The organism is Flavobacterium sp. N2038 (genome assembly GCF_025947185.1).
Taxonomy (GTDB): domain Bacteria; phylum Bacteroidota; class Bacteroidia; order Flavobacteriales; family Flavobacteriaceae; genus Flavobacterium.
Window position 1 is genome coordinate 2,883,568 of sequence record NZ_CP110001.1, and the last position, 115,343, is coordinate 2,998,910.

A 115,343-nucleotide genomic window follows, 5' to 3' on the forward strand; every position below is an offset into this window, starting at 1 on the left:
ATTTGGCTGTACAATCATTCCCATACTTTCAGAAACTAAACGACTCATTTCATTTAATTCTCTTGTATTGATATTAGTATCAAGATTTAAGTAAGGATGTTGTTTAAAAATCATTACTACTTCTTCAAGTGCAGTATTTCCGGCTCTTTCTCCAATACCATTAATAGTACATTCTATTTGTCTCGCTCCGTTTATAGCTCCTGCAATTGAATTTGCAGTTGCCATTCCTAAATCATTATGACAGTGACAGGAAAGGATTACGTTCTCGATTCCTTTTACGTTTTCTTTTAAATATTTAATTTTTGCTCCATATTCTTCAGGAAGACAATATCCTGTTGTATCAGGAATATTTAATACTGTAGCTCCGGATTTAATTACTTCTTCACAAACTTTTGCAAGAAAAGCATTGTCAGTTCTACCAGCATCTTCTGCATAGAATTCAACATCTTCTACGTATGTTTTTGCATGAGCTACTGCATACTTTGCTCTTGCAATAATATCTTCCGGAGTAGTTTGTAATTTATGGAGTATATGAGATTCAGAAGTTCCGATTCCGGTGTGGATTCTAGGTTTCTTAGCATGCTTTAAAGCTGCTGCAGCAACATCAATGTCGTTTTTTACGGCTCTTGTAAGCCCACAGACAGTTGCATTTTCTACAATTTTACAAATCTCAGAGACCGATAAAAAATCGCCGGGACTTGACACAGGAAAACCTGCTTCGATGATATCAACTCCCATTTTGTCTAGTCGTTCTGCGATAACTAATTTTTGTTTAGTATCTAACTTACATCCCGGGACCTGCTCACCATCGCGCAAAGTGGTGTCAAAAATTTGAACTTTCTCTCTATTCATATTCATTAATTTAATGTAATTTCACATTGTGATAACAAATATATATCGTACTTATGCAGTACAAAATTCATTTTATTGAAATTATACTGTTCATAAAACAAATTATACCACAATAGATAACTGACAATCAATAAGTTACATTATTATTTTTTACAATGGCTAACCATCAAAAAGATTTCCTATTTGTTCTGATTAAATCACTTTCTAAATCTGAAAAAAGACAATTTAAAATTTTTGCGAGTCGATTAGAAACAAGTTCAAACACAAAGTTTATCGAATTATTCAATATTTTAGACAAATCTGAAACCTACGATGAAAAGCTGATTCTCAAGAGTGGCATCATTAAAAAAATACAACTATCCAACTTAAAATCATATCTTTACAAACAAATTTTAGTAAGCATACGTTTAAATATTCCGAGCCAGAATATTCGTTATCAATTGCGTGAGCAAATAGATTTTGCGGGTATTCTCTACAATAAAGGATTGTATAAGCAGAGTTTAAAAATTCTGGATAAAACAAAACAGGTAGCTCTTGAGAATGATGAAAAATATATGGCTTATGAAATTGTAGAATTCGAAAAACTTATCGAATCACAATATATTACACGAAGTATTCAGGGCCGTGCCGATGAACTGGTTATTCAGGCAAAAGAGCTGAATTATCGTAATACCATCTCAAGTAAATTATCAAATCTATCCTTACAACTTTACGGAATCATGCTAAAAACAGGTTACGTAAAGAATGATGAAGAATACAAATATATCGATGATTACTTTAATAAACATATTGCAAAACTAGATGAAACCAAGTTTGGTTTTCGTGAAAAATATTGGTTCTACAATGCCAATTTATGGCGCAGTTTCTTGGTTCAGGACTTTCTGGCGAGTTATAAATATGCTTATAAATGGGTGCAGCTTTTTTATGATAACCCAAATATGATTTACCAGAATCCGGTATTTTTCCTAAAAGGAAACCACTACTTTCTGGAATCACTTTATATGCTGAAATATCAGTCGAATTTTAGAAAATACCTATCTCTTTTAGAAGAAACAATTGCAGATGATAAATTCCCTGTGAATGATAACATTGCATCACTATCATTTTTATATGTTTATAACAATAAGTTGAATTTACATATTCTGGAAGGTACTTTTGAAGAAAGCGAATATTTAATTCCTGAGATTTTAGATAAATTAAAGCTTCATAGCGAACATCTTGACGAACATCATGAGATGCTGTTTTTCTACAAAATCGCTTCTATTTACTTTGGAAGTGAAAAATATAATGAATGCATTAATTATCTGGACAAGATCATCAACAATAAAAACCTCTCGATGCGCGAAGATCTAATGTGCTTTGCAAGGCTTTTATCTTTGATTGCTCATTATGAATTAGGAAAAGACTATTACTTAGAAAATCATCTAAAAAACACTTATAAGTTTCTATTAAAAATGAACGACTTACATGAAGTTCAAAAGGAAATTATTAAGTTCCTTAGAAACCTGAATAATTTTTATCCAACTGATATCAAGAAGGAATTCAAAAAAATGCATGCCCGTTTTGTAGAACTGGAAAAGAATACTTACGAAAAAAGAGCTTTCTTATACTTAGATATTATTTCCTGGCTTGAAAGTAAAATTGAGAATCGTAAAATTGCGGATATCATTAAGGAAAAGGCAAAGTTGAATAGTAGATAAAATTCCAATTTTTAAATTCCAAATTCCAATAAAAAAGCTCTGAAAAAATATTTTTCAGAGCTTTTGTCATTTCTGACATACTTTATCTAAAATATATTCAATTCAAAATAATTTAATTCAAACCCGACAGGCTTTAAAAACCTGTCGGATTTACTAAACATAAAAAATCCCAAATTCGAGATTGGAATTTGGGATTTTTAAAATTGGAATTTAAAGAAACTCTATTCTACAATATTAGAAGTCTTAACATAGAAGTTTTTATCTACTTCAAGTTTTCTGTCCTCATTTGCTGTTTTAATAGACTGCCATTCTGTAGTTGGTTTAAGCCAGGTTTCTACTCCATTGATTTTAACCTTTATCGGCATATCAAATTTACTTACACAATTTGTCCAGTGATAACCAAACGTTCCATTTTTAAACATATATTCAAAAACCGGAATTTGTGTAGTAGTTAAATATTGAGCAAAAACTCTATTGAAGTTAATTCCGGATTGCTCGTTGATATAATCCTGAATCTGTTTTCCGGTTACGGTTTGATGATAAAAAGTTTTATTTAAACCTCTTAAAATAGATTTCCATTTGGCATCATCATTAATGATCTGACGCATCATATGAAGCATATTTGCCCCTTTTGGGTACATATCTCCTGATCCTTCATTATTTACATCATAATGTCCTATGATTGGCTTATCATTACTAATATTTTTTCTACAGCCAATTACATATTCTGCACCAGCATCTTTTCCGTAATAATACTCCACAAAAAGACTTTCAGAATAGTTTGTAAAACTTTCGTGAACCCACATATCTGCAATATCCTTGTAGGTAATATTGTTGGCAAACCATTCATGCCCTGATTCATGAATAATGATAAAATCAAATTTTAAACCCCAGCCTGTTCCACTCAAATCACGCCCCAGATAACCATTTTTATATTCGTTACCATAAGTTACAGAACTCTGATGTTCCATTCCTAAATAAGGCGCTTCAACCAATTTATAGCTGTCTTCATACCAAGGATAAGGACCAAACCAGTTTTCAAAAGCCTTAAGCATTCTTGGCGCATCTTTAAATTGCTCTTTAGCCAAAGCCAAGTTATCTCTTAAAACATAATAATCGCAATCTAATTCACCTTTTTCTCCTTGATATTTTTCAGAGAAATTAACATAATCCCCAATATTGATATTTACGCCATAATTATTAATTGGATTCGATACATACCAATTAAAGGTTTTAGTACCATCTTTCTCTTTTTTAACACTTTTCAATCTTCCGTTAGAAACATCTGTTAAGTGTCCCGGAACATTTACGCTGATTAGCATATTTTCTACTTCATCATACATGTGATCTTTACATGGCCACCAAACACTTGCACCTAAACCCTGACAAGATGATGCAATAAAATCGTTTCCGTTTTTATCTTTCTTCCAGCTAATTCCGCCATCCCAAGGAGCTTTAACAGCTTCTCTGGGTTTTCCTCCAAAGGAAATTACGACCTCTTTGGTTTCTCCAACTTTTTGTTTTGCAGTTAACTGAATAAAAAATGCATTTCCATCTCTCTCGAATTTCAGTTCTTTTCCATCCTGAGTTACTTTGTAAATCTGCATTGGTTCCTGCAAATCGATTTGCATCTTATTATTCTCTGCTAAAACAGTATAACGTACCGTATTTGAACCTTTTATTGTCTTGTCTGATGGATTAACTTTTACATCTAAATGATAATATTTTAAATCCCACCAGGCTCTTTCTTTTGTAATGGTTCCGCGTAAAGTATCCTGATGTGTAAAAACAGTTTCTGACTTATTTAAAAGTCCTTGGGCATTTGCTCCGAAACTAACTAGAAAGGCGAAAAAAGCGCCACCAAAGTATTTTCTCATTATTAGTAATTTTGTAGTAAATAAAGGGGTTAACCCCGTTTAATAGATAGCAAATGTAAACATTCAGATTAAGTTTTTTAAAATTTTATGATTTCTGTTTAAAAAAATAATGTCCAGATTCCTTATTGTTTGCTTATTTTGGTCTTTTCAAATTATTATTTCTTTCCATATGAGACACTTTACAATACTTTTATTTTTTGCACTGATGTGTACGACCACAGTAGATTCACAGAATATAATTATTTCAAAAACAAACGAAAAAATATTTATTGATGGTGATTTATCAGATTGGAAAACTTCTTTTCAAGGCCCGTTTGTCATTCATAATTCAGGAGAAAAAGCTACTCAAAATACATTTGTTTCACTTTCGTGGAATGATGAAAACCTTTATATTGCTTACCGTTCAGACGATTCTAAAATTGTGGGCGCAGATCAGCAGAAAGACTCTCAAATTTTCAATACCGATGATTTAGTAGAAATTTTTATCGATCCAGACGGAAACGGACAAAATTATATTGAAATTGGAGTAAATGCTTTTTCAACAAATTACGATATGTTATTAAAATGCATTTCACCAGATTGTGGCGGGTGGAACACTTCAATGGCTTTTAATATTGAAGGGCTTGAAACTGTAAGCAAAATAACAACAGAAGGTTTTTGTACCGAAATTAAAATCCCTTTTGCCGCTCTTGAAGAAATCGAAAATGGCAACTTTGCAAAACCAAAGACCGGAACAAAATGGAAAGGAAATCTTTTTAGGATCGATTATGGAAACACGACCGAATATCTGTCATTACAGCCCTATAAAAGTTCTAAGTTTGGGTTTCATCAACCACAGGAATTCGCAACTTTCGAATTTAAAGAATAGACCATCTTTATACGACAATAAAAAAGCCTCAAAATATTTATTTTGAGGCTTTTATTATTTAAACTTATTAAATTAATTATCTAATTAATTTTCTGTATTTCAAACGTTTTGGGGTTAAATCTCCACCAAGACGTTTCTTCTTATTTTCTTCATAATCAGTGAAACTTCCTTCAAAGAAATAAACTTCAGAATCACCTTCAAAAGCTAAAATATGCGTACAAATTCTATCTAAGAACCATCTGTCGTGAGAAATAATTACTGCACAACCTGCAAAATTTTCTAAACCTTCTTCAAGTGCACGAAGTGTATTTACGTCCAGGTCATTCGTAGGCTCATCCAGTAAAAGTACGTTTCCTTCCTCTTTTAGCGTCATTGCTAAGTGCAAACGGTTACGTTCTCCACCAGAAAGCATAGATACTTTTTTGTTTTGCTCACCTCCACCAAAATTAAAACGTGATAAATAAGCTCTTGAGTTAACTTGCTTTCCACCCATCATAATCAATTCCTGACCATCAGCAAAGTTTTCCCAAATTGATTTATTCGGATCAATATTAGAGTGCGACTGATCTACGTAAGCGATTTTTACAGTTTCTCCAACTGAAAATTCTCCGCTGTCTGTAGCCTGCTCCCCCATAATCATTTTGAAAATAGTAGATTTACCAGCACCGTTTGGCCCAATAATCCCCACAATTCCGGCTTGTGGCAAAGTAAAGTTTAAATTATCATATAATAATTTATCTCCAAAAGCTTTAGCTACATTCTTAGCTTCGATAACATTTGTACCTAAACGTGGACCATTTGGGATATAGATCTCCAGGTTTTCATCCAGTTGTTTTTGGTCTTCATTTAATAATTTATCGTAGTTCTGTAAACGTGCTTTTTGTTTGGTCTGACGACCTTTTGCTCCCTGACGAACCCATTCTAACTCACGCTCTAACGTTTTTCTGCGTTTAGAAGCTACTTTTTCTTCCTGAGCCATACGGTTTGATTTTTGATCTAACCAAGAAGAATAATTTCCTTTCCATGGAATACCTTCTCCTCTATCCAACTCTAAAATCCATCCTGCAACATTATCAAGGAAGTAACGGTCGTGCGTTACAGCAATTACAGTTCCTGAATATTGTGCTAAATGTTGCTCTAACCAAAGAACTGACTCGGCATCAAGGTGGTTGGTAGGCTCATCTAATAACAATACATCTGGCTGTTGTAATAACAAACGACATAAAGCTACACGACGACGCTCACCTCCTGAAAGGTTTTTAATTGGCGTATCACCTTCCGGAGTACGTAGAGCATCCATTGCGATCTCTAATTTTGTATCGATTTCCCAGGCGCCAAGAGCATCAATTTTATCTTGCAATGCTGCCTGACGGTCCATCAATTTATCCATTTTATCAGGATCTGAATAGTTTTCTTCAAGACCAAATAAATCATTTATTTGATTGTATTCTTCTAAAACTGCCATAGTTTCAGCAGCTCCTTCACGAACAATTTCAATAACAGTTTTTGAATCATCAAGAATTGGCTCTTGCTCTAAATAACCAACAGTATAACCCGGTTGAAAAACAACATCTCCCTGGTAGTTTTTATCTACACCTGCAATAATTTTTAAAAGAGAAGATTTTCCTGAACCGTTAAGTCCCAAAATACCAATTTTAGCTCCGTAAAAGAAACTTAAATAAATATTCTTAAGTACTGGCTTGTCTGCTCCCTGATAGGTTTTACTCAATTTTTGCATTGAGAAAATTACTTTCTTATCGTCTGACATTTTCTTTATTTTTTATTTATATTGTTTATTTTCTACTTCTTAATTTTAATCAAACAGATTACACCCTTCCTTTCAAAGCATTAAAAACCCATGCATTAGCCAAAAAACCAACTCCAACAGCGCCAAATCCCCAGCCCGATACTTCACTGTATCTAAAAACCCCTAGACCTATAAGTAACAAGCCCATAAGTATCATTACCAAAGTAGCCCATCCTAAAATGGTATTTTTATTCATTCCCATAATTGTGTAATTATTTTTTAATCTGATTAATTTTTAGAAAGGCAAATATCGTGAATTATTACGGCTTAATTAAATATTTTATAAAGCATTTCTTTAAGCAAATCTGATTGCGGTAAAGCATTGGCACCAACTCCTTTGCTTTTGACATCGATATCTCTTAAAGCGCCAACAATCTGACTCACTTTTCGCATTGGATAATTTTTTAGAGCCAAGTCATATTCCTTTAAAAAATACGGATTTACACCAATTGCAGCTGCTACGTTTTTCGGATTTTTATCTTTAAGTCCGTGGTATTTTAAAAGCTGTACAAAAAAACCAAAGACAAGTCCGGTGGTCATTACAAGAGGATATTCTTTTGGATTATGAGCAAAGTTTTCTGCAATTTTATAGGCTTTAAGCTGATTGCGCTCGCCGATTGCTTTTCTAAGCTCAAAAACATTATAATCTTTACTGAATCCGATATTCTCCTCAATATGCTGAGGCGTAATCATAGTTCCCTGTGGCAAAATAATCTGAAGTTTTTCCAGTTCATTGTTTATTTTACTCAAATCAGTTCCCAGAAACTCAACCAACATTGCATTAGCTTTTTGGTCGATCGTATATTTTTTACCCGCCAGAACACGTTTTATCCAGTCACCAACCTGATTTTCATACAGTTTTTTACTTTCATAAACGATTCCGTTTTGTGCTAATAGCTTAGTAACTTTTTTACGTTTATCAAGTGTCTTATATTTATAGCAAAAAACCAAAACCGTTGTCTCCATTGGATTATTTACATACGATTCAATTTTATCTATGGTTCGGGATAAATCCTGTGCTTCCTTTACAATAACAACTTGACGATCAGCCATCATAGGATAGCGCTTGGCCGTTGAAACAATATCCTCAACCGAAACATCTCTACCATATAAAACAGTCTGATTAAACCCCTTTTCTTCTTCAGCCAGTACATTTTGCTCAATATATTCAGACAACTTATCTATATAATAAGGTTCCTCACCCATTAAAAAATAGATAGGCTTAATATTTCCTGCCTTAATATCGTTGACAATTTTTACAACTTCATCCATTTAAAAATTCTTGTTTCAAATTTCAGGTTTCAGGTTGTGGTTTCAAAACTTGAAACTTTAAACCTGAAACCTGAAACTATTTTATATTTTTGCTATATGTTAAAGCTAAATTTCCCTACTTATACTTTTCGATTCAAAAATAGCGAAAATAAAGTGTCTATTTTTGATGAAATCAGAAAAAAATTTATCATACTTACCCCAGAAGAATGGGTTCGTCAACACGTTGTTCACTATTTAATGATTGAAAAAAAATACCCAAAATCACTCATTAACGTGGAGAAAGTTTTAACAGTCAACGGATTACGAAAAAGATATGATGTAGTCGTATTCAACCCTGATGGTTCTATACATATATTAGTAGAGTGTAAAGCGCCAGAAGTAAAAATATCGCAGGCAACTTTTGATCAAATTGCACGTTATAATATGACAATGCAGGCACGGTTTTTGAATGTGACAAACGGACTAAATCATTTTTATTGCCAGATGGATTTTGAAAACGAAAAATATGAGTTTTTAAGAAACCTGCCTGATTATAAACAAAACCATTAAAAACAAATAATTAAATACCTTTGGATAAAATAGCAATTGTCATTTTGAACTGGAACGGAGTAAAATTGCTTGAACAATTTTTGCCTTCAGTTCTGCAATTTTCAGAAAATGCACCTATATATATAGCAGACAATGCTTCAACAGACAATTCTATTAATTTTGTCAGGCAAAATTTCCCAACCGTTAAAATAGTACAAAATGATGGCAACTATGGTTTTGCAAAAGGCTATAATGTTGCCCTGCAAAGTATTGATGCCGAAATTTATGCATTAGTAAATTCAGATATTGAGGTTACTGAGAATTGGCTGGAACCAATCATAAAGACTTTTGATCTAGAGAAGCAGACAGCCATTATTCAGCCAAAAATTCTTGATTATAAGAACAAAGAGTATTTTGAATATGCCGGAGCTGCCGGGGGCTTTATTGATAAATATGGTTTTCCATTTTGTCGTGGACGCATTTTTGACACTTTAGAAAAAGACAATGGTCAATATGATGATAACTGCGAGTTATTCTGGGCTTCAGGAGCCTGTTTTTTTATTAGAAAAGAAGTTTATCATGAACTACACGGCTTTGACGAAACTTTTTTTGCACATCAGGAAGAAATAGATTTATGCTGGCGTGCTGCAAATGAAGGCCATATAATAAAATACAACTCACAATCTGTTGTTTACCATGTAGGGGGTGCAACTTTACAGCAGGGAAATCCAAAAAAGACATTTTTGAATTTTAGAAATTCATTATTAATGCTTGTCAAAAACCTACCAAAAAAAGGGTTATTTTTTGTGATTTTCTTCCGCATGATATTAGATGGTATTGCAGGTATCCGTTTTCTTACACAAGGTAAGTTCAGCCATACTTTTGCCATTTTAAAGGCGCATTTTTCATTTTATTGCATATCTTTAAAGTATCTAAAAAAGCGAAAAGATTTTCAAATACAACGATACTATACCGTAAAAAGTATCGTTTACTTGTATTACATAAAGAAAATAATGGTTTTTAAAGAAATCTTTAACAGTAAACAAAATATTAAGAACTAAATTTGTAATCAACGTTTAATTAAATATAATACCTATGAGAAAAATAGTTATCGCACTATCAGTATTAATGGCCTTGACTTCGTGTGTATCGAAAAAACAATACGCAGCATTAGAAGCTAAGAACAAAGAGACACAAGATCTATTAAACTCTTGCACTGTAAAATTGAATTCTTGTTTAGAAGAAAAAGCGGGATTGGCTGCTACAGCTGAAAGCTACAAACAACATAATCAAGACTTAATTAACAGTTCAAAAGATTTAACGGTTTTAACTACTAAAGGAGCTGAAAACCTTGAAAAATCTCTAGAAAGCTTAAAAGAAAAAGATTTAAAAATCTCTAGACTACAGGATGCACTTACTAAAAAAGACAGTGTAACTCTAGCTTTAGTTACAAGTTTAAAAGGTGCAGTTGGAATCAACGACCCGGATATCGAAATCAATGTTGAAAAAGGAGTTGTATTTATTTCTATCGCTGATAAATTGTTATTCAAAAGCGGAAGCTACGACGTAAGTGATAAAGCAAAATCTGTTTTAGCTAAAGTTGCAAAAGTTGTAAATGACAAACCAGATTTCGAATGTATGGTTGAAGGTCACACTGATGACGTTCCTTACAAAAGCAACGGAATTATCTTAGACAACTGGGATTTAAGTGTTAAACGTTCTACTTCTATCGTTCGTGTTTTAACAAATGATCTTGGAGTTAACCCAGCTAAATTAATTGCTGCAGGTAGAAGCTCTTATGTACCATTAGTTGCTAATGATTCAGCTGAAAACAAAGCTCGTAACAGAAGAACTCGTATCGTTGTTATGCCAAAAATCGATCAGTTCTACGATATGATTGAAAAAGAAATGAAAAAACAAGCAAAATAATTCTTGTTTCACATATTATAAAACAGAAAAAGCAGGTCTATTGACCTGCTTTTATGTATCCTTAATTTTTTTAATAACCAATTAAATATAAATCAAGAATAGCATTATTTTTAATTAACTAACTAAATTTAACAGTACTAAAATTAGTTATAATTTTTCAACTTTTATACGATTTAAGTTTTTTTTTACAAAATTCCTATATCACCCTTACCTTCTCTTACTATAACAGGCTCATGTTCAGATAAATCTATAATTGTTGAACCTACATTATCCCCATATCCTCCATCAATTACCAAATCTACGAGATTTTGCCATTTTTCAAAAATCAATTCAGGATCAGTAGTATACTCAATTACATCATCTTCATCCCGAATAGACGTTGAAACAACCGGATTTCCTAATTGTCGTACAATTTCTAAAATAATATTATTATCAGGAACACGGATACCGACGGTAGTTTTCTTTTTAAACTCTTTTGGCAGATTATTATTCCCTGGCAAAATAAAAGTATAAGGTCCTGGCAATGCTCTTTTTAATATCTTAAATGTCGAAGTATCTATCTGACGTACATAATCTGATAAATTACTCAAATCATGACAAATAAACGAAAAATTAGCTTTCTCTAATTTAACTCCTTTTATTTTAGCAATTTTTTCCAATGCTCTGGAATTGGTAATATCACAACCTAAACCGTAAACAGTATCTGTTGGATAAATTACCAACCCTCCATTCTGAAGCACTTTTACAACTTTTGCAATTGCTGCTTCACTAGGTTTATCCGGGTATATTTTTATAAATTCAGCCATATTTTTTGTTTCAAGTTTTATTTGTTACAAGTTTCAGGTCAGCATTTCAATAACTTGAAACTTCAAACATGAAACCTGAAACTTATTTTTTATCCTACCACATCTAATTTAGCAAATCTCAACAACAGTTTCTTAATTCCGCCAACCTCAAATTTTATTTCGGCTTTTTTATCTGCACCAACACCTTCTAAATTTACTACTTCTCCTTTACCAAAACGCTCATGCATTACCATATTTCCTATAGTTAATTTATTGTCAAATAAATTTGGAGCAGCTGCATTTGGATTTATTCCTCCAACTGGTTTTAATTTTCGAATATTAAGATCTGGTTTCGGATTATTGTCTGTCACATGTTTTGGCGGAGTTCCACCTACCGGTTTTGCCAGTCGCAATTTTGATTTATCTATATCTCCAAAAATATCACCATCAATAGGCGATTTATATCTGTAATTCGTTTCGGCCGGAGTCAGATATTCTAAAAACTGACCATCAATTTCTTCAATAAAACGTGATGGTTCACTATCTGTTAGTTTTCCCCAACGGTAACGGGATTGAGCATAAGTTAAATATGCCTGATGCTCTGCACGAGTTAAAGCTACGTAAAATAATCGACGTTCTTCTTCCAATTCACTTCTGGTACTCATACTCATAGCGCTTGGAAACAAATCTTCTTCCATACCAACCACAAATACATGAGGAAATTCCAGCCCTTTAGCTAAGTGAATTGTCATTAATGCTACACGGTCATCATCAGCTGTATCTTTATCTAAGTCTGTTGCAAGTGCTACATCTTCCATAAATTCAGATAATGCTCCTCTTGCTCCGTCAATTTCTTTTTGCCCTTCAGTAAAATCTTTTAAACCATTTAAAAGTTCTTCAATATTCTGAATTTTCGCCATTCCCTCCGGTGTGGCATCTTTTTTAAGTTCCTGAACTAAACCGGTTTTCTTTGCCACATAATCTGTAATATAGAAAGCATCGTGGTTTTGATCAATTACCTGAAAATTCTGAATCATGGTCACAAAATCATTCAGTTTATTCTTCGTACCAGCATTCAGTTTCAAGTCAATTTTATCAATATTAACCATTACTTCCCAAATCGAGCGTTTATAGTGATTTGCAGCAATAGTCAGCTTTTCAACCGTTGTATCTCCAATTCCACGCGCCGGATAATTAATTACACGAATTAATGCTTCTTCATCCTTTGGGTTTATTACTAAACGTAAATAACACAAAACATCTTTAATTTCCTTACGTTGGTAGAATGACAATCCACCATAAATTCTATACGGAATATCACGTTTTCTCAACGCATCCTCCATTGCACGTGACTGTGCATTTGTACGATATAAAATAGCAAAAGATCCATTATGAAGCTGATGCTGCATTTTCTGTTCAAAAATCGTGCTCGCTACAAAACGACCTTCCTCTGCATCTGTCAAACTTCTGTGCACCTTAATTCTAGGTCCAAAATCATTCGCCGTCCAAACTACTTTATCCAGTTTGGTTTTATTGTGCTCCATAACCGTATTAGCCGCTTCCACAATATTTCGGGTAGAACGATAATTCTGCTCTAAACGGAACATTATTACTCCTTCATAATCCTTCTGGAAATTCAGAATATTATTAATATTTGCTCCACGAAACGCATAAATACTCTGTGCATCATCACCAACCACACAAATATTCTGAAAACGGTCTGATAAAGCTCTTACAATCAAATACTGAGAGTGATTCGTATCCTGGTACTCATCAACCAGAATATAACGAAAACGATCCTGATATTTTGCTAAAACCTCTGGAAAACGAGTTAATAATTCGTTGGTTTTCAATAATAAATCATCAAAATCCATTGCTCCAGCCTTAAAACAACGCTCTACATACTGCTGATAAATCTCGCCTAGTCTAGGCCTTTTTGCCATCGCATCGGCTTCAACCAATTCCGGATTATTAAAATAGGCCTTTACCGTAATCAAACTGTTTTTATAATTAGATATACGACCTAAAATCTGTTTTGGTTTGTAAATATCACGATCCAACTGCATTTCTTTGATAATCGAAGAAATCAATCGGGCCGAATCCTGAGAATCATAAATAGTAAAATTGGAAGGATATCCTAAATGATCTGATTCTGCACGAAGAATACGCGCAAAAATAGAGTGAAAAGTTCCCATCCAAAGATTTTTTGCTTCAGATGCACCCACAATATCCGAAATCCTGTGCTTCATTTCTCGCGCTGCTTTATTGGTAAAAGTCAGCGACAAAATATTAAAGGCATCAATACCCTGAGCCATTAAATAGGCAATTCTAATCGTTAAAACACGAGTTTTTCCCGAACCCGCACCAGCAATAATAATCATTGGCCCGTCTTTCTTCAGAACGGGTTGTCGTTGCGCTTCATTGAGTTGATCAATGTACTTCTGCATGAAATTTTTCTCCATATGATGCAAAAATAAGAATTATAGATTTAATAAGCTACTAAGATTCTAAGGTTCTAAGAGGCTAAGTTTTTTCTTTTTTGAAGCAGAACAATAGGCATTTTACTAAATATGGTTTCCCGCTTTCGGCTTTATCTCTCCACTCCGCTGCGAGGATACCGCCTCAATCAGGGCTAGTAAACAAACAATTGGCTTTCTTTGAATATTTTGAGAAAATTCAAATTAGATATTATATTTATTTTTTAATTTTCCTTTAAAATCTTCAAAAGAAATAACCCTTCCGGCTTTAATATCATCCATACTTTTTTGAAGTTCTTTATTTAAATCTTCATCTGAAAAATCGTTTAAAAAAATTTCGTCATCTTCTATAATTTCATCCATTTTTTAATGTTTTCTAATTTTTAATATTTCATTAATCCGATTATTATGCTCAAAAAAATTGAACTGCCGTTGGTTTTAACCAACGGTTAAATTTATAACATTATCAAGGTTTTATCCAAACTTAACGATTTTGTATAAAGCCTAGTCGTTTTGATTTCAAGAACCGTTGGTTAAAACCAACGGCAAGTCAAAAAAAACTTAGCATCTTAGAATCTTAGCCCCTTAGAACCTTACTTAAAAAACACATCGTAAGCAAAACGAATCAAAGTCCCGACAACCACTACCAAAAAGAAAATCCTAATAAAACCATTTCCTTTATTAATGGCCAGTTTTGCACCCAACCAGCCACCAAGACCGTTACTGATTGCCATAGGAATTGCAATTGCCCAGATAATTTTTCCTTTTATCATAAACAAGCATATCGAACCAAAATTTGTTGCCAGATTTACCATTTTAGCATTTGCAGAAGCGTGCAAAAAATCAAAACCTAAAAGCGCAATAAAAGCAACAACAAAAAAACTTCCTGTTCCGGGACCAATAAATCCGTCATAAAAACCAACAATTATGCTAATTACAACTGCATAAATTATTTGTGTCGTTGCAGAATGATCTTTAGCAACATGCTGCCCGAAATTTTTCTTTGCATAGGTATAAATAAATAACAAAGACAAGACAACCAACAAAAGGGGTTTCATAAAATCATTACTAACCAACGTTAAAATAGTTGAGCCCAAAAATGCAGAAGGAACTGCCAGACACATCATAATCAATAACAATTTCCATTCTATAACCACTTTTTTCAAGTACTGAAAAGCAGCAAAAGATGTTCCTGAGAAAGCGGGAACTTTAAGTGTTCCAATAACTGTTGAAACAGGTAAATTGGGCAATAAAATCAACCCCATTGGTGTCTGAATTAATCCGCCACCACCAACAATTGCATCAATAAATCCTGCTGCAAAAGCAGCTAAACAAAGAAAAAAAATTATATATAAATCCATTAAAAAATAGGTTTCAGTAGGTTTTAAAAACTAGTTGCAAAAGTAAGGCTTCCGTTTTGTTTATTACCAAAAATTTAAAGTGGATTTCTCCTCAAAAAGTATATTTTTGCTAAAAAATTTAACCCAAATGGATTTTACAAGAATTATAGAATTAGCCAGTTATACTTTACCTGCAATTGTAACAGGATTTGTTGCTTACAGTTTTTTTGAACTGCACATCAAGAATAACGATAAAAAGCGTGCTTTTTTATTAAACAGAGAATATAATAAACAATCGCTACCAATACGTTTACAAGCTTATGAGCGTATGACTTTATTTTTGGAACGTATTAATTTAACTAAATTATTGATTAGAATTAGTCCAATTTCTCCCGATAAACACGATTATGAAAACTTTGTAATTGACCAAATCGAACAAGAATTTGAGCACAATTTAACGCAGCAAATCTATATGTCCGACGAATGCTGGACGATCATTACAACAGCAAAAAACTCAACAATACAAATGATTCGTAAGGCTGCCATGAGCGATCGCGTTGACAGTGCTGATAAACTTCGTGAGGTAATTTTAAATGATTTACTAGAAAAACAATCACCTAGCAATGCTGCTTTGGGATATATTAAAAATGAAGTTGCAGAACTTTGGTAAAATTTACTAGACGAGATTTATTAAGATCTATTAATAAATCTCGTCAAATAATTATAAATTTTATATTTTAAAGCCACCATTTAAATTTAGGCTTGACCCACCATCCGTTTTTTTGATATTTATTAGATACACTTAATTCTCCAACACCTATATCAAAATCACAATTTACATTAGGTACTCGATAATCTGCCCAATTACATACTTTTTCTTTTCCAGAATTATTTGATTTCCAAACACCAACAAAAACATTGTTAAAATATTTATCAGAATTAATTTCAATATCGTTATACTTCATCAAATCATTCTTGTCTAAATACCATAAAGACTGCATTGTTCCCTGAAATTTACCTGAGCCTTTTTGCTCTGTATTTTCAATTAATTCGTAAGTTGCAGTCAATATCCCCTGATTTTTTATACCTGCATTTTTGTATTCATCATCTACACCAAATCTTAGTTTTTTGACTTCTTGAATCTTTGTAATTGTAATTTTTCCGATAAAATCACAAATATTAGACTTAACCATTGATTTACCAGAAATTACATATTCATTACTTTTCTTTTCGCTTCTTTTTATTGAAATAAATTTAATCTGTATTCTTTCATAATTATCTCCAATAATACCGTAAATCAAATTATTATTGGTTTGATTCCATAACTCAGAAAAATCATGCTTAACATATTTATCTAGTTCATTCTTTTGAAATATTTCTTCCTCGGTCAAAATTTTTGTTCTGCACAAATTTTGCCCCCATAAATTGAAACAAAAAAAGAGACAACTAAATAAAACTACTTTATTCATATTATTTAAGCTATCTTATTATCACTCATAACCTCCGATTTATTCTGTGCATATTCATATCCTTGCTCCCACCAATCTTTCATCACTTCTTTATTGAAAATAAGCGCATTATCTGTAAGCTTTGTTGGCGTGTAATATAAATTAAGCTTTACATTTTTATTACTTGCCATAAGTTTTCCTATAGCAATGTCATGTTTTTCAACCTGATCTAAAGCAATTCGGAATAAATCAATCATTAGCGAAAACGGATTTTTACCAATCACTGTTTTATCCATATTTACTTCGGTTTCTAAGATAATCACATCAATTTCGGTTGCCCCACGGTTAATGGCTTCACGAATTGGAACCAAACTAGAGAATCCGCCATCACCATATTCGGAGTTATTTCTTTCGACCAAACTCATAAACGGAACATAATTGCTGGAAATCCAGGACCAATCGCAAAACTCCTCGTAAGTACAATCTTTAACCGATTTGTATTCTGATTCATTCTTAGTAAAATTGGTTACCGTAACCACAACGTCTGTCTTTAATTTTTTGAGCTTGTTAAAGTCGGAAAGCGAAAAATTATTCTGAATATATTTCTTCAACCCTTTGCTCTCGCCAAAAGTCCTTTTTCCTTTAAAAAACTGACGTAAAACATTGAAGTGATTAATCGTTACAATATCTACTCCTTCTTTATTTTTAACCACAAACGGACAAATATTAAAAATACTTGCCATAGTAACATTAGTATAAACCGAATGTATTTTTTTTATATGTCCTAAAGCTAAATGCGGAATTAATAAACTTCCTGTAGAAGTTCCTAAAAACAAATCATATTCATGATTTTTCTCTTCGATTAAATATTGCGCAACTCCTCCGGCGAAGGCGCCTTTACTTCCGCCGCCAGAAATAACTAATGCTCTCATATATGGTATTGTAGGTTTTATTTTTTTAGAGTAAAGAGTAAAGAGAATAGAAAAAAGAATAAAGAGTAAAGACTTTTCTATTCGTTTAAATCTTTACTCCTGCATCTATTCTCTTTATTCTATTTTCTTGCCTCTATTTTCTTTGCTCTATTCTCTATGTTCTCTCTTCTTGCCTCTATTCTCTTCGTTCTATCTTCACTCTTTCAGCAAACGATTCAGTTGAAATTGTTCATCAGGGGTCAAATTAGGCAAAATTCTTTCAAAAGAAGCACGCATTTCGGGATTTTTTAATAACAATCTGATGGTGTCTCTTCCAAACTTCGAAAATTGCCACATATGATGCGTTGTCGCCAAAACTAAATTACTCAAAACCTGATCGTTAATAATCTTAAACGCGATTAGTTTTTCTAAAGCATTTTGTCGCGTTGTGGCTTCATATTTAGTTGAAGAAAAAGCGATCAGTTCATTTACAAGTTCATCTGGATTGTCGGCATAATTTGTTGTTGACAATGCTAAAGAAAGCCATAATGTGCGAAGATTATAGTCATTGAAACCAATCCAGTTTTTAGATTTATTAAGATATTCTGCCCGATGATCCGGAAAATTTCGCCATAACCAATACAAAGCCACCTCCTGAGTTTGGTATGATTTATCATCCAGTAAAGTTTCATAATCTGTTCTAAAATCCTCAGGAATTTTGGTTAAAGTTTCAGCTACTGTCTGGCGAATCTGAATAATATTACTTTGCAGCGCTAAAAGCAATAATTCTTTTTTTGCTTCATATTTTTCATTTTCCAACTGATCTATAATAGCTTCTTTTACCGTATGATAAGCATCAGAATTTAGCGTTTTAATAAAGAATTCTCTTTTCTCTGCCAAAGGTGTTTTTTTCAATTTATCAACTTCTAACCGAATTTGAATCGATTTGTTTTTACTGAGCAAAGCATTCGCAGTTGGGGTATCAAAAGTAGTTGATTCTAACCATGTTTTTTGAAATTTTTCCAAATCAAAACTGGAAACTTTTTTTATTTCATCAAAGAAATTTTGCGTGTTTACATTTTGATAGGCATACTTTTTCAGATAACTTTTAATCGCTTTTTTAAACGCTTTATCACCAATTGACTCATGCAAAACAAAAAGCGTCCATGCTCCTTTTTCGTAAAAAGTAAGCGAACTTGCTTTTGGATTTAAAACAGGAATTGAATCTGTTCTCGAAGCAAATTTTATTTGCTGTGCTGTATCATAAAGTTTAGAGTAAAAATAATCATCTCCAAATATGTCACGTTCAGCCAGAGCAGCAAAATAAGTTGCAAATCCTTCCTGAAGCCAGTGATGCTTACTGCTTTCTGCCGTAATTAAATCTCCAAACCAATGATGCGCCAGTTCGTGTGCATCTACATTTGTATAATTTCTATCGGTAAAACCAGTTGAATCAACCACATATCGTGTTGCCAAAAGCGTAGAAGTAGTATTTTCCATTCCGGCATATAAAAAATCACGAACCGGAATCTGCCTGTATATTTTCCACGGATATTTAATACCAATTTCCTTTTCTAAAAAATCAAAAATGCGTTTGGAATAACGAAATGTAGGTTCAAAACGTACTAAATCCTTGTTTTCTAAATAATACTCAAGAGGAATACCGGATTTAGCTTTTAATTCTCTTTTATCATATTTACCTACAGCAAGCATTAATAAATAAGAACTCATTGGTTTTTCCATTTCGTACTGCCAATGCAATAAATCGCCTTTTACTACTTTTTCTTTTAATATGCCATTCGAAACAACCTGATATGCTGCATCGTAGGATATTCCTAAACTAAAAATTACTTTTTCATTTACATCATCAAAACTTGGAAACCAATTGCTGGTGTAGCGCCCTTGTCCCTGAGTCCAAATCTGAACTTCTTTATTCTCAATATCTATAAAATACAACGCCTGTTTTGGTTTTGCCTTATAGTCAAAAGTTAAATGATTTTCTCCTTTTTGAAAATTGCCTACAATTTGTAATTGCTTACCGGAATTTACAAAAACAACCTCTTTATTATCGATCAATACTTTTGAGAATTCCATGTTTTTGGCATCGATTTTTATAGTATCAATTGGCTGTAAAACCGTAAAACTATAATTTACAGATCCTGAAACAGTTTTCTCTTTTGAATTTAAAGACAATTGGCCGGTAACCGTTTTAAAATCAACATATTTAGTTTGCTGCGCAAAGATTAAAGATGTGAATAATAGAAAAATATATTTCATTGAATAAAAATTTGTGGCAAAATCCCAAAGTTACAAAGGTTTGACCAACAAATAGAATGAAATTTGTAAGTTTACCATATAAAACTAATAAAACGTGTCAGCACCCAAAAAAGCCTTATTTAACTGGAGTAGCGGAAAAGATTCTGCTCTTGCTTTGTATAAAATCCTTCAAAATCCTAATTATAAAATCGATTGTTTATTAACGAGCGTTAATCAGCAGTTTCAAAGAATTTCTATGCATGGTGTTCGTGTCGACTTACTGGAAGCTCAGGCAAAAAGCATCGGAATACCTTTAAAAATCTTAGAAATTCCGGAAATGCCAACAATGGAGGTTTACGAAAACGTAATGACCAAAACCTTATCAGAATTAAAAGAACAAGGCATTTCACATTCAGTTTTTGGCGATATCTTTCTGGAAGATTTGCGTAAATATCGTGAAGATCAGTTGGCAAAAATGGGTTTTGACGGTGTTTTCCCAATCTGGAAAATTCCAACTCACAACTTAATTCAGGAATTTATTTCATCAGGGTTTAAAACTATTGTTGTTTGTGTCAACGAACGTTATTTGGACAAAAGTTTTGTGGGCAGAATTATCGATCAGGATTTTATCAATGATTTGCCTGAAAATGTTGATGTTTGTGGAGAAAATGGAGAATTTCATACTTTTGCTTTTGACGGTCCAATATTTTCTGAACCCATAAATTTTGAAATCGGAGAAATCGTGTATCGTAAATATGAAGCTCCAAAAAACCAGGATTCATCAAACAAAGCATGTGATACCAATACTTCTGATGCATTTGATTATGGTTTTTGGTATTGTGATCTGATTAAAAAATAATTTAGAATGTGCCACAAAAAACTACACTCTATACTATTTATACTTCTTATTTCTTTCTCTTTGCAAAGCTGTCTTGTAAGCAGATGCAAAAGGCCTCAGATTGTAGGTTATGTTTATGATGCAGAATCCGGACAACCAATCGAAAACTGTAAAGTTGGAGAAGTTCTAAGCCAAAACAACGGTTATTTCTCATTGACTGAGAAACGGTATCATCAATTTACATTTTTTGGCTATGAAGCCCCTCCGTTGTCTGTTTTTGAAGTAATTGAAAAAGAAGGTTACGAATCACAACATATACAACTTATGAATCCGTTTGGTGGTGGCGCAAAAAAAGGGGCACTACATAATGCAGATACTTTATATTTAAAAAAAATACCCATTAAAATTGAGATTAAGTAGACATATCACTCCAGGTTTTAAGCTGCCAGATATTATTTTTTAGCTCAAAGATATAATCAATATAAATTCCGTTATCAATACCACGAAGCTGGATTACAGCTTTGTTTTTATGCAAAACCAGTTTTTGTGTATAATCAATTTCTTTGGCTTTTTTATTAAGATTCAAAACACTGTACTTTTCCTTTGAAACAGTAAAAGTTTCTAACTCGTAATCATCATTATTTTGTTTTACATTTAATGGAAAAATTACTCTGCTAAGCTGGAATTTTGGGTCCGAGTTAAATTTCTTAAAAAATACATTAAAATCCTCTTTTGAAGTAATCGAACTTTGAGCCAAAACAGTAGAGCCAAAAAACATTGCAAAAGTAAAAAAAGCAAAAACTAAATTCTTTCTCATTATTCAGAATACATATTTAAAAGGTTTGTAACCGTATTCCAATTTCTAATTGTAGCAACTACATTTAGTTTTTTCTCAATATATTTCTGGTCAAAACGCGTTTTTCCAGCACCAATATCATATTTAATAAAAATCCTGTTTTCATCAATACTTGCCTCGTCTGGTTTAAATTGACTAATTTTTAAATCATTGATACTCTCTTTTTTTAGCGCAATTGAAATAAAAGCAACGTAAAGTTTCTTAGTATCAACATCTTTTGCTTTCAAAAAGGGATTATTTGAAAAACAGGCTTCTAAATCTTTTTTCGTAATCACGACAGTTGGAACTTCATGACCGAAAACTTTAAATATTTCCTGTTTAATCATAAATCCTACTTTTGAAGCACTTTCCTCCTCTGTATCAACAAAAACATTTCCAGATTGCAAATAAGTTCGAACATTCTGAAAACCAATATTTTCCAACATAGATTTTAATGCTTCCATTTTCATCATATTGTGACCGGAAACATTGATACCGCGTAAAAGAGCTAAATGTGTAATCATACTTTTTAAATTTTAGTCAAAGATAAAAATTCATTTTATGATAATGCAATTATTCCTCCTCTTGACCAATTTCAATATCAAACTTTGTTAGAAAATCGTTTAAACGCTTCTTATACTTGTTTTTTGCTTGGTTTACAATCTCATCCGTTTCTTCGCTTGATTCTATGGCATCAAAATTAAATTCCTTTTTTACCCAATTCTGAAACTCTTCTCTATTTTCATTTTCTTCATAATACTCTTCATCTTTATAAAAGTAAGCATTATCGAAATCTACCGATATTTCAGTGTCAAAAGTTAATAAATAAATTAATTTACGTGTATTTTCTGCTACGACATGAATTCCGCCTTCATCACCAAAAACAACAATTGGGCAATTATTCAGATCATTATCGATAAGCCAGTAAGCATAAGAACTTCCTGAACCGTTTGCACCGGCAAATTCTATAAAACTATTGTAAAACTCTTCATTTTCAGACCAGGTTTTTATACCTCTCTTATCATCTGTTATGGTAAGACCAAAACATTCAGAATAGTTCTCTGCTCCATATTCTTGTTCAAACTCGTATAATTTTATTAAATCGTCTGGTAGAGCGTAATCTCCAAACTGAACAGAAAATTCATCTAAAGAAAAACTGTTATCGTATTCTTCATATTCAGTTTCGTCGTCTTCGTCTTCTACAGCTTCTTCTGCAGTAAGAACCTCAAAAGTTTTTATAGCTGCACATTTTACACAATAAAGTTCTATTCCTGGTGCAGTTTCATTGTTTATCCATTGGTATTTTGGATTTTTTTCTTCGTCAAGATACTCCAGAATCAACATAATTTCTTCATTATCATGACACCATAATGCACGTGTTCTGATATTAAATCCGTTAGCGATTTCTTCTGAAATTTGACTGTATTTCATTCCTTCATATTCAAAAGGAATAAACGAATATGTAGTTCCGGAAATATGTCTGCTAAATTGTCCTATTTCCTTAACATATTCATTTTCAAAAAGTACATTAACCATATTTATAAACTGATCACGAAAATTGGTATACATGTACTTTTCTGTCTTGCTGTAATCAAGAATAGAAAGCCCCTCTTTAAAGACATCTTCACGATAATTATTGCCTAACATTGCTGTACCATCATAATCTGAATATTCAATAAAGGAATCATCCACAATATCCGATAATTTATGTGTTGTTGGAAAATAGTTTTCTACCGTTAAAGTATTTCCATCAGTATCTGTTACTTTGCTGCAAATTAACACATCTGGTCTATTTACATTTACAACAGCCTGAATATCTGTAAAACGCTCAAAATGCATTAGCATATCTTCACTATAGATGAGCCATGCAGTAACATCACCTTTTACAAAAAGTTCACCATGATTGTATTCACCTATAAGTACATCACAATTTAGACCGCCACCTAGATAATGAACGCTTCCAAACAAAGTGATATTTACTGTTTTGGTTTCTCCCAGTACAATCAATGCAGGAGAATTATCAGTATCATAAGAACTGATAAATTTCGTCACATTAAGATTTCCTTTAAAAATAAATCCAAGAATAAAAATATCTGGATGTTCCTCTGTACTAAAATCCATTTCAAATGAATCCATTTGAACATCTTCTTCTGCCAGTAAAAACATTGGATATTCTTCATAATCCGGAAAACGCCAGGTATCCTCAAAAACATTATAGATTTTCTGATTATTAAAATCGGACAGATTTCCGATAATATTATGCGCTTCGTGTCGGTTTATAACCTTAAATGTAACACCAGAAAACACAATAGTTTCAAAAGGAACTTTTTCTTCTTTAATCATAATTTGGCTTATATCTAAAATGCGATAACAAATCTAATCATTATCTCCCTTGTATTTATTCTTCTTTTTTGAAAATATAACTACGGTCACAAGCACTTGCATTATCATTTAAATGATTTAATTTATCCAAAGTAAAACTTTCTTTTAAATCACTTGAACAGTTTGATATTATCATGTTATACTCCTTGTAAGACAATATAAACTGAGTCACATTATTATTTGTTACGATTCCGAAAGTTCCTGACAATGTAGTGATCTTGTTATCGTATGATCTGGTTTTGACAAAAGTTTTATCATTATTAAAAACATAAGAAAATTGTTTTGATGAGGGATCATTAGCAAATTTGCTATCAACAAATTGCACCCATTTTCCATAATAATCTGATGGAGCAAAAGGAACGATCTCCTTTGAATCATCCTTAGTATCATTAGAACAAGAAACAAACAAAAGAAAAGATAAAATTAAGAGTCCAATTTTTTTCATAATTTAGGTTTTAAAAGGTTAACTATTATTAAGATTTTATTTCTTAAAAAAGGTTGCGTTTTATTTGATTATCTTAACATTAACATAATATTAGAAAACCAAAATTCAATTCCTGTCCAACATTCTATTTTCAAATTCCCCAATTAAAATCTATCTTCGCTTTTCCAAAGACAAGAGAGTATAGAAAATAGAATTATAGACAAAAATCTATTCTCTTTTTTCTATACTCTATTTTCTAAAATCTAACTATCTAAAAATCTAAGAAGTCTAAAAAAAATGTCTAATAATCTTCTCGAAACCCCTATCGAATACTTAAAAGGTGTTGGCCCGAGTCGTGGTCAGTTACTGCGCAAGGAATTGGGGATTCATAAATATGGAGATTTGGTCAATTTTTTTCCTAACCGGTATATTGACAGAACACGATATTACAAGATAAACGAACTACAAAATACAGGTTCTGAAGTTCAGATCATTGGCAAAATAATCAACATTAAAACGGTTGAATTTGCTAAGAACAAGAAACGTCTTGTTGCCACTTTTGTAGACGATACAGGACAAATTGATTTAAACTGGTTTCAGGGACACAAATGGATTCGTGAGAGTTTAAAATTAAACGAACAACTTGTTATTTTTGGAAAATGCTCCTTGTACGGGAGCCAGTTTAGTATGGCACATCCTGAAATAGAGCTTTTAAGCGAACATGAAAAAAGTCTGCGATCTGCCATGCAACCTGTTTATCCTTCTACAGAAACTTTGGCCAACCGTGGTATTTCAAATCGAACCATTAATAAACTGATGGAGCAATTGTTTATTGAAACTCAGGCTTTATTTACCGAAACTTTTCCACCTTATTTAATCGAGGAAGTGAGGTTAATTTCGAAAAGAGCCGCTTTATTCAATATCCATTTCCCAAAAAGCACCGATGCTTTGTCGAAAGCTCAATTCCGATTAAAATTTGAAGAATTGTTTTTTATTCAATTACAGTTAATCACCAAAAATTTAATCAGAAAGCATAAAATTAAAGGCCATCCGTTTACAAAAGTGGGCGAATTATTTAATGATTTTTATCAAAACCATTTGCCATTTAATCTTACAGGTGCTCAGAAACGAGTAATAAAAGAAATTCGTTCAGATATGGGAAGCAATGCCCAAATGAACCGATTACTGCAGGGAGATGTTGGTTCCGGAAAAACAATTGTTGCTTTTATGAGTATGCTTTTGGCCATTGATAATGGTTTTCAGGCTTGTTTAATGGCTCCAACAGAAATTCTTGCTAATCAACATTTTATTGGACTATCTGAATTTGCCAATACTTTAAATATCAACATCAAAATATTAACCGGTTCAACCAAAACTTCTGAAAGAAAAGTTATTCACGAAGAACTTGAAAACGGAACGCTGCAAATTTTAATAGGAACTCATGCTTTATTAGAAGATAAAGTAAAATTTCTGAATTTAGGTTTAGCTGTTATTGATGAACAACATCGTTTTGGAGTGGAACAACGCTCTAAATTGTGGAAGAAAAATGATATTCCGCCACACGTTTTGGTAATGACAGCAACCCCAATTCCGAGAACTTTAGCCATGAGCCTATATGGTGATCTTGATATTTCTGTAATTGATGAATTACCACCGGGAAGAAAACCCATTCAAACCGTACATCGTTACGACTCCAATCGTTTGAAAGTCTGGAAATTTCTCCGTGATGAAATTGCACTCGGAAGACAAATCTATATTGTATATCCTTTAATTCAGGAATCTGAAAAAATGGATTACAAAGATTTAATGGATGGCTACGAAAGTATATCACGTGATTTTCCGCTACCTCAATATTCGATTTCAATTTTGCACGGAAAGATGAAACCGGCTGAAAAAGATTCGGAGATGAAGCGCTTTTCGGAAGGAAAAACCAATATTATGGTGGCTACAACAGTAATTGAAGTTGGTGTAAACGTACCCAATGCCAGTGTTATGATTATTGAAAGCGCAGAGCGTTTTGGCTTATCACAATTACATCAGTTACGCGGACGTGTTGGTCGTGGTGCTGAACAAAGTTATTGTATTTTAATGACGAGTCATAAATTGAGTTCTGACAGTAAAACCCGTATGGAAACTATGGTTGGTACTAATGATGGCTTTGAGATTGCCGAAGTAGATCTTAAACTTCGGGGTCCCGGTGATTTAATGGGAACACAGCAAAGTGGTGTTTTAAATCTTCAGATTGCTGATATTGTCCGTGACCGTGATATTTTGAGTCTCGCCAGAAACTATGCTATGAAAATTCTAAAAGAAGATGGTCCTTTGCAAAAACCGGAACATGCTATCTTAAAATCTGTTTTTCTTGAACTGACGAAAAAGAAAAATATCTGGAATTATATTAGTTGATCTTTTTCTTCAAGGCTCTAAGGTACTAAGACTCTGAGGTTCTATGATTTAACCTGAAAACTGAAACTTGAAACTTGAAACCTCAAACTAAAAAAAATAAAACTTCATTGTATCAAACTTTGAATCAAAATACTCAGGTACTTTTCTAAGGTGATTAGATTTGTCGGGGTGCAAATTTTAGTTTGAATATTTTAATTGATACAATGAAGCTTCTCTTTACAAATTATTTCTTTTTAGGAGCATCTTTCTTTTCGAAAAAACCATTAAACAAACCTTTGCTTACTTTGTTTTTATCATCTTTTCCTGTTGCAACAAGATGGTCAATATATTCCATGTAGGTCTTTTTACGCTCTTCTAAAAACCCAACCAGATATTCTTCTGATGCCAGCATACCGCTCGCCTCTTCGATATGCAACAGTTTTTTGTACAAAGGCTCAATAAACTTGACAATAATGTCTTCCGGAACAGATTTTCTTGTTCCAAAATAACCTACAATTTCACCATCAGTATCTGCTATGATTTTAAAGTCGGTAATTACCCAATAATATCGGCCCGTTTTGGACATATTCTTGATGATGGCATGAATATTTTTGCTTGATTTAATACTGTCCCATAAAAATTTAAAAATCACTTTGGGCATATCAGGATGGCGTATTATATTATGTGCCTGTCCAATAAGCTCAAACTCGTCATAACCAGAAACGTCAATAAAATCTTCATTGGCATATAAAATGGTTCCTTTAGTATCTGTTTTACTAAGCAGTACTTTATTCTTGTTCCAATCAACTTCTCTGTCTGATGGAGTTGGGCGGGTAGTTCTGGTATCCATAAATTTTGTATTTAAAATCAATATGTATTTGCGTCTTGCTTATAATATTAAAGTATTAATCCAGCAAGCTTATGATGTTCTGTTGTTAGTTGATTTAAAATGTATGTCATTCACCAAATCATCAATTTTTTTAGCACTCTCACGCATCATTTCCAAATAACTCAAAAGCTTATCATTATCCGTATGCCCTTTAGAAACATCAATAAGTTTTAATACTGAACTTACCGGCATTTTTAAATCTATAGTTGTTTTATGAATAAAATCATTATACTCTTTTGTAGCTGATAATGAGCTGTATTTTGCCGATGCCAGTTTGATATTTTCCAATTCATACTCATCAGAAATTTTAGAAATATGATTCTGACTGTGTTCCTTAAAATAATACGCCCAATAACCATTCATAAAAAATACAACAGCAGCAAGAACAACGTGAACCAGAAATGTTTCAACATCAAAATTTACCTGAGAAAAATAGATTTGCGGTCCACTGGCGTCGTTATAAACATAGTTTTGTAAATAAGCCAAACCTCCATGATGTAATATTACTAAGAGTGTCAAAGGAATCTGAAGTTTCCAGTTTTGATAAATAATTAAAATGGTACTGGCTATAAATACTGTAAAGTGCATCTCGAACATACCATGCATCTGGTAAATATACTGCGCCATAAAAATAGCAAGAACCACAGAGAGCACATATTGGTAAAATTTGGAATTTTTCAGAAAAAATTTAGCCGAATAATATGCCAGTAAGTTTAAAGTCCCAACTCCTACTCCAATTTCCCATGTATCATATTTAAAGGATAATGCAATTCCCAGGAGAAAATAAACTGCAAGAACGTAATTAATAATTGTGTCCGATTTTTGTGTCATTGTAGACATAAAACTGTGCAGGTAATCCTGCTCATTCAAACTAGCTTTTGCTTTCATAAATAGGTAATGTTAGGGGTTAGATTTATTTAGTGCATTTTGGTAACGAACATCCGTACGCTCTTAGAGCCAAAGCATCAAATGATGGGGCATTTGTATGACTTAATAAAGAATCTATTGCCTGTTGGGCATAATTACTATCGGCATTAGTACAATATCTTGTTTTATTGTAATTTCCTCTATAATATAATTTTTGAGAACTGTCTAGCAGCACCGCCTGAGGTGTTGAGAAAACACCGCAACTTTTCGCCATTTCAGAATCAAAATAAACAGGAATCTTTGCATCAAACTTGTCCTGAATTTCTTCAATCGTAAAACTCTTTTCTTTGTTTAAAACGACTATTTTAAAATTAATACGATCACCGTACTTTTTGATTAATCCCGCTACATGAGGAACGTTAAATCGGGAACAAGGACAATCTGGGTTATAAAAATGAACAAATACCGGTTTATTATCATTAACACAGCATTTTAAATCAATTCTGCTTCCCATTGCGATTTTGTGATAATTTTCAGGAACAGGTGTTGGCAAACTATATTTAAACTCATTCTGCCAAAACAAAACAACAATAGCACCTAACAATAAAGAGAACCAAAGGCCAAGAAGTAATTTTTTCTTCATAAATATTAATTTTTTGATTCAAAATATAAACACTTGTTAATTAAAAACCTCTATTAAATAAATATTTTAACCTGAAACAAACAAAAGACTTACATAAATTAACATTTAAAAACTACAAAAGTTAAATTTCGTACAAGATATTTTTTCTTTTGTTTAACCTTATCAATGTTACAAATAAAATCGATAAACTGCAAAAAAAATCAGACAAAATACAACAAAAACCCAAAAGAAAGATTTTACGCACTTTTAAAATACGTATTTTCACGCTTTTCATGCGTATTTTCTTATTTAAAATCAATTCTTACTTAAGATTATTAGTCTAATTTTCATGCATTTAGGAATAAAACAGATAAAAAAAGGCTTTTTTTACTACTTATGATTAAACCAATCTTAAGTATAAAAGTCTAAAAAGATACCATGATTAAAAATTGTACATACAAATGTTAAATAAACTGTCAGTCTCTTTCGATTTCAACACAAAAAGTTAAATTTGTTAGCTGCAAAAAAACGAAAACCAAAAAATTCACATTCACCAAAATTTATGAAACTAAAAAACCTAATCTATGCCTTGATAATTATTGTTTTAGGAGGATTTATTACCTACAGAATACTATCCAACAAAGGCAAAAATGAAGAATCAAAAAAATTCGGAGATAAAGACAGTCCAATTACCGTAACAGGCATTGTTGTAAAAACAGCCACTTTTGACAACAATCTATCTTTATCTGGTTCTATCGAAGCAAATGAACAAATAGAAATCAGAAGTGAAGTTTCCGGAATTGTTGAAGGCATTTATTTTAATGAAGGAAGTTATGTAAATAAAGGTCAGGTTTTGTTTAAGGTAAATGATATTGAATTAAAAGCACAATTAAGACAAGCTCAGACAAAAGAAGGTTTGGCAGGTGAAAACGAAAGAAGAGCAAAACTACTTTTACAAAAAGAAGCCATTAGTCAGGAAGAATTTGATGTAGCAAATGCCGACTATGCTTCTGCAAAAGCACAAACCCAGTTAATTAAAGCGCAAATTTCTAAAACTTCTGTAAAAGCACCTTTTTCAGGAAAATTGGTTTGCGTTCTATTTCTCCCGGAACCTATATCACTCCAACCATTCTGGTAGCAAAACTGGTAAATACAGGCAAGCTGAAAATAACATTCTCTATTCCTGAAAAATATGCTACACAGGTAAATAATGGTTCAAACATTGAGTTTACCGTTTCAGGTTCAAACAAAGTATACAATGCAAAAATATATGCTATTGAGCCAGAAGTAGCTGTTGCAACCCGTACTTTACAAATTCGGGCTATTGCAGAGAATGTTGACGGAAAACTCTTCCCCGGAACATTTGCTGATGTAAAATTGCCATTAAATATTATTAAAGATGCCATTGTTGTGCCATCTGAAGCAATAGTACCGATACAAGACGGAAAAAAAGTTTTCATCTCAAATATGGGTAAAGCAAAAGAAGTTATGGTTGAAGCAACAACCCGTACAGATGCTTCGATCTTAATTTTATCCGGATTAAAAGCTGGTGATACACTCGTAACAAGTGGTGTTATGTCATTAAAAAATGATGCTCCAATAAAAGTTAAAGTAAAGTAATTTTTGGTTTCAGATTAAAAAATCTAAAATCATTTAAAATAATATAGTCATAGATTTTTAGAGATAGAATTTAGGTTTTATTGATAAATCTAAAATCAACAATCTAAGATCTAAAATCATAAATTATATATGAGTTTATCAACCACAAGTATAAGGAGACCCGTTTTAACCATTGTACTGAATCTTTTGATTATTTTATTCGGTTTTATTGGTTATACCTTTTTGGGTGTACGTGAATTTCCTTCGATTGATCCGGCACAGGTTTCGATAAGAACCAATTATACCGGAGCCAATTCTGATATTATCGAATCACAAATTACAGAACCGCTTGAAAAAGCCGTAAATGCCATAGACGGAATCCGAAATATTACTTCATCCAGTAATCAGGGAAGCAGCAATATTACAATCGAGTTTAATCTGGACAAAGATTTAGAAGAAGCCGCAAATGATGTGCGTGACAAGGTTTCACAAGCAATCAGAAGTTTACCTCAGGATATCGATGCTCCACCAGTAGTGTCTAAAGCAGATGCTGATAGTGATGCTATTATTTCGATGACTGTACAAAGTGATACACGAAATTCCTTAGAATTAAGTGATTATGCCGAAAATGTAATTTCGCAACGATTAGAAACCATACCCGGCGTAAGTGGTGTTCAGATTTGGGGACAAAAACGTTATGCCATGCGTTTATGGATTGATCCTGCAAAATTAACTGCTTATAGCTGTACCGTTGCTGATGTTCGTACAGCGCTAAACGCACAAAATGTCGAATTACCTTCAGGAAAATTAACAGGAAACAATACCGAACTAACGGTTAAAACTGTGGGAAATCTTTCTAAACCGAAGAATTCAATAATATTATCATTCGTACAGACGGAGATAAAATTGTTCGTTTCAGCGATGTCGGAATTGCCTCTTTAGGTCCTGAAAATATAGAAACAAAACTAAGTCAGTCCGGTTTACCAATGATTGGTTTAGCCATTGTCCCAATGCCGGGAGCCAATTATTTAGATATTTCTTCTGAGTTTTATAAAAAATACGAAGCCTTAAAAAAGGATTTACCAAAAGATATCAAACTGAATATTGCACTTGACAATACTATTTTTGTAAAGAAATCAGTACTCGAAGTTGCCGAAACCTTAGGTATTTCGATTGTTTTGGTAATCATTATCATCTATTTATTCTTTAGAGACTGGGCGATTGCTTTCAGACCCTTAATTGATATTCCTGTATCGTTAATTGCAACATTTTTTATCATGTGGCTTTTTGGGTTCTCCATCAACGTATTGACTTTACTGGCAATTGTATTGGCTACCGGTTTAGTGGTAGATGATGGAATTGTAGTAACCGAAAATATCTTCAAAAAAGTAGAAGAAGGAATGTCACCAATTGAAGCTGCGATCAAAGGATCAAATGAGATTTTCTATGCCGTAATCTCGATCTCTGTTACTTTGGCAGCAGTATTCTTACCTGTTATTTTCTTAGAAGGTTTCGTAGGTCGACTCTTTAGGGAATTTGGTGTTGTAATTGGTGCCGCAGTTTTAATCTCTGCCTTTGTATCCCTGACTTTAACGCCAATGTTGAATGCTTATTTAATGAAAGGCGGCGAACAAAAAAAATCAAAATTCTATATTAAAACTGAACCATTTTTTGAAAAAATGAACAGTAGTTATGCTGAGGCTCTAACAAAATTCATGGATAGAAAATGGATTAGTTTCCCAATTCTTATAGTTTGTTTCGGATTGATTTATTTATTTTTTACCATACTCCCAAAAGAAACTGCTCCTTATGATGACAGAAGTTCTGTTACGATGCGTATGACAACACCTGAGGGTTCCTCTTACGAATATACAGATCGTTTTATGCAGGAGATTTCTAAATTGGTAGACGATTCGATTCCGGAGAAAAAAGTGAGTTTGGTTATTACGGCACCTGGTTTTGGAGCTTCGGCAACCAATACTGGTTTTATCAGGCTTTCATTAAAAGAACCCGATGAGAGAAAACTTTCTCAAAAGGATATTGCAGATAAATTAACCAAATGGACTAAAAAATATCCTGAGGCAAAAACTGCAGTAATTCAGCAGCCTACAATTGCTGTAAACAGACGTGGTGGTTTACCAATTCAGTATATTATTCAGGCTCCGAATTTTGAAAAACTGAGAGAAAAAATCCCGGTGTTTATGGAAGAAGTGGGCAAAAGCGATGTTTTTTCTACTACAGATGTAAACTTAAAATTTAACAAACCTGAAATCAATGTTAGTATCAATCGCGAAAAAGCAGAAAGTTTAGGTATTTCGATCTTAGATATAGCGCAAACTTTACAACTTTCTTTAAGCGGACAACGTTTTGGTTATTTCATTAAAAACGGAAAACAATATCAGGTTATTGGTCAGTTTGATCAAAAAGACCGTTCTAAGCCTTTGGATTTAACGTCAATGTTTGTAAAAAACAATAAAGGTCAATTAATACAAATGGACAACGTTGTCAATGTAGAAGAACAAAGTAATCCACCTCAGTTGTATCATAATAACCGATACATGTCGGCTACGGTTTCTGCAGGTTTAGCGCCCGGAAAAAGTATCAGCGACGGTATTCAGGAAATGGACAGAATTAAGGCTAAAGTTTTGGACGAAAGCTTTACAACCGATTTAAGTGGAGAATCGAGAGATTTTGTCGAAAGTAGTTCTAATACTTCTTTCGCTTTTGGATTGGCATTATTACTTATCTTTTTGATTCTGGCGGCTCAGTTTGAGAGTTTTATCGATCCGTTTATTATTATCTTAACCGTGCCTATGGCAGTTGCAGGAGCTTTATTCTCACTTTGGTTATTCAATCAGACCTGGAATATTTTTAGTCAGATTGGTACTGTAATGCTTATTGGTCTGGTTACTAAAAATGGTATCTTAATTGTTGAATTTGCCAATCAGCTTCGAGAACAGGGAAAACCAAAATTAGAAGCCATTTTAGAAGCCTCAGAAGCACGTTTACGTCCTATTTTAATGACGAGTTTAGCAATTGCCTTAGGAGCATTACCAATTGCAATGTCACTTGGAGCAGCCTCTACAAGTAGAATCGGAATGGGAGTTGTAATTGTTGGAGGAACAATTTTCTCTCTGGCGCTGACTCTTTTTGTAATTCCGGCTATTTATTTAATGTGGTCCAAAGCCAGAAAACATTATCCGGAATTTGACCATATTGACGAATACGAAAAAGAAAGTATAAAATAAAAGCTAAAAATCAGGAACTCTATTCTTTATACAGTTCCTGATTCTTTGGTAAAAGAAAATAAATATGACTATTAAAAATTTATACAGCACTTTACTCCTTCTCTTCTTATGCATTATACAAGCAAATGCACAGGAAGTTTTGACTATAGAGGATGCTACAAAAATTGCTCTTGAGAATAATTTCGAAATTAAAATTGCCAAGAATAATTCAAAAATCAGCGAGACGAATGTTACGATTGGAAATGCCGGAATGTTACCTTCTGCAATAGCTTCTATTACAGACAATAACAGCATTACCAATTCATCGCAAACACGTCAGGACGGAACAACTACTTCCTTAGACAATGCCAAAAACAACAGCTTAAATTATGGTGTAAGCCTTGGCTGGACTGTTTTTGACGGAATGAAAATGTTTGCCAGACTAGATCAGTTAAAAGAACTACAAAAATTAGGCGATTCAGAATTAAGAAGAACTGTTTTAATAAAAATAGTTCAGGTAAATTCCGCTTACTACGATCTTGTACAGCAACAACATCAATTGGCCGCTCTGGATACCACAATTGTAATTTCGAAGCAAAGATTAACATTAGCACAAAACCGTTTCAGCATAGGAAAAGCTTCAAAATTAGAAGTTTTAAATGCTCAGGTTGATTTAAATTCTGATCAGGTTGCCTTATTGAGACAAAAAGAAACGTATGCAAATGCCAAAATCTTACTAAACCAATATCTGGCACGCGATCCCAAAATCAACTATACAGTGACTGATTTAGTAACCGTAAATGATGCTTTAAATCTGACCGAACTATCAGAACTTGCTCATAAACAAAATCCGGCTGTAGAAGCCCAAATTATCAACAAACGAATTGCTGAATTGCAATTAAAACAAGTAAAAGCAGATCGTTACCCGGTTGTAAATTTAACCTCAGGATACAATTTTACAGAAAGTCAGTCCAGTTTAGGTTTTACGAGTCAGGCTTCATCAAGAGGTTTAAATTATGGCTTTAATGCTACTTTAAATATATTTGACGGTTTTAATCAGCATCGAAATGAAAAAGTAGCAAAACTTGAAATCGAAAACTCTCAGATTGCTATAGAACAGCAAAACATGATTTTGGATACTCAGTTAAGTACCGCTTTTCAAACGTATTTAACCAATTTAGAATTAATCGGATTAGAAGAAGATAACGTTACAATTGCCAAACAAAACTTAGACATTACCTTGGATAAATTTAGAATCGGAACCATTACAACTCTTGATTTCAGAACTGCTCAGTTAAATTATGTCAATGCAAAAGTACGCTACAGCAATGCACAATATCAGGCAAAATTATCTGAAATTGCCTTGAGAGAATTAGCTGGTAATATTAATTTTTAAATTAAATTTGTTTCAAAAAACAAGCATAAATGATCGCATATAATACCAAAGAGTGGTTTACTTTTATCTTCCATTTTCATAAATCTGACACCATCAGACAATTATTCCCTGTAATGATTGGTATTGGTATTTACTCCGGACTTGTAGGCTATTCTGAAATTATTTATTTTGATATTGACCAAAACCATTATCTCAAAAATATTCCGATAATGCACGGAATATTAGGTTTTGTAATTTCGCTTTTATTAGTTTTCAGAACCAATACTGCCTATGATCGCTGGTGGGAAGCTAGAAAATTATGGGGTGGTTTAGTCAATAATAGCCGTAATTTTGCCATAAAACTTTCGGCTATTTTAAAAGACGAAAATGACCGCAAATTTTTCAGAAAATTTATTCCGGCTTATGCCTCTATTTTATACAAGCATTTAAACAATTCAGACACAGCAAAACAGCTTTTTGAAGATGTTGATTTAGAACTTGATCACCATAAACACAAGCCCAATCAGGTAAAAAGAATGATGTATCATAAAATTAATGATTTGTATGATGCAAAAAAAATCAGTGGTGATCAGTTAATCATTCTAAATGCCGAACTGGTTGCCTTTACTGATATTTGCGGTGCCTGTGAACGAATAAAAAACACTCCTATTCCCTACTCTTACAGTGCCTTTATCAAGAAGTTTATCTTTTTCTACATTATGACTTTGCCTTTTGGATATTCATTAAGTTTAGGTTATTATGTAGTTCCGGTTGTTGTTTTTATCTTTTATGTTTTGGCCAGTTTAGAATTAATTGCCGAAGAAATCGAAGATCCTTTTGGTGATGATGAAAACGATCTTCCTATTAAAAAAATATCCGAAAACATCAAAAAGCATGTTGAAGAACTGATTTAATAAAACGTTAAATCTGATGGTATTACATATATTTTTATTAAATTTAAGACATCTTCAAAACTTTAATAAAAATGCAGAATCAACGTGTTTTAATCCATCCGCCTCAATTATCGAATGAAAAATCATTAAAAACACTTGTTGAAAACAGGAGTGTTTACACGCTGAACAACTGCGAATTAAATCTTTTTGAGACTTACGAATCTTCTAAACTGGTTCCGTTAAAATTTAATGATTTTGTGGTAACAAGTATGTTGCGTGGCAAAAAAATCATGCATTTATTTGATGATCCCGGTTTTGATTATTTGCCCGGAGAAACTGTCGTTATTCCTTCAAATATTGAGATGAAAATAGATTTTCCGGAAGCTTCAAAAGAAAATCCGACGCAATGTCTTGCTTTAGCCATTGATAATAGTAAAATTAACGACACTTTAAATTTTTTAAATGAACGCTATCCCAAAGAAGGCAGCAATACATATTGGCAATTAAACTATCAGAATTATTTTTTTTACAATAATATTGATCTTGCCACAACAATCAATAAACTAATTAAGGAGTGTACCAGTACTTCTATTACCAAAGATGCGCTGGCTGACTTAACTTTACAGGAATTATTAATCCGAATCATTCAGACTCAAACCGCAAAATCTATTGATGAAGGGCTTAAAATTTCTTCCAGCAACCCTATTTTTGAAGTTACTGAATTCATCAAACTAAATCTTAAAGAAAATATAAGTCTAAAAATATTAAGTGAGAAGGCTTGTATGAGCACAACTTCATTCTACCGCTTTTTTAAACGTGAGTTAGGCATGAGTCCAATTGAATATGTTTTGAATGAAAAAATTAAACATGCCAAAAAATTACTTAGGAATCCCGGAATCCAAATAAACGAAGTGTGTTATTTATCCGGTTTTGAAGATGCAAACTATTTTACCCGATTGTTTAAAAAACACGAAGGAATTACGCCAAAACAGTATCAGTTGCTTTATGTTAACTAAGTTTTTTTTTAGGTACAAAGGCTCAAAGTAACAAAGGCTCAGAGCTTTCTTAATCTTTAAGTCTCAGATTAGAATGCATTCTAAAAAATACTGTTTAAACATAACTAAGATTCAACGATACAAATGCAAAATCTTTGTCCCTTTGCAACTTTGTCTCTCTGAGCCTTAAAGAAAAATTTTTACACTCTCCAAATCCTTCTCCTCTTCTTCGGTAAAAATTCTGTATTCGATTTGAAAAGTCTTTTTGAGCGGAGTTTCTAATGAAAAACCACCAACACCAAAAGCATCAATTACTTTAAGGGTAAAATGCGAATGTTTCCAATATTCGTACAAGTCATTATCAATCCAAAATTCTGCATCTTCTATCGTTCCTATACAAACATCGCCAGTTCGCTGATAGTAACTGCCTTTTTCAAAACATTGCGGCTGAGTTCCCTCACAGCATCCTCCGGCCTGGTAAAACATTAAATCGCCATGTTTTTCCTTTAGAATTCTGATTAATTCAATTGCTTCTTTTGTTGCATCTAATCTCTTTATCATGACTCAATAATTTTAAAAAAAGCAGTAAACTTATCATTATAAATTTACCGCTTTTTTGCATTACCAATTAAATATTTGCAATATCAAGAACGACTCGTCCTTCAATTTGTCCTTTCTTCATTTTATCAAAAACGTTATTAATATTTTCGAGTTTTTCAGAAGTTACAGTGGCTTTTACTTTTCCTTCGGCAGCAAATTCTATTGCTTCTTTCATATCCTTACGGGTACCAACAATAGAACCCCGAATTGTAATCCTGTTTAAAACCGTATCAAAAATTGATAAATCAAAAGTACCTGGAGGAAGTCCGTTAAGTGCCATTGTACCTTTTCTTCTTAATGTTTCAAGACCTTGCTTAAAAGCTATAGGAGAAACTGCTGTTATCAATGCCCCGTGCATCCCACCGACTTCCTTTTTTAAATATTCTCCAGGATTTTGATTCATTGCATTTACGACCAAATCGGCACCTAGCCTTTTTGCTAAGTCAAGCTTATCATCGGCAACATCAATTGCCGCAACGTGCATTCCCATTGCCTTTGCATATTGTACAGCAACATGCCCCAGGCCACCAATTCCAGAAATAGCAACCCATTCTCCGGGTTTTACCTCTGTTTCTTTAAGCCCTTTATAAACCGTAACTCCGGCACAAAGTATGGGAGCCATTTCTATAAAATTTACATTTGAAGGAAGAATTCCAACATATCTGGCATCTGCAATTACAAATTCTGCAAAACCACCATCAACACTGTAACCTCCATTCTGTTGGCTATCACATAAAGTTTCCCATCCTGTAATACACTGATCACAGCCACCACATGCGCTATAAAGCCACGGAACACCAACAGCATCTCCTTCTTTTACATTTTTTACGTCCTGCCCCACAGCGGCGACATAACCAACTGCTTCATGCCCAGGGATTAGTGGCATTTTTGGTTTTACAGGCCAATCCCCTTCAACAGCATGCAAATCAGTATGACAAACTCCACTTGCGATAACTTTTACAAGGATCTCATTTCTTCCTGGTCGTTTTACTTCTACTTCTTCAATTTTTAAAAGAGAACCAAATTCTCTAATAACTGCTGCTTTCATCGTTTTTGGTAACATAACAAAGATTGATTTATGAGCATAATAAATTGTTTTTATCATGCTTGATTTATAAAAAATAAGAGTGTTGTTTTCTTAGAAGAAACCTAATTTCTTTTTATCGTAGGAAATAAGCATATTTTTGGTTTGACGGTATTGACTCAACATCATTTTGTGATTCTCACGACCAATTCCGGATTGTTTATAGCCGCCAAATGGTGCTCCGGCCGGATAAGAATGATATTGATTGATCCAGACACGTCCCGACTGAATTGCTCTTGGAACCTGATATATTTCGTGTGCATCACGTGTCCATACTCCCGCGCCAAGCCCGTACATGGTATCGTTTGCAATTTCGATTGCCTCTTCGGTAGTTTTAAAAGTTGTAACAGCTAGTACTGGTCCAAAAATTTCTTCCTGAAAAATTCTCATTTTGTTATGTCCTTTAAACAACGTTGGTTTGATGTAATAACCACCATCAAGTTCTCCTCCCAGTTTATTTTCATCTCCTCCGGTTAATAATTCTGCACCTTCTTCTTTACCCAATTTGATGTAAGACATGATTTTTTCTTTCTGCACTATCGAAGTCTGTGCTCCAATCATAGTCGATTTATCCAATGGATTTCCTGCTATTATAGCTTCAGTCCTTTCGATAACCTTAGCAATAAACTTATCGTAAATGTCTTCATGAATTAACAATCGCGAAGGACAAGTACAGATCTCGCCCTGATTTAAAGCAAACAAAACAGCACCTTCAATCGCTTTATCAAAGAAATCATCATCATGATCTGCTACAGACGGAAAGAAAATATTTGGTGATTTCCCTCCTAACTCCAGAGTAACCGGAATAATATTTTCGGTCGCATATTGCATTACCAAACGCCCGGTTGTTGTTGATCCTGTAAATGCAGCTTTAGCCACTTTTTTGTTTGTTACCAACGGACGTCCAAGTTCTGCACCAAAACCATTTACGATATTTAAAACACCCGCAGGAAGAATATCTCCAATTAATTCCATTAAAACCATAATGGAGATTGGAGTACTTTCGGCAGGTTTTAAAACAATAGTATTTCCTGCTGCCAAAGCCGGAGCTATTTTCCATACCGCCATTAAAATCGGGAAATTCCACGGAATAATTTGTGCTACAACACCAAGAGGTTCACTTAATGCAATTGAAACAGTTTGCGAATCAAGTTCTGCAATTGAACTTTCTTCAGCACGAATTACTCCGGCAAAATATCTAAAATGATCAATTGCAAGCGGAATATCTGCCGCAAGTGTTTCGCGAATTGGTTTTCCGTTATCTATGGTCTCTACAGTTGCGATGTATTCAAGATTGTCTTCTATTTTTTGCGCAATTTTATTGAGTAAAATACTTCGTTCTGTTACAGATGTTTTTTCCCATGTTTTAAATGCCTCATGCGCTGCATCTACTGCTTTCTCAAGATCTTCTTTTCCGGAATGTGCTGCTTTTGTAAATACTTTTCCATCAATAGGAGAAACAACATCAAAATACTCTCCTGACACAGGCGCAGTAAATTTTCCATTTATATAATTGTCATATTTTGCCTTAAAGTCAGGTCTTTTTGCCGTTGTGCTCATAATTACTTTTTTTTGATTCTTCTCAAAATTAGTTTCATCTACTGAAACAGAATAGCACTTTTCGTTCATCTAATAGCACAAAAATTACATATTTGATTTTATAACACTCTTTTACTACTATTTTATTATTTTTTTAAGAGATAAATTATTTAAAACACACTTTTGAAAACTTTTTACCTGATTACAAGCCTCTTAAAAAAACCAAATAAATTCTTTCTTACTACAATTCGCAATTCTTATATTTGTATCCTCAATACAAGAATAATAAACTAACATGAAAATATCTTACAACTGGTTAAAGCAATTTATTAAAACAGACTGGACTTCAGAACAGACTTCAGAATTACTGACGGATTTAGGTCTTGAAGTTGAAGTTGTTGAAAAATACCAATCCATAAAAGGTGGTTTAGAAGGAATTGTTGTAGGACACGTACTTACTTGCGAAAAACATCCTGATGCAGACAGACTTAGAGTTACAACTGTAAATATTGGTTTAGAAGCTCCGATACAAATTGTATGTGGCGCTGCCAATGTTGCGGCAGGTCAAAAAGTTCCGGTTGCAACGATTGGAACTGTTTTATATGATAGCGAAGGAGTTGAATTTACTATTAAAAAAGGAAAAATTCGCGGACAGGAAAGTCACGGAATGATTTGTGCTGAAGACGAATTAGGTCTGGGAACAAGTCACGACGGAATTATGGTTCTTGATGCTGATCTGGTTCCGGGAACTCCGGCAGCAGAAGTTTTTAAAATTGTAAATGACGAAGTATTCGAAATTGGATTAACTCCAAATCGTGCGGATGCAATGAGCCATTTTGGAACTGCGCGTGATTTAAGAGCCGGAATGTTGCAGCGTGGAGTAAATATTGAATTGATTACACCATCTGTAAGCAATTTCAGAGTTGACATGCGTACGCTTAAAATTGATGTAAATGTCGAGGAACCAACTTTAGCTCCAAGATATTGTGGCGTTACCATTTCGGGCATTACAGTTCAGGAATCTCCTGCCTGGTTACAAGATCGTCTAAAAGCTATTGGGTTAACTCCAAAAAATAACATTGTCGATGTTACTAATTATGTATTACATGAACTAGGACAGCCTCTACACGCTTTTGACGCTGCTAAAATAAACGGAAAAGTTATCGTAAAAACATTAGCTGCAGGAACTAAATTCACCACTTTAGATGACGTAGAAAGAACCTTGCATGCAGAAGACTTAATGATTTGTGATGAAAAAGGCCCGCTTTGTATTGCAGGTGTTTTTGGCGGAAAAAAATCAGGAGTTACAGAAGGAACAACTTCTATCTTTTTAGAAAGTGCTTATTTTGATGCTGTAAGCATTCGTAAAACAGCAAAAAGACATCAATTAAACACAGATGCTTCTTTTAGATTTGAAAGAGGAATTGATCCAACAATTACAGAATATGCTTTGAAACGTGCAGCTCTATTAATTCAGGAAGTTGCAGGCGGAAAAATAACTTCTGATGTTGTCGAAGTTTATCCTAAAAAAGTAGAAGACTTTTCTGTGTTATTGAATTTTAGTCATGTTTCTAAAATCATCGGACAGGAAATTCCAAAAGATACGATCAAAAAAATACTAGTTTCTTTAGATATTAAAGTAAACAGTGTTTCTGATTCCGGTTTAGGATTAACAATCCCTGCTTACCGTGTTGATGTTCAGCGTGAAATTGATGTAATCGAAGAAATCTTAAGAGTATACGGTTATAACAACATTAATTTCTCTAAAAAATTCAATGCTACGGTGGCTAATTCACCAAGAACGGAGGATTACAAGGTACAAAATGTAATTGCATCACAGTTGAATTCACAGGGTTACCATGAAATGATGGCCAACTCTCTAACGACTGCTGCTTACACTAAATTATCTGCTTCTTTAAAAGAAGAACATAATGTAACGATGCTAAATCCACTGAGCAGTGATTTATCTACAATGCGCCAATCTTTATTGTTCTCTGGTTTAGAAGCCATATCATACAACATCAATAGAAAAAATTCTGATTTAAAATTATTTGAATTCGGAAAAACATATCATAAATATCTAAACGGATACGAAGAGCACAAACATTTAACTTTGCTGCTTTCCGGAAACAGAAATAAAGAAACCTGGACAAACCCTCAAAAAGCAACAGATTTCTTTTTACTAAAAGGATATGTAAAAGGTATTTTATCTCGCTTGGGCATTGATAAAATTTCGAATGCTCCGGTTCAGTCAGACATTTTCTCTGAAGGAACAGCAATTTGTTACAACAATGATACTTTGGTAGAAATGGGTGTAGTTAAAAAGTCTATCCTGAAACATTTTGGTATTAAGCAAGATGTTTACTATGCCGATTTTAACTGGGATTTAGTTTTAAAAATTATCACCGGAAAAATCAAATACAGTGAAATTCCTAAATATCCTGAAGTTCGCAGAGATTTAGCTTTATTAATTGACCAGAGTACAACTTACGAAAGTATCTTTAATCTGGCTAAACAAACAGAAAAATCACTTCTAAAAGACATTAATTTATTTGATGTTTACGAAGGAAACAAACTTCCGGAAGGTAAAAAATCGTATGCATTGAGTTTTACGATTCAGGATAACACCAAAACGCTTACTGATGCTCAGATTGATAAAATCATGTCGAAATTGCAACAAACTTTCGAAACCGAACTTGGAGCAACTTTGAGATAAAAATGGCTCTTATAAAAATCAAATCCCAATTCTAAATTTAGAATTGGGATTTTTTTTATTCATTAATTCAGCCCTTAATACACCAAAGCAGAAAAAACCGGATACTCCTTAATTTTTTCTTTCCCGTTTAAGAAACTCAATTCCATTAAAAAATTGCATTGTACAATTTCGCCACCTAATTTTTCAACCAATTCACAAACTGCTTTTGCAGTGCCACCTGTTGCCAGAACATCATCGTGAATCAAAACACGATCTCCTTTCTTTATAGCGTCTGTATGCATCTCTAAACTATCTGTACCATATTCGAGTTCATATGACGCAGAAATGGTCTTAAAAGGCAGCTTTTTGGGCTTTCTGACAGGAACAAACCCAGCATTTAATTCCTGAGCCAGTAATACACCAAAGAAAAAGCCACGACTCTCTGCTCCTACTACTTTATCAATTTTTTGATCTTTTAATGATTCTGCTAAAATTTTAAGGCATTCTTTTCTTGCAATTGGGTCATTTAAGAGCGGAGTGATATCTTTAAATAAAATTCCCTCTTTTGGAAAGTCTTGAATATCACGTATATAATTTTCAATCTGCATTTTTTTTTATTTTTATGTTATTTTTCTCTTGTATATCTCACATTTATGTCTATCTTTGCACCCGCAATAAGCAATCAACAAAGCTACGAAAAATTAGCTAATTGATAACAAAAAGGCCTCGTGGCGCAACTGAATAGCGCATCTGATTACGGCTCAGAAGGTTACTGGTTTGAATCCAGTCGAGGTCACTTCTTAAGAAAACGTTAAAACTTAGGTTTTAGCGTTTTTTTATGTCCTTTCTACACTATTTAACCATCTTTTACATCTAAAAAAGAGAGATTTGTAAATCCTATCAAGTTAACTCCACTGGACACAAACCACCAGTAAAACATTGTAAACACTACATTTCTAACAAATCCATTATCTCTATATTAACAATAATTTAAGTTTGTGGAAATTGAAGAAGAGAAGTATTGAGGAAAATATCCGACTAATCATAAAAAAAAAGAGGCCAGCAACTATGAGCTGACCTCTGCACATTTTTTAAGTTTTACTAACTAAATAAAGCCTTTTTTAAGCCCAAGGCAGCTTGTTCAGATGAAAATTTAACCGCATCAATATGATCTAATGGGTTTAACAAACCATAATCATGGATAAATCCGTTAAAGGTTTGAATTGTTGTAGGAACACCAGCCTCATCTAACTTACGGGCATAAGCTAATCCTTCATCAAAAAGAATATCATTCTCGGCTAATTGTACTAATGCAGGTGGCAATCCTTTCAATTTTTCAATTGAAGCACTGAACGGGGTAGCATAGTATTCTTTTCTTTGCTCTAAATCTGTAGTATAGTTATCCCACATCCATTTCATTAAGCTTGCTGTTAAGAATCTGCCTTCAGCATATTTTTGCCAAGATTCACGTGTAAAATCAGCATCTGTTACTGGCCATAAAAGTAATTGGAATTTTATTTCAGGGCCACCTTTATCTTTTGCCATAAGACAAAGTACAGCAGTCATATTTCCGCCAACGCTGTTTCCAGCGGCCGCCATATTTTTACCATCTACTCCTATCTGGTCTCCATTTTCTGAAACCCATTTTGTAGCCGCATAAATTTGATTAATAGCGGTTGGATATTTAGCTTCAGGCGATGGTGTATAGTCTGTAAAAACTGCTGCTGCCCCACTATTTACGACTAAGTCCCTTACCAATCTCCTGTGGGTAGGATAATCCCCTAATATCCATCCACCACCATGTGTAAACATAAATACTGGTAGTTTTTCAGAAACTGCATCGGCAGGTTTTACAATATGAATATTTACTGTATAACCATCTTGTATAATTTCTCTTTCGGATTCAACAATATCTGAATAATCAAATTCTACTGACTTTTGAGCATCTATCAGTACTTGTCTTGCGTCTTGAGGCGTCATTGTTTCCAATGGTTTGCCACCACTGTTATTTAGAGCATTTAAAAAATCTCTAATTTGTAAGAGGATTTGAGGGTCTTTTTCTGCTGGAATTGGTTGTGCCATAAAAGTAAATTTTAATGATTATTATTTTTAAACAAAGTGCTCTAAGTAATTTTTATTCTTGACTTAGATTTTGATGAAACTTATCACTAACAAATTTCCTGATAAATTGGCAAGATTGTGTAACTGAATCAATTAAGTGTGTAACCAAATCTCTGGTTGAAATATATATTTGAAAATTAATTTCTTATATATACTTCTTCAAAAGGAACTCTGTATCTTTCTCCCCAGATGCCTTCATTTTCTTTTCTAATTCCACATGAAACTACCATATTAATTTCGGCACTTTGAGGCAATTTTAAAATTCCCTTTAAAACTTTACTGTCAAAACCTTCTAAAGGACAGGTATCATACCCTTCGTTAGCCATTGCAATCATAAAAGTTTGAGCTGCCAAAGCACATGATTTATGAACAACTACTCTCATATCATTCTCAGAGACTTCTCTTGTAATAGTTCTGAATAATCCAATAATCTTTGTTAAAATTATCCTGAAAATTCCAAGTAACCCAAAAAAACGCGAATAGAGTAAAGGCATTATTTTACCATAGTATAATTCACGATCCTTAATTCTTTTCTCTTGACGTTCTTGCGGGCTATTCCGGCGAATATTCCCTTTTTCAAAATCTAAAACAAATTTCGCTCTCTTTCGAAATAAATCTCTTCTGGTTACAAAAATTACAATTTGTGAAGCTGTTGAAGTTGCAGTTTGGTCTAGACAAGCCTTAGATACTTGTTTTAATAATTCTGGTTTTGTTATATGATGAAACTCCCATAATTGCATATTGGAACTATTTGGAGCCAAAGTTGCCAATTCTAAGCATTCTTTTACCTTTCCTTCATCAATAGGTTTTTCTTTATCATAAACCCGAACGGAACGTCTAAAATTTAATATTTCAGTTAAATTCATCGTTATTTTAAATAGCATTAATTAAATGATTGTCTGAACTCTAAAGGCGAAATAGAGGTTCTGTTTTTAAACAAGCGGTGAAAAGACTACGGGTGTTCAAAACCTAAATGATAAGCAATTTCAGAAACTGACAAAGAAGTGGTAGAGAGCAGTTCTTTTGATTTTTCGATAATTCTATTCTGAATATGCTGTTGAGTTGTTTGTCCTGTGTGAACTCTTAACATATCGCTTAAATAATTAGGACTTAAGTGTAATTCGTTAGCAACATATTGAACCGTAGGAATGCCATCTTTCTCCAATTTGTCATTTTTGAAATAACCATCAAGTACATTTTCCAATTTACTAAGTAAATCGTTATTGGCTTTTTTTCTTGTCAAAAACTGACGGTTGTAAAAACGATTGCAATACTTCAGAAGCAAATCGATATTAGACACTAATAAATCCTGAGTAAATGAATCCATGTTGGCATCAATCTCACTACTGATATTTTCAATTATGTCCATTATCGATTTTTCTTCCTTTTCAGATAGAAATAAAGCTTCACTGGTTGAATATGAAAAGTAGCCATAGTCTCTAACTATGGCAGCCAAGTTGTATCCCTGCAAAAAATCGGGATGTATTACCGCAACAAATCCTTTAACACCATTAAGAAGAACATCCTCAAACTGCAATACTTGATGTGGAGCTATAAAGTACATTATGCCCTCATCAAAATCATAATATTGCTGCCCATATTTACATTTGCCTCCTGCACACTCTTTTTTAAGAGCAACCACATAAAAATCAGTTGTTATGGTGCTTAAAATTGTTTCAGGCTCCAACTTTACATCATCAAAATTAAATACACTGATCAACGGATTAGAAGGGCTTTTTAATCCTAAAAATTGATGTAATGCACTTATTGATGAAACTTTTGAAGGAGTTTTCATTTGTTGAAATTCTGACTTATACATCACTAAGTTACAATTTTTTATTTTAATAATTGTTCATTCTTAATTTGTTCGATACCTTGTTTATATGTTGTCACCTGAAAATCAGGAAAACGCTTTTTAAACTTTGAATCGTCGAATAAATTATCATATTTATATCTTGGAAGTAATTCCTGCAATTCTTTCACTCTTTCATTAAATCTTGCGCCAATTTTAAAAACAAATTTTGGTACAACTGAATATTGCAATTTTTTTCCATAAATTTTTGATGCCAGATTGATAAACTGATTATAATTTAACATGTTATCATCAATCGGCAAATGCCAAGTTTGACCGAAAGCATCAGGTGTATTACCAATTAAAGCTGTTGCCCTACTTGCATCTGGTGTCCAAATTAAACTTCTCAATTTATCATCTCTCAAAGGCACCTTCAATTTTTTATTTTCCTTTATATTATTAAAAATCAAAGTGTTGGTTACACTTTGTGTTTTACCAGGTCCATAAAATTCCGGTGCACGACAAATAACCGCTTCGAGTTCACCTGATTCTATTTCTTTCAAAACCATTTCAGCCATTTCTCTTCTTACTTTTCCTTTTCTTCCAACTGGATCGAAAAGGGTTTCTTCAGTGAGCAAACGACCATCCTGTGGGTACATATAAGTATTGTCAAAAAAAACCAATTTTGTTCCGTTGATTTTACAGGCATCAATGACATTTCGTAGAATGAGAGGAAATTGTTTTTCCCATAAGTCAGAACTAATAGGAAGCCCTAAAGTAAAATAAGCAATCTCACTTCCTTTTACAGCTTCAATAGCACTTTTTTTATTAGATAAATCGGCAGAAAATACTATATCTGTATCATTAACTTTCTTTGCTTCTCTGCTTACGATTCTTATCTCTGAAGTATAACTTCTCTTCAATTCTCTTGCTAATTCTTCGCCAATTTGACCGTTGGCTCCTAATATTACTTGCATTTTTTTAGTTTTAAATTCTACTACAAAGTTCAGTATTATCATAGTGATAGACGTAACTCTGTTATGGGTTGTTGTAACATTATCTCTGTTACATTACCCTTTTTAGCCACTTCATTTTTTTATCTGAATAAGGCGGATATTTCCAATCGGGTTCGCCCCAAGTTGTTTTCTCTATTACTGATTTTTGATGTGAGAATGTCAAAAATCCGAATTCACCGTGATAATGACCAATCCCGGAATTTCCAACTCCGCCAAAAGGAAGATAATCACTTGTAATCTGCATCAACGTATCATTGATGCAACCACCACCAAAGGAAACTCTGTTTAGTAGTTTATCTTTCTCATCATCATTATTTGTAAAAAGATAGGCTGCCAAAGGTTTTTCTCCATTAATGATTTTTTCAAGAGCTTCATCATAATTTTTAAAGGAAACCACTGGCAAAACCGGACCAAAAATTTCTTCCTGCATGACAGCATCATCATACGTTACATTGGTCAGGACTGTGGGCTCAATGTAAAGCATTTCTTCATTATGTTTCCCTCCATAAAATATTTTACCAGGAGTAATCAGACTTAATATTCTGTCATAATTTCTTTTATTGATTATACTTGTATAGTGCTCTGCACCATCTATATATCCAGTTTCTTCAATTTTATCTTTTAACAATTGCAAAAATTTGTCTTTGACGGATTCTTCAACCAGCAAATAATCAGGTGCTATACAAGTTTGACCACCGTTTAAAAATTTACCCCAAACGATACGTTTTGCGGCCACTTCTAAATTAGCTGTCTTTGTTACAATAGCGGGCGATTTACCTCCTAATTCTAACGTTACGGGGACCAAGTTTTTCGCAGCTGCTTCATACACAATCTGCCCTACTTTTGGACTTCCTGTAAAGAAAATTTTGCTCCACCGCAATTTCAATAACTCGGTTGTTTCCGGTATGCCGCCTTCAGCAACATACAAATAATTGGAAGGGAAATTAGTATTGATTAATTCCGCCAAAAGGCGCATTGTATTTTCGGGTAATTCACTTGGTTTTACAACACAAGTATTTCCGGCTGCAATGGCTGTAATCAAAGGAACTAAAGTCAATTGATAAGGATAGTTCCACGCCCCAATTACCAAAGTTACGCCCAAAGGGTCTGCATAAATATGGCTGCTTCCGGGTTGTAAACTGAGAGCCGTTTTTACTTTTTTGGGTCTAGCAAGCTTATCTAAATTTTTCAAAAAAAAGTTGATTTCTTTATGAACTAAATTAAGTTCAGTTAAAAAAGTATCGAAAGTACCTTTGCGAAAATCTTTGTAAATCGCATCGTATAGTTGTTGTTCGTTTCCTTTCAAAATATCTTTCAACTTTAGTAAAGTTTCCTTTCTAAACGCCACATCTTTTGTTTGATGAGTGTTGAAGAACTCCTTCTGCGATTGAAATATTTTAGCGAATTCCATTTCCTTAATTTTTAAAAATGAGTTGAATTATTTATTGTTTTCAGTCACTAATTCAGGTGTGTATAAAGCTGCTTGAAATTCCGGTTGGTAATCATAGCGAACTAATTTTTTAAGTTCCAATGATTTGATAAAGGCTGATAACGGACCATCTGAAAGATTAAATTGAATATCTTCAGCCTTTTTGCTTGTTGCTTTTTTTATTGCTCTTACATCACTGTAACCGTGTGTTAACTGGCCTTTTGTATTAAGATTGATAAAATTCGAACGGTTAATTTCAGGTATTGAATTGGTAACCTCTAATTTTTTACCTGTCATTGAAAAATCTAAATTCCCTTTTTCATCGTAATAAGTGAAAGTTACATTGTTTCCATCAGTGTTATAATCAATGGGGATTAACCATTTCGGTAAATTATATCCAACTTTTCCACGAACTCTTGCTAATTCGGTATTAACAGGCAATTTCAACACATAACCCCATAGACTTTTGTCATTTACTTCACCCATTAAAGAAATCAGTCCCCAATTACTTTTATTTTGTTTAGTGGTTACAATAGAGATAGAGAGTTCATTGTATGAATCATTATCACAAAAATGGTAAGCATAGGAAGTAATAGCGATCAATCCTCTACCGGGTGTATAAGAAATCGGTTTGACCAATTCGTTTACTTCCGCAGGAAGTAGCTCTTTTATTTTGCTCATATCTGCTGTATAAATAGCAGTAATACTACTATTGCTGTAATAAAAGTTCGGTGAATATGTGATAAAGCCAACATCTTTTTCTTCTTTGTGAAGGGTTTTGAACCAGCTTAAATCTATATCAGGTCTTTCCTCTGCGACTACGGAAAGGGGTGAGTTGGAATGGAATCTATCAAACATACCGCCCTTTAAAACAGGTAGTTGATGACCTGCCAATTCAATAATGGTATCGTTTTTAGCTATTGAATCGTTGTTTATTGCTTTCAGATTTGAATTTGCAGATGCTGTATTAATGATGGCATTGCTTAGAAAGAAGCCTGGTATAAAAAGTAGAATTACACCAAGGACTACTACAAAAAATATGATTTTTATTTTTTTCACTGTGTTATAGTTTTATTTAGTATCTGAGTTTGTTTTAATTTTTTCAAGTTCTTTCATTACTACTCTTGCCATTTCTTTAGAGCTAAAAGGATTTTGACCAGTAATTAAATTACCGTCAACAACTACTTTTGAAGTCATAGGAATAAAAGCTTTTTTATAATCGGAGTTTCTTTCCTTTAATGCTGCTTCAAGATTAAATGGAACTTTCTTTTTTCGTCCGGCAAGACTTTCTTCAAACCAATTAAATCCAGTTATCTTTTTGTCTTTTATCAAATAGTCGCCATTGGAAAGTTTAACATTCAACAATCCGCCTACACCGTGACAAATCGCAGCCACTTTTTTATTGTTTTCGAAATGATCTTTAATGATTTTTTGTAGAATAGTATCATTTGGAAAATCATACATAGTCCCATGTCCACCTGCTAAATAAACACAATCAAATTCTTGTTTTGATACTTCTTTTAAACTTTTGGTGTGCTTTAATTCTTCTCTAAATTGAATATTATTCCAATATCCTTTAGATACTTTATCCAAAACTAAAGGTCTTAAACTTTCAGGATCAATCGGTGTATCTCCACCGTTTGGACTTGCTATGGTAATTTCAAACCCTTGCTCTTTAGCTTTATCATAGATATGGGTAAGTTCACTGAGCCATAGACCAGTTGGCAATTGGCCATCGTCATACATATTAATCCCGGTAACAATAATTAATAATTTCAATGTGTTCATAATATCTCTTTTTGATGATACAAAGTTCCGTCTTAAATGCAAAACAGAAGTAACCTAATCAACTGAAATTATAACATAATCTCTGTTGTTGAAATTTTAATTATAAAAAACGAGTCAGAAAGTAATTTGCTTGTAATATTAGGAACATTAATATTTGCGTATGCAAACGAAAATTGCAGATAATGATAAGGGCATATTTTTAAATCCGTAACTTTTTTAAATGCCTTTTTCGAATTCAAGAATTCCACAAAAAAATGTTACAACTTAATAACATTAAAAATGTATATGGATTAAAATGTCTTAATTTTTTTAACGTTTAACCCCTACATTACATACAAACCGTCTCCTATTTAGATATCAGATTAATTATCTTACAAAATAACCTCAGAATAAGCCAATTTCTTTAAATCATTCATAAAATGGTTTGTAAATTGTATCGTAGAGGTCACCACAGCCAAAAGGCGCCATTTGAATATAATTGGCGCCTTTTTTTATATTATCATTATTCAATAAATAAGTCAACTTCTTTCTATTAGCTAACAACGAAGACAAGGAAGAGGAAGTAAAAAAGGACAAAACAATTAAAGCAATCACACCGTTTTCTGTAATTTGTTTTTTCTAAAACTCTTTAGCAACTTAAAATCCTTACATTTACCCGCTGGCTAACCAAATTTCGCTGTATAATTAATCCATTTAGCGGCGTCAGGTCAATTAACTTTAAGCAGTCAAGATGGAAAAACATACTGTAACAGTAGCATCGTTACCTTTAGATGATCATACACTATCTAATATTCAGATCAAGAAAGCCAATTTGTTACCAGATCTAAAATCGCAGCTGGATTCTATGGAAATGAAAGAAAAACCGATAATGGATTCTGCCATTCCTTATAGGGACCTGACTGATACAGCGAGTAAAAAAGAAAGTATTGCCCGAATAATTGATAAACTGGACGTTGAAACCAGTCTTAGATATCAAAGAACTCCAGAAGATACCTATTGCAATGTATACGCTTATGATTATTGCTATTTTGCTAAAGTATATCTTCCAACCGTTTGGTGGACTCCCGAATCCCTTGAAAAAATTATACAAGGCCAAGATGTAAAAGCTGTTTTTGAACAAACCGTAGACCGTATCTATTCCAGTGCCATACACGACTGGTTTTTAGAATGGGGACCAAATTTTGGATGGGAAAAAATGTTTACAGCTGAAGAAATCCAACAGAAGGTAAATACCTATGGCGGAATTGGAATAATCTGCGCCAAGAGAAGGGAAAAAGGTCTCTCCGGACACATTGTTCCCGTGGTTCCTGAAACCGAATTGCATAAAGCGTACCGCGAAAATGGCATTGTCGTATATCCGCTACAGTCACAGGCAGGAAAACTGAATTACAATTACTTTTCGGAAGTGAGAAAAGACTGGTGGAATGATGATTTGTATTCCTCTTATGTGTTTTATTATCACGAATAAAAACGCAATTCGTCATATTGCTAAACATTAAAAAAAAATACTGATTATCAACGAGATAACTACTTGGAAATACGATAATAAAAAACTAGTTTTGCAACTTAGAAAAAACAAGAACAGCAAAAGTTGTGATTTAGCCGTTCCCTTGCTTAAATTATTGATACAAAAGCGATTAATAACACTGGTGATTTTATAATTCTATTATAAAATTTTACTCCTTATTTGATCTTTCCCTCGATAAAAAGTGCGAAATATCTAAAATACAAATTCCTATATTTTTAAAAGTAAACAAAGACTTTTATAATGGAGGCAATAATGTGCTTAATCCGTTATAGGTTTCCTGTCACTAATGCTAACCGCCGAATTTGTATCTTCAGATGAAATAATGCTTTAAAAATTATAATTAACCTTAAAAAAGAAAGTAAGTATAAATGACAGATAATCAGACAAAAAAATATTATTGGGGAATAGGATTGGAAAACGAAACCTACATGCAATTTGAAGAACCCCTAATAGTTTCTGGTGAATTTATACAAGAAAAAATTGGTTTTGAGAAATATAGTATTGATTATAGAAAATGCTATAAACCCGAAAGCCTGGCTCCTATGCTGAAAAAAGCTTTTAACCTGACTGAAAGCTATAAAGTAAGCCGAATGATGAACAGTCATTCGCTGGAAAAGCTCGATATCAATTATCAGCACAAGACATTATCGCCAATAAAAACATTAATCAATACGGAAGCCGGTGAAACGATCGCAGAACCGATTGAAAATCCGGAATATCTGGGCAAATCGATCATGGAACTTTTCCTTGAAGATCAGCCATACAACATTCAGAGTATGATTACCCAAAGAAACAAAACGATGGGATCTGTACATTTTGATGGTGATTCTATTGAATTTGTAACCAAATATTTTGAAAACAGAACAATTACTGATTCCTGCAAAGAATTGAAAGCAACCAAAAAACTGTTTTTGGATAAAATCAACGAATCGTCTGTGTTAAACGGAAAATTAAATTTTCCGGATTACAACAACGGCCTTAATATGTTTATGACCAATCAGGAAAATCTGGTTTTGTTTAATAACGGAACCTACCATTTTCATATCACCTTGCCGTCATTAACAGAAGACAGCAGAATTGTGGATTACAATGATTTTGAAAAAACACATGCTAACGCCATTTACCTATTACAGTGGTTTGAGCCTTTTTTTATATCCACGCTCGGAAGCCCTGATATTATGGGCGTGATCAGTGATAAATACAGTTTAGACAAAAAATTCACTTTAGGTTCAATGCGAAATGCTATGTCTCGTTACATAGGTGTTGGGACCTATAACAAATCAATGCCAAAAGGTAAAATTCTAACCTATAAGGTGGACAATTTTAGAAAACTACTGAAATTTACAAAAGAAGAAAACATCTGGTGGCGCGATCAGATTGAAGCCCACATGGAATATGAAATGCTTTCGGAAGTGGGGCTTGATTTTAATCAGGAAAAAATGTACCAGAGCGGTTTCGAATTCAGAAGCTTTGACGAATTCCCGGCGGAGTATTTAAATGATGTTCTTTTTTCTATTATTCTAATTTGCGAACATTCCCTAAACCTGCCTGATGTACAATGGGGACATGACAGCAGAATCTGGAATAACCTGGTCTTTAAAACCTTAAAAACAGGTTATGCCACTGAAATCAATGAAGATGAAAAGAAAGAGCTTTTAAATTTACTACAGCTATTAAATCCCTCAGATTCTAATTACAGCACACTAAAATCAGAATTGGAAGCCATAATCATGCTGGATGAATTTTTCTTTAAAATTTTAGCTGTTTTGCATGACAAATACAAGGACAACAACATTTGCCTGGATGCTATGTACGGCCAAAAAACAAGCACACCTCCAAAATGGGACAATTTTAATAAATACCAGACCGAGAGGCATTTAAAGCAAATTGGCTCTTTCTGCGATAATTAAAAAAAGTATATCTAAATACAAAATGGGTGCAAATTCTGGTAAAAGTGAGATAATTTTACATCAATCACCAACTGGACATCCAAACCAAATTGTTTAAGCCATTCAAAGACAGACCTTACAAATAGTAGGTTAATATCTTCAAATCCTCCATAAAATGGTGCGAAATCTGTCCGTTAGAGGTCACTAAATTAAAATCCCATTTCTAACGGAATGGGATTTTTTTTATGCCTTTTCTTTAGTATTCAACTAATCTTCGCAGGAATCAAATATTTAGAATATCAATTTACGAATAATTATATGTAAAATATTTTAAAAATATGGATTATCAAAACCACTGCTAACCATAATATGTCTTTTTTATGAGTAGAAATACATTTTGAATAAAATCTCTAATCTTTTGCAACAATAGAATAGGATCAAAAAGTTTAATCTTCTTTGTTAATTCATTTAAAACATAAATTATTTATATTAGCTCAAAGAATATAATAACAAGTATTGGCTTTCGCCAAAATCTTAAAATAAACTAATGAACCAAAGAGAAACTGATTTAATTAAAATAAAAAAAATTATAACCGAGAAAGACAGTGATGGAGCGTATAAAAAAGCTTTTTCTTTTATTCACACCTACGAAGAAGACGAAGAAATTCTTTTACTTCTTTGTCAAATCTTCGAATCAGACTGGCACAAGAATCATGAAAATATGGCTCAGACTTTTCAGTATCTTTCAAATCCTATTACGGCAGAAACTTTATTTAAAGTAGCATTTTCTGATTTTGAATATATTAGATGGAATGAATATTTTCCTTTACAAAGAAAATGCACTTGGGCACTTGCAGACATAGGTACTAATGAGGCTAAAAAATATCTAGAACAAATAGCACAACAAGCCAATGAAACAATAGCTAAATACGCAACCAAAAGGCTGGTAAAATGGGATTTTGAGTTCAGAAGAAAATTTCCTACAATAGGAGAATCACGCTATGAAGGCTTTGAAATAGCACTTGAAAATTATTCAGACAGGCTAAAAGAGTTAGCGCAAAAAGGACAAGATATAATAGGTTATGTCATGAAAAATGTTGCCATTATAGAAACTGCCCCACCATATGATGGTAAAGTAACGGAGTATATTGTATTATATCTGGTTAATAAAAAAAGTACAGCTGCCACTATTACAGAAAGCCAAGATCTTAAAAAACCTGACTATAGCAGCTTGAAAACAAACACATTGTACCTTAGTTTTCTATCAATAATGCACGATTACAGCTCGCGAGAAAAAGAAAATCAGGAAAGTGTATTGGCTCTTTGGATAAAAAAAGAAGTCTTTAAAGAAATTTTACAAAAAGTAACACCAAATTGGAATCCCGATTATGATTATTTTGGAAAAGAACTCGAAAGACAAACCATTCAACTTGATTTAAACGAAGAGGATTTTGAGAAATTGATAAAAGAAAAAATTGATTTTGTATTCGACGTTTCTGATTTTATTAAAGAACAAAAACAATATATCGACCAAAATCAGATTGAAAAACTAATGCTTCCTAAAGAAAGAATAGTTGATTTTGAAACGCCCGAACTCATTGATGAGCAATGGATGTGAGCAACTTTAACCCCTGAAAAATAAACCATAACTAAATCTGATAAACCATAAATTAAAAATAGTAACAATTTAACATTTAACCCTAACGATACATACAACTATTCATCTGCCACTTCAATAACGCCAAAAACATGGCAACTGTAATACTCTCTATACTCCTTAAAATTAAAAATCACTAAGAACTCTTTTTTACAATTATTTGAAAATGTTTTTAGGTAGCGATATTCATGTTTCCTGTCTTCTCTTTTTAAATTTTCAAGCTTATCAACTCCTAATTTTGCAAGTTCTTCATACGTCATTTCATCTTTATCTACAGCTTCATTAAGAGAAGCTGATTTTTTTAATGACAAAATTGTTTGGTGCTTTTCTCCTTTATCATTACAGTAAAAAGTAAGCGCTACTTCATCATCATAGTAGTTTACGGGAAAAGTTTCCTGGCTTAGTTGTATTTTCTTTATACAAATCATATTCTTCAGTTTCACTGTTGTTTTTACAATTATTGACTTAATAATTTTATTCCTTATGCTTACAGTTTATATATTTTTACTTTTACACCTCATAATCTGAAGGAAATGGATAATCTGCAATAGGTAACCAGCTCTCCTGTCTTTTTGCTAAATAATATTGAATCTGTCCTAATTTATACGAATACTCATGTATTAATTCTCCTTTAGTATCCTTAAAATCAATACAAACAAAAGGAGAACCATCAATCACTTCATCAGTAACTTCAATATCAGTTCTGTTTTCTCTATTAAATTTATATGTATATTGACGCGCTGCAATAGGTGCGTACATTACCTGTCTTACCTTCATTATTTTAATATTTTAAATTATCAATCAGTATTATATCTACATTAGGGAATAAAACTATTACCTCTTAATAAATTTAAATATGCATATGTTTTAACATATTTTAATTCAACTACTTAGTTGTTACGTTCCCAATGTATCAAGATTACCGAAATTTACACTCACATTGATACAAAAGTATGCAACAAATTAAAAAAACCTTTTGATGATTTATAAGCTTATTATTTTATATTTGATAATAAATAAACCCTGTCGTTTCTACTAGTTGGGCAGCATAATCTTAAAAATCAAAATCAGAATTTATTAAAAAACAGATGAACAAACTAACCATATTGCTTCTGCTCATATTTAGTAATAATCTATTTAGCCAGGAAATAACAGAAGAACAAAGAACCTTTTATACCAAAGTATTACACGGAGCAGACTCTCTAAAATTTAACAAAACTACTCGCAATGCATTTAAATTTGTGGAATATAAAGAAGGCGATTTTTTTAAACAAATAATTACTCCCGAAGAAATATCCTCTTGTACCAAATTAGCCAAAGAGACTGCTAAATTAAGTTTAAATGATGAAAATCAATTAATTTTATCCGGAGCCTTAACTACACGATTTAATGGAGAAGTAACAGGTATTTTATCGATTAAACTATTAGAGAATAATCTAATCAAGGAAAATGGTGAAAAATTTCAATTAAATACTTTGTACAACTCAAATAACGGGTATGGTAAAATTAATCTTAAAACAAACATAAAAAGTAACTATACTAAAGATGAAAAGATAACCGGATTTGTCAAATTTGAAATAAATTATTTAATTGGATATGATAAAGTTGAACTAACGCTAAACGATATTGGAAAAAACATAACTTTAAATGACTGTAATTACACTATTATTAACATTAAAGAAAATGAAATAGTTCTGAATAAACTATCTGAGAAAGAAAACGAACTTAATGTTATCAATTTTGATAAAACAGGAAAGGTAGCAAAATCTTATTCGTATAGTGAGTTACTGGAAATGACTACAAAAGATTCGACGATCTCTATGGAAAGTTTTGATAGAAAAAATAGAGAAACATATAAAATGGTACGAGACTTATTTGAAAAAAAACCAAAAATATCACTTGCAGAATTTAAAGATTTTTTTACTATCGATAAGTTAATAGAAATGAAAAAAGAAGGTAAATATGTAATTGTTGAAAGCATAGCTCCTTTTCAAAATAAGCTTGAACTTTATTCTCCTAAATTTCACTCTGAAGTAATAAAAGTGGATATAAAACAACTGTGATTAAAAAAGCTCTAAATTAATAATTTCCGAAAGAATCCCATTTCTAACGAAGTGGGATTCTTTTATGTCTTTTTACTATAACAACACCACTCTCTATCGCTTGAGTTTCATTCTGCGAAATGACAAGATTGTGTAAATCGATGTTGAAGTTTTTATACTCTCGTATTTTAAAGTTTGGGATATTTTATCCCATTACACGATCAATCCGATCCGTTTTCTTGATTTTCTCCACTCCCCTTTCTCTTATCTGTTCTGCTGCGTCGAGCATTCTGATCACGTGAATATAAGGCGTCGTCAAGTCTGGGGCGGGATCTGCGGCGTGGGGAGACAACGAAAGCTCCAGGGTTTGATACAGAAATAATTCAAATTCTTCGAGTGTTTTTTCTTCAAATGCTTTCTCAAATACCACAAAAGGATTCTCGTATTCTCCTTTGGTTAAGGAAGAAAGACGAAAAACCGTTTCAGATTGCAAGGAGCCTGCTATTTTCCATTTTTTACTTTTCTCTTTCAAGCAGTAACAAATTCTGAAGAAAGATTTGATAACGGTATACAGCACAAAAATATCCGAAGGATTGTCCTGTTTGCAGACTTCTGTTTTATAACTGTATAGTACTACTTCGCTTAAACTCTGTTTATAATAATCGAGATCTGCAAAAGTAAAAAAAGCATCAAGGACCTTAAATGGATTTCCTGCCGAATATCCTGCCCAAAAACTGGTTTCGAAGGGTGTTTTTCTCTTTTTCATAGTCAATAGATTTAAAAATATGTAGCGAAATTCTTTCTTTTTAGAAGAATAATCTATTCGCTAAATACCTATAATATTCTTACAAAGTAATTCTTCTTTGAAATATTTTTTTATCTTTGAAACTCATGATTTTTAGCCCAAATGGCTTTATCTTTGAAACTTCAGAAAATCAAAATTCATTATGGAACAGAAAATACATCAGGGAAGAAACGTAAAGCGTTTTAGAGAAATGCTTAACATAAAGCAGGAAGCATTGGCTTATGATCTGGGCGAAGACTGGAACCAAAAGAAAATTTCGATGCTGGAGCAAAAAGATGTAATTGAAGACAAGCTGCTGAAACAAATCTCAGCCGTATTAAAAATTCCTGTTGAAGCTTTTCAAAATTTCGATGAAGAACAAGCAATAAATATTATTTCTAATACTTTTGATAATGGTTCAGTATTGTATGGCTATCAAAGAAATGATAATTGCACTTTTCATCCAATTGACCAACTATTAAAACTTCACGAAGAAAAGATTGCATTGTACGAACGTATGTTGAAAGAGAAAGATGAAATGATGGTGAGGCTTGAGAAATTGATCAGCAAATAATTACAGGATAATTCTTATTCATACTTACCCCTCCATTAGTTGGATGATTTTTTTTAATATCTAAATCATAATCAATTATTAAATATAGTAAGATTATATTTTTTACACTTGTTAGATTAATGATGTTATAAATCAATATACAATATTGTTGTAAATTACGAAAGAGATAGAGTTTGTTGTATACAAACTCTATCTCTTTTTTTTTTGCAAGAAATACCTGCAAATTGTATTTTTATTTTGTAATAAATTATTTATATTTGTTTTTTAACGATTTATACTAAATGAATAATTTTAGAAAATATAAAGTTCAAAAAGGTGAAACAATCGAAATAATTGCAGCAAAGATTGGAATTCCTGCTTTTGATGTAAGAGCATATCACAATAAATATTGTGAATTGTCAGATTTAGTAGAATTAGGATTGCCTATAAGAAGAGCAGAATATATTTTATTACCTCCCTTAGAGGTGAATACTCAATTAGCTGAAATTAGTACTCCCAAAAAAATCGAATTAGGTAAAAACAATAGCTTACGTTTATTTGCTTCAAATGGTCAAAAGAAGAAATATGGAACGATAATACTTTATAAAGAAAATAATCAATTAATAAACAAAGTTCATTTTACTTCGCAAATTGAGTTTTTAAAAAAATACAATGATTTTTCTATTGTAGAATATCAGATTAATCAGGTGTATATAAACAATAAAGAGCCAGAAATGGTTATTGAACAATTAGCTGATAAAACCTCTAAGGCACTATATCCAATAGTGATGGCTTTAAATAATGATGGTGAAATACACGAAATACTTAATATTGAAGTGATACAAAAGAAATGGGAAGTACTGAAACCTTCTATTCTTGAATATTATAAAGGTGGTGATGTTATAACCAAATTACTCTCTTCGTTTGAAAAAAGTATTCAATCAGCATCACGATTAAAGAGAAATTTAACTGAACATCCTTTTTGCACTATTTATTTTGCACCTATATATCAAAATTATTCATCTGATTTGTCATTTACAAAAAATGATTCTGAATTAGAAATAGTTCAAAGTATTGATGAATTTCAGAGCGCAACATCTAAAATCCTTGTTAGACGTAAGGGAGTTGTAAGATCCAAAGTAAATTTTGACGAAAATTCAAAGTTACAAGATCAACTACATGATTATACTTCAAAAAATACAGAAATCAATTTAGAGAAAGTAGAATTTCAAGTTGGAAAGTTAGAAGAAGGAATTCATAACAATATGGATTTTCAATATAAACTACATCATAGTGATAACAGCATATTTTCTATTGTTGGATTTATAAATACAAGAAAAAACAGTAAAACAATATCTTCTGTCGAGTTTGAAACATACGAAAGAGTAAAGAAAAAAGAACAAAAGGAAGTACAAATTCCAATGTCAAAAGAAATAGATTGGAACGCCGAAATTATAAATGAAAAGAGCATAAAAAAGCGAGGATTTTGGGATGAATTTTGGGGTAATTAGCAGATGTAATAAAGTGAGCCTAAATTAACTTTTAAATTATTATTTAAGATGGTAGATTATATAGTGGTAGATAGTGCGACAATACAATGCAAATACGGAAGTATAGAATCGACTTTTCTAAATTCAGAAGAGCATGGATTCAAGATTGAGGATAAGAATCCTATACTTGAAAACAATTCAAATATTTGCGATTTTATTTTCTGCAGTCTTCATAAAAAGGGATGTGAATTTGAAGCGGCAGAAAAAAAATGGATAAATACAGCAAATAGTGGAACTACCGAAGGAAAATACATTACAACAAAATCAGTACTGCTTTGTAAACAAGGTGGACTTATATCAATTGTTAATTCCGGACAAGACTGTGTTATTGAAGAGGCAGGAAAGTTGAAAATTACAGATCTTGAGTAGCTTAATTTTTGCATAAAATAATTTAATTAATTATAATAATGAGCGAAGTACATTTAGTTTGTCAAGGTGCAATTTGTAAATGCCAATTTGGTACAGCACCCGATACTTTGAAAGTAAAAACACAAAAGAAACATTATATAAATGATTGGGAAGCAAAATCAAAGTTAACAGCAACCAATAAAGATATTGGACAAACTTTTGAAAAAAATACTTTTGGAAGTTGCTCAAAAGCAAACAACAGCCCTTGTTCTCCAACAATTACCAAATGGGACGGCTTTTATGATAAAATTACTCTGAGTAATAATGGTAAGCCTTTATTAGAAAATAGTAAAGCAACTTGTGCCGTAGCGGGAAGCGCGTGTATTGAAATTATAAATCCTGGACAAACCTGTGAAGTTACCAAGCAAAATATTAAAAATTCTGATCCCGAAGTCATTAAGGTAATTAATCCGGCAATGAATTTAAGTATTGACGAAGTTGGAGAATTGCAAATACCTAACCCGTAAACAAAATGAACGATAACAAATTAAATCTAATTCCAGTATTAGAAAAAGGGCAAACTTATGATGCCTCAACCGGAACTCTTATTTTAAATAATGAAGGTTCTGTTTTCGTGACTATCAAGCAGTATCAGGAGGATGAAAAAAAGATAAAAGAATTAGAAAAAAAGAAGAAAAGTTCAATTGAATTTGCCAGACAAAAATGGGAACAGCGTGCAAAAGAAGGCTGGAGTGAAAGAAAATTAAAAGAAAATTATGAAGCCAATATGCAGGATTGGGAAAAATTGAATAAAGAATCCCAAGCTCTTATAGAGAAATATGAAAATATAAATTGGTGCTGGCAGTTGGTTGGTAATAAATTAGATTACAACAAATTATCTCATAATGAATCCTTTAGTAAAGGTATTTCTCAAATAATAAGTAATGGCAAACAAAAGGTTCTATTTCCTGCACTTTTGGTAGGAGGCGGAATGGCTTGGCTTGAGGCATTTGATGAAAAAGAAGGTCCATCTGGGAAAATACCAAATGGAATATTAGTAAAAGCAAAAGGGATACCTAAAATATTGCGAACACAATGGACAGATTTCGAATATCAGCCAATTGTTGGAAGTATTGGTTTTATGTCGAAGGTAATATTACATATCTATACTTCTGGCATGTATGGACAAGAAGTAGAAATAAAATTAATAGACCGCGATTTGTTTACTGGTAACGATGAATTGACTTTCTCAGGTAAATCTACTTTTGAACGTGAAGTGAATGTGTTAAAAGCGAAGAAAAATGATTCTGGTAAAATACAGGTTTCTGAATTGATAAAAAGTGGACAAAGTACAACAGATAATATTATAGAAAAAGAACAATATGTTCAAAAAATAGAAGTAGAAATATTTGTTGATGCCAATTGGGGAAAAGAGGGTGGAAAAGAATTAAAAATTTTTCCTACTATAAAATCAATTGAGACTGATGTCTATTTTGAAGACTTTGATAGAACTTATTTAAGTGTTGTAAAAAATAGTCTAATTCTTGACGCACCTAAAGAAGTAAGTAATAATGTTTCAATAATTGGTGCTGTAGAAACGAATGAAAGTGCTTATCATCCTTGCAAGTACAATGCAATTGAATTGAAAATAATTCCTGAAACCGAAAAAGAGAAAAACAAAATTATTTTCAAAGAAAGGAATATGGTAAGCCCTCTTACATACAACATACCTATTATTTGTGCAGATACAGATCACTTTAAAGATTATGCAATAGAATTAAACGATCTGGAAACAAAAGAATGTCGATTTAATGGCAAATCTAATGATCACGGAAAAAGTACTATAAACATATTAAAAACTCCTGAAAACTATCAAATAACCAAAAATGATGGTAAAACATTAAATTTTAAAGCTGCATTTAATTATCATCCTAGCAATGATAATCTTATCGAGATGACCTCTCTTAAAATGTTTGAGTATATTTGGCCTGTTAGTCTGCGGGATGATAATAACCATGCTTTAGAATTGAGAGCTTTATCTTGTAGACATGACAAAAGAATAAATATAATTGCTTATCCTGATGTAAAATGGACATTGGATTTTAGATTTGGAATGAAAGGCCCTGAACAGTACACACATACAAATCTTCCAACCTACCCAAGAAACAGCGATGAAGAGAAAGCCGAAAAAAAGCCTCAATCCAGACATAGTGATTCTTTTGAGAAAGCTAAAAAAGCGGGACGAATTAATACCTATGGCATGGAGAAAAGAGCTAATGGAATGGAACTAGAGTTTCAATTAGTTCTTAAAGCAGAGTATAATAAAGGCGAAGAAATAGAATTAGCAGATAAATATGCTCAGAAAATAAAAAAATTTTTGGAACTACTTTTGTCATTGAAAGAAGGTTTAGACACATTAACCAATATTGATAAAATAAACTCCGGACACAAGAGTGCTGTCAAGGGTCTTGGAAAATTTTTAAAATCACCAATTGTCGGTACAATTGATTATCCTGCCATCAGCGTTGGAGCAAAATGGCAAGCAGCAATAAAAGATGAAACAAATGAAGTCTATACTGATGGAAAGATTGCTTTAAGATTTAATCCTTTATTAAAGGGAGATATTTCATTAGATATAATAGCTGCAGTTTCTTATGTTCCTGCATTTGGCCAGGCGGTAAAAGCGATTGAAATAGCATTAAATACTGCCGGAGCTGAATTAAACTTTATGCTTACAATATTTGGACAAGTAAATGTAGAATTCGAATATGCACTTGCAGAAAAAGGTGGTTCTAATCTAAATTTAAATGGTGAACTTGGACTCAAACTAGTTTTATCCGGGAAAGTTAAAGTAAATTTAAATGCTATAGTTTTCAGTGTGGATGGCGAGATCCAAGCTGAAGCATATGCTGTTACATCTATAAAGCCTAAAGCAAGCATAGGACATGATAAGAAAGGAACATTTGTAGAAGCTAAATGTGATTTTATGGGAATTAATATTGTATGCATTATAACAGCAAAAGGTAAAAACAATCAAATACAATATAAAGACACATACAATGTTTTAGATAGAAAAGATGATTTTGTAAAAGGTAAAAAGTATTTGATAGAATCATGAAATATATAATATTCATTTTAGCATTATTTATACATTTTGAAATTTGTTCGCAAACTAATAAAACCAACATGGAATTGATAAAAAAAGAAATTTTTGATAATAAAAAAACATATACATCTAAACCATACTATAGTGTGAAACTACAAATTCAAGCTTGTGATTTTGAATTGCTGCTTAACGACATACCTGTATTTAGCTATAGTGTAAAAGGCGGTATGACAAATGAAATACCTTTGAACTGTTATATTTTAAAAAGCGGAGAACAAAATTTAAAAATTAAATTGACACCAATTAGTAATCAGATACATCTTAGCGAACAAGTTGATTTATCTCTGGATCTTGGTTATAACAATATTGTCGGTGAAAACGGCCTTGGTCAATATATTCAGTCAGTAAAATTTCAGTTACCTCAAGAAATAAAAGATGAAAAACTTCCTTACTTTGAAATCAAAATCCCATTTAATGCAGAAGTTCCTTGGAATTATAACTATATTTTAGAAGATGCCCAAGATTTATCTCAGCAATCTGATTTATTAAAACAAACAGTAAATAAATTCTATCACATATTAGAAACCAAAGATTCAAAAAAATATTTTGAATTAATGAAAGGTAGTCTTAAAATCCAATCGGATGTTGAATATATGTCAAGAGAAGAAACTAAAAAATTACTAAATGATTTGAATCTTTCTCAAATTAAAAAATTGTATCCCCTGGACAATTATGAAATAAAATTTTACGCCAATAACAAATTAGTGAGATTTGTTAGTAAAACCAAAGATGAGGATGGAAATCAGTATCTTTATAGGTATACTGTTCCTCCACTTATAGAAGGGAAACGTGATGGAGAAGGATCCTTTAATTATCTATTTTACCTTCCAAAAAATAAAGAACAATTAGAAGTATTTTAATTATAAATTACTAAATGCTAAAAGAGAAAATTAAGATAGAAGAAGTTGATTTTGTAAAAAAAACATTTAATAAAAGTTTATGGAAATCATTAATTATAATGCCATTTATTCTAACTTTTCTGTTATTACCAATTTATTTTTTAATCTTTTTTATTGACTTATTTCTATTTCACAGTCGTTTAGATAATTTATTATCTATATATGTTATTTCTATTTTAGGATTAGTGATTACAAACTTTTTATATGGAAAAATCATTATCAATAAAAGGATTACAAATCAAAAAATATACAAAATAACCGAAGAGTTTACCATTCAGAGAAAAGATAATTACACTTACACTTCTGATTCTGCGTCTGATAGTCATTATTTTAGATTATATCTAATAAATGAAAAGCATCAAAGAAAAGGAATTTATATATGCGAAGAAGATTATAAAAAAGTAAAAGAAAATGAAATAATAACAATCACATATTTTGAGACAATAAATATTAGTTCAAGAGCTGTGCATAATAATCAAGAATTGGAATATGCTCATTTTTTTACCATAAAAAAATGGAAATTATAGTAATGTTATGAGAGGGTTACAAAGTATAAAATTATGTAAATGGAAAACTTGTTCGTTCTGTAAGCAAAAATTCAGATGAAAAAAAGGAAAATTACAGAAGATGAGATGCTATTTATTAGTCAAATATTCAATAAAGATATTAGAAACTCGAGTCTTATCATTTTTGTTTTATTATCTTTCTTTTTTGCTTTTCTTTATTGTTTATTTATAAATTGGGTTGAATTCCTAATTGTAAAATTTATATTAATTATTATATTATCATTCTTAGGATTTCTTATTTTTAATTCAATACATAGTATCGTTTATTTGAATAAAGAAATTAATACATGTAATATTGATTATATAGAAGCTGAATTTAAGGTGCAAAGTAAAGATACCCTCACTCATACAAATGATAGTGGCTATAACTCAGAATATTATAAGGTGTTTTTAACAAACATTTTTAATGATGAAAAAAAAAAGAATCTATGTGGAGCGCGAAGATTACAGAGCGATTAAAGAAAAAGACTTGATAAAGATTATATATTTTGACAAAGTGAATATAACCTTTGAAGCATTTCATAATGATAAAAAAATGGGGAAAATAAGTTTCTTTTAACCCGATCGCGCTGATTTGTAATCCTTGCTCGTAAATTATATCATAACAGATTTAAAAATAGGAATTTATAATAAAAATAAATTTATCCATAAAAAAACCAGTGAATTAACTTCACTGGTTTTTTAAAATCTAAAGTTACGGATCATACTAATTTTGGAGCTCTATATTCGACTAAACCATTGGTTTTCAAAACAAAAAACACTAAGCAATTGTTGGTTAAATTTCGATTTCATTCCCCATTAACGGAACATTGCATTTAGAATGATATTGATTCTGAATTTTAATTCTCAGTTCATCTGCAGGCAGGTTTTCACCCCCGCTCTACGAAGTATTCTTCTTTACGTTGCGCAATCCCGAAAGCCTTCGGGACTGACTTTGCGCCATTTTAAACAAGTGCTACTTATAATTTTATAATCAGTCTGTTTTTGTATATATAATTTCACCTTTTCTAACCGTATATTTTACATCCGACAAAGTTCTGATGTCTAGTTCTGGATTTCTCTTAAAAACCACCATATCCGCGGTCATGCCAACAGCAAGTCTGCCATATTGCTTTGAAAAACCATATTTTTCTGAGGGTGTTGTAGTAAGCATTGCCAGAATTTGTCGGAAATTAAGTCGTGCCTTTTGCAAATAAACATACTCATCTGTTGGATCAAAATCATCCATGAAACCAATGTCTGTTCCAAATAAAAGATTCCCTCCTGCTTCGTTAAAATCTTTTACTTGTCTGATAGCGATAGAAACAAAATCTTCAATTTGCTGTGGAGATTGATTATTATTGAGTAAACTCCATTTCCAAAGTTTTAATGTTGGAATCAGATATAAATTCTTTTTAACCATTTGTTGAATCATTTGATTATCCCAAGGCAGGCCGCCGTCAGGAGTGGTATGTGCCAGTATATCGATACCGGATTCTAATGAAACTAAAATCCCGTCATTTACCGAAGGATGTGCAAAGACAAGTTTGCCTTTTTTATGGGCAGTATTGATAACTGCTTTCGCAATTTCTACAGGCATCATCTTTTCGGCCTTACCAGGTCCCATAGGAGATCCCGCAAATATTTTTATTCCATCTAAACCATCGGCGATATTTTGGTTTACGATTTTTGCAGCGATATCTATAGAAGTCAGTTCTGGCAATTTTATATTCATTGCTTTTACATAGAAAGGAGTGCCATCCTCAGCCGTAAGTGGAAGGCCGGTAGTTAGAATGAGAGGACCTGAGATGGAACCACTGTTAATTCGTTGTCTTATGTTATTTGTATTCTCTGGAAATGAACCTATATCGAAGGCATAGGTAAACCCATATTTGATTAAAAATTGTTCAAGGTAGGCAGATAATTCACTATTACTTAAACTTGGCGCATTGGCAATTTTTGGATCGGTAAAATGGACGTGACTATTCCAGAATCCCGCTGTAATTGTTAAACCCTTGCAATCAATTAATTTAGCGTTATCTGGTAGTTTTACCTTGTTCTTTTTACCGACTGCAATTATTTTATCATTCTCAATAACTACGATTCCTTCAAGAATTGCCGGATCGGTTGGCGAAACATATATAGTGGCATTGATGAACGCCAAAGCATTTTTAGTTTGTTTGGTTTCTTGTCCATTAACAACACTACAGTGTAAACTCAAGACAATAAAAAACGTCAGGAAAGTGCGAACGATATTATTCATATATAGTGAATTAGTTAGTTTTGATTCTGGTGAAATGTAAATAATTAGTATCAAAGACTACAAATTTTGCTGATTGTTACAATTATTTCAATTTTTGAAAGCACATAACTACACCCTTTCGATTTTACAAATAAAACAAGAAGCTTCTGAATTTCTTGCGTGAAGATATTCAACATCGCTTTTTGTTTCAAAGATTTCTGCACTTACAAACTCTTTAGACAACGGAACAATTTTAAATTTTTTCATATTTTTTATATTTTAAATCAAAACAAACTTATATGCTGTTCTTCTTATTAAAAACCCGTTTCTTGCTAATTTTTGTATTGGTAAAATAAGATGGTAAAACGACACAAAACATGCTACTAAACAAAACATTAAAAAGCTATAAATAAACATTATAGCCATTTTCTGTTTCCCCATCATACTTGTTTGTATAGTACAGGACGTGAAAGTGCTATAAGCAATAATATTTCTATTATCATCATCAAAATTGGTCTATGCCACGAAACTGTTATCCAAAGACTTGTCTGCTGTTGAAAGTCAATATTGTCTGTCATATTTTTAAATAGTTCTAATTTTTTTGCAAAGAATATACTTATTACTGTGATATACATATAGCAGATGAATGCTGATAGAACTAATTTTTTTCGAGTTGGGATTTTCCAATTAAAAATTAATGATGACACCATTGTAAGTAAGATCAAAAGATGAACGGGTATCCAAAATTTTATGGCTTGTCCCAAGTTGTTATTACTTTTGGTTATCATTGTTGACGGGCTTTTTAGCATTTCCGGAATGCCAAATAAATGTTCGTAAAGCCCTGCTGATGCACTTATACTTAAAAAGATAATACAGGCAATTAAAATCGGGTTTGTCAATTTCGTTTTCATACTATTTTATGTTTGATAATGTATTGATTAAAGATTTTACTATTGCTTTTTGCCCCTCAATAGTAAGGTGTATACCATCATACTGAACGAATTCAGGATTTACAGGATTTCCAAATTCTTCTGTTAAATCAATTACAGGTTCTGGTTGGCCTTTCAAATATTTACTAATTTCATTTAAATCTGAATTTTTCACACTCAATTGTTGCGTTTTGAATGGCTGAAAATTTTCTGCTTTTTTCTCGTCAATGGATGCTGGTGTAAGCCAAACAATATTTGCTTTTGTGTCTTTATTAATTATTTCTTTTATAGCATTTAGGTTTGCAATCGTCTCTGTTAAAGAAACAGATGTTTTTTGGTTCCCATAACGCATACAATCATTTGTGCCCAAATGACAAATTACCCAATCGGGACTTAATTTTATTTGTGCTGTTATTTTACGAAGTGCTTCTGTTGTAGTTTGTCCTGAAATCGCAGCATTAATTATACGAATATTGTCTTGTGGTCGTCTTTGATTTAAAAGATATTGCAAAATATAAACCCAGGAGTTTAAAGCATCTGCTGTACTTTCGCCAATTACTAAAACAGTCTGATTTTTCTTGAAAGGGAGCTTATCAATTTTAAATGTAAAGTCTGAATTTGTCAAAAGTTCTGATGCTGTATTTCGGGCCTGGTCGTCATAAACTTTTTTAGCTAATTGATATTCTTCTATTGACATACCGTATAGCTGTGCAATTTGCTCATCATTTAAATTTGGTAAAAAATTCAAGAACTTTTCCGGGTGCATATGAAGCAATATTTTGTCCGCGTATGCTATTTTTTTTGTTTCCATTTTTTTTGTTTCCATTTTATTAGTTGTTTTTTCTTGTGCGTTTACATTTCCTATACTATTTAAAAAAAGTAGCGTGAGAAATACTTTGTTTACTGTTTTCATAATAATTAAATAATTTTAGTTTGTAAATAATTCTAGTTTGTAATGCAAACCAAAAAAACAAAAAAATTAGAGATGTAAATACTTTTTTATTGTTTCTACATAATTTTCAAAGGCATTTTTCCCTGTTTTTGTCAGTTTACAAATTGTTTGCGGATAGTTTCCTTTAAATGTTTTTTCTACTTCAATATATTTTGCTTCATTTAGTTTCTTTATCTGATGACTTAAATTACCTTGTGTTGTTTTGGTTATTTCTTGCAGATAACCAAAATCAGCTTGTTTCATTTTTACTAGTGCTGAAACAATAGCCAAACGAACAGGTGCATTCAAAACAGGGTCTAGTTCCTCAAAAGTCTCTGCCATTCGATTATGATTTTGAATTTTTAAGTATGTATCCCGGAATTAAATAACCTACAATAATTGCAAAACCGTGAAGCAGAACTTTGAATTCGTCTGTAATAAAAACACAACAAATAGAGGCAATAAGAAAACAAACACCTCCAAATATCAACGGTTTAAATTTCATTACCATTCCGGAAACTGCTGTGCCAATTGCAGCTAATATCAATGTATAAGTAAAGGGTTCAATTTTTTGATATACACTTACAAATACTATGGCAATAAATCCAAAAGCCAAAACCATCCAAAGTTTTTTAAGGAAAAAATTCAAATGAGTTTCTGATGTTTTATTTCGGTTGTAATTAACTGTTATTATCAACGCAATAGCAACCAAAATAGGAAATGGCAAAAAATAGTATTTAAAGTCGGTTTTCGTTTGAATCAAAAAACGAAAAATACTTGCCGTAGCCAAAGTCCAACCCCAAAGCAAAAATATAAAGCTATGTGACTTGATGTTTTCTTTTGTTTGATTAATTACTTCTGTAATAAGTTTCAAACTCTGTTCTGGTGTTAATTTGATTTCTTTTTCCATAAAGAAGATATTAATTTACTTTGTAAATGTAAAGTAGTTTGCAATACAAACCAAATTTTATGGCTAAATTTTTAGAATTTAATTTTTAGCTCGTTTGTATGTGTGTTTTGGAATTTACTTTGATCAAATATTCTTTCTTTGGCAACTTCAATAACTTTAGATTAATAGCCTCTCTTTATTTTCTATTTAAAAATATTCATCTGCTCATCATAAACAGGACTTTGGATGTTTAAAAAATTCAAAACACTATGAAACACATGATTCTGCGATACTGTTTTAATGGCTTTGAGCTGTTTTGAATTATCAGATACCCAGACAATAAAAGGGATTTGGTATTGTTCTTTTGGCGCAAAACTTATTGGCACTCCATGCATATAGAGATTTTTTTCTCCTAAAGATTCCCCGTGATCTGAAACAAAAATCATGGCACTTTTATATTCTTTTAACTCCTTTAGGTCTTCAATTACTTTCGAGAGGATATAATCTGTGTAAACAATCGTATTATCATAAGCATTCACGAGCTCTTCCTGCGAACATTTTCCAAGTTCAACGCTGTTGCAAACTGGTTTAAAAGTCTCGAACGAAGGTGGATATTTCTTGCTATACGTAGGCCCGTGGCTTGTGCTCGTGTGCAGTATGATAAGTATTTTATTTTTTTTACTTGCCATAATCTGCTCTTTTAACCCCGTTAAAAGAACTTCGTCATAATTACATATCTCGCCTTTGCAGTCTTTCTTTAAAACATCCCTGTTTTGATATTTCTCAATATGTACCGGAGGTTCTCCCCAATTTGTTGTTCTCCAGACGACCTCTACATTATTCCTATAGAGATAGTTAGGTAGGATTTCATATAAATCATCAGAGTTTTTATGTTCCAATATGCATTTTACACCGGCTGTTGTATAGGTAGCACAGGAATTGGCATTAAAATGAAACAAATTTGATGTTTTGGAAAGCAGCGGGTTGGTGTTTTTCTTATAACCATACAGCGAAAAATTCTGACTTCTTGCCGATTCTCCAATCACTAAAACCACAACTGACTTCTGATTATCTTTTACGACAGCATTTGGCAGTAAAATTTCTTTTTCATTTTTCTTGTATTTATGGATATAAAAAAGTGAAGTATTTACCGAATAAGACCAAGGCATGGCAAGACCTCCCAACTGCTTTGAATTTTTATCGATCCATAACCAGTTGCTTGCATTGGCAAATATCAAAACGACAATAAATAATAAAGTCAGAGAAGAGAGCGTTAAGAATTTCTTCAGGGCAATATTTATCATATTGGCTTTAATGATATAAATACTCGGAAGAATACCAAAAAAGACCAGATATAGAATCAATTTGAAGGAGAAAAAACTGCTGGACTCTTCATAATTGGTGTTAAGCACGTTACCAATCATAGTTTCGTCTATTATAACACTGTAGGTATTCACAAAGTAAACAGCAACAGCATTAATCATAAAAAATAAAACCAATAAGAATTTTCCAAGATAACGCGACAGAGAAAATATCAGATAAAAAACAAAGGCATTTAAAACCAGCATGAGTATTACCAGACTGATAATCAAAACAACACCGTTCCAGCTTTTATAATCAACATGATTAAAAACATAAGTATAAAAAGGCAGATGAAAGAATATAAAATTCAAAAAACTCATCAGTAAAACAAAATGAGTTAATTTTATATTACTTTTTGGCATAAACGGCTGTAATTTCATATAGGGAAACGGTAGTAATTTTATAAAGTGAAATGACTAAACTAATGAATGCTAAATAAAAGATGATTAAATCTTCATTAATTATTTTGTTAATCAGGCAAATACTGCAAATAAGAAACAAAACAACAAATACTGGATAGTATTTTTTATTTTTAATCCAAGCGAAGATTCTATATTTTCGGCTTATAAAAATACCCAATAATCCCGACATATATCCAATAATTCCTCCTGTAATAACATCAAGAGGATAATGTGCTCCCACTCCCACTCTGGTAAAGGCAAGAAACAATCCTAAAATTACGATTGCAAAAGACCATAAAACTTTCATTTTGAGATTTTGAGGCATAAAAGCAAAAAGTAAAACTGTAAGCACTGTAAAAATTACAATCGAATGCCCTGATGGCAAACTATTGTGTCCGGACAATGTTTTGCCAACAATAAAAAAAGTCTCATTGTTAAACGCAGCAGCAGGTCTTGGTACTGAAAATAATTTTTTAAGCGAACAAGAAAACAAAAGAGAAACCAACAAACCAGAAATTAAAGCTTCCCAAAGTTTAGAAGCATACACAAATAAAACACTTAAAAATGATAAAAAAACAAGAGCGTCACCTATTTGAGTAAGATTATATTCAAAACTTGGATAATGTCCCAAATGATGATTAATAAAATAGAAACTGTCTTTTTGAATCTGTATATACTGCTTTTCATTTAAAGCATTTTGACTATACAAAAACAGAACAATAGTCGCCAGGAAAAATAGAGGCAGAAAAAATAAAAAAGGCTTAAGTCTTGAATAATTATTAATGATATATGTATTCATTGTATTTTCTGCATTATTTTTTTATCCTTTAATGGGTTCTCTAAAATTAACTGGTAAAAGTTGCGTTCTTCGATGAGACAAAAACGGGCAACGGAAAGACTTGAATTGTTCATGTTTTACTTTTTAAAAGGATAAAACAATTGATCAATTCTGAAGAAATTTAGAATTTCTGCGTGATTAGATTTTTTTTATCGTACAATTTCAATTTGTTAGAAAACATAATCCATTCATAGTATTAGCTTAACATATACTTAATTTACAGCACAATAGAACTGAAGATTATTCGCTTGTTTAACTAATTATATAATCATAATTCATCAGTTATATTTTTTGGGGAAATTATTAAAGTCCCGGTCACACAAATGCCACTAAGAGTTTTAATTGTAGCACAACAAGACATATTCTATGAAGGAGTTTTTTTTGAGATTTTTGATTGTGCTTAAAATCTATAAACTTGTAGCATGAAGATTTTAATTATAGGGAAAGAGCTCGAAATTACTCAGAGTATCAAAAAATTATTTTAGAACCAATAGAATCCAATATGGAACAGCCGAAACTTATGATTTGGCAATAAGCAAAATTGATTCCTATGATTACGACTGCATACTTCTTGATCTGATGTTACCTGATGATGATGGATTTGATATACTAAAGGAACTTAAAAAAAAAGCAAAACTGATGGAGTTATTGTAGTTTCTGCTAAAGAAACGCTGGAAACACGTCTGGAAGGATTCAACCTTGGAGCAGATGATTATTTGACTAAGCCTTTTCATCTCTCAGAACTTTTGGTTCGAATGCAGGCACTTATTCGTCGCAAAAATTTCAAAGGAAACAACAGCATTACTTTCAATGAGATAGTAGTTGAGATTTTCTCAAAATCCGCAACAGTTAATGATACGAAATTAGATCTGACCAAAAAGGAATTAGATCTGCTCCTTTTTTTAATTGGTAATGAAAATACAGTTTTCTTGCCTTTTCGTTAACTTTACTTAGGCATTCTAGATCAAAATTTTATACTTTCAAATCAAAAAACCTCCAAAATCAAATGAATTTGGAGGTTTTTAATTTACAACGCATTATCAATTCAGATATTTAACAAATACGTAAATACCAGAAATTATATAAGTTTTGCCCTTTATACATGGAAGGTTATCTGCTTAGTTTTCGTTCACTCAGCCATTTTACCATATTTGGATCTCTATGATCAAAGAACAGACTTGCATTGGTATCTAAAGTTTTGATTGCATTCATGTCTTCACCTGAAAGTTCAAAATCAAATATGTTGAAGTTTTCGGCCATTCTTTCTTTGCGTACTGATTTTGGAATGGCAACTACTCCTCTTTGAGTCAGCCATCTCAGAATAACCTGTGCCGTTGATTTATTATATTTTTGAGCGATTACCGTTAGAATTTCATTTTGAAAAATATCATTCTTTCCTTCTGCAAAAGGTCCCCAGGATTCAATTTGAATGTTATTTTCCTGAAGAAACTTTTGAGTATCATTCTGCTGATGAAATGGATGAGTTTCAATCTGATTCACAGCCGGAACAAAACCAGTGTTAACAACTAGATCCATAATTCTGTCAGGATGAAAATTAGAAACACCAATGGCTTTAACCTTTCCTTCTTTATACAATTCTTGCATTGCACGCCAAGAGCCATAGATGTCTCCGTAAGGCTGGTGGATCAGGTATAAATCAAGATAATCCGATTGTAAAAGATCCAAAGATTTTTGAAAAGCGTGTTTGGTATTTTCATAACCCGAATCACTTACCCAAAGTTTTGTGGTAATAAACAAATCTTCTCTTGCAATACTGCTTCTTTTAATCCCCTTTCCTACAGCTTCTTCATTCATATAAGAAGCAGCTGTATCAATTAACCTATACCCTACTTCTATTGCATCTACTATAGCCTGTTCACATTCTGCCATATCCTGCATCTGAAAAACACCAAATCCCAGAATTGGCATTTCAACACCATTGTTTAATTTTATATTGTTCATTTTAGTGTGATTTTAAAATTCTCTTTTGCAAATTTCCAAACTAATTATATTCCTGTTGTTATATGAATTACGGTATCTCTTACCAATATTACTGATTAACAGCTAACGGTAGTTTAAATCAATATTTACATTTGGTTACCTTTAGAAAATCTATTGCTTATAACTCACATATAAAATATTTTAATTACCAAGTGATTCTGGTTGGTTAAATTTCAATTTCATTCCCCATTAACGGGACATTGCATTTAAAATGATATTGATTCTGAATTTTAATTCTCAGTTCATCTGCAGGCAGGTTTTCGCCATGAACTAAATAAATACATTTGGGAGTGTTTTTAAGAGCAGACAGCCAGTTTAGTAGGTCTTTTTGGTCTCCATGTGCAGAAAGTCCTTCTATCTGAAAAATTTTTGCTCTTACAGTATAGTAATTTCCATATATCTTAATTTCATGAGCTCCTTCCAGGAGTTTTCTTCCACGGGTACCTTCGGCCTGATATCCCACAAAAATAATCATCGTTTTTTCAAGACTGATGTAATGTTCAAAATACGATAATACACGTCCGCCTGTCACCATACCGCTTGCGGCAATAATTACTTTGGGTTCCGGATTATCAATAATGCGCATGGTTTCTTCAAACTCAGAGACAATGGTAAACATTTTACACATTTTATGACAGTCATCAGCAGAAAGTTTATGCCATTGTAAATATTCCAGAAAGACCTGAAGTGCACTGGCTCCCATTGGAGAATCCAGTATATAAGGAATATCGGGAATCCTGCCTTCTGTTTTAAGCTGCCATAATAAAAACATTACAGATTGTGCCCTTTCTACAGCAAAGCCCGGAATAATTACAGTCCCTTTCTGTTTTATACCTCTATTAATTAATGTTTCCAGTTCACTTTTTACGTCCAAATCGGGATGCAGTTTGTTTCCATAGGTGCTTTCCAGAAAAAGATAATCAGCCATTACAGGTTTTGTTGGCGGAAACATCAGCACATCATCATCACGACCAATATCTCCAGAAAACACTAAAGTTTTGCCGTCGAGAGTTAGTGTAATACTGCAGGCTCCTATAATATGTCCTGCATTTTCAAAAACAGCAGTAATTTCGTTTGCCACTTCTACAGCTGTATTGGGCGGAACAATTTTAAAAAAAGAAGTTACCGCTTGAGCCTGCTCGACTGTATAGAGCGGTTCTGCCTGTTCATGTTTAGAGTATTGTTCTTTATTGGCTCTATTGGCTTCTTCTTCCTGTATTTTTGCGCTGTCTAAAAGAACAAGTTTAGCGATTGATTTTGTCGGACTGGTACAATAAATTTTACCATTAAATCCCTGAGATATTAATCGGGGAAGCCAGCCGCAATGATCCAGATGTCCGTGCGTAAGCAGGACACAATCTATAGTCGAGGGTAAAATGGGCAATGCATCCCAGTTTAATTCTCTGAGTGATTTAATGCCCTGAAAGAGACCGCAATCGATCAATATTCTGCTATTTTCGGTTTCAATGAGGGTTTTTGAACCCGTTACAGTTCCTGCGCCTCCTATAAATTTAACTTTCATCTTATCTATGTTTACAAATTTCTGCAGCTTCGTTGAGTATGTTTTTAATCCGATTTTGGCTAAGTCCTATTTTAGAAAGACTGTCGGGAGCACTGATAAGATCTTTTACAAGTATCTGATCCAGTATAAGTAATTTTTCTTTTTCGATCATTGATAACGTTGTAAGGCAGGTAATCGGATATAAAGCTCTTCTGTCTATTATATTTTTGAGATTATTATCTTGTGGATAATCCCAACTTAAAATAGAGATACCGCTGCAATTAGCAAAATCTTGTGCATCTTTTGTAAAACGATTATTGGTTACTATAATACAAGAATCTATAGTTTCACTGTTAGAAAAAATGGTGTGCTTTATTGCTTTAAGATCGTTAAAACGTGAAAGAATATACATAGGAACTTTTACATCCGAAGATCCTTCTTTACTGCCATGAAATTTGCATTCAATCATAGTTATCTTGTTGTTTTTCATAACTGCTATATCAACTTCATGCGACACACATTTTCCTTGTAACGTTAAATTTAATTTGGTCTTAAATCCATCTGCAGCATACAATTTAGAAATGAATTTTTCAAAGAAAAACCCTGCCGGACCAAGCATTTGCAATGCTAATCTGATGTTGTAGCGCGCTGCATGCCCACTTGACGCTTTCTTTAAAATTTCAAAGGCTAATTTGTAGATTTCCTTGGTAGTTATACCATCATACATCTGTTTTTCTATTTCTGCCAAAGATTCCTTTATCAAATCAGAACTAGCTCCGGATCTTTTAAGAGAACTTTTTAGTTTTTCTTTATCAAAAGGTACTTTGTGTCCAGAATGCTTTATTATTTTCATCATGTGAAACGAATTTTATTAGATAATTCCGTTTAATTAAAAAGAAAATAGTGTTCATCAGTTAAAGCTGATTTTATATTTCAAAAATTTAATATTTTCTAATGCTAAAAGTATTGTAGTTTTTTTTCGTCTGTAAAATCTAACCGCCTGGTTTTATTCAGTTTTCATTTTTAGAATTGTTTTACCAAAACACAATAATTCTTAATACACATCTGATTTTCAACAAATAAACAGTTCTAATTTACAACTATTACCTTTTAAATCCTAATTAATGATACTTAACTCCTGTAATCTGCTTAATCAATATCTAAAGAAAAAAGATTAATTAGGTGGCTTAATAAGCATAATTTAACTGCTCTTTTTCTGTCTGGTAAAAAAAAACTTATAAAAAGAAGCTGTTTAACTAGGGGATAAATCGCTTTTTTGGTACTTACTATATAATTATCAAGAGACTATACATCAATTCTAATCTGACACAATTTTTGAAAAAGGAACTAAACGTTTTAATAATTGGTGACCATCCAATCATTACGGAAGCTTACAGAAGAATTTTTTTCGATAATAATAGTTATGAAATAAACTCACAGATTGGCAAATCTTATGGTGAAGCTCTGGTAATTTTAAACAGCTGTAAGTTTGATGTGGTTTTTATTGACTTTGAATTATCTCCTTCAAATGATAATTTACATATTTCAGGAGATAGACTAACTATTTTAATAAAAAGCAAGTTTCCCAAGACCAAAATTATACTGGAAATATCCGAAAATAAAGCAAAGTTGTTTTCTATTTTAAAAAGCATTCCCTTTCATGGTTTATTAATTAAAAAAGATGTCACTTCTGAGATCATCCTAAAAGCATTAGACACTGTTCTTTCGGGTATTTTGTTTTATAGTCTTACTGCAACAGCTTTAAAAATTACGGCCGAAAAGCAAGCTTTTACTCTTGATGAACTAGATTTTAAAATTCTACAGAGTCTTTCTCAAGGGGTGAGAACAAAAAACATGGTGAAGTTTATTCCTTTATCATTAAGCGCCATAGAAAAACGAAAAAGTAAACTAAAAGAACTTTTTAATGCAAAAAGCGACGAATTGTTGCTAGATAAAGTTAGAAAAGAAGGTTTAGTATAAGATTAAAACTTTTTAAGAAATATTGAATAACACATTAAAATCAATAAAATCATTTTAAATTTAAATTAATGTGTCCTAATGCTTCATTGTCTTATTTAAAGCTGCCATTACCTTTTCTGCCCTGTCCGTTATCAAATTGGCTTTTCCCCCACTTTTGCGGCTGCCAGGAAAATTGAAGCAGGAAATAGTTACTATTTCTATTGGTAAGACTTTGTTGATAACCGTTATCAGAACTAGTGTAGTTGATAAGATAATTTTGTTTGGCTAAATCCATTACAACAAAACTGATAATTCCGTTTTTTTGCTTAAAAATTCGTTTTTCGATATTCATATTCAAAACAAATGGAGTCATTTTTTGTTCACTATTTGAAGTATGATTTATATTTTGCTGCAAATAAAAATTCATATTCCAGGTTTTGGCAAAATACAGACTAAGGTTTAAATTACCATTAAACAATTGATTGAATGTCTTAACCGGAGACGCAGAATTACGATCTACCTGAGATGAATATTCAAGTGTTGTGGTAATTTCTAACCATTTTTTAGGATGAAATACAAAATCTGCCTTCCAGTTTTGTAACATTGATTTTCGCATTTCGAGCATTTCATTTAGAAAGTATGGATTATTTGACTGTGAAATCAAACCATTTAGTTGAAGATTGGAATCAAATACTGATAAGCTTTTACCTAAATTAAAGTTTATCAGCCTGGATTTTTGACCGTCAATATTAGCAAAAGTATTAACTGTTGTAAGTGTGTTTTTATCTGGATCTACAATCGTGCTTGTTACAGCTCCAACACCATTTTTTGAAGCAGTAGATAAAAACCTTATCGAGGTATTAAGCTGGAGTCTTTTAAAAAAATTATTGTAGGTAATGTTATAATTTAGTATTTCCGAATTTTTTAAATTAGGATTTCCAATAGTTGTATAATAAGGAGTTGTATTATTGGGTATAGGATTTAGCGCGCTTAATGAAGGCTGTCTGAAATTTTGAGAAACTAAAATGCGTAATCTCCCAAATTTACTGTTATTATATGCAATATCAAACGCTGTTTCGGGCAGAAAATCATAGCGGTTTACTTTGTTTCTTTCGAGTCCAATTACTCCTTTTATCCAATTATTTCTCATTCCAAAAACAGGTGATATTGTTAAACCATTTTGCAGAGCATATTCCGTTTTAAAAGAAACAGGAATCTGATAGGTTGCATCTTTTTGAAAATAACTCAAATTAGGATCATAGCTAACAGATTCATTTTCGGCTATCGAAGTGTTGGTATCATTTAAATTAGCATTACTGTCAAAATTAAGACTAGCTTTAAATTTCAATTGTTTATTGTAATTCCAATTTAAATCATTTTTGATCGAATTTGTAAAATTCCTGTTTTTAATATTTTTAAACTGATGAAGCGTACTATCTACAGCAACAAAATTTATTATGTCTTTGTAAATATTGGTAATCGAATTGTTTTTTGATCTATTGGTGGTATAATTACTCATTATCCAAAGATTAAAAAATAAATTCTGACTAATAGTATTACGATATTGTGTATTGAAATTATAGTTTAGTTTTTTGGAATCAACGATAGAATTTGCATCTTCAAAATTATTAATTAATCCCGACTGAAGACTTTGATTGGATAAATTTGAGTCATTTGCAGCAACACTTACATTCAGAAATCCAAGAAGACTGCTGCCGTTTTCAAAATTAGAAGAAAAATTATTAGTGAAACTTAGATTATCATTTTCAGAAGAAGATACTTTTACTGTTTCTTTGTACAAATTACCGTCTTCATAATAATTTTCGCCAATTGATTTAACAGAATTTTTATTTATAGTACGAGAGTATTTTAAATCACTGAATAAATTTATTTTTTTTAATTTAAAATTTTTCCCAATTCCAGCGTTCATGTTTTTTAACTGACCATTTGTAACATCAAAATTACTGCGCATTAAGGTAAGATTCTGCTTCGCTAATGAACCCGGAACTGTCGTACTCCTGATGCCTAAAGGTTCTTGCTGATAATTTGCATATGTCGAAAATTGATTGAATTGATCAATATTTTTTATACTTGCTGCAGCACGCATTCGGGATCGAGAACCATTTTCGCCGGTAAAGTCAAGCATTCTTCCTGCAGATTTATCGGCTTTGGTTACAATATTTACTACTTTGACGGACTTTTCGGTTTTAAGCTTTTTGGATGTATTGCCTGATTCATCCATATCAATAATCTGAATGCGTTCTATAATATCCGCAGGCAGTTCTTTTATGGCTTCTTTAACCGATCCGTTAAAATATTGGGCACCGTTAAAAAGTGCCTTTACAACCTCTTCATCGTTATAAAACACTGTTCCGTTAGCATCAATTCGTATGCCTTCCATTCGTTTTAACAAATCTTCAAGCCTTGCAAAATCTCTAACAATATAATCTTTAGCCCAAAACTCAGTAGTATCACCTTTTATCGCTGGTCCTTTTATTCGGGTGATAGTAACATTTTCCAGCTGTTCTTCTTTTATCCCAAGTCGAATAGGCGGCAAATTAATCAGTGTTTTGGTATCGTTATTAAAATACTTTCGATTGAAAGACTGATGTCCTAATGCTTTTACACTTATAAGAAAATCAGCGGAACGAACTTTTGCAAAACCATAAAATCCGTAAATATTAGTTGCCGTTTTTAGTGTATCTTTTGCCGATATCAATCGAATATCTGCACCGCTTATTGGTTTATTTAATGAATCACGCAGTATACCTGTTACATTTCGCACGACAGAAGGAGTTGTTTGAGCTATCAAATTTGAATTACTAAAAAGAAAGCTGAGTACTATAAAAACCAGCCATAAATGAGACTTTCTTGTTATTAAAGTTCTGTAGAATTGATTAATCAAAATGTAATTTTGTTTAGAAAATATATTTTAAAAAAACTACTACAACCTATTTTAATAGTGTTTTTTTAATGTACTTAATTATACTCTTGCCAAGGAAAATCAGGATCGACAGAAGGGTTAATTTTCGATGGATACTCACACCCTTTTTCAGATCATGCAATTGATTATTTATAATGAATCAGCATTTATAATGCTTTTAAATCAATGGATCCAAAAAAAGATGTTGGTGTCATACTATCCCAAAACTCTTTTTGATAGATGCTTTTAGGACCGTTATCTATCATAGGCAACGACCGCATGTTTAAAGTATAAGAAAGACCGCGCAGTGAGATTCCGAATTGAAGAGTAGTGCTATTAACACTGTACTTCTTTAAATACTCTAAAGGAATTTGAATTTCGGCGGTAAAAACATTTGGATTAGCAGGAGTGGCTCTATCATCTAATACTGAATTTCTCACTACAAAATATTCAATGTCAGTAACTTTCCATTCTACGATAATACCGGTTTCGTTGTAAGTTGATAATGTCTGACTTACAACACCGTTTAGATTTCTTACCAAAAAAAAATCGTGAGTTTCTTTTAGAGATTTATTGGTAGCGGGATCTTTCAATTTACTAGCAAATACCACCTGCAGGCCAGTTGTATCAGCTTTTTTATCTGAGAAAAAAACCTGCACACCGCCCCCGTCAAATTTGGAAGCATTTTTATTTTTTAATATCCCTAAATAAAGAAACTGATTGTCTTTTTTAAAAGTATAATACAATTGGTTATCGTTATCGTACTGCATTTTTTTAGTATCACCCCATTCGCTGAGATCACCATCAACAACGACTTGTGCTTTTAGTGAAACCGAGAATAACAGAAGAATACTGTAGAAAAACAGGATAAAATAATTGTATTGCTTCATTTTTTATCTATTTTAATGGCTAAAAAGAGGCAGTTAACAATTTATAATTGGCTAACAAGATGTTCAAAAATCTTGAAAAATACATGTTTTAAATAAGAGTAATATGTTAACTGCAAATCTTGAAAACCGTCATGCTTTTTTCACAAATATATAAGCTCTTTGTAAATCTCTATTGCGGAAAAACCGTAAAAATTCACGCAATTAAACTACTCCCTTTTTTCTTCATAGTATTAAAACCAAAAGAGACAACTATCAAATAGTTGTCTCTTTTTTATCTCCATAAAAATCTTTTTACTTACTTTTTACAGTCTGATCTTTTATCGTTTGTTTATAGCTTACTGATAAATGTGCTAAACCATTAGTATCTTAATTAATCGAAAAATTTGTAAATATCATCCCCTTCCTTCATGAACAATCGTTTCCGTAAACGGTTTTTTCTATTCTGTATCGCTTTAACGGTTACGAAAGTATAATCTGCAATTTCTTTGGTTGAAAATTTAAGCTTTAGATAAAAACAAATTTTTTGTTCCGTTATAGTTAAATCGGGTTGTATACTGATCAATTTTAAATAAAAATCGGGGTACAATTCTTTAAATACAACGACGAACAATGGGTCATTCTTTTTTGCCATTTCTATTACTTCATCATAAGATGTAGTAACTTTTTGTTTTAGAGAGGCAATCTGAGTTGTTTTTTGCTGAATTTCTTTTTTCTTTTGTTTAGAGTCAAGTTTCAGTCTTTTTTTATACGAAAACTGCCAATAGGCATGCAATAACAAACCTGTTATTAACAAACCAGCAATTACTTGCAAAATTATACTTTTATTGATCACAGCTTCCTTTTCAACCTGTGCTTTGGAAACCAAATAATTAGCTCCCTCAATTATACTTTTTTGCTCAACGATCTGGGCACTATCCTTATAAATCAATTCCAGCTTTTGATAGTCTAACTGAGCTTGTTTTAAGTCTTTTTGCTCTGCTATTTTTTTATATAAATTGTAATTATAGGTCAGTATATAATATTCTTTATTGCGCTTTGCTTTTGTAGTTGAGCTATCCAGATAACTAATCGCTTTTGTATAATCCCGGTTCCTGTAATAAACTTCTGCCAAATTAGATAACAACATCTCGGTAGTACTGATTTTTTTTCTTTCATAATCAAGCAATGCCTTTTTAAAATAGTATTCGGCAGAATCAAGTTTACCGGATGACAAATATGTATCTCCTATATTTATCAGTCCACAGTTAGGAACACGCTTTATTTTACTGAAAAAACCGGCTGCTTTTCTATGCAGCTTAATAAACTCTTCTTCAGTAGGTTTATTCTTAAGTCCACTTGAAAAAAAAGCCTTATAACTATACAATCTTCCCAAAAAAAACAATTTAGACTCTCCTCCTAGACAATCAGCTCTCTTTAAACAATTATCTAATTGGCGTACAGCTAACTGATGAAATTTCATTCTGCCATGTTGGACGGCTATTGCAAAATCTGAATAAAGCAGGAGAGAATCATTCCTTATTTTTTCTGCTATATGTCTGGATTCTTCCAGATGCTTTAATGCCTGATCATAATTACGAAGTTCTCCCTTGCAATTTCCCATGTTTAATAAAGCAAAGCAACAACCTAATTTATAATTTTGTTCTAATGCAGTATAATATATCTCTTTTGAAATTTTATATTTAGCACTTGCTGAATTATTTAAATGCTTATTTACCGAATTTAAAGTACTGTCAATTTCCTTTACGGTCATTTTTTTTCTCTGACCATGACTATCGCATAACCCAAAAACAATATAAAAAATAGTAAAATATAAATATTTGATTAGTAAAAACTTACTCTTGGACATTCTGTTTATTCCTTTATTCTATTATTATTTAGGTACTAGTACCTGTTTCATTCTCCTTAAGTAAATAGTCGAACACAGTCTACTTTATTGATGATTTTAATCTTCACTTTATTCTCCTGATAAATCTTATAGATAAACAATTAAAGAGTTGTTATGTTTTTACAAGCATTTTCATATCAGTTATGAATACCAAAAGGCACTTCTTTACCGTAAAAAACAGGCAAGAAAAACGGTAACTATTCTAGGCAAAGATTTTTGCAGCAAACTATTTTTCGGTTTAGTCGGGCTTTAAAACCTTAAAAAAAATAATGCTTTTTCAGCGTGCAAAAATAGCATTAATAACCATAATAACCTTATAAATTTGTAATACTTTATACGATTGATATGTAGATCTTGTACTACAAAAGATTGCTGTTACTCAATTGATTAATTTAACCTTCCTTTTATTACAAAGATCAATAGCTCCTTGTATTTGAAGTTATTTTATAAATCATTTTTCTAAAAAAAAACAGCCATAAGGCTGCTTCTCTACTTTTTTCTATATTTCAATGATTTACATTTACTTCTTGCTGTATTTTTCTACCATTTGGCTATACTCATATTTTATAAGCAAATTACTCTTATCTAATTTGATTATTTTATATTGCATTGTATCTACAATTTCCTGACGGTTTCCGATACTTTTTGCTACAAGGAATAATTCGTCATTGTTTGTCCACCATCTTTCGTATAGGAGTGTTCTCATATTTATGGATTTGGCAGTTCCGTTTTCTAATAAATTAAATCCCTGAACTTCTTTACTATCAATCGGATTCGGCTGTACCCACTCTCCGGTAAGTTGTTCTTTTAAAATTGGATTTGATTTAACCATTTCTTTTGCTTCATCACTGTTTTCCTGAATTGGTTTGTTTTCAGTTTTATTACACGCAGCCAATAGAACTATTACTGACGCAGCTATCAAAAATTTCCCATTGCGTTTCATATTCGTTTATTTAATTTATTGTTAATGATTATTTACATTATCAAAGATTCCGGTAAGGATATATTTTCTTAGATGAAGTTACATTTAAATCGCGATAATGATAAAATTTTTCACAAAATAAGATTTCATCTTTTAATACTTTATGTTGCTAATTTAGCCACATTAATTGTGCCATCCATTAATTTCTCCTGAAGCTTTATGAGAGATGATATAAGAAGAAGGGAATTAGCTGTAGTATTCAAAAAGTTATTCAAATAGCCATATCCCTTCTCCCCATTATTATCAATGTTTATTGAAAAATTCAAGTTCAAATAGTGATTTTTACTCTTTTGACATTATCTTACTAGTCAATTGAAATAATTATAAACTCACTACGTCTGTTAGCCTGATGTTCTTTCTCGCTACATTTTACACCATCAGAACAACGGTTTACCAATTGCGATTCTCCATACCCTTTTCCGGTAAGTCTGTCGGGAGAAATTCCATTTTTTATCAGCCATGCAATAGAAGATTTAGCTCTTCTGTCTGATAATGCAATATTGTATTTTGCAGTTTGTCTACTATCAGTGTGCGAGCGAACATCGATTTTCATCTTTGGATATTCTTGCATTACCGCAAGTACTTTCTCTAACTCAAAGGCTGCTTCTTTGCGAATAAACGACTTATCTAAATCAAAATAAATAACCGGTATATTAAGCGTTTTTGCTAAATCTGTACCAACTTCTATAAGTTTAATTCGTTTCTCTAAATGCAATGGTAATTCTGTTTTACCTGCAATAGTACTGATTACAATTTTTTCTTCCTTAGTTTCATATTTATCTTTTTCTGCACGCACTGAATATGTTTTTCCGCACGTTACATCAAACTCATATTTTCCACCAGAATTGGTTCTTATGGTAGCTACTAACTCAAGCTGATCATTAAACAAACTTACAGTAGTCTCCCCTAAAGCTTCACCCGTTTCCTGATCTGTAATAACTCCCGATAATAATTGTTCGCAAGTAAGTTTACGTCTTTCTAAAAAACGATAAATATCATCATAGCCTTTACCTCCAGTTCTATTAGAAGTAAAAAATCCATTCCCGCTTTTTGTATCCATTAAAAAGGCAAAATCATCCTGAGCACTGTTTACCGGAGCTCCCACATTTTGTACTTCGTCAAAACTAGTAGCGCTTTTTATCTTTGCTACAAAAACATCCAGGCCACCAAGTCCCGGATGTCCGTCACTTGCAAAATACAGCTCGTTATCAGCAGATATAAAGGGAAAGGTTTCTCTTCCTTCGGTATTAATTTCTTTTCCTAAATTTACAGGAGCACCATAACTCCCATCATTATTGATAGCAACGCTAAACAAATCTGACTGGCCCAATGTTCCCGGCATATCCGAAGCAAAATATAATGTTTTTTCATCAGGGCTCAATGCCGGATGTGCCACACTATAGTTATTACTATTAAAAGGCAATTCAGTTACATTTCCCCACTTATTATCTTTTAATATTGCTTTGTATAGTTTTAATAAAATGACCTGTTTCGTATCTTTTCCTTTTTTATGTTCCAAATAATTGTTTCGGGTAAAATACATCGTCTGACCGTCTTTGGTAAATACAGGTGTGGACTCATGAAACTTTGAATTTATTTTTTTATTAAAACGTTCCGGTTTTCCCATTTCTCCACCAGCTTTAATTTCAGAAACATACAAATCAGTAAAAGATTGATTGGTCCATTTAAAAACTTTCTTTGAAACTCCGCCAGTATCTCTCGCTGAAGCAAAAACTAATTTGTTATCCCAAAAAGAGCTCCCATAATCCGAGTATATTGAATTGATATTGGCATCGCTTACATCAAAACGTCCGGAATTTGCTTTGATTTTTTCCAGATAGTTTTTATTCTTATCATATAGTTTAGCTCTTAAATCATTATCTGATTTCTTATTAAACTCCTCTAACATCTTTTCTGCTTTAGGATAATTCCCTATAGACTTGAGTGCTTGTGCATAACGATAATAATATTCAGGTTCCTGATTTTGGTTCATTGCAAAAAGTTCACTGTACCATTTTTCAGCCTGGGGTAAATCAGCAATAAAATAATACGCATTACCAAGCTTTTGAAACATGCTTTCGTTTTTGTATCCTTTATTTGCTATGCGCTCATAGGTAGCAATTGCATCAATATAGGCATATCTTTCATACTTTTTGTTAGCTGCATCTATTCCCGCTTTTTGCCCATAACTTTGTAAGGCCAGAATACTAAAAATAGTACTATAAAAGAGCGTTTTCATTTTCATAATAGTCATGTTTAGAAGAATCTTGGAGAAATTATTTTGTCATATTTATTGAATAATTCAAATCGTAAAAAAAGTTCATGCGATCCTGAATTATAATTTTCTAATCGGGTAGCTTCTAAGTCGTAGCCATAGCCAATAAACCAGGAATCACTTACCTGAAATCCTGCCATTGCACTAAAAGCAGCACTCCATCTATAGGCAATACCTGCAGTAAATTTTTCATTGATTAAAAAATTTCCCGATACATCTACTTGTAAAGGCGCTCCCTGTACATATTTTGCCAGCAAAGCTGGTTTGAATTTTACATTATAGCTTAAATCAAAAACGTGACCTGCAATTAAGTACAATTGCATGCTTTCCTTAGCCACATGACTACTAGATCCTTTACCGGCATAGCGATCAAAATGTTTGGTCTCCAGAAATTGGGGTATTGATAACCCCACATATGTATTATCTGAATGTAAATACACCCCTGCTCCTATATTTGGAGAAAATTTATTATCAATATTGGTCTCAAAAGTATAGTCATCTTTATCGTATTGATTCAATTTACTAAAATCTACATCCAATAAATTAGCTGTTCCTTTTAATCCAAAAGACAATTTATATCGGTCTGATGTATGAATTGTATAGGAAAGGTCTACAGCAATATTGTTCTCAACCGACGGACCAATTCTATCATTAATAACTGAAACTCCTATACCTAAATTACTCCCATTAATTGGAGTATTAACTGATGCTGTATTGGTTACCGGTGCTCCATCTAATCCTACCCATTGTGTACGATGCAAAGCAAAAATGCTCATTGTTTCACGAGATCCGGCATAGGCAGGATTGATGTTTATGGTATTATACATATACTGTGTAAACTGAGCATCTTGTTGTGCATAACTTGTGATTGTTGCCAACAGCAAAACAAATCTTAATATTATTTTTTTCATCTATTTTCTTTATATAAATCACTGATTTTAAACCCTGTCTAATCTCAGAAATCAATTTATTTTTATCTGCTTAAATACAAGTATCCTGCTTTTGAGTGCGATTGTGAAGCATTGTCTTTGTATTTTAAGATATAATAGTAAGTTCCCACAGGTAATCCTTCACTCTGATTCATTGTTACACGTCCGTCAGATATTCCCTTAAAGGCTCTTTCGGAATTGTTGTAATGATCAATACCGAATACTAAAACTCCCCAACGATTATAAATTTCTACAGTGTTATCAGGAAAACATTCTAAACCATCTATTCTAAATACATCATTTTTTCCGTCTCCGTTTGGTGAAACAGCATTAAAGACTTCTATAATACACGATGGTTCTATAACTATCGTAACTGTCGTTGTATCACAATTTGCAGGATTTAATTTTTCACAAATACTGTAAGTAATACTATAATTACCTGCCGAAGTATTAGGAGCAACCGTAATTGTACCATCTGTGTTTAAGGTAAATCCTGTTGGAATATTCACTCCCGTTAGATTTACTTCTGATGGGGTAACTATTTCTCCATTTAAAGTATCGTTTGACAGCACATTTGGTGTTGTTCCCCCTTCTTTTTCATTAAAGGGCATTGAAGTGTAATCATCTGCAGTTGCACGAATTACAGTCTCTTCCACAACCACGTTGACGGTCGTTGTATCACAATTTGATGGATTTAGCTTCTCACAAATTCTGTAAGTAACGACGTAATTCCCAGCCGCTGTGTCAGGAGCTACTGTAATTGTACCGTCTGTGTTTAAAGTCAATCCTGAAGGAAGAGTTATTCCAGTTAAATTTACTTCTTCTATTTGTACAGGTAATCCGTTGAGGGTGTCATTTACTAAAACACTACTAGTTTTACCTCCATCTTTTCCATTAATTGGCGTTAAACTATAATCGTCATTTTTAGCGCAAATTGCAGGTTGTATGATCACACTATTTGAAACTGATGAAATACACCCCGAGATGGCATCTCTAACTATTGCAGTATATGTTCCTGCCGGTGCTGTAACAACTCCTGTAGCCGATATACTTACCCCTGTATTTGGCGTAAAAGTATACGTCATTGCTGCATCATAATTTGTAATGGTAAAGCTACCCGTGTCTGTAGAACAGGTGGGTTGCGTTACGGCACTAAATAATGCTGGCGCTGGTGCAGACGGAGCTCCATTGATTACAACACTTAAAGAAGGTACTGAAGAACATGCTCCGAAAGTTGCTGTTACGGTATAGCTACCTGCTGGCGCTGTTACAACTCCTGCAGCAGATATACTTACTCCAGTAGTTGGTGTAACTGTATAAGTATAAGCCACATCATAATTGGTGATGGCAAAACTTCCTGTCGCAATAGTACAGGTAGGCTGTGTTGTATTGCCTAATGTTGGTGTAACCGGAGTTACTGGCTGAACATTAATCACTACACTTGCAGAAGCTGCTGATATACAACCCGAGTTGGCATCTCTAACTGTTGCAGTATATGTTCCTGCCGGTGCTGTGACAACTCCTGTAGCCGATATACTTACTCCTGTATTTGGTGTAAAAGTATACGTCATTGTTGCATCATAATTTGTAATGGTAAAGCTGCCCGTATCTGTAGAACATGTAGGTTGTGTTACAACACTAAATAATGCTGGTGCAGGTGCAGATGGAGCTCCATTGATTACAGCACTTAAAGAAGGTACTGAAGAACATGCTCCTAATGCTGCTGTAACGGTATAGGTGCCTGCCGGAGCTGTTACAACTCCTGTTGCTGATATATTTACTCCTGTAGTTGGTGTAATTGTATAAGTATAAGCCGCATCATAATTGGTAATGGCAAAACTACCGTTTGGAGATGCGCAGGTTGTTGGCTGAGTTACAGTCCCCAATAATGGTTGTAAAGGTGTAGCAGGCTGTACATTAATTGTTATACCTGCAGAAGGCCCTGAAGTACAAGTTCCTAATGCTGCTTTTACGGTATAAGTCCCTGCTGGCGCTGTTACAACTCCTGCAGCAGATATACTTACTCCTGTAGTTGGTGTAACGGTATAAGTATAAGCCGCATCATAATTGGTAATGGTAAAACTTCCTGTCGCAATAGTACAGGTAGGCTGTGTTGTATTGCCTAATGTTGGTGTAACCGGAGTTACGGGCTGAACATTAATCACTACACTTGCAGAAGCTGCTGATGTACACCCTGAGATGGCATCTCTAACTGTTGCAGTATATGTTCCTGCCGGTGCTGTGACAACTCCTGCAGCCGATATACTTAATCCTGTATCTGGTGTAAAAGTATACGTCATTGCTGCATTATAATTTGTAATGGTAAAGCTGCCCGTATCTGTAGAACAGTTGGGTTGAGTCACGGCACTAAACAATGCTATTGCAGGTGTCACTGGTTGCATATTTACTGTAAAATTACTTGCACTTGATCTGCACGCTCCGGCAGAAGCAGTAACTTCATAACTACCAGATGACAATCCTGAAAATATTCCAGTCGTATTAGTAACAGCTGCAACTACAGGATTTATTCCTGTAAGAGTAAAAGTAATGTCCGAACCTGCTACAGGTGCTGTAATCGTAATAATACCCGTATTTACAGTACAGTCAGGTTGCGTAACTTTGGCTGTTGGAGCTGCCGGCGCCGCTGTATTAACAACAGTATAAGTTGATACAGAGGTTCCCGAACATAAACCATTTACAGTATATGTAAACGTAAATGATCCTGTTGCAGATAGTGATGGCGACCAAATACTACCATTCAGATTCCCACTGGACGGACTGGTTGTTTCTTCCCAAACACCATAAGAATCGGCTGTAGCAGGAAGCAATGTATTTAAATCCAGGCTGGCAACCGACCTGCAAACCGGAGTGGAACTATTTGCGCCAGAATTTGGATTATCTAAATTTGGCGTTATTTTATAGTCTAATACAACATTTACACAAGAACCCGGCGTAGACGAAGTAAGTCTTACATGATATACACCCGCATCTGTTGCTGTATTAAAGGTTGGAAAAGCCAATGAAGAACTTGTACTCAATACAGTAGGATCATTGTCTTTTGTCCAGCTAAAATTAAGATAAGGTACTCCGTCTACAAAAAGCTTTCCTGTTGTAGAGCCGTTGCATATATTTACAGCTGTAAGTTTTGGTAAACCAAGTTTTTCTACATCAAGTAGTGAATTAACAACATTGCCACAGGCATCTGTAACCGTAAAATTATAGATCCCATTAGTTAAACCAGTAAATAAACTATTATTGCCATTATTTACAACAAAAGGACTTCCGTCTTTAGTAGTGATACCGTATGTATAAGGTTCAACTCCATTATAACCCGCTATCGAAGCATTAAAATGCACTCCATCAGCACATTTAAACGAATACAAATCTTTCGTTTTTAACTCCGTTCCATTGTAATCAAAAGTAGAAAGAACATCATAGCATTTTTTTCCATAACCATAAACAGCTACACCCGGATACAAACTAAGAGTACCAAAAGTTTTTATTATTCGGTAAGTTCCCGACACAGACCATGACCCTTGTTGCTGACCATTAATTAGTGATTGGGCATTTGCAGAGTTTGGAGCATCATTAGAATAACCTCCTGCTGTAGGATGCCCCCAATTATTACTTAAAGGATCTTTTATTTGCAGCCAATAATAAACATTCTGAATAGACGGAACAAGATTATCACCTGTTACACTCAGATTGACATCAAAACTACTACACTTTTGAACTTTAGAGGCTACTACAGTTCCCTGATCATACCCAATAACATTTACATTAGTTGTAATAACATGTCCACAATTATCCGTTGTTTCAACCGTATATTGACCACCTGCAACATCATCAAAAACAACATTATAACCATCCGGATAAATTTTGGATGTTACATCAACCGGATAAGTATTTGAAAAACCAGAAGGACCCGAAGTAACTCTCGCGCTTGCAAAAGTATAAGTTGAAGTATTTTGGGATACAGAAAAAGTACCATTCCCGGCTCCGCAACCTATTCCCTGAAAGACCCACAATATAGGAGTTGGAGTAGAAACTGTAACATTTTCGTTAATAACAATACCACAAGCATCTGTTATACGAACTTGATAAACCCCTTCAGGAATTGGATTTCCGGGCCCGCCAATAAGATTAGAACCCGATGCGCCGCCAATTGAATATCCCGGCGGTGCAGATATAACCTCATATGACAAAGGACTTACCATAAATTTAGCACTTAAGGACAAATACGATCCTGAACAATTTGCCGGTAAAACATCTGCAAATACTTCTGCCGGAGCATTAATATTTTTTGTATCAGTAAATACATTTCCGCAAGCATCTGTAACCTTCAGATCCAATACATAAGGTGTAGTATAAAAAGGAATTGAGGTAGTGATATCGTCTGTAGTGCTGCCAAAACGATTCGGACCTGTAATTGTCCTGGTAGTGGTTATATCTGCTCCTCCACCTGGCGGATGAACAATATAATCAAAAGTAAGCGGGTAAACCATCACATTACTATCTGCTCCCGCTTTTAAAAATTGTCTAAAATCACCATAACCACAAGCAGTTCTTTCGGTATTATAACTGCTGTTTGATTCAAATATAACATTGGGTGTAAACGTAGTCAGCGTTACTGTTTTAGTAACAATTTCACCACAATTATCTGTAACTGACACCACATAAGAGCCACCTGTAAGCCCCGTGAAAGAGCTGCCCGATTGTGGACCAATAGCCATAGGGCCAGTAATTCTATAAGCGTTGGTAGCCGATGGAGTTCCCGTATTAATGGTTATATCGATCGCCCCTGAATTTGGGCAGGTTTCATCTGTTTTAGTTATCGTAAAAGTTAACGGATTTACATTGGCATTTATATTACCATTCCAAACCTGAGAATTGCTTATACTTCCGGCTTTACTTTGAATTGCATTAATGCGATAAACCCCTCCGCTAAGTCCTGTTACAGAATTGCTTGTTGTTGTAACTATTGCAGTTGTAAAATTAGGCGCTTTGTAAATTGCATATGTTACAGTGGCAGCAGGATCAGTTCCAGTAGTGCCAAATGATAATGCCCCATTATTCCTGCAACTCTCTGCGGTTGTTGTTACATCGAGAGTAAATGCTGGCAAAGTCCCTTGTGCCTGAGATGCAAAATTCACCAACAGAAAGAGAACTAAAACCAATATGTGGTCAAAAAAATTTGCTAAACAGTTTTTTTTACTTAGAGTAATTTTCTTCATATTTCGCAGTTAAAAAATTTTTAAAAAGATTAAAATTGAGTTCAATATTAATTAACTGATCAGTTCATCAAAATTGATTGTGGAGTGCTATAAATGTTAGGATTACAAGCTACTCCATGGTTATTCAGAATTTGTAGTCTGTTCTGAATACTAATTGGCTTAAAAAATTTATAAAACAATTTTGTCCAAGGCACAAAAAGCCTTAAAAAAATAAAATAATTCATACTATTATTAAGTTATTTAAAAATTACATTCATAATAAGCGAATACTGTTATTAGCTATACAGATAAGACCTGAACTTGTATAGAAATAGCTCTCAAAAGGTCATACACAAAACAGGGTATGAATACTTTTTTGCTATTTTTTAGACAATAATGATTTAATACCCAAAATAAATATCATGAGTCTGAGATCATATTAATAACTTAGTAATTCTTTAGTAGAAAATATAACTTGGTTTTAAGGCTGGCAGGTTTATTCAACAAGAAAAACACAAGTGCTATTTTCAATAGCTTCTTTGTAGGTTAGTAAGCATTTTAATAGTGCGAAATTTATTCAGGAAAATAAGCGCACTACCCTAAAAATTTTCGGCAAATTTATTCTAAACTGTAGCTCTTGTCCTAAAAAACACCTACCACATAGATACCCACCAAGCTTCAAAACAAACTTTTTACGCTTAAAAGACTCCAAAAAACAAGGTATGATGAGATTTAGTACCCGAAACAAGAATTTACTTTCTCAACTCCCCTTTCTCTTATGAGTTCTACTGCATCGAGCATTTTGATTAAATAAATATAAGGCGTCGTGAAGTCAGAGCCAGAATCTCCGGCATGGGGAGACAATGAAAGTTCTGGAGTTTGGCATAGAAATAATTCAAATTCTTCCAGCGTTTTTCATTAAATGCTTTTTGAAATACAATAAAGGATTATCGTATTCTTCCTTTTTCAGCGAAGAAAGAGGAAAAACCATTTCAGAGCACAAATATATCACTCTAAAAACACCTATACTATTCCTACAAAATAATTCTTCTTTGAAATATTTTTTTATCTTTGAAACTCATGACTTTTAGACCAAATGGCTTTATCTTTGAGCCATTAGAAAACCAATATTCATTATGGAACAGAAAATACATCAGGGAAGAAACGTAAAACGTTTTAGAGAAATGCTTAACATTAAGCAGGAAGCATTGGCTTATGATCTGGGCGAAGACTGGAACCAAAAGAAAATTTCTATGCTGGAGCAAAAAGATGTAATTGAAGACAACTTGCTGAAACAAATCTCAGCTGTATTAAAAATTCCTGTTGAAGCTTTTCAGAATTTTGATGAAGAGCAAGCGATAAATATTATTTCTAATACTTTTACAAGTAATGATACATCAACATTAAATGCAGTTAACCCAAACTGTACATTTAATACAATTGACAAAATTGTTCAATTATATGATGAAAAAATTGCATTGTACGAGCGTATGTTGAAGGAGAAAGACGAAATGATGGTGAGGCTTGAGAAATTGATTGGGAAGTAATTCAGGAGCAACCATTTTTCATATTTGAAAAAATATATTTATAAACTTTAAAAAGAAGCAATTAATTAAGGTAATGATATACGTATGTAACCTGATAAATAAATTAGGAGAATAGAATGCTAAAACACTCCCATATTATTCAGTAGCTTGGAACTTATCCTTTAACCTTTTTTCAATTTTAAATATCAAGTTAAATACGAAATCAAAATAAGGGTATGAACTATTTTTAGCAAACTCTCCCATTTGTATTGCTTGGAAAGTTGGCATAGTTTTTTGATTTATAGAAACTTCTTTTAGTTCTGCATGAGGATTAGTCAAACTTCCTTGATACATTATTGTTTCATCTGGCAAATCTGCTAGGATATTACTCGAATCAGCATGTGAAAATCCGTTTCTTAATAATACACGGATTGTGTCAAACAAATGTTTTTTTTCTTTATCAGTAATTAATCCATTTTTTTTGCACCTTTCAATTGAATTCCCCAAATCTATAGATCCATAATTTGAATTAGGTTCTTCAAAAGTTTCTGACCATTTATCAATTTCTATTGGACCTATTCCAACTTCGTTATAAATTAAAGCAAGCTTTAAAAGTCTTTCTAACATATGATTCGTCAGAGTAATTGCTGCCCTATCTAACTCAAGAATCAGACATTTATTTATCTCGTATATTAGTGTGTTGAATTCACAAAACACTTCTAATCTAAATTCAAAATATTTAGAAAACCTTGGGAAATTTTTATTCAAATTTTCTACAAAATTATTTTCAAATTTACTTTTTTCCATATCAAGTTATTTTTAGTAAGATAAAATTAAAAATGTTAGCAAATCATAAGTATACAAAATTCTAATAAAAATACAAGAATATGATTTCCTAAGCTGGTGCGAGCGTCTCGCTCGTGAACGTCGTTTTGAGTTCAGAAATTCGTTTATGATAATCATCTCTAGAAATGATATAAATGATTACATGGAGTACACCGACGAAAGTAGCTAAGTTTTTAAATGTTACTTTCGAATTCTTCTTCCTTGTTCTTGTAATTTCAATAATGCAATAATTCCTGTCATATCTTTTCCTTTAGAAGAACAAAAGTCAATCAAATCATATTCTATTACACGTTGAATACTTTCTGCTTTGTCTGAAATCGCCTTAATTTTATGAAACAATTCCTCTCCTATGTTTCTGGCATTTAAATCTTCTTCATTTCCACAGATAACTTTGTGAACTAACCAATTCCTTTGCTGTAAAAAAACATTTAATTCATCTTTCAATGACAAATCATATAGTTCCTCTTTAATTGCAATTTTAATAGCGTGGCCTAAAGTATAACTCTGGTTTTGTTTTAAAAATTCATCTGTTCGTTCCTTTGTTTCTGTGGGATTCATTTTAAGAGTAATTGAATGACTCAACGCTTGCTCAACCATTTGGGTTTTCAATAGAGCTTCTCCGATAAAACAATACAGATTAATTTCATTACTGTTAGCTGGTATATTTATAACATTTTTTTTCATATGCTTTTCACTTTAATAAAATTTCGTTTAACTTGTCTAATTATTTACTAGTCAAAGATATCTTCTTTTGTACGCAGTGTTTTTGCGCAGTAAAAAAATACTCAATTTCTCTTGAATTTTATTTACCTGATCTCGCGGATTTGTAATCCGTGCCCGCAAAGTATATCTTAACAGATTAAAAAAAAGAAAATCAAGTTTTTATTAATATTAAGAACGGGCACGGAAAGAATTTCCGCGCTATCGTTGCCTAGCTTTTCAAAAAAAAACTCTTTAGTGAGCGGATATTATATCAGTTCAATTTTATATCAAATACTTTTTGCTCTTTCGTTTCTACAAAACCAATTCTATTGTAAAACAAATGAGTTTCATTGCGAAGAGTATTACATCTTACTCGAATTTTATTGCTTTTTTTGGAATAGGCCCATTCCATTACTTTTTTAACTAAAATTTCTCCTATCCCATTTCTGCGGTAATTTTCATCTACTATTAGTCCTCCAATTTCTACAAAAGAACCTGACTCAACTCTAAGGGAATAAAAACCATGAATCCAGCCAATAATATTTTCATCGTCAAGAATTACATAAACACAATTATCGACATTATTTAAAATTTCGCAAAGGCTGTTATGTGTTTCTTCAATTGTTCCCGCATAACCTAATTGATTGGATAGTTTATTAATAAATTCTGCATCAGCAACTTCTGCTTGTCTTAAAAACAATTTCATATTTCCTGTATCTCTCATTACTCTTAACTTGTATTTACATTAAAATAAAAAAAGTGATTATCGTTTCCAAAATAAACAAAAAAACAGACAGGGATTACGATTAGTTATAAATTCAGAAATATTTTTCCTGATCTAATCAAGATTTATGAGTGTGAAGTCAGGAGACATTCACACAGTTTTTCATAAGAACTCTTCGGTAAGTTGGGATACAATTTTAATCATAGAAAGTAGTGACTGTCACCTATTCACAAATTTTTGATATTTATAAACAACTTATCCAGCAACTAAAAAAACTATTTCATCTAAATATGTTTTCCATCTAGAAACTTTGGTGTAAACTTACATCAATCTAAAACTTGAATTATTATGACACGACACAGTATATCATTAACTGTCCCAAATGACGAATGGCTGAAAAATCAGGTTAATACAGAAGAGTTTAGTAGTAAAAGTGAATCTATTAACTATTTGATTAAGCAAGCTCGTTCACAAGAAGAATACTATGAGTTTGTGAGAGCTAAAATAGATAAGGGAGAAAATAGCGGTTTTGCAAAAAAACAAACCAGAGAAGAAATGTTAGCCGAATTTAAAAAAGATTTACCTAATCTATAGCTGTATATTTTACATCAGTTTTTATTAATACAGAAACGCACACGGAGAGAATTTCTGTGCTATCGTTGCATATACTCGAGTGATTAGAGAGTTCACTCCTCAACAAATCAACAACAACCGATATTCTCCTTCATTTTCTATTGGTGCTCTATGAATACAAGGCAGTACTTGTTGCTTTGGATGATCTACAGCCAGACGCCAAAGATGTCCTAATCCTAAATTAATTGGTTCTGCATCGGGATGCAGCTGATAATGCAAATCAAAATAATTTTCCTTCAAGAAGTCTTCGAATTCATCCTCTGGTCCGTCATGGAGTTCTTTTAGCTTTGCTCGTATTTCCGGAATCAGGATTTTTTGCTCTGCCTGCGTATTAGAAACAATATCACTTGCTGCTCCGTGATAGGTACATAAAAAAGTATCTGTTGCAATGGGCGAACGATCAACATGAAACGAATACACGTCGGTCGAGATAAAATCAAATTCATCATCGCGCTCATAACATTTCAGTAAATTAAGAGAAGGCGAAGCGCCAAAATCGGCTAATACTTGGAGATCATTTAAGATTATTTCCCTTGCTATATTTCCCTTTTCTGAGAGTTGGAGCACGATTAAATCTTCGGGAAAAACTTCGGTTATATTTTCTTTTAAAGATAATTTGGTAACAATCTCTTTAAAATCGCCATCTAAATTTCTGTACCAGCAAAGCGCATTCATTTCTCCCTTGAAACAGGTATTTACAAGATCAGAGAAAGCAGTTACTACTCCTATTTGGCTGTTATCAGAAAATATATTGCTCATGGTATGTTATTATTTTTAAACACATAGAAACATAGTTGTTTCTATGTGTTTAAATAATATTGAATAATGCAGTAAAAGCTGCTTTATTATTTTGTTTTAAAAACTTTGTAGAAAACAAAAAGAATACCTAGCCAAATAGGAATTAATTCTACAGATAACTTCATATCGGTCATCCACATGATGGCTAAAATACCCAATAAAAACACAAAACAGATATAATTACTTACCGGATAAAATAAGGATGCAAACTTAGTTTTGGTATTTTCCTTGTCTTTGGCACGCCTGAATCTTAGATGCGTATACGAAATCATAACCCAGTTAATAACCAAACAAGACACTACTAAAGACATTAAAATACTAAAAGCCTCTTTTGGAATTACTTTATTAATTAAAATACAGATCGCTGCGAAACAAGAAGAAATTAAAATAGCATTAATGGGCACTGATTGTTTGTTTAGCTTCTTTAAAAATTTAGGTGCACTACCCTGATCTGCTAAACCATACAACATACGTGAGTTGCTGTATACACTACTATTGTATACCGATAAAGCGGCAGTTAATACAATTAAATTAAGCACATTGGCTATAAGGCTTGTAAAATATATTTTACTACCAAAGAGCTCAAATTCCATTCCGTTTAAGTTTTGAAAAACCATCACAAACGGACTACTATCTGTAGTAATTTGCTGCCAAGGCGACAAAGCAAACAAAATGACCAATGCTCCAACATAAAATATAAGAATTCTATAAATAACCTGATTGGTTGCTTTTGGAATGTTTTTTTCCGGATTTTCGGCTTCAGCAGCAGTAATTCCGATTAGTTCCAGACCTCCAAAGGAGAACATAATCAGCGCCATTGCGGCTAATAAACCCTGAAAACTGCCATTTGTGGCTTTTTCGAAGAAACCTTTTGGAAAGAAACCTCCATCATTATATAAATTATGAATGGTTGCGTGTTCTCCTCCTGTTCCACTTACCAGCAAGTAAGTACCAAAAAGGATCATGGCAATAATGGCAACAACTTTTATAATTGAAAACCAAAATTCAGTTTCTCCGTAAACTTTTACAGAGGCAAAATTCAAAGCATTAATAACCAGGAAGAAAAACAAACTGGATGCCCACAGTGGGACTTCAGGCCACCAAAACTGTACATAAACACCAATGGCTGTAAGCTCAGCCATGCTCACTAAAATATATAAAATCCAATAATTCCAACCAGATGCAAAACCCGCAAAAGAACCACAGTATTTATAGGCAAAGTGGCTAAAACTTCCTGATACTGGTTCTTCGACAACCATTTCCCCAAGTTGTCTCATTATAAAAAAAGCGATGATTCCGGCAATAGCGTATCCTAAAATAACAGATGGCCCTGCTAATACGGCCGCTGGACCAATTCCAAGAAAAAGACCAGTTCCTATTGATCCGCCTAAGGCAATTAACTGAATGTGTCGGTTAGTCAGTCCACGTTTAAGCTGATTCTCTTCTACAGCTTCATGATTATTTTTCACAAATTAGATTTTAAAGGATTTAAATGTATTCAGAAATGTATAAACAGCGAAGATAAGTTAAAAAAGGAATCGTACAAAACATACATTATGCTAAAACTTCGATTAGATTATCCTTTTTTGATGGATTTCTGAGAGCCTTACGATATTAGCTTAAAACTAAGGTTCGTAATCATGCTAATTTTAGAGCCTCTTTTGCAGCATTATATTATGATGTGAATAGTACAAAAATATTTCGCTGTCTTTAAAATATAAATTAAATCAAATTCCTAAATAATCAATCTCAAAATATGCAAACGGTAGTTACAAGCCTTTAAAAATCATCTTTACACAAATTCAAAACATTTATGATAGAATTTGAAAGACCTTTTTCGGGCTCCCGTTTAACTTCGCTTTATAAAATATTCCATCAAACAGAATACAGACATAAACGATTAAACTATGAAAAAAACCTTCAACCTGTTTCTAGTCCTCTCCACCATTACTTTTAGCACTTTTGCAAAGCCTGTTCAAAATGATGATCCGTCTTTACTTTGGTTTAAAAAGACAACAGAGGTAATTCACTTTCAATTAAACAAAGCTGCTCAAACCTACAAACCCGGAAAAAATCCGCGTTCTGTAAATCCTGACGGAACAGTTAGACTGGCAGGTTTAACAGATTGGACAACGGGTTTTTTCCCCGGAAGTCTTTGGTACGGCTACGAACTTACAGGAGATAAAACTTTAGCCAATGAAGCTAAAAATTTTACGCTTGCGCTGGATTCTATCCGAAACATAAAAAACACGCACGATGTAGGTTTTATGCTTTATTGTTCTTACGGAAATGCCTACAGAATTACGGGCGACAAAATATATCTTCCGGCTTTGGCAGATGGCGCAGCCAATCTTTATGCACGTTTTAATCCAACCGTTGGAACAATCCGTTCTTGGGATTTTGCTTGGTTACACTATCCCGTAATCATCGATAATATGATGAATTTAGAATATTTATATTGGAGTGCTAACCAATTTAACAAACCCGAATATACAAATGCAGCCAGCACACATGCCTTAACCACTATAAAAAATCATTTCAGAAAAGATTATAGTTCGTACCATTTGGTCGATTATGATGCCAAAACAGGAAAAGTCATTCGTAAAGGAACACATCAGGGCGTTACAGATGATTCAGCCTGGGCTCGCGGACAGGCATGGGGATTGTATGGCTATACAATGTGTTATGCCAATACCAAAAATGCAAAGTTTTTACAACAGGCAGAAAATATCGCCGCTTTTATCATGAACCACCCAAGAATGCCAAAAGATAAAGTTCCTGTTTGGGATTTTGATGTTCACAATGCTATGGATACCGAAGTATTGGCGCCAAGAGATGCGTCGGCTGCTGCGGTTATTGCCTCAGCTTTATTAGATTTAAGCACTCAGGTTAAAGATGGAAAAAAATATGCCGATTATGCCGAAGATATTTTAAAATCATTATCATCTGATGCTTACTTGGCCAAACCGGGCGAGAATAGTTATTTTCTTTTAAAACACAGCGTTGGTGCTTTTTTATATAATTCAGAAATCGATACACCACTTGATTATGCTGATTATTATTATCTGGAAGCTTTAAAAAGATACGCTTCAATCAAAAAAATTGAAATTTAAATACCTCTTTCAATCCATTTGATAAAAATAATACCATAATAAAGATTTTAAGAGGCTATTTTTGATATTCAAAACATCAATTAAATAGCTTCTTGTTTATTGTAAAAAAGTACAATTATTAGAATTAAAATAAGATGATAAATTTAAAAACAATAATGGCTTTGTTTCTTCTGTTCATGACATTTTGCTTTAGCAATGCGCAGGAAACCGCTATAAACAAAGAAAGTTTTGATGCTATAAACCTGACTTATCCAGGTTTGGAAAAAGTAAATCAGCTTTATAATGCGACAAAATACAATGAAGCCGCAGAGGCCTTACTAACCTATTATCGCAATCGCAAAAAAATTAAAAATCCTGATTTTAATGTAGGTGACGAAGCGAGATTTAGAGGAAAAGATATCGGAAAAGCCAATCAGGAAAAAGCCGATAATGCTTTACTGCACTTATTTAAACCTCAAAAAGGCTATGGCTTTTTCGATTACGGAAAAGAAATCAATTGGGATTACTGGCCGGTAAAAGACAATGAAGTGCGCTGGCAGTTACACCGCGTAACCTGGTGGCCGTCTATGGGAATGGCTTACCGAAGCAGCGGTGACGAAAAATATGCCAGAGAATGGATTTTTCAATTCCGCGATTGGGAAAAGAAAAATTATTTGGGACGTTCTGCCGAAAACGATCAAATCGCATGGCGTCCGCTAGAAGTATCAGAACGCATACAAAGCTTTCCGGGAATCTTCAATTTATTTGTAGTTTCGCCCAATTTCACTCCTGCTTTTTTAATGGAATTTTTAAACAGTTTAAGCAAACAAACTGATTATATTCCTAAACATTACAGCAAAGAAGGAAACCATTTATTGTTTGAGGCACAGCGTGTTTTGGGCGCAGGAGCTTCGTTTCCAGAACTAAAACAAGCTGAGGAATGGCGTAAAAGTGGCATCGAAATCTTAAACAGAGAAATAAAACTGCAGGTATTTGAAGATGGCGTACAGTGGGAACTCTCTCCTACTTACCATGTAGCTTGTATCGAAATCTTTCTTAAAGCTTACAATTCGGCAAAAATGGCCGGAGTAGAAAAAGAATTTCCGGATACGTACATACAAACGATTGAAAAAATGATTGTGGCTACAGCCAATATATCATTTCCTGATTATAACAATCCAATGTTTGGCGATTCGTGGCCAATTGAAAAAAATGCCCGAATAAAGCAGTTTGCAGGCTGGTCGAAACTATTTCCGGATAACGGACTTATCAAATATTTTGCAACAGATGGCGTAGACGGAAAATTACCTAATTTATCAAATGCGTTACCAAATGGTGGTTTTTATACTTTTAGAAACGGTTGGAACGATAAATCAACTGTGATGATTGTAAAAGCCGGACCTCCTGCCGAATTTCATGCACAGCCGGATAACGGAACTTTTGAACTTTGGGTAAACGGACGCAACTTTATGCCCGATACCGGATGTTATTTATACAGCGGTGATGCCGAAGTGACCAAAATGAGAAACTGGTTCCGTCAAACCAGAGTTCACAATACTTTGACCTTGAATAATGAAAACATGATCATTACCAAAGCCAAACAAAACAAATGGAAGACCAGTAAAAATCTTGATATTTTAACTTATACAAACCCAAGTTATACTGATTTAGAACATCAGCGCAGTATTTTATTTATAAACGAAAAATATTTTCTAATTATAGATAAAGTAATTGGAAAAGCAACCGGAAATTTAGGTGTTCATTTTCAATTAAAAGAAGACAGCAAACCAGTTTATAACACAACTAATAACAGCGTTTACACTACTTACGAGGATGGAAATAACCTTTTAATTCAATCTTTAAATACAGATAAAATCGTTTTAAAAGAAGAAGAAGGAAAAGTATCTTACGTTTATGCAAAAGAAATAGCAAGACCGGCTTTTGTTTTTGAGAAATCAAAAAATGATACGGCTATACAGCAATTTATAAGCATTGTATATCCGTACAACGGAAACAAAACTCCCCAAATTAGCCTTCAGCCCAATGCAGGCAATGACTTTGAAAAAGGAAACATCAATTTAACGATTACAATTGATGGCAAAAAAAGCGAAATCAAAACAACTTTGCAATAACAAATACATAATGCCAATATGGTTTCTTATTTCTAATTCCGATTAGAAATAAGAAAACTTGGTTACATATAAAATCATAAAGCATTATGAAAAAGAATATTCCCTTCAAACTTATTATTGCGAGTGTGGCATTCATAATTACAGCATCCTGTAGTAAAGATGACAATGACGATTCTAAACCCGAAGAACCCGCACAAGCTGTAAACGATACGATTTTAAATGTGAATTACGAAACAGGCGAATTTACGTCAGGAATTACAGGTATAACAGGTACTCACGCCACTGCTGCTGATGCCGTTTTTATGACTTCACCCGGAAGTACTGGAAAATATGCTGTTGCGCATAAAGTTACACTTGGCGATACTAGTTATTTTTCTGATGGTGCTTACCGCAGTGAATCTGATGCTGTTTCTTTGGCAAAATATCGTTATGCTCCAGGAGACGAACACCGATATGAAGTCAGCATATTGTTAAAAGACTGGCAATCGTGGAATGGCACAGATCCTGCTTACGGTGATAATATTTTTCAGCTAAAAATGTCCGACAATCAGTTATTGCCTCTCAGAATCCTTACTAAACGTAATGCTATCGTGGCCAGAAACTACCAATATCAGGACAATTTAATTACGGATTATCGTCCTTATATCAATCAATGGATCAAGTTTCGTGTTGAGGTAAAATGGGCAGTTGATAATACCGGATATATGAAAATATTCGCCAAACTTCCCGACCAATCCGACTATAAGCTTTTACTGGAACGCACAAATTTTACCACATTCACAGGCAATCCGGCAGTTGGAAATGTAGGTTATTTAAAATGGGGCGTTTACCGGGAAGCCGGAGAAGATGCCAATGGCAATGTAATTACCAGCGATAATGTTCTAACTCGCATTGCTTATCATGATGATATCAGAATCATCAAACTTCCTTTAAAATAGCTTTAGCTTTACTTCTTAGATCTTTTAAAAGGTTTTTACTTGTAAACTTGTCAAATATAGCTCGTGGTTTCAACCACGGGGATACAATATTATCACGTCTTATGTTGTGTTCCCGTGGTTGAAACCAAGGGCTATGTTTAAAGATAGGAATTAACAGCTTGTCATCTCTGACAATGATTGTGGTTATTTTGAGTGAAACTAAGTTCCTTACACCCTTGGTTCCAAACTTTGACAAAGATCTATAAACACAAGAATAAACCCGTTTAAACCCGCGTCATCCACGTGTCATTAAATCCAATTTTACGATCTTTTATTCGTGAGATTGCTTCGTTCCTCGCAATGACTTCAGCCTCATACGCGTGCCATTAAACGCATATTTCTTCGCAATGCTACTTCCCTGGTTTTAAATACATAAGTTTTATCTGAATTAAATAAACAAGCCGATAAATCAATTGATAAAAATCACATCAAAAAGTGAATATCTCCATTAACATTTTGCTCTGTTTCACTTAACGATTATCCAACACAAAGCATTTCAAAATTGATTAGTAATTACGGGACTATATTATAAAATCATTTTGCAATAAAACACCTTAAAACGCTGATTTTTCCTTTGTTTACGGGGTACGAAAACGTTGTATTAATCAAAATCAATAGCATTTTGGACGTATTCAAAACTGTCCTGTATACCCGATTTATATATTTGTTTTAATTAAAACCAAAAAAAACATGACTAATCCAAGACAAATGAACCGACTTCTAAAAAATCTATTTTTATGTACCAGACGCAAAATTCCCCAGTCCTATTTTCAAGTTAATAAATTGTTATAATTTTCGCCTTAATCCATATTAGCTTTGCAAAAATTATTGGATAAACATCTTTTGAAATCCATGCAAAAATTAAGATCGATTTGCGTAACAACATACAGACTCAACTTAAATCATATCAATAGGAAATAAATCTTCAGACTTATTCCCATCTAAAAATAAATTATGAAAAGGACTATATACTTATTCTTGCTTCTGGCAACATGCAAAATGATGTATGCGCAGGATATTATTACCGTAAAAGGTGTAGTAACAGATTCGCAGAGCATTCCAATGCCGGGAACAACCGTTTCTGAAAAAGGAACCAAAAATTCTACCGTTACTTCTATGGATGGAAATTATCAAATTAAAGTAAAGCCCAATGCCATATTGGTTTTCTCTTTTATTGGAACAAAAACCAAAGAAGAACACGTAAAAAACAGAACACTTATTAATGTCAAATTAATTGACGATGCCAATAATCTAGATGAAGTAGTTGTGGTAGGTTACGGTACAAAAAGCCGAAAAGATCTCACAGGCGCAGTATCTTCTGTAAAAGGAACCGAACTTGCAAAAGTTCCCGTGCAAAATGTGGCGCAGGCTTTACAAGGTCGTATTGCTGGTATGCAGGTTACAATGCCTGACGGAACACCAGGAGCTGAACCATCGCTTAGAATTAGAGGCGGAACTTCTATCACACAAAGCAACGAGCCTTTGTATGTGGTTGACGGAGTAGCGCAAACAGGAGGTTTAGGTTTTATTGATCCTATGGATGTTGAATCTATGGATGTTTTAAAAGATGCTTCTTCTACCTCAATTTATGGTGCTCAAGGTGCAAACGGAGTCGTTTTGGTTACCACCAAAAAACCAAAGGGCGGAAAACTAACCATTAACTATGATGCTTATGGCGGAATAAAAACAATTGCCAAAACACTTCCGGTTTTAAATCCGTATCAATACACACAATTATTATATGAAGCTGCAACAGACGACGCAAGACTACAGAAATTTACCAACACTTTTGGCACTTACGACGAACTAGAAGGTTTATATAAAGACCGAAAAGGTATCGACTGGCAGGATGAAGTTTTTGGAAATGCCGTAGAAAGCCAATATCATAAAATAAGTATCAGCGGAGGCGAAAACGATACCAGATACAACGCTTTTTATTCTGTAAATAACGATCAGGGAATTATGCTAGGAAGCGCTTCAGTAAAAAACATTGCAAAACTAAACGTAATCAATACCATCAGTAAAAAATTCTCTGTAAATGCGATTGTGAATTACTCTAATCAAAAAGTAACCGGATTATCTACCGGCGATGGTGGAAATGCAAGATTAAGCATGCTACAAAATTTACTACAATACAGGCCAACAATTGGAAAAACAGGATCTGATGAAGATTTAAAAACTTTATTCGTTGATCCGTTAGACAATCAGGATTCACCAACGCTTCAAAGTCCGCTGGTAACCATCGATAGTCAAAAAAGAGAAGCTATTACCAGAACGATTAATATGAGTTTACAGCTTCAGTATAATATTACACCAAGTTTAATTTACAAAGGTTTGATAAGTTATACGGATACAAGCCTTAACAGCAAATATTTTAATGATTCTAATGGTATTCAGGCCATCAGAAGCGGTGGAGCAAATGGTGGTGTTACAAACAATACCACAACACGTTTAAACTATAATAACGTTTTAACGTATGCCAAAACTTTTAATAAAAAACACAAATTTGATGTAACAGCCGGTCAGGAATACATTTACAATTATAACGAAGGAGTTACAGCTACGGCTTCGGCTTTTCCGAATGTAAATTTAGGTTGGGATAAATTACAGTTAGGAACTATTGCAGGTATTCCGACAACTTTTGCCGAAGATGATAAGATGTTATCTTTCTTCGCCAAAACAAACTATGCCTACAAAGACAAATATTTATTCTCTGCCAGCATAAGAGCCGATGGTTCATCTAAATTTGGAACCGAAAATCAATGGGGATATTTCCCTTCCGTATCGGCTGCATGGAGAATTATCCAGGAAGATTTTATGAGTAAGTTACCCGTATTTTCTGATTTAAAAATTCGTGCGAGTTATGGTGAAGCAGGAAATAACCGAATTGCTAATTATGCTGCTTTGGGTATTTTTAATTCTGGTTCTTATCCGTTAAACAACCAAACCAATATTACAGCATTTCAAAACAATCTTCCAAATCCATTCCTGAAATGGGAAGCAACAAAATCGACTAATATAGGTCTTGACCTAGGATTCTTTAAACAACGAATCGCTTTAACAACAGAATTATACGATAATAAATCTAAAGACTTACTTTATAACACTCGTGTACCGGCAAGTTCAGGATTTAAGAAACAATTTCAGAATATTGGAGCCACTTCTAACCGCGGTATCGAGTTTACATTAAATACAGTAAACATTAGAACAAACAGTTTTACATGGAATACCAGTTTGAATCTTGCCTTTAATAAAACAAAAGTGCTTAGTTTAAGCGAAGGCGAAAATTCATTAATAACCAACAGTTACACGGATAAAAGTGATTACATTCTACAAGTAGGAAAACCAGTTGGAACCATGTATGGATATGTTAGAGACGGTTTATATCAGGTAAATGATTTTGATTATAACCCAACAACAAAGGCTTATACTTTAAAAACAGGTGTAGCAGGCGATAATATCGTGGTGCAGCCCGGCTTTATTAAGTTTAAAGATATTAGTGGTCCAAACGGAACCCCAGACGGTGTAATTAATGATTTAGACAGAACTATTATTGGAAATGCAAATCCTAAATACACAGGAGGCTTCAATAATACCTTTACTTACAAAGGAATCGATCTTAGCGTATTTCTGGATTTTACAGTAGGCAATGATATTTATAATGCCAATGTATTAAACAATTCAAGACTTAATCTGGACAACTTAAATACACTGGCTATTTATGCCGACAGATGGACTACTATAAATACGGCGGGACAAAGAGTAACTGATCCTGCAGAACTAGCAGCGCTTAATGTTGGCAAAACCAATCCGGCATTTAACGGAAACACCACAGGACGTTTGTACAGCGATATTATCGAAGATGGTTCGTTTTTAAGAATCAACAACATTAGTTTAGGTTATACACTTCCAAAAGACTGGCTGAAAAAATCGAAGATTTCTAATTTGAGAATCTATTTTACAGCTTATAATGTATATGTATTTACCAAATATTCCGGATATGATCCTGAAGTAAGTGTGCTTAACAACGCCATAACCAGAGGTGTAGATTTTAGTGCTTATCCTAGAAGTAAATCCTTTGTAACAGGCTTAAGTATTTCACTATAATTTAAAGTTTTAAAAAGATGAAAAACAATATATTTTCCCGTAGAGCAATCCTTACAGCGAGTCTTGCTTGCCTCTTATTGCCCCTTAATTCCTGCGATAAAGAGTTAGAAACAACACCTTATTCTTATTTTACAACAGCGAACTTTTTCTCGAATGTAAACGAAGCTAACATGGCCACCTTGGGCGTTTATGAATCAATGTCGTCTCTGGACAGTTATGGCTGGAATATTTCTTTAATTTTTGATGCCGATACCGATATTGAACAAATGACCGGAATTGGTGCCGATGACTGGAGAACAATAGCACATTATCAGGGAATTTCTCAAACCTTAACTTTTTACACCGCCTGGAGTAAGTTGTATGAAGGAGTTGACAGAGCCAATGTTGTTATTGAAAGAATTCCGCAGATGGATTTATATTCTAACGGAACTCCATCTGAAAAACTTCAGCTAAACAAATTCCTTGGCGAAGCAAAATTCCTACGCGGTTTTTACTATTCAGAATTGGTTCGTTTATGGGGCGATGTACCTTTTAAAACCAAAAGCTCACAATCAGGAGATAACTTAAAAGTGGGTTTGATAGATCGAATGGAAATTTACAAACAGATTATAAAAGACATGCAGGAAGCTGCTCTTCTTTTACCTGAACAAATACCTGCAGACGAGCGTATTAACAAATGGGGAGCAAAAGCAATGCTGGCCAGAGTTGCTTTATTTGCAGGAGGTTATTCTTTACAAGCAGACGGAACAATAAAACGCCCTGCCAATTACAAAGAATTTTATCAATTGGCACAAAAAGAGATTAATGATGTAATGGCACAAAATCCGTATAAACTAAATCCATCTTATTCTAAAGTATTCAAAAACCAATGTCAGCATGTATTAGAGCCAACAGAAAACATTTTTCAGGTTGCTTTTTACAATCCTGCAGGAACTTTAGGCAATGCATCATGGGTAGGAAATTTTAACGGTCCGGCAACTGCAAACGGAGTTTATCCTTCGAATATCTCCAGATGTTTAGTTCCAAAACCATTTTACAACAGTTACAATACCGCAGATCAACGTAGAGATTTTTCTATAGCAACCTACTCTATCAATAATCTCGGAAACAAATTACCGCTTTTAACGACCAATCAGGACGAAAGATGGACCGTTGCAAAATGGAGCCGTGAATACCAAACCAATGCAACTGCAGAACGTGTTTATACACACATTAATTGGGTAATCATGCGTTATTCTGATTTACTCTTAATGCGTGCCGAAGTAGAAAATGAATTAAACGAAGGTCCAAATGCCATCGCTTATGATGCTATTAATCAGGTTAGAAAAAGAGCTTTTGGCGCTGACATTCCGGGAAGCAGAATTGCTATTGATTTAAAAACCAAAGGCACAGGATATACAAATGCAGCCAGCGTTGTGATACAAATTACAGGCGGTGGCGGCAGTGATGCAGCAGCGGCAGTAGTAACACTTGCCAGCGGTGGAATTGGAACAATAGGAATGCTGCGTTCCGGCGACGGTTATACTTCTGTCCCAACTGTAACCATTACCAGCACAGACGGAAAAGGTACCGGAGCAACTGCAACAGCAAGATTATTAACTAAACCAACCGCAGCAGAAATGAATTTAACAACAGGTTTAGACAAAAACAGTTTCCTGAAAGCCTTACAGCAGGAAAGAGCCTGGGAACTTTCTTTTGAAGGTATGCGAAGAGCCGATTTAATAAGATGGGGAATTTTAGCCGATAAATTAACCGAGACCAATACTGCCGTAAAAGCAATTCGCTCTACTTATTTCTATCCGTCGATTACCAATTTTGTGACAGGGAAACATGAATTATATCCTTATCCGCAAAATGAAACCGATGTAAATAAGAACATTACGCGTCAAAACCCGAAGTATTAAAAGTATAAAACTAAAATTATGAAAAAGATAGTATTAGTATGCAGCTTGATTCTAATGGCTTCGGCATCGTTTGCACAAAACAAACCGAAAGACATGAAAACCCTAAGAGATTCTATTTTTACGGTTATGAAATTAAGTCCTGCAAACCGACAAAAAATGCACGATTTAATTGCCGAGAATGGCAAAGGCCAAAAAGCAATTAAAGACGATTCAGCCTTATTTTACGATCAAAGACAAGAGAAACTTGAAGCCTGGAAAAAGGAAATAACAACAAAAGAAAAAGCAATCCTCACTCCGGAACAGTTTCAAATATGGAGAGATTTTGCCAAATCTTTAAATAAACCTAAGTCATAATATAAATCAGATTAAAATAAGGCGTTATTTTTTTTAGAAAATTACCTGATTTTTGGACATTAATGCAGAACTTGCCGTTCTGCATTAATTGTTTCTAACAGAAGATAAAATAATCATAAAATCAGCATTATGAATACCTTAAACGACACACAAATATCAAAATCATACGCAATTGGAATCGATATTGGTGGAACTTCACTCAAATGCGGTGTTGTTAATGAACTTGGAGAAATCCTGTTTTCTTTTTTAGTATCTCTCAAGGAGGCAAAAACAGAAGAAGAAATCATAAATTTAATAGTTAAGGCTATTACACAATGCACAGATCAATTAAACGAACCTATTGTGGGCATCGGAATTGGTTTTCCGGGACTCATCGAAAATGATGTAATCGTGGGCGGCGGGGTTAATCTTCCCGGTTTTGAACAATTACCATTAGGGAAAATTCTAAATGATCGAACCGGACACAATATCGTAATTGATAACGATGCCAACTTAATGGGACTTGCCGAAGTAATCTACGGCGCAGCTAAAGACAGTGAGGACGCTATTTTTCTAACTATCGGAACCGGAATTGGCGGAGCCATCATGATCAATAAAAAACTTTTTGGCGGTTACAAAAATCGCGGCGCCGAATTAGGTCACACCGTGATTCAGCAAAACGGAATTCAATGTGCTTGCGGCGGACGCGGCTGTTTAGAAAGTTATGCTTCGGTTACAGCCTTAATCGAATACTACAAAACTCAAAATAAAGCAGCCGACGAACATATCGACGGAAAAACCATCATCGAAAAATATCTTGCAGGTGAAGACCATGCAGTAAATGCAATGCTGCATCACTTCGATTATTTAGCGGCCGGAATCGTAAATTGCGTAAACATATTCAGTCCGCAGAAAGTAATAATTGGCGGTGGCATCAGCGAAGCAGGCCAGTTCTACATAGATGAATTAACAAACCGGGTAAAAAAGACCGCAATTCCGGTTTCATTTTCCAACACAAAAATCGTAGCCGCAAGCTTAGGAAATAAAGCCGGTTTATTAGGCGCTTGCGCGAATGCCTTCCAAAAATTTAAAAAGACTGAATACGCATTGTAATATAACTTTGCTTCAAAATTAATCTCGCAAAGCCGCATTTTTTTGTTTCACGCAGATTTAGCAGATTTTTTAATCAATTTAATCCTTTAATCTGTGGCTAAAAAACTTTGCGTCCTTTGCGGTTAAATTCGCCACTAATTCACGAATCTAATGCGAAAAAAAAAATCTGCTAAATCTGCTAAATCTGCGTGAAAAAAACTTCGCAGCTTTGCGAGAAAAAAACTTCGCGCCCTTTGCGTATACCTTAGCTCCCGATAGCTATCGGGATTGCGGTTAAATACACAGTCAAATCCTCACGAATTGCAATAATTAAAGGCTTTTAGATAATTTTAATATCATTTTGCACAAATTCAAAACCTTCTTATAACATTGATCATTAAATTCGTTTTGTAATTCAGAGCGTTCACAAAACAAATTATAATCTTAAAGATCATGTTTCAAAAAAACATATTTTTTATATGGCTTTTCATGGTATTGCACATTCCTTTTTTAGGGAATGCCCAAGCTGCTGACCGTCCTAATATTCTAATCATCATGACCGATCAACAAACGGCTGATGCCATGAGTATTGCAGGAAATAAAAATCTGCATACACCCGCAATGGATAAATTGGCACAAAACGGAGTTCGGTTTACCAAAGCCTATTGCGCACAGCCTTTGTGTACACCATCACGCGCCTCTATCATGAGTGGCAAAATGCCTTATGAAACCGGTTTTATAGGAAACGCACCCGAAAAAGACGGTCAATGGCCGGATGATATTTTAATGATGGGAAAAATTCTCCAAAACGGAGGTTACAAAACCGGTTATGTAGGCAAATGGCATTTACCCGTTCCTACTTCCAAAAAAAGCCAGCATGGTTTTGAATACATCGAAAACACCAGCTTTCAGGATTATAACGATGCTGCAACACCATCATTCTGTGCTCGTTTTATCAAAGAGAATAAAAACACACCCTTTTTATTAGTGGCATCTTTTTTAAATCCGCATGACATTTGCGAATGGGCACGCGGTGAAGATTTAAAAATGGATGTTCTGGAAAAAGCACCTCCTGCAGATCAATGTCCGCTGTTGCCCGCTAATTGGAAAATTCCAGATTACGAACCCAAAATTGTACGCGAACAGCAAAAAGTAAGTTTCAGAACCTATCCTACCGTTAACTGGACACCAGATCAATGGCGCCAATATCGATGGGCTTATAATCGGTTAGTTGAAAAAGTAGACAGTTATATCGAAATGGTTTTGGCATCTTTAAAAAAATATAATATCGAAAAAAACACCATCGTTATTTTTACCGCAGATCACGGCGATGGTTATGCAGGACATAGTTGGAATCAAAAGCAAATATTATACGAAGAATCGACCAAAATACCTTTTATCATTTCAAAAATTGGCGAATGGAAACCCCGAACCGATGATATGCTGGTTTGCAACGGCATCGATATTATCCCAACAATCTGCGGATTTATCGGAGTACCAAAACCCGCCTATCTAAAAGGAATCGACATCAGTAAAAAAATTGAAAACCCAAATCAAAATCTTCGTGATACGCTTGTAATCGAAACCGATTTTGCTGATAACGAAGAACTCTTAAACATTAGCGGACGTGCCGTAATTACGAAAGATTATAAATATATCGTATACAACAAAGGAGATTTAAAAGAACAGCTTTTTGATCTCACAAAAGATCCCGGAGAAATTACCAATCTGGCGGTAAACTCATCCTATAAAAAACAATTAAATGCCCTGCGCCTTTATTTAAAACAATGGTGCAAAAAGAACGGAGATCCTTTCGTATCAGAATTATAATTTGGTTAAAGAAAAAATTCATGAAAAATATAATTGCCTTATTTTTATCATTCACCGCTGTTTCGGTTTTCAGCCAGCAATCGGCCATAAT

Annotated in this window: 94 protein-coding genes, 1 tRNA gene and 3 pseudogenes (2 of these 98 only partly in view); 42 read left to right on the forward strand and 56 right to left on the reverse strand. The window is 33.1% G+C overall.

Annotation, left to right across the window (positions count from 1 at the left end; genetic code table 11):
* Positions 1-852, reverse strand: partial view of a 2-isopropylmalate synthase gene (locus tag OLM51_RS12880; RefSeq protein ID WP_264551010.1) — the 5' portion only. The gene continues 324 nt to the left of window position 1, outside the view; the window shows 852 of its 1,176 coding nt (coding positions 1-852); its start codon is at positions 850-852; its stop codon lies off the left edge, out of view.
* Positions 853-1,007: 155 nt separating this feature from the next.
* Here OLM51_RS12880 and OLM51_RS12885 point away from each other — a divergent pair, with 155 nt between their 5' ends.
* Entirely contained in the window at positions 1,008-2,552 is a 1,545-nt protein-coding gene (locus tag OLM51_RS12885) for a hypothetical protein (RefSeq protein ID WP_264551011.1), read from the forward strand.
* Between the two features lie 221 nt (positions 2,553-2,773).
* Here OLM51_RS12885 and OLM51_RS12890 read toward each other — a convergent pair whose 3' ends face one another.
* Complete coding sequence (locus OLM51_RS12890; protein ID WP_264551012.1) at positions 2,774-4,429, reverse strand: M1 family metallopeptidase; 1,656 nt, start codon at positions 4,427-4,429, stop codon at positions 2,774-2,776.
* A 205-nt stretch (positions 4,430-4,634) separates the two neighbouring features.
* Between OLM51_RS12890 and OLM51_RS12895 the strand changes: the two genes are divergently transcribed.
* A complete protein-coding gene (locus OLM51_RS12895) occupies positions 4,635-5,297 on the forward strand; it encodes a carbohydrate-binding family 9-like protein (protein WP_264551013.1) in 663 nt (220 codons plus the stop codon).
* A gap of 76 nt (positions 5,298-5,373) precedes the next feature.
* Here the strand turns inward: OLM51_RS12895 and ettA are convergent, their stop codons facing one another.
* From ettA to holA, 3 genes are all read right to left on the reverse strand, one after another.
* Entirely contained in the window at positions 5,374-7,065 is a 1,692-nt protein-coding gene (ettA, locus tag OLM51_RS12900) for an energy-dependent translational throttle protein EttA (RefSeq protein ID WP_264551014.1), read from the reverse strand.
* A gap of 58 nt (positions 7,066-7,123) precedes the next feature.
* Positions 7,124-7,306, reverse strand: a complete 183-nt coding sequence (locus tag OLM51_RS12905) for a CAL67264 family membrane protein (RefSeq protein ID WP_264551015.1) — start codon at positions 7,304-7,306, stop codon at positions 7,124-7,126.
* A 65-nt stretch (positions 7,307-7,371) separates the two neighbouring features.
* On the reverse strand, positions 7,372-8,376 hold the full coding sequence (gene holA / locus OLM51_RS12910) for a DNA polymerase III subunit delta (RefSeq protein ID WP_264551016.1): 1,005 nt from the start codon (positions 8,374-8,376) through the stop codon (positions 7,372-7,374).
* Between the two features lie 96 nt (positions 8,377-8,472).
* Here holA and OLM51_RS12915 point away from each other — a divergent pair, with 96 nt between their 5' ends.
* From OLM51_RS12915 to OLM51_RS12925, 3 genes are read left to right on the forward strand one after another with little or no spacing between them, the layout of a single operon-like run.
* Positions 8,473-8,925 (forward strand): type I restriction enzyme HsdR N-terminal domain-containing protein, encoded by a 453-nt coding sequence (locus OLM51_RS12915; protein ID WP_264551017.1) that lies wholly within the window; start codon positions 8,473-8,475, stop codon positions 8,923-8,925.
* 20 nt (positions 8,926-8,945) lie between these two features.
* Positions 8,946-9,965, forward strand: coding sequence for a glycosyltransferase family 2 protein (locus OLM51_RS12920; RefSeq protein ID WP_264551018.1), 1,020 nt, complete (start codon positions 8,946-8,948; stop codon positions 9,963-9,965).
* 34 nt (positions 9,966-9,999) lie between these two features.
* Positions 10,000-10,833, forward strand: coding sequence for a flagellar motor protein MotB (locus OLM51_RS12925; protein ID WP_264551019.1), 834 nt, complete (start codon positions 10,000-10,002; stop codon positions 10,831-10,833).
* Between the two features lie 185 nt (positions 10,834-11,018).
* Here OLM51_RS12925 and OLM51_RS12930 read toward each other — a convergent pair whose 3' ends face one another.
* The 4 genes from OLM51_RS12930 to OLM51_RS12945 form a co-directional block, all read right to left on the reverse strand.
* The gene (locus OLM51_RS12930) at positions 11,019-11,639 is read right to left on the reverse strand and encodes an L-threonylcarbamoyladenylate synthase (RefSeq protein WP_264551020.1); all 621 of its coding nucleotides are present in this window, start codon (positions 11,637-11,639) and stop codon (positions 11,019-11,021) included.
* 89 nt (positions 11,640-11,728) lie between these two features.
* Positions 11,729-14,065, reverse strand: coding sequence for an ATP-dependent helicase (locus OLM51_RS12935; RefSeq protein ID WP_264551021.1), 2,337 nt, complete (start codon positions 14,063-14,065; stop codon positions 11,729-11,731).
* A gap of 234 nt (positions 14,066-14,299) precedes the next feature.
* Complete coding sequence (locus OLM51_RS12940) at positions 14,300-14,458, reverse strand: hypothetical protein (RefSeq protein WP_264551022.1); 159 nt, start codon at positions 14,456-14,458, stop codon at positions 14,300-14,302.
* 230 nt (positions 14,459-14,688) lie between these two features.
* Positions 14,689-15,456 (reverse strand): sulfite exporter TauE/SafE family protein, encoded by a 768-nt coding sequence (locus tag OLM51_RS12945; protein ID WP_264551023.1) that lies wholly within the window; start codon positions 15,454-15,456, stop codon positions 14,689-14,691.
* Positions 15,457-15,583: 127 nt separating this feature from the next.
* Here OLM51_RS12945 and OLM51_RS12950 point away from each other — a divergent pair, with 127 nt between their 5' ends.
* Entirely contained in the window at positions 15,584-16,105 is a 522-nt protein-coding gene (locus tag OLM51_RS12950; RefSeq protein WP_264551024.1) for a hypothetical protein, read from the forward strand.
* 67 nt (positions 16,106-16,172) lie between these two features.
* Here OLM51_RS12950 and OLM51_RS12955 read toward each other — a convergent pair whose 3' ends face one another.
* From OLM51_RS12955 to OLM51_RS12965, 3 genes are all read right to left on the reverse strand, one after another.
* Positions 16,173-16,904: a hypothetical protein gene (locus OLM51_RS12955; RefSeq protein WP_264551025.1), complete on the reverse strand. Its 732-nt coding sequence runs from the start codon at positions 16,902-16,904 to the stop codon at positions 16,173-16,175.
* A 5-nt stretch (positions 16,905-16,909) separates the two neighbouring features.
* The gene (locus OLM51_RS12960; RefSeq protein ID WP_264551026.1) at positions 16,910-17,815 is read right to left on the reverse strand and encodes a patatin family protein; all 906 of its coding nucleotides are present in this window, start codon (positions 17,813-17,815) and stop codon (positions 16,910-16,912) included.
* Positions 17,816-18,010: 195 nt separating this feature from the next.
* Positions 18,011-20,071, reverse strand: coding sequence for a M1 family metallopeptidase (locus OLM51_RS12965; protein WP_264551027.1), 2,061 nt, complete (start codon positions 20,069-20,071; stop codon positions 18,011-18,013).
* A 94-nt stretch (positions 20,072-20,165) separates the two neighbouring features.
* Here OLM51_RS12965 and OLM51_RS12970 point away from each other — a divergent pair, with 94 nt between their 5' ends.
* Positions 20,166-20,909: a diphthine--ammonia ligase gene (locus OLM51_RS12970; protein WP_264551028.1), complete on the forward strand. Its 744-nt coding sequence runs from the start codon at positions 20,166-20,168 to the stop codon at positions 20,907-20,909.
* A 6-nt stretch (positions 20,910-20,915) separates the two neighbouring features.
* Positions 20,916-21,308 (forward strand): hypothetical protein, encoded by a 393-nt coding sequence (locus OLM51_RS12975; protein WP_264551029.1) that lies wholly within the window; start codon positions 20,916-20,918, stop codon positions 21,306-21,308.
* On the opposite strand, the gene OLM51_RS12980 is transcribed toward OLM51_RS12975, so the two are convergent.
* From OLM51_RS12980 to OLM51_RS12995, 4 genes are read right to left on the reverse strand one after another with little or no spacing between them, the layout of a single operon-like run.
* Positions 21,301-21,705 carry a DUF4348 domain-containing protein gene (locus tag OLM51_RS12980; RefSeq protein ID WP_264551030.1) on the reverse strand — a complete coding sequence of 135 codons (405 nt, stop codon included), beginning with the start codon at positions 21,703-21,705 and terminating at the stop codon, positions 21,301-21,303. The two genes, OLM51_RS12975 and OLM51_RS12980, sit on opposite strands and share 8 nt — an antisense overlap.
* Complete coding sequence (locus OLM51_RS12985; RefSeq protein ID WP_264551031.1) at positions 21,705-22,247, reverse strand: DUF1697 domain-containing protein; 543 nt, start codon at positions 22,245-22,247, stop codon at positions 21,705-21,707. The genes OLM51_RS12980 and OLM51_RS12985 overlap by 1 nt, the downstream gene beginning before the upstream one ends.
* A gap of 49 nt (positions 22,248-22,296) precedes the next feature.
* Complete coding sequence (locus tag OLM51_RS12990; RefSeq protein WP_264551032.1) at positions 22,297-24,066, reverse strand: hypothetical protein; 1,770 nt, start codon at positions 24,064-24,066, stop codon at positions 22,297-22,299.
* Between the two features lie 55 nt (positions 24,067-24,121).
* Positions 24,122-24,550, reverse strand: coding sequence for a hypothetical protein (locus OLM51_RS12995; protein ID WP_264551033.1), 429 nt, complete (start codon positions 24,548-24,550; stop codon positions 24,122-24,124).
* Between the two features lie 276 nt (positions 24,551-24,826).
* Here OLM51_RS12995 and recG point away from each other — a divergent pair, with 276 nt between their 5' ends.
* The gene (gene recG / locus OLM51_RS13000; protein WP_264551034.1) at positions 24,827-26,935 is read left to right on the forward strand and encodes an ATP-dependent DNA helicase RecG; all 2,109 of its coding nucleotides are present in this window, start codon (positions 24,827-24,829) and stop codon (positions 26,933-26,935) included.
* A 223-nt stretch (positions 26,936-27,158) separates the two neighbouring features.
* Here the strand turns inward: recG and OLM51_RS13005 are convergent, their stop codons facing one another.
* The 3 genes from OLM51_RS13005 to OLM51_RS13015 form a co-directional block, all read right to left on the reverse strand.
* Complete coding sequence (locus tag OLM51_RS13005) at positions 27,159-27,764, reverse strand: PAS domain-containing protein (protein WP_264551035.1); 606 nt, start codon at positions 27,762-27,764, stop codon at positions 27,159-27,161.
* Between the two features lie 69 nt (positions 27,765-27,833).
* Complete coding sequence (locus tag OLM51_RS13010) at positions 27,834-28,691, reverse strand: hypothetical protein (protein WP_264551036.1); 858 nt, start codon at positions 28,689-28,691, stop codon at positions 27,834-27,836.
* A gap of 25 nt (positions 28,692-28,716) precedes the next feature.
* Entirely contained in the window at positions 28,717-29,313 is a 597-nt protein-coding gene (locus tag OLM51_RS13015; protein ID WP_264551037.1) for a thioredoxin fold domain-containing protein, read from the reverse strand.
* A gap of 541 nt (positions 29,314-29,854) precedes the next feature.
* Here OLM51_RS13015 and OLM51_RS13020 point away from each other — a divergent pair.
* From OLM51_RS13020 to OLM51_RS13040, 5 genes and pseudogenes are all read left to right on the forward strand, one after another.
* Positions 29,855-30,912 (forward strand): annotated as a pseudogene (locus OLM51_RS13020) (efflux RND transporter periplasmic adaptor subunit).
* A 129-nt stretch (positions 30,913-31,041) separates the two neighbouring features.
* Positions 31,042-34,139: pseudogene (locus tag OLM51_RS13025) on the forward strand (efflux RND transporter permease subunit).
* A gap of 64 nt (positions 34,140-34,203) precedes the next feature.
* Entirely contained in the window at positions 34,204-35,514 is a 1,311-nt protein-coding gene (locus OLM51_RS13030; RefSeq protein ID WP_264551038.1) for a TolC family protein, read from the forward strand.
* Positions 35,515-35,543: 29 nt separating this feature from the next.
* Positions 35,544-36,407: a bestrophin family protein gene (locus OLM51_RS13035; RefSeq protein WP_264551039.1), complete on the forward strand. Its 864-nt coding sequence runs from the start codon at positions 35,544-35,546 to the stop codon at positions 36,405-36,407.
* A gap of 71 nt (positions 36,408-36,478) precedes the next feature.
* Positions 36,479-37,402, forward strand: coding sequence for an AraC family transcriptional regulator (locus OLM51_RS13040; protein WP_264551040.1), 924 nt, complete (start codon positions 36,479-36,481; stop codon positions 37,400-37,402).
* A gap of 165 nt (positions 37,403-37,567) precedes the next feature.
* Here the strand turns inward: OLM51_RS13040 and OLM51_RS13045 are convergent, their stop codons facing one another.
* The 3 genes from OLM51_RS13045 to OLM51_RS13055 form a co-directional block, all read right to left on the reverse strand.
* On the reverse strand, positions 37,568-37,942 hold the full coding sequence (locus OLM51_RS13045; protein ID WP_264551041.1) for a DUF779 domain-containing protein: 375 nt from the start codon (positions 37,940-37,942) through the stop codon (positions 37,568-37,570).
* 67 nt (positions 37,943-38,009) lie between these two features.
* Positions 38,010-39,086 carry an alcohol dehydrogenase AdhP gene (gene adhP, locus OLM51_RS13050; protein WP_264551042.1) on the reverse strand — a complete coding sequence of 359 codons (1,077 nt, stop codon included), beginning with the start codon at positions 39,084-39,086 and terminating at the stop codon, positions 38,010-38,012.
* Positions 39,087-39,119: 33 nt separating this feature from the next.
* Complete coding sequence (locus OLM51_RS13055; RefSeq protein WP_264551043.1) at positions 39,120-40,625, reverse strand: aldehyde dehydrogenase family protein; 1,506 nt, start codon at positions 40,623-40,625, stop codon at positions 39,120-39,122.
* Positions 40,626-40,899: 274 nt separating this feature from the next.
* Between OLM51_RS13055 and pheT the strand changes: the two genes are divergently transcribed.
* The gene (gene pheT / locus OLM51_RS13060) at positions 40,900-43,320 is read left to right on the forward strand and encodes a phenylalanine--tRNA ligase subunit beta (protein WP_264551044.1); all 2,421 of its coding nucleotides are present in this window, start codon (positions 40,900-40,902) and stop codon (positions 43,318-43,320) included.
* A 74-nt stretch (positions 43,321-43,394) separates the two neighbouring features.
* On the opposite strand, the gene OLM51_RS13065 is transcribed toward pheT, so the two are convergent.
* Complete coding sequence (locus tag OLM51_RS13065) at positions 43,395-43,907, reverse strand: adenine phosphoribosyltransferase (RefSeq protein WP_264551045.1); 513 nt, start codon at positions 43,905-43,907, stop codon at positions 43,395-43,397.
* A gap of 114 nt (positions 43,908-44,021) precedes the next feature.
* Between OLM51_RS13065 and OLM51_RS13070 the strand changes: the two genes are divergently transcribed.
* Positions 44,022-44,095: transfer RNA gene (locus tag OLM51_RS13070), tRNA-Arg, on the forward strand.
* A 305-nt stretch (positions 44,096-44,400) separates the two neighbouring features.
* On the opposite strand, the gene OLM51_RS13075 is transcribed toward OLM51_RS13070, so the two are convergent.
* From OLM51_RS13075 to OLM51_RS13105, 7 genes and pseudogenes are all read right to left on the reverse strand, one after another.
* Complete coding sequence (locus tag OLM51_RS13075; protein WP_264551046.1) at positions 44,401-45,381, reverse strand: alpha/beta hydrolase; 981 nt, start codon at positions 45,379-45,381, stop codon at positions 44,401-44,403.
* Positions 45,382-45,557: 176 nt separating this feature from the next.
* Positions 45,558-46,286 (reverse strand): nitroreductase family protein, encoded by a 729-nt coding sequence (locus OLM51_RS13080; protein WP_264551047.1) that lies wholly within the window; start codon positions 46,284-46,286, stop codon positions 45,558-45,560.
* Positions 46,287-46,303: 17 nt separating this feature from the next.
* Positions 46,304-47,215 (reverse strand): annotated as a pseudogene (locus tag OLM51_RS13085) (helix-turn-helix domain-containing protein).
* A gap of 41 nt (positions 47,216-47,256) precedes the next feature.
* The gene (locus OLM51_RS13090) at positions 47,257-48,189 is read right to left on the reverse strand and encodes an NAD-dependent epimerase/dehydratase family protein (RefSeq protein WP_264551048.1); all 933 of its coding nucleotides are present in this window, start codon (positions 48,187-48,189) and stop codon (positions 47,257-47,259) included.
* 88 nt (positions 48,190-48,277) lie between these two features.
* On the reverse strand, positions 48,278-49,639 hold the full coding sequence (locus OLM51_RS13095) for an aldehyde dehydrogenase (protein ID WP_264551049.1): 1,362 nt from the start codon (positions 49,637-49,639) through the stop codon (positions 48,278-48,280).
* 27 nt (positions 49,640-49,666) lie between these two features.
* A complete protein-coding gene (locus tag OLM51_RS13100; protein ID WP_264551050.1) occupies positions 49,667-50,716 on the reverse strand; it encodes an acetoacetate decarboxylase (ADC) in 1,050 nt (349 codons plus the stop codon).
* A 12-nt stretch (positions 50,717-50,728) separates the two neighbouring features.
* Positions 50,729-51,445: a type 1 glutamine amidotransferase domain-containing protein gene (locus tag OLM51_RS13105; RefSeq protein WP_264551051.1), complete on the reverse strand. Its 717-nt coding sequence runs from the start codon at positions 51,443-51,445 to the stop codon at positions 50,729-50,731.
* Between the two features lie 730 nt (positions 51,446-52,175).
* On the opposite strand from OLM51_RS13105, the gene OLM51_RS13110 reads away from it, so the two are divergent.
* From OLM51_RS13110 to OLM51_RS13120, 3 genes are all read left to right on the forward strand, one after another.
* Positions 52,176-52,913 carry a hypothetical protein gene (locus OLM51_RS13110; RefSeq protein WP_264551052.1) on the forward strand — a complete coding sequence of 246 codons (738 nt, stop codon included), beginning with the start codon at positions 52,176-52,178 and terminating at the stop codon, positions 52,911-52,913.
* 428 nt (positions 52,914-53,341) lie between these two features.
* Entirely contained in the window at positions 53,342-54,883 is a 1,542-nt protein-coding gene (locus tag OLM51_RS13115; protein WP_264551053.1) for a hypothetical protein, read from the forward strand.
* A gap of 526 nt (positions 54,884-55,409) precedes the next feature.
* Positions 55,410-56,480 carry a DUF4291 family protein gene (locus OLM51_RS13120; RefSeq protein ID WP_264551054.1) on the forward strand — a complete coding sequence of 357 codons (1,071 nt, stop codon included), beginning with the start codon at positions 55,410-55,412 and terminating at the stop codon, positions 56,478-56,480.
* A gap of 98 nt (positions 56,481-56,578) precedes the next feature.
* On the opposite strand, the gene OLM51_RS13125 is transcribed toward OLM51_RS13120, so the two are convergent.
* Both OLM51_RS13125 and OLM51_RS13130 read right to left on the reverse strand, forming a co-directional pair.
* Positions 56,579-56,947 (reverse strand): hypothetical protein, encoded by a 369-nt coding sequence (locus OLM51_RS13125; protein ID WP_264551055.1) that lies wholly within the window; start codon positions 56,945-56,947, stop codon positions 56,579-56,581.
* 82 nt (positions 56,948-57,029) lie between these two features.
* Positions 57,030-57,296: a hypothetical protein gene (locus OLM51_RS13130; RefSeq protein WP_264551056.1), complete on the reverse strand. Its 267-nt coding sequence runs from the start codon at positions 57,294-57,296 to the stop codon at positions 57,030-57,032.
* 311 nt (positions 57,297-57,607) lie between these two features.
* Between OLM51_RS13130 and OLM51_RS13135 the strand changes: the two genes are divergently transcribed.
* Entirely contained in the window at positions 57,608-58,582 is a 975-nt protein-coding gene (locus tag OLM51_RS13135) for a hypothetical protein (RefSeq protein WP_264551057.1), read from the forward strand.
* A gap of 184 nt (positions 58,583-58,766) precedes the next feature.
* On the opposite strand, the gene OLM51_RS13140 is transcribed toward OLM51_RS13135, so the two are convergent.
* Positions 58,767-59,327: a hypothetical protein gene (locus OLM51_RS13140; protein ID WP_264551058.1), complete on the reverse strand. Its 561-nt coding sequence runs from the start codon at positions 59,325-59,327 to the stop codon at positions 58,767-58,769.
* A gap of 181 nt (positions 59,328-59,508) precedes the next feature.
* Here OLM51_RS13140 and OLM51_RS13145 point away from each other — a divergent pair, with 181 nt between their 5' ends.
* The 8 genes from OLM51_RS13145 to OLM51_RS13180 all read left to right on the forward strand — a co-directional run bounded on the left by OLM51_RS13145 (position 59,509) and on the right by OLM51_RS13180 (position 66,886).
* A complete protein-coding gene (locus OLM51_RS13145; protein WP_264551059.1) occupies positions 59,509-59,919 on the forward strand; it encodes a helix-turn-helix domain-containing protein in 411 nt (136 codons plus the stop codon).
* Positions 59,920-60,200: 281 nt separating this feature from the next.
* Positions 60,201-61,409 (forward strand): hypothetical protein, encoded by a 1,209-nt coding sequence (locus tag OLM51_RS13150; protein ID WP_264551060.1) that lies wholly within the window; start codon positions 60,201-60,203, stop codon positions 61,407-61,409.
* A gap of 48 nt (positions 61,410-61,457) precedes the next feature.
* The gene (locus OLM51_RS13155) at positions 61,458-61,817 is read left to right on the forward strand and encodes a DUF4280 domain-containing protein (protein ID WP_264551061.1); all 360 of its coding nucleotides are present in this window, start codon (positions 61,458-61,460) and stop codon (positions 61,815-61,817) included.
* A gap of 38 nt (positions 61,818-61,855) precedes the next feature.
* Positions 61,856-62,323 carry a DUF4280 domain-containing protein gene (locus OLM51_RS13160; RefSeq protein ID WP_264551062.1) on the forward strand — a complete coding sequence of 156 codons (468 nt, stop codon included), beginning with the start codon at positions 61,856-61,858 and terminating at the stop codon, positions 62,321-62,323.
* A 5-nt stretch (positions 62,324-62,328) separates the two neighbouring features.
* On the forward strand, positions 62,329-64,914 hold the full coding sequence (locus OLM51_RS13165; protein WP_264551063.1) for a hypothetical protein: 2,586 nt from the start codon (positions 62,329-62,331) through the stop codon (positions 64,912-64,914).
* A gap of 68 nt (positions 64,915-64,982) precedes the next feature.
* Complete coding sequence (locus OLM51_RS13170; RefSeq protein WP_264551064.1) at positions 64,983-65,822, forward strand: hypothetical protein; 840 nt, start codon at positions 64,983-64,985, stop codon at positions 65,820-65,822.
* A gap of 14 nt (positions 65,823-65,836) precedes the next feature.
* The gene (locus OLM51_RS13175; protein ID WP_264551065.1) at positions 65,837-66,388 is read left to right on the forward strand and encodes a hypothetical protein; all 552 of its coding nucleotides are present in this window, start codon (positions 65,837-65,839) and stop codon (positions 66,386-66,388) included.
* Between the two features lie 75 nt (positions 66,389-66,463).
* Positions 66,464-66,886 carry a hypothetical protein gene (locus tag OLM51_RS13180; protein WP_264551066.1) on the forward strand — a complete coding sequence of 141 codons (423 nt, stop codon included), beginning with the start codon at positions 66,464-66,466 and terminating at the stop codon, positions 66,884-66,886.
* Between the two features lie 514 nt (positions 66,887-67,400).
* On the opposite strand, the gene OLM51_RS13185 is transcribed toward OLM51_RS13180, so the two are convergent.
* The 8 genes from OLM51_RS13185 to OLM51_RS13220 form a co-directional block, all read right to left on the reverse strand.
* Positions 67,401-68,723: an amidohydrolase family protein gene (locus OLM51_RS13185; protein WP_264551067.1), complete on the reverse strand. Its 1,323-nt coding sequence runs from the start codon at positions 68,721-68,723 to the stop codon at positions 67,401-67,403.
* Between the two features lie 54 nt (positions 68,724-68,777).
* Positions 68,778-68,915 (reverse strand): DUF1203 domain-containing protein, encoded by a 138-nt coding sequence (locus OLM51_RS13190; protein ID WP_264551068.1) that lies wholly within the window; start codon positions 68,913-68,915, stop codon positions 68,778-68,780.
* A 173-nt stretch (positions 68,916-69,088) separates the two neighbouring features.
* A complete protein-coding gene (locus OLM51_RS13195) occupies positions 69,089-69,559 on the reverse strand; it encodes a hypothetical protein (protein ID WP_264551069.1) in 471 nt (156 codons plus the stop codon).
* A gap of 1 nt (position 69,560) precedes the next feature.
* On the reverse strand, positions 69,561-70,490 hold the full coding sequence (locus tag OLM51_RS13200) for an SGNH/GDSL hydrolase family protein (protein WP_264551070.1): 930 nt from the start codon (positions 70,488-70,490) through the stop codon (positions 69,561-69,563).
* A 66-nt stretch (positions 70,491-70,556) separates the two neighbouring features.
* On the reverse strand, positions 70,557-70,850 hold the full coding sequence (locus OLM51_RS13205) for a winged helix-turn-helix domain-containing protein (protein WP_264529042.1): 294 nt from the start codon (positions 70,848-70,850) through the stop codon (positions 70,557-70,559).
* Between the two features lie 4 nt (positions 70,851-70,854).
* Positions 70,855-71,418: a hypothetical protein gene (locus OLM51_RS13210; protein WP_264551071.1), complete on the reverse strand. Its 564-nt coding sequence runs from the start codon at positions 71,416-71,418 to the stop codon at positions 70,855-70,857.
* A gap of 182 nt (positions 71,419-71,600) precedes the next feature.
* Positions 71,601-73,121, reverse strand: a complete 1,521-nt coding sequence (gene eptA / locus OLM51_RS13215; RefSeq protein WP_264551072.1) for a phosphoethanolamine--lipid A transferase EptA — start codon at positions 73,119-73,121, stop codon at positions 71,601-71,603.
* Positions 73,108-73,959, reverse strand: coding sequence for a phosphatase PAP2 family protein (locus tag OLM51_RS13220; RefSeq protein ID WP_264551073.1), 852 nt, complete (start codon positions 73,957-73,959; stop codon positions 73,108-73,110). Before OLM51_RS13220 ends, eptA begins: the two co-directional genes overlap by 14 nt.
* 534 nt (positions 73,960-74,493) lie before the next feature.
* Between OLM51_RS13220 and OLM51_RS13225 the strand changes: the two genes are divergently transcribed.
* Positions 74,494-74,652, forward strand: a complete 159-nt coding sequence (locus OLM51_RS13225; protein WP_264554292.1) for a response regulator — start codon at positions 74,494-74,496, stop codon at positions 74,650-74,652.
* A 101-nt stretch (positions 74,653-74,753) separates the two neighbouring features.
* Entirely contained in the window at positions 74,754-74,942 is a 189-nt protein-coding gene (locus OLM51_RS13230; RefSeq protein WP_264551074.1) for a hypothetical protein, read from the forward strand.
* 166 nt (positions 74,943-75,108) lie between these two features.
* Here the strand turns inward: OLM51_RS13230 and OLM51_RS13235 are convergent, their stop codons facing one another.
* The 3 genes from OLM51_RS13235 to OLM51_RS13245 form a co-directional block, all read right to left on the reverse strand.
* Positions 75,109-75,960 carry an aldo/keto reductase gene (locus OLM51_RS13235; protein ID WP_264551075.1) on the reverse strand — a complete coding sequence of 284 codons (852 nt, stop codon included), beginning with the start codon at positions 75,958-75,960 and terminating at the stop codon, positions 75,109-75,111.
* Positions 75,961-76,165: 205 nt separating this feature from the next.
* Positions 76,166-77,521: an MBL fold metallo-hydrolase gene (locus OLM51_RS13240; protein ID WP_264551076.1), complete on the reverse strand. Its 1,356-nt coding sequence runs from the start codon at positions 77,519-77,521 to the stop codon at positions 76,166-76,168.
* Position 77,522: 1 nt separating this feature from the next.
* Complete coding sequence (locus tag OLM51_RS13245) at positions 77,523-78,356, reverse strand: ATP cone domain-containing protein (RefSeq protein ID WP_264551077.1); 834 nt, start codon at positions 78,354-78,356, stop codon at positions 77,523-77,525.
* 479 nt (positions 78,357-78,835) lie between these two features.
* Here OLM51_RS13245 and OLM51_RS13250 point away from each other — a divergent pair, with 479 nt between their 5' ends.
* A complete protein-coding gene (locus OLM51_RS13250; protein WP_264551078.1) occupies positions 78,836-79,480 on the forward strand; it encodes a DNA-binding response regulator in 645 nt (214 codons plus the stop codon).
* 91 nt (positions 79,481-79,571) lie between these two features.
* Here OLM51_RS13250 and OLM51_RS13255 read toward each other — a convergent pair whose 3' ends face one another.
* The 7 genes from OLM51_RS13255 to OLM51_RS13285 form a co-directional block, all read right to left on the reverse strand.
* Entirely contained in the window at positions 79,572-82,271 is a 2,700-nt protein-coding gene (locus OLM51_RS13255; RefSeq protein ID WP_264551079.1) for a TonB-dependent receptor, read from the reverse strand.
* A gap of 278 nt (positions 82,272-82,549) precedes the next feature.
* Positions 82,550-83,272 carry a hypothetical protein gene (locus tag OLM51_RS13260; protein ID WP_264551080.1) on the reverse strand — a complete coding sequence of 241 codons (723 nt, stop codon included), beginning with the start codon at positions 83,270-83,272 and terminating at the stop codon, positions 82,550-82,552.
* Positions 83,273-83,642: 370 nt separating this feature from the next.
* Positions 83,643-85,022 carry a tetratricopeptide repeat protein gene (locus OLM51_RS13265; protein ID WP_264551081.1) on the reverse strand — a complete coding sequence of 460 codons (1,380 nt, stop codon included), beginning with the start codon at positions 85,020-85,022 and terminating at the stop codon, positions 83,643-83,645.
* A gap of 655 nt (positions 85,023-85,677) precedes the next feature.
* Complete coding sequence (locus tag OLM51_RS13270) at positions 85,678-86,100, reverse strand: lipocalin family protein (RefSeq protein WP_264551082.1); 423 nt, start codon at positions 86,098-86,100, stop codon at positions 85,678-85,680.
* 343 nt (positions 86,101-86,443) lie between these two features.
* Positions 86,444-88,384, reverse strand: coding sequence for an OmpA family protein (locus OLM51_RS13275; RefSeq protein ID WP_264551083.1), 1,941 nt, complete (start codon positions 88,382-88,384; stop codon positions 86,444-86,446).
* An 11-nt stretch (positions 88,385-88,395) separates the two neighbouring features.
* On the reverse strand, positions 88,396-89,325 hold the full coding sequence (locus OLM51_RS13280; RefSeq protein WP_264551084.1) for a type IX secretion system membrane protein PorP/SprF: 930 nt from the start codon (positions 89,323-89,325) through the stop codon (positions 88,396-88,398).
* A gap of 62 nt (positions 89,326-89,387) precedes the next feature.
* Complete coding sequence (locus tag OLM51_RS13285; protein ID WP_264551085.1) at positions 89,388-94,577, reverse strand: gliding motility-associated C-terminal domain-containing protein; 5,190 nt, start codon at positions 94,575-94,577, stop codon at positions 89,388-89,390.
* 1,115 nt (positions 94,578-95,692) lie between these two features.
* Between OLM51_RS13285 and OLM51_RS13290 the strand changes: the two genes are divergently transcribed.
* Positions 95,693-96,103 carry a helix-turn-helix domain-containing protein gene (locus tag OLM51_RS13290; protein ID WP_264551086.1) on the forward strand — a complete coding sequence of 137 codons (411 nt, stop codon included), beginning with the start codon at positions 95,693-95,695 and terminating at the stop codon, positions 96,101-96,103.
* A 135-nt stretch (positions 96,104-96,238) separates the two neighbouring features.
* Here the strand turns inward: OLM51_RS13290 and OLM51_RS13295 are convergent, their stop codons facing one another.
* The 3 genes from OLM51_RS13295 to OLM51_RS13305 form a co-directional block, all read right to left on the reverse strand.
* Positions 96,239-96,889: a hypothetical protein gene (locus tag OLM51_RS13295; protein ID WP_264551087.1), complete on the reverse strand. Its 651-nt coding sequence runs from the start codon at positions 96,887-96,889 to the stop codon at positions 96,239-96,241.
* A 219-nt stretch (positions 96,890-97,108) separates the two neighbouring features.
* Positions 97,109-97,612 (reverse strand): hypothetical protein, encoded by a 504-nt coding sequence (locus OLM51_RS13300; RefSeq protein ID WP_264551088.1) that lies wholly within the window; start codon positions 97,610-97,612, stop codon positions 97,109-97,111.
* A 289-nt stretch (positions 97,613-97,901) separates the two neighbouring features.
* On the reverse strand, positions 97,902-98,354 hold the full coding sequence (locus tag OLM51_RS13305; protein WP_264551089.1) for a GNAT family N-acetyltransferase: 453 nt from the start codon (positions 98,352-98,354) through the stop codon (positions 97,902-97,904).
* Between the two features lie 348 nt (positions 98,355-98,702).
* On the opposite strand from OLM51_RS13305, the gene OLM51_RS13310 reads away from it, so the two are divergent.
* Positions 98,703-98,948, forward strand: coding sequence for a type II toxin-antitoxin system ParD family antitoxin (locus OLM51_RS13310; protein ID WP_264551090.1), 246 nt, complete (start codon positions 98,703-98,705; stop codon positions 98,946-98,948).
* A gap of 99 nt (positions 98,949-99,047) precedes the next feature.
* Here the strand turns inward: OLM51_RS13310 and OLM51_RS13315 are convergent, their stop codons facing one another.
* Both OLM51_RS13315 and OLM51_RS13320 read right to left on the reverse strand, forming a co-directional pair.
* On the reverse strand, positions 99,048-99,746 hold the full coding sequence (locus tag OLM51_RS13315) for a DUF1826 domain-containing protein (protein ID WP_264551091.1): 699 nt from the start codon (positions 99,744-99,746) through the stop codon (positions 99,048-99,050).
* 86 nt (positions 99,747-99,832) lie between these two features.
* Positions 99,833-101,254, reverse strand: a complete 1,422-nt coding sequence (locus tag OLM51_RS13320; RefSeq protein ID WP_264551092.1) for an amino acid permease — start codon at positions 101,252-101,254, stop codon at positions 99,833-99,835.
* 438 nt (positions 101,255-101,692) lie between these two features.
* Here OLM51_RS13320 and OLM51_RS13325 point away from each other — a divergent pair, with 438 nt between their 5' ends.
* The 9 genes from OLM51_RS13325 to OLM51_RS13365 all read left to right on the forward strand — a co-directional run.
* Positions 101,693-102,898 carry a glycoside hydrolase family 88 protein gene (locus tag OLM51_RS13325; protein WP_264551093.1) on the forward strand — a complete coding sequence of 402 codons (1,206 nt, stop codon included), beginning with the start codon at positions 101,693-101,695 and terminating at the stop codon, positions 102,896-102,898.
* Positions 102,899-103,032: 134 nt separating this feature from the next.
* Positions 103,033-105,009, forward strand: a complete 1,977-nt coding sequence (gene hepC / locus OLM51_RS13330; protein ID WP_264551094.1) for a heparin-sulfate lyase HepC — start codon at positions 103,033-103,035, stop codon at positions 105,007-105,009.
* An 86-nt stretch (positions 105,010-105,095) separates the two neighbouring features.
* The gene (locus OLM51_RS13335) at positions 105,096-105,947 is read left to right on the forward strand and encodes a polysaccharide lyase (protein WP_264551095.1); all 852 of its coding nucleotides are present in this window, start codon (positions 105,096-105,098) and stop codon (positions 105,945-105,947) included.
* Between the two features lie 993 nt (positions 105,948-106,940).
* Positions 106,941-110,093 carry a SusC/RagA family TonB-linked outer membrane protein gene (locus tag OLM51_RS13340; RefSeq protein ID WP_264551096.1) on the forward strand — a complete coding sequence of 1,051 codons (3,153 nt, stop codon included), beginning with the start codon at positions 106,941-106,943 and terminating at the stop codon, positions 110,091-110,093.
* A gap of 17 nt (positions 110,094-110,110) precedes the next feature.
* A complete protein-coding gene (locus OLM51_RS13345; RefSeq protein ID WP_264551097.1) occupies positions 110,111-111,997 on the forward strand; it encodes a RagB/SusD family nutrient uptake outer membrane protein in 1,887 nt (628 codons plus the stop codon).
* Positions 111,998-112,015: 18 nt separating this feature from the next.
* Positions 112,016-112,351: a hypothetical protein gene (locus tag OLM51_RS13350; protein ID WP_264551098.1), complete on the forward strand. Its 336-nt coding sequence runs from the start codon at positions 112,016-112,018 to the stop codon at positions 112,349-112,351.
* Between the two features lie 129 nt (positions 112,352-112,480).
* Entirely contained in the window at positions 112,481-113,443 is a 963-nt protein-coding gene (locus tag OLM51_RS13355; protein WP_264551099.1) for an ROK family protein, read from the forward strand.
* A gap of 468 nt (positions 113,444-113,911) precedes the next feature.
* Complete coding sequence (locus tag OLM51_RS13360) at positions 113,912-115,252, forward strand: sulfatase (RefSeq protein WP_264551100.1); 1,341 nt, start codon at positions 113,912-113,914, stop codon at positions 115,250-115,252.
* 20 nt (positions 115,253-115,272) lie between these two features.
* Positions 115,273-115,343, forward strand: partial view of a DUF4962 domain-containing protein gene (locus OLM51_RS13365; protein WP_264551101.1) — the 5' end (the start) only. Its footprint extends 2,605 nt past the window's final position; 71 of the gene's 2,676 nt are visible here — the first part of the coding sequence; the start codon lies at positions 115,273-115,275; its stop codon lies beyond the right edge, outside the window.

Bases quoted from the DNA above. Each gene is read 5' to 3' on its own strand.
- OLM51_RS12885 (WP_264551011.1), top strand. From the start codon at position 1,008: ATGGCTAACCATCAAAAAGATTTCCTATTTGTTCTGATTAAATCACTT.
- OLM51_RS12890 (WP_264551012.1), bottom strand. From the start codon at position 4,429: ATGAGAAAATACTTTGGTGGCGCTTTTTTCGCCTTTCTAGTTAGTTTC.
- OLM51_RS12895 (WP_264551013.1), top strand. From the start codon at position 4,635: ATGTGTACGACCACAGTAGATTCACAGAATATAATTATTTCAAAAACA.
- ettA (WP_264551014.1), bottom strand. From the start codon at position 7,065: ATGTCAGACGATAAGAAAGTAATTTTCTCAATGCAAAAATTGAGTAAA.
- OLM51_RS12905 (WP_264551015.1), bottom strand. From the start codon at position 7,306: ATGGGAATGAATAAAAATACCATTTTAGGATGGGCTACTTTGGTAATG.
- holA (WP_264551016.1), bottom strand. From the start codon at position 8,376: ATGGATGAAGTTGTAAAAATTGTCAACGATATTAAGGCAGGAAATATT.
- OLM51_RS12915 (WP_264551017.1), top strand. From the start codon at position 8,473: ATGTTAAAGCTAAATTTCCCTACTTATACTTTTCGATTCAAAAATAGC.
- OLM51_RS12925 (WP_264551019.1), top strand. From the start codon at position 10,000: ATGAGAAAAATAGTTATCGCACTATCAGTATTAATGGCCTTGACTTCG.
- OLM51_RS12930 (WP_264551020.1), bottom strand. From the start codon at position 11,639: ATGGCTGAATTTATAAAAATATACCCGGATAAACCTAGTGAAGCAGCA.
- OLM51_RS12935 (WP_264551021.1), bottom strand. From the start codon at position 14,065: ATGCAGAAGTACATTGATCAACTCAATGAAGCGCAACGACAACCCGTT.
- OLM51_RS12940 (WP_264551022.1), bottom strand. From the start codon at position 14,458: ATGGATGAAATTATAGAAGATGACGAAATTTTTTTAAACGATTTTTCA.
- OLM51_RS12945 (WP_264551023.1), bottom strand. From the start codon at position 15,456: ATGGATTTATATATAATTTTTTTTCTTTGTTTAGCTGCTTTTGCAGCA.
- OLM51_RS12950 (WP_264551024.1), top strand. From the start codon at position 15,584: ATGGATTTTACAAGAATTATAGAATTAGCCAGTTATACTTTACCTGCA.
- OLM51_RS12955 (WP_264551025.1), bottom strand. From the start codon at position 16,904: ATGAATAAAGTAGTTTTATTTAGTTGTCTCTTTTTTTGTTTCAATTTA.
- OLM51_RS12960 (WP_264551026.1), bottom strand. From the start codon at position 17,815: ATGAGAGCATTAGTTATTTCTGGCGGCGGAAGTAAAGGCGCCTTCGCC.
- OLM51_RS12965 (WP_264551027.1), bottom strand. From the start codon at position 20,071: ATGAAATATATTTTTCTATTATTCACATCTTTAATCTTTGCGCAGCAA.
- OLM51_RS12975 (WP_264551029.1), top strand. From the start codon at position 20,916: ATGTGCCACAAAAAACTACACTCTATACTATTTATACTTCTTATTTCT.
- OLM51_RS12980 (WP_264551030.1), bottom strand. From the start codon at position 21,705: ATGAGAAAGAATTTAGTTTTTGCTTTTTTTACTTTTGCAATGTTTTTT.
- OLM51_RS12985 (WP_264551031.1), bottom strand. From the start codon at position 22,247: ATGATTACACATTTAGCTCTTTTACGCGGTATCAATGTTTCCGGTCAC.
- OLM51_RS12990 (WP_264551032.1), bottom strand. From the start codon at position 24,066: ATGATTAAAGAAGAAAAAGTTCCTTTTGAAACTATTGTGTTTTCTGGT.
- OLM51_RS12995 (WP_264551033.1), bottom strand. From the start codon at position 24,550: ATGAAAAAAATTGGACTCTTAATTTTATCTTTTCTTTTGTTTGTTTCT.
- recG (WP_264551034.1), top strand. From the start codon at position 24,827: ATGTCTAATAATCTTCTCGAAACCCCTATCGAATACTTAAAAGGTGTT.
- OLM51_RS13005 (WP_264551035.1), bottom strand. From the start codon at position 27,764: ATGGATACCAGAACTACCCGCCCAACTCCATCAGACAGAGAAGTTGAT.
- OLM51_RS13010 (WP_264551036.1), bottom strand. From the start codon at position 28,691: ATGAAAGCAAAAGCTAGTTTGAATGAGCAGGATTACCTGCACAGTTTT.
- OLM51_RS13015 (WP_264551037.1), bottom strand. From the start codon at position 29,313: ATGAAGAAAAAATTACTTCTTGGCCTTTGGTTCTCTTTATTGTTAGGT.
- OLM51_RS13030 (WP_264551038.1), top strand. From the start codon at position 34,204: ATGACTATTAAAAATTTATACAGCACTTTACTCCTTCTCTTCTTATGC.
- OLM51_RS13035 (WP_264551039.1), top strand. From the start codon at position 35,544: ATGATCGCATATAATACCAAAGAGTGGTTTACTTTTATCTTCCATTTT.
- OLM51_RS13040 (WP_264551040.1), top strand. From the start codon at position 36,479: ATGCAGAATCAACGTGTTTTAATCCATCCGCCTCAATTATCGAATGAA.
- OLM51_RS13045 (WP_264551041.1), bottom strand. From the start codon at position 37,942: ATGATAAAGAGATTAGATGCAACAAAAGAAGCAATTGAATTAATCAGA.
- adhP (WP_264551042.1), bottom strand. From the start codon at position 39,086: ATGATAAAAACAATTTATTATGCTCATAAATCAATCTTTGTTATGTTA.
- OLM51_RS13055 (WP_264551043.1), bottom strand. From the start codon at position 40,625: ATGAGCACAACGGCAAAAAGACCTGACTTTAAGGCAAAATATGACAAT.
- pheT (WP_264551044.1), top strand. From the start codon at position 40,900: ATGAAAATATCTTACAACTGGTTAAAGCAATTTATTAAAACAGACTGG.
- OLM51_RS13065 (WP_264551045.1), bottom strand. From the start codon at position 43,907: ATGCAGATTGAAAATTATATACGTGATATTCAAGACTTTCCAAAAGAG.
- OLM51_RS13075 (WP_264551046.1), bottom strand. From the start codon at position 45,381: ATGGCACAACCAATTCCAGCAGAAAAAGACCCTCAAATCCTCTTACAA.
- OLM51_RS13080 (WP_264551047.1), bottom strand. From the start codon at position 46,286: ATGAATTTAACTGAAATATTAAATTTTAGACGTTCCGTTCGGGTTTAT.
- OLM51_RS13090 (WP_264551048.1), bottom strand. From the start codon at position 48,189: ATGCAAGTAATATTAGGAGCCAACGGTCAAATTGGCGAAGAATTAGCA.
- OLM51_RS13095 (WP_264551049.1), bottom strand. From the start codon at position 49,639: ATGGAATTCGCTAAAATATTTCAATCGCAGAAGGAGTTCTTCAACACT.
- OLM51_RS13105 (WP_264551051.1), bottom strand. From the start codon at position 51,445: ATGAACACATTGAAATTATTAATTATTGTTACCGGGATTAATATGTAT.
- OLM51_RS13110 (WP_264551052.1), top strand. From the start codon at position 52,176: ATGGAAAAACATACTGTAACAGTAGCATCGTTACCTTTAGATGATCAT.
- OLM51_RS13115 (WP_264551053.1), top strand. From the start codon at position 53,342: ATGACAGATAATCAGACAAAAAAATATTATTGGGGAATAGGATTGGAA.
- OLM51_RS13120 (WP_264551054.1), top strand. From the start codon at position 55,410: ATGAACCAAAGAGAAACTGATTTAATTAAAATAAAAAAAATTATAACC.
- OLM51_RS13125 (WP_264551055.1), bottom strand. From the start codon at position 56,947: ATGATTTGTATAAAGAAAATACAACTAAGCCAGGAAACTTTTCCCGTA.
- OLM51_RS13130 (WP_264551056.1), bottom strand. From the start codon at position 57,296: ATGAAGGTAAGACAGGTAATGTACGCACCTATTGCAGCGCGTCAATAT.
- OLM51_RS13135 (WP_264551057.1), top strand. From the start codon at position 57,608: ATGAACAAACTAACCATATTGCTTCTGCTCATATTTAGTAATAATCTA.
- OLM51_RS13140 (WP_264551058.1), bottom strand. From the start codon at position 59,327: ATGAAAAAGAGAAAAACACCCTTCGAAACCAGTTTTTGGGCAGGATAT.
- OLM51_RS13145 (WP_264551059.1), top strand. From the start codon at position 59,509: ATGGAACAGAAAATACATCAGGGAAGAAACGTAAAGCGTTTTAGAGAA.
- OLM51_RS13150 (WP_264551060.1), top strand. From the start codon at position 60,201: ATGAATAATTTTAGAAAATATAAAGTTCAAAAAGGTGAAACAATCGAA.
- OLM51_RS13155 (WP_264551061.1), top strand. From the start codon at position 61,458: ATGGTAGATTATATAGTGGTAGATAGTGCGACAATACAATGCAAATAC.
- OLM51_RS13160 (WP_264551062.1), top strand. From the start codon at position 61,856: ATGAGCGAAGTACATTTAGTTTGTCAAGGTGCAATTTGTAAATGCCAA.
- OLM51_RS13165 (WP_264551063.1), top strand. From the start codon at position 62,329: ATGAACGATAACAAATTAAATCTAATTCCAGTATTAGAAAAAGGGCAA.
- OLM51_RS13170 (WP_264551064.1), top strand. From the start codon at position 64,983: ATGGAATTGATAAAAAAAGAAATTTTTGATAATAAAAAAACATATACA.
- OLM51_RS13175 (WP_264551065.1), top strand. From the start codon at position 65,837: ATGCTAAAAGAGAAAATTAAGATAGAAGAAGTTGATTTTGTAAAAAAA.
- OLM51_RS13180 (WP_264551066.1), top strand. From the start codon at position 66,464: ATGAAAAAAAGGAAAATTACAGAAGATGAGATGCTATTTATTAGTCAA.
- OLM51_RS13190 (WP_264551068.1), bottom strand. From the start codon at position 68,915: ATGAAAAAATTTAAAATTGTTCCGTTGTCTAAAGAGTTTGTAAGTGCA.
- OLM51_RS13195 (WP_264551069.1), bottom strand. From the start codon at position 69,559: ATGAAAACGAAATTGACAAACCCGATTTTAATTGCCTGTATTATCTTT.
- OLM51_RS13200 (WP_264551070.1), bottom strand. From the start codon at position 70,490: ATGAAAACAGTAAACAAAGTATTTCTCACGCTACTTTTTTTAAATAGT.
- OLM51_RS13205 (WP_264529042.1), bottom strand. From the start codon at position 70,850: ATGGCAGAGACTTTTGAGGAACTAGACCCTGTTTTGAATGCACCTGTT.
- OLM51_RS13210 (WP_264551071.1), bottom strand. From the start codon at position 71,418: ATGGAAAAAGAAATCAAATTAACACCAGAACAGAGTTTGAAACTTATT.
- eptA (WP_264551072.1), bottom strand. From the start codon at position 73,121: ATGCCAAAAAGTAATATAAAATTAACTCATTTTGTTTTACTGATGAGT.
- OLM51_RS13220 (WP_264551073.1), bottom strand. From the start codon at position 73,959: ATGAATACATATATCATTAATAATTATTCAAGACTTAAGCCTTTTTTA.
- OLM51_RS13230 (WP_264551074.1), top strand. From the start codon at position 74,754: ATGCAGGCACTTATTCGTCGCAAAAATTTCAAAGGAAACAACAGCATT.
- OLM51_RS13235 (WP_264551075.1), bottom strand. From the start codon at position 75,960: ATGAACAATATAAAATTAAACAATGGTGTTGAAATGCCAATTCTGGGA.
- OLM51_RS13240 (WP_264551076.1), bottom strand. From the start codon at position 77,521: ATGAAAGTTAAATTTATAGGAGGCGCAGGAACTGTAACGGGTTCAAAA.
- OLM51_RS13245 (WP_264551077.1), bottom strand. From the start codon at position 78,356: ATGATGAAAATAATAAAGCATTCTGGACACAAAGTACCTTTTGATAAA.
- OLM51_RS13260 (WP_264551080.1), bottom strand. From the start codon at position 83,272: ATGAAGCAATACAATTATTTTATCCTGTTTTTCTACAGTATTCTTCTG.
- OLM51_RS13265 (WP_264551081.1), bottom strand. From the start codon at position 85,022: ATGACCGTAAAGGAAATTGACAGTACTTTAAATTCGGTAAATAAGCAT.
- OLM51_RS13270 (WP_264551082.1), bottom strand. From the start codon at position 86,100: ATGAAACGCAATGGGAAATTTTTGATAGCTGCGTCAGTAATAGTTCTA.
- OLM51_RS13275 (WP_264551083.1), bottom strand. From the start codon at position 88,384: ATGAAAATGAAAACGCTCTTTTATAGTACTATTTTTAGTATTCTGGCC.
- OLM51_RS13280 (WP_264551084.1), bottom strand. From the start codon at position 89,325: ATGAAAAAAATAATATTAAGATTTGTTTTGCTGTTGGCAACAATCACA.
- OLM51_RS13285 (WP_264551085.1), bottom strand. From the start codon at position 94,577: ATGAAGAAAATTACTCTAAGTAAAAAAAACTGTTTAGCAAATTTTTTT.
- OLM51_RS13290 (WP_264551086.1), top strand. From the start codon at position 95,693: ATGGAACAGAAAATACATCAGGGAAGAAACGTAAAACGTTTTAGAGAA.
- OLM51_RS13295 (WP_264551087.1), bottom strand. From the start codon at position 96,889: ATGGAAAAAAGTAAATTTGAAAATAATTTTGTAGAAAATTTGAATAAA.
- OLM51_RS13300 (WP_264551088.1), bottom strand. From the start codon at position 97,612: ATGAAAAAAAATGTTATAAATATACCAGCTAACAGTAATGAAATTAAT.
- OLM51_RS13305 (WP_264551089.1), bottom strand. From the start codon at position 98,354: ATGAGAGATACAGGAAATATGAAATTGTTTTTAAGACAAGCAGAAGTT.
- OLM51_RS13310 (WP_264551090.1), top strand. From the start codon at position 98,703: ATGACACGACACAGTATATCATTAACTGTCCCAAATGACGAATGGCTG.
- OLM51_RS13315 (WP_264551091.1), bottom strand. From the start codon at position 99,746: ATGAGCAATATATTTTCTGATAACAGCCAAATAGGAGTAGTAACTGCT.
- OLM51_RS13325 (WP_264551093.1), top strand. From the start codon at position 101,693: ATGAAAAAAACCTTCAACCTGTTTCTAGTCCTCTCCACCATTACTTTT.
- hepC (WP_264551094.1), top strand. From the start codon at position 103,033: ATGATAAATTTAAAAACAATAATGGCTTTGTTTCTTCTGTTCATGACA.
- OLM51_RS13335 (WP_264551095.1), top strand. From the start codon at position 105,096: ATGAAAAAGAATATTCCCTTCAAACTTATTATTGCGAGTGTGGCATTC.
- OLM51_RS13340 (WP_264551096.1), top strand. From the start codon at position 106,941: ATGAAAAGGACTATATACTTATTCTTGCTTCTGGCAACATGCAAAATG.
- OLM51_RS13345 (WP_264551097.1), top strand. From the start codon at position 110,111: ATGAAAAACAATATATTTTCCCGTAGAGCAATCCTTACAGCGAGTCTT.
- OLM51_RS13350 (WP_264551098.1), top strand. From the start codon at position 112,016: ATGAAAAAGATAGTATTAGTATGCAGCTTGATTCTAATGGCTTCGGCA.
- OLM51_RS13355 (WP_264551099.1), top strand. From the start codon at position 112,481: ATGAATACCTTAAACGACACACAAATATCAAAATCATACGCAATTGGA.
- OLM51_RS13360 (WP_264551100.1), top strand. From the start codon at position 113,912: ATGGTATTGCACATTCCTTTTTTAGGGAATGCCCAAGCTGCTGACCGT.